This is a genomic window from Bariatricus sp. HCP28S3_D3 (assembly GCF_052065755.1).
Classification (GTDB): Bacteria; Bacillota; Clostridia; order Lachnospirales; family Lachnospiraceae; genus Allocoprococcus.
Genome location: NZ_JBQHTK010000001.1, coordinates 1 through 115,343 on the forward strand (window position 1 = coordinate 1; position 115,343 = coordinate 115,343).

The 115,343-nt window shown below is 45.0% G+C and carries 99 protein-coding genes and 3 pseudogenes (1 of these 102 running past the window's edge); 22 read left to right on the forward strand and 80 right to left on the reverse strand.

All coding sequences use genetic code 11. The features are described from left to right. Nucleotides 1–119: 119 nt before the first annotated feature. From fmt to ACTNB3_RS00020, 4 genes are read right to left on the reverse strand one after another with little or no spacing between them, the layout of a single operon-like run. Nucleotides 120–1,052: a methionyl-tRNA formyltransferase gene (gene fmt, locus ACTNB3_RS00005; protein WP_427808258.1), complete on the reverse strand. Its 933-nt coding sequence runs from the start codon at nt 1,050–1,052 to the stop codon at nt 120–122. Between the two features lie 38 nt (nt 1,053–1,090). Further along, nucleotides 1,091–1,561: a peptide deformylase gene (def, locus tag ACTNB3_RS00010; protein WP_427808256.1), complete on the reverse strand. Its 471-nt coding sequence runs from the start codon at nt 1,559–1,561 to the stop codon at nt 1,091–1,093. A 20-nt stretch (nt 1,562–1,581) separates the two neighbouring features. After that, the gene (priA, locus tag ACTNB3_RS00015; protein WP_441023955.1) at nt 1,582–3,810 is read right to left on the reverse strand and encodes a replication restart helicase PriA; all 2,229 of its coding nucleotides are present in this window, start codon (nt 3,808–3,810) and stop codon (nt 1,582–1,584) included. A 1-nt stretch (nt 3,811) separates the two neighbouring features. After that, nucleotides 3,812–5,320: a UDP-N-acetylmuramoyl-L-alanyl-D-glutamate--2,6-diaminopimelate ligase gene (locus tag ACTNB3_RS00020; RefSeq protein WP_441023957.1), complete on the reverse strand. Its 1,509-nt coding sequence runs from the start codon at nt 5,318–5,320 to the stop codon at nt 3,812–3,814. Between the two features lie 103 nt (nt 5,321–5,423). Between ACTNB3_RS00020 and ACTNB3_RS00025 the strand changes: the two genes are divergently transcribed. After that, complete coding sequence (locus ACTNB3_RS00025) at nt 5,424–6,311, forward strand: arginase (protein WP_441023959.1); 888 nt, start codon at nt 5,424–5,426, stop codon at nt 6,309–6,311. 102 nt (nt 6,312–6,413) lie between these two features. On the opposite strand, the gene ACTNB3_RS00030 is transcribed toward ACTNB3_RS00025, so the two are convergent. The 10 genes from ACTNB3_RS00030 to ACTNB3_RS00075 form a co-directional block, all read right to left on the reverse strand. After that, nucleotides 6,414–7,928: a Mur ligase family protein gene (locus ACTNB3_RS00030; protein ID WP_427808248.1), complete on the reverse strand. Its 1,515-nt coding sequence runs from the start codon at nt 7,926–7,928 to the stop codon at nt 6,414–6,416. 30 nt (nt 7,929–7,958) lie between these two features. Further along, nucleotides 7,959–8,660 carry an aspartate/glutamate racemase family protein gene (locus ACTNB3_RS00035; RefSeq protein ID WP_441023961.1) on the reverse strand — a complete coding sequence of 234 codons (702 nt, stop codon included), beginning with the start codon at nt 8,658–8,660 and terminating at the stop codon, nt 7,959–7,961. 51 nt (nt 8,661–8,711) lie between these two features. After that, nucleotides 8,712–9,923 (reverse strand): carboxylate--amine ligase, encoded by a 1,212-nt coding sequence (locus tag ACTNB3_RS00040; protein WP_441023964.1) that lies wholly within the window; start codon nt 9,921–9,923, stop codon nt 8,712–8,714. A gap of 105 nt (nt 9,924–10,028) precedes the next feature. Then, entirely contained in the window at nt 10,029–11,258 is a 1,230-nt protein-coding gene (locus ACTNB3_RS00045; protein ID WP_441023966.1) for a DNA polymerase Y family protein, read from the reverse strand. A 30-nt stretch (nt 11,259–11,288) separates the two neighbouring features. Continuing rightward, the gene (gene malQ, locus ACTNB3_RS00050) at nt 11,289–12,863 is read right to left on the reverse strand and encodes a 4-alpha-glucanotransferase (protein ID WP_441023969.1); all 1,575 of its coding nucleotides are present in this window, start codon (nt 12,861–12,863) and stop codon (nt 11,289–11,291) included. Between the two features lie 146 nt (nt 12,864–13,009). Continuing rightward, entirely contained in the window at nt 13,010–13,978 is a 969-nt protein-coding gene (locus ACTNB3_RS00055; protein WP_441023971.1) for a Gfo/Idh/MocA family protein, read from the reverse strand. 153 nt (nt 13,979–14,131) lie between these two features. Beyond that, entirely contained in the window at nt 14,132–16,735 is a 2,604-nt protein-coding gene (clpB, locus tag ACTNB3_RS00060) for an ATP-dependent chaperone ClpB (protein WP_441018484.1), read from the reverse strand. A 117-nt stretch (nt 16,736–16,852) separates the two neighbouring features. Next, nucleotides 16,853–18,211: an MATE family efflux transporter gene (locus ACTNB3_RS00065; protein ID WP_441023973.1), complete on the reverse strand. Its 1,359-nt coding sequence runs from the start codon at nt 18,209–18,211 to the stop codon at nt 16,853–16,855. Then, nucleotides 18,192–18,809, reverse strand: a complete 618-nt coding sequence (locus ACTNB3_RS00070) for a LacI family DNA-binding transcriptional regulator (RefSeq protein ID WP_441023975.1) — start codon at nt 18,807–18,809, stop codon at nt 18,192–18,194. Before ACTNB3_RS00070 ends, ACTNB3_RS00065 begins: the two co-directional genes overlap by 20 nt. Continuing rightward, on the reverse strand, nt 18,784–18,981 hold the full coding sequence (locus tag ACTNB3_RS00075) for a LacI family DNA-binding transcriptional regulator (protein WP_441023977.1): 198 nt from the start codon (nt 18,979–18,981) through the stop codon (nt 18,784–18,786). The genes ACTNB3_RS00070 and ACTNB3_RS00075 overlap by 26 nt, the downstream gene beginning before the upstream one ends. A gap of 243 nt (nt 18,982–19,224) precedes the next feature. Here ACTNB3_RS00075 and ACTNB3_RS00080 point away from each other — a divergent pair, with 243 nt between their 5' ends. Beyond that, nucleotides 19,225–20,577, forward strand: a complete 1,353-nt coding sequence (locus ACTNB3_RS00080; RefSeq protein ID WP_441023979.1) for an MATE family efflux transporter — start codon at nt 19,225–19,227, stop codon at nt 20,575–20,577. A 90-nt stretch (nt 20,578–20,667) separates the two neighbouring features. Beyond that, entirely contained in the window at nt 20,668–21,990 is a 1,323-nt protein-coding gene (locus tag ACTNB3_RS00085; RefSeq protein WP_441023982.1) for a CapA family protein, read from the forward strand. Nucleotides 21,991–22,025: 35 nt separating this feature from the next. Here the strand turns inward: ACTNB3_RS00085 and ACTNB3_RS00090 are convergent, their stop codons facing one another. Continuing rightward, entirely contained in the window at nt 22,026–22,973 is a 948-nt protein-coding gene (locus ACTNB3_RS00090) for a radical SAM protein (protein ID WP_441023984.1), read from the reverse strand. A 166-nt stretch (nt 22,974–23,139) separates the two neighbouring features. Here ACTNB3_RS00090 and ACTNB3_RS00095 point away from each other — a divergent pair. Together ACTNB3_RS00095 and citX are read left to right on the forward strand one after the other, a co-directional pair. Further along, nucleotides 23,140–23,658 (forward strand): annotated as a pseudogene (locus tag ACTNB3_RS00095) ([citrate (pro-3S)-lyase] ligase); the annotation flags it as partial. Between the two features lie 40 nt (nt 23,659–23,698). Next, nucleotides 23,699–24,202, forward strand: a complete 504-nt coding sequence (gene citX / locus ACTNB3_RS00100) for a citrate lyase holo-[acyl-carrier protein] synthase (RefSeq protein ID WP_441023986.1) — start codon at nt 23,699–23,701, stop codon at nt 24,200–24,202. 55 nt (nt 24,203–24,257) lie between these two features. On the opposite strand, the gene ACTNB3_RS00105 is transcribed toward citX, so the two are convergent. After that, on the reverse strand, nt 24,258–25,640 hold the full coding sequence (locus tag ACTNB3_RS00105; RefSeq protein WP_427820308.1) for a citrate/2-methylcitrate synthase: 1,383 nt from the start codon (nt 25,638–25,640) through the stop codon (nt 24,258–24,260). 273 nt (nt 25,641–25,913) lie between these two features. Between ACTNB3_RS00105 and ACTNB3_RS00110 the strand changes: the two genes are divergently transcribed. Further along, on the forward strand, nt 25,914–26,291 hold the full coding sequence (locus tag ACTNB3_RS00110; RefSeq protein WP_441023989.1) for a hypothetical protein: 378 nt from the start codon (nt 25,914–25,916) through the stop codon (nt 26,289–26,291). Between the two features lie 219 nt (nt 26,292–26,510). On the opposite strand, the gene ACTNB3_RS00115 is transcribed toward ACTNB3_RS00110, so the two are convergent. The 5 genes from ACTNB3_RS00115 to ACTNB3_RS00135 are packed head-to-tail and all read right to left on the reverse strand — an operon-like array spanning nt 26,511 to nt 30,433. Beyond that, nucleotides 26,511–27,203, reverse strand: coding sequence for a response regulator (locus tag ACTNB3_RS00115; RefSeq protein WP_427806812.1), 693 nt, complete (start codon nt 27,201–27,203; stop codon nt 26,511–26,513). Further along, entirely contained in the window at nt 27,193–28,266 is a 1,074-nt protein-coding gene (locus ACTNB3_RS00120; RefSeq protein ID WP_441023992.1) for a sensor histidine kinase, read from the reverse strand. Before ACTNB3_RS00120 ends, ACTNB3_RS00115 begins: the two co-directional genes overlap by 11 nt. Before the next feature lie 5 nt (nt 28,267–28,271). Then, nucleotides 28,272–28,928, reverse strand: a complete 657-nt coding sequence (locus ACTNB3_RS00125; RefSeq protein ID WP_427806810.1) for a potassium channel family protein — start codon at nt 28,926–28,928, stop codon at nt 28,272–28,274. Nucleotides 28,929–28,949: 21 nt separating this feature from the next. After that, the gene (locus ACTNB3_RS00130) at nt 28,950–30,293 is read right to left on the reverse strand and encodes a TrkH family potassium uptake protein (RefSeq protein WP_427806808.1); all 1,344 of its coding nucleotides are present in this window, start codon (nt 30,291–30,293) and stop codon (nt 28,950–28,952) included. Beyond that, nucleotides 30,290–30,433 (reverse strand): hypothetical protein, encoded by a 144-nt coding sequence (locus tag ACTNB3_RS00135; RefSeq protein WP_441023994.1) that lies wholly within the window; start codon nt 30,431–30,433, stop codon nt 30,290–30,292. Before ACTNB3_RS00135 ends, ACTNB3_RS00130 begins: the two co-directional genes overlap by 4 nt. Before the next feature lie 248 nt (nt 30,434–30,681). On the opposite strand from ACTNB3_RS00135, the gene pepT reads away from it, so the two are divergent. Beyond that, nucleotides 30,682–31,899 carry a peptidase T gene (gene pepT / locus ACTNB3_RS00140; protein WP_441023996.1) on the forward strand — a complete coding sequence of 406 codons (1,218 nt, stop codon included), beginning with the start codon at nt 30,682–30,684 and terminating at the stop codon, nt 31,897–31,899. Between the two features lie 50 nt (nt 31,900–31,949). Here the strand turns inward: pepT and ACTNB3_RS00145 are convergent, their stop codons facing one another. Next, nucleotides 31,950–32,897: a D-2-hydroxyacid dehydrogenase gene (locus ACTNB3_RS00145; RefSeq protein WP_427806805.1), complete on the reverse strand. Its 948-nt coding sequence runs from the start codon at nt 32,895–32,897 to the stop codon at nt 31,950–31,952. 245 nt (nt 32,898–33,142) lie between these two features. On the opposite strand from ACTNB3_RS00145, the gene ACTNB3_RS00150 reads away from it, so the two are divergent. Then, on the forward strand, nt 33,143–34,000 hold the full coding sequence (locus ACTNB3_RS00150) for a YitT family protein (RefSeq protein ID WP_427806804.1): 858 nt from the start codon (nt 33,143–33,145) through the stop codon (nt 33,998–34,000). A 656-nt stretch (nt 34,001–34,656) separates the two neighbouring features. Here the strand turns inward: ACTNB3_RS00150 and ACTNB3_RS00155 are convergent. The 7 genes from ACTNB3_RS00155 to rluF all read right to left on the reverse strand — a co-directional run bounded on the left by ACTNB3_RS00155 (nt 34,657) and on the right by rluF (nt 43,090). Next, nucleotides 34,657–36,207, reverse strand: a complete 1,551-nt coding sequence (locus ACTNB3_RS00155; protein WP_427806803.1) for an L-glutamate gamma-semialdehyde dehydrogenase — start codon at nt 36,205–36,207, stop codon at nt 34,657–34,659. A gap of 116 nt (nt 36,208–36,323) precedes the next feature. Beyond that, entirely contained in the window at nt 36,324–36,800 is a 477-nt protein-coding gene (locus ACTNB3_RS00160; RefSeq protein WP_441017877.1) for a signal peptidase II, read from the reverse strand. Between the two features lie 3 nt (nt 36,801–36,803). Then, complete coding sequence (locus ACTNB3_RS00165; protein ID WP_427820303.1) at nt 36,804–37,091, reverse strand: hypothetical protein; 288 nt, start codon at nt 37,089–37,091, stop codon at nt 36,804–36,806. 32 nt (nt 37,092–37,123) lie between these two features. Next, on the reverse strand, nt 37,124–38,815 hold the full coding sequence (locus ACTNB3_RS00170) for a S8 family peptidase (protein WP_441023998.1): 1,692 nt from the start codon (nt 38,813–38,815) through the stop codon (nt 37,124–37,126). 88 nt (nt 38,816–38,903) lie between these two features. After that, nucleotides 38,904–40,328, reverse strand: coding sequence for an ATP-dependent Clp protease ATP-binding subunit ClpX (gene clpX / locus ACTNB3_RS00175; protein ID WP_441024000.1), 1,425 nt, complete (start codon nt 40,326–40,328; stop codon nt 38,904–38,906). A gap of 31 nt (nt 40,329–40,359) precedes the next feature. Further along, nucleotides 40,360–42,312, reverse strand: a complete 1,953-nt coding sequence (gene ligA, locus ACTNB3_RS00180; RefSeq protein ID WP_441024002.1) for an NAD-dependent DNA ligase LigA — start codon at nt 42,310–42,312, stop codon at nt 40,360–40,362. Beyond that, nucleotides 42,305–43,090 carry a 23S rRNA pseudouridine(2604) synthase RluF gene (gene rluF, locus ACTNB3_RS00185; protein ID WP_441024004.1) on the reverse strand — a complete coding sequence of 262 codons (786 nt, stop codon included), beginning with the start codon at nt 43,088–43,090 and terminating at the stop codon, nt 42,305–42,307. Before rluF ends, ligA begins: the two co-directional genes overlap by 8 nt. A 191-nt stretch (nt 43,091–43,281) precedes the next feature. On the opposite strand from rluF, the gene ACTNB3_RS00190 reads away from it, so the two are divergent. Then, the gene (locus ACTNB3_RS00190; protein ID WP_427806795.1) at nt 43,282–43,785 is read left to right on the forward strand and encodes a DUF5721 family protein; all 504 of its coding nucleotides are present in this window, start codon (nt 43,282–43,284) and stop codon (nt 43,783–43,785) included. Nucleotides 43,786–43,854: 69 nt separating this feature from the next. On the opposite strand, the gene htpG is transcribed toward ACTNB3_RS00190, so the two are convergent. The 14 genes from htpG to ACTNB3_RS00260 form a co-directional block, all read right to left on the reverse strand. Next, entirely contained in the window at nt 43,855–45,918 is a 2,064-nt protein-coding gene (gene htpG, locus ACTNB3_RS00195; protein WP_427806793.1) for a molecular chaperone HtpG, read from the reverse strand. 150 nt (nt 45,919–46,068) lie between these two features. Beyond that, complete coding sequence (locus tag ACTNB3_RS00200; protein ID WP_441024006.1) at nt 46,069–49,701, reverse strand: FtsX-like permease family protein; 3,633 nt, start codon at nt 49,699–49,701, stop codon at nt 46,069–46,071. Nucleotides 49,702–49,707: 6 nt separating this feature from the next. Then, the gene (locus ACTNB3_RS00205) at nt 49,708–50,412 is read right to left on the reverse strand and encodes an ABC transporter ATP-binding protein (protein WP_427806790.1); all 705 of its coding nucleotides are present in this window, start codon (nt 50,410–50,412) and stop codon (nt 49,708–49,710) included. 651 nt (nt 50,413–51,063) lie between these two features. Next, nucleotides 51,064–51,726: a Spy0128 family protein gene (locus tag ACTNB3_RS00210; protein WP_427820298.1), complete on the reverse strand. Its 663-nt coding sequence runs from the start codon at nt 51,724–51,726 to the stop codon at nt 51,064–51,066. Continuing rightward, nucleotides 51,710–52,537: a class B sortase gene (srtB, locus tag ACTNB3_RS00215; protein WP_427820297.1), complete on the reverse strand. Its 828-nt coding sequence runs from the start codon at nt 52,535–52,537 to the stop codon at nt 51,710–51,712. Before srtB ends, ACTNB3_RS00210 begins: the two co-directional genes overlap by 17 nt. Nucleotides 52,538–52,559: 22 nt before the next feature. Then, on the reverse strand, nt 52,560–53,633 hold the full coding sequence (locus ACTNB3_RS00220; protein WP_427820296.1) for a DUF7601 domain-containing protein: 1,074 nt from the start codon (nt 53,631–53,633) through the stop codon (nt 52,560–52,562). 208 nt (nt 53,634–53,841) lie between these two features. Next, the gene (gene lepB / locus ACTNB3_RS00225) at nt 53,842–54,354 is read right to left on the reverse strand and encodes a signal peptidase I (RefSeq protein ID WP_427820295.1); all 513 of its coding nucleotides are present in this window, start codon (nt 54,352–54,354) and stop codon (nt 53,842–53,844) included. Beyond that, on the reverse strand, nt 54,354–56,564 hold the full coding sequence (locus tag ACTNB3_RS00230; RefSeq protein WP_441024010.1) for a DUF7604 domain-containing protein: 2,211 nt from the start codon (nt 56,562–56,564) through the stop codon (nt 54,354–54,356). The genes lepB and ACTNB3_RS00230 overlap by 1 nt, the downstream gene beginning before the upstream one ends. A 223-nt stretch (nt 56,565–56,787) precedes the next feature. Beyond that, a complete protein-coding gene (gatB, locus tag ACTNB3_RS00235) occupies nt 56,788–58,221 on the reverse strand; it encodes an Asp-tRNA(Asn)/Glu-tRNA(Gln) amidotransferase subunit GatB (RefSeq protein ID WP_427820293.1) in 1,434 nt (477 codons plus the stop codon). After that, nucleotides 58,222–59,712, reverse strand: coding sequence for an Asp-tRNA(Asn)/Glu-tRNA(Gln) amidotransferase subunit GatA (gene gatA / locus ACTNB3_RS00240; RefSeq protein WP_441024013.1), 1,491 nt, complete (start codon nt 59,710–59,712; stop codon nt 58,222–58,224). A gap of 13 nt (nt 59,713–59,725) precedes the next feature. After that, the gene (gene gatC / locus ACTNB3_RS00245; RefSeq protein ID WP_427806778.1) at nt 59,726–60,019 is read right to left on the reverse strand and encodes an Asp-tRNA(Asn)/Glu-tRNA(Gln) amidotransferase subunit GatC; all 294 of its coding nucleotides are present in this window, start codon (nt 60,017–60,019) and stop codon (nt 59,726–59,728) included. 78 nt (nt 60,020–60,097) lie between these two features. After that, nucleotides 60,098–61,429 carry an aspartate--tRNA(Asn) ligase gene (aspS, locus tag ACTNB3_RS00250; protein WP_427820291.1) on the reverse strand — a complete coding sequence of 444 codons (1,332 nt, stop codon included), beginning with the start codon at nt 61,427–61,429 and terminating at the stop codon, nt 60,098–60,100. 451 nt (nt 61,430–61,880) lie between these two features. Continuing rightward, on the reverse strand, nt 61,881–63,149 hold the full coding sequence (locus ACTNB3_RS00255; RefSeq protein ID WP_441024016.1) for a chloride channel protein: 1,269 nt from the start codon (nt 63,147–63,149) through the stop codon (nt 61,881–61,883). A gap of 105 nt (nt 63,150–63,254) precedes the next feature. Continuing rightward, on the reverse strand, nt 63,255–64,529 hold the full coding sequence (locus ACTNB3_RS00260) for a glycosyl hydrolase family 18 protein (protein ID WP_441024018.1): 1,275 nt from the start codon (nt 64,527–64,529) through the stop codon (nt 63,255–63,257). A 252-nt stretch (nt 64,530–64,781) separates the two neighbouring features. Here ACTNB3_RS00260 and ACTNB3_RS00265 point away from each other — a divergent pair, with 252 nt between their 5' ends. From ACTNB3_RS00265 to hydF, 4 genes are read left to right on the forward strand one after another with little or no spacing between them, the layout of a single operon-like run. Further along, nucleotides 64,782–65,039, forward strand: coding sequence for a TM1266 family iron-only hydrogenase system putative regulator (locus ACTNB3_RS00265; RefSeq protein ID WP_427806774.1), 258 nt, complete (start codon nt 64,782–64,784; stop codon nt 65,037–65,039). Between the two features lie 14 nt (nt 65,040–65,053). Further along, entirely contained in the window at nt 65,054–66,154 is a 1,101-nt protein-coding gene (hydE, locus tag ACTNB3_RS00270) for a [FeFe] hydrogenase H-cluster radical SAM maturase HydE (protein ID WP_441024020.1), read from the forward strand. Further along, complete coding sequence (gene hydG / locus ACTNB3_RS00275; RefSeq protein ID WP_427806772.1) at nt 66,147–67,568, forward strand: [FeFe] hydrogenase H-cluster radical SAM maturase HydG; 1,422 nt, start codon at nt 66,147–66,149, stop codon at nt 67,566–67,568. The genes hydE and hydG overlap by 8 nt, the downstream gene beginning before the upstream one ends. Nucleotides 67,569–67,594: 26 nt before the next feature. After that, nucleotides 67,595–68,836, forward strand: coding sequence for a [FeFe] hydrogenase H-cluster maturation GTPase HydF (hydF, locus tag ACTNB3_RS00280; RefSeq protein WP_277647605.1), 1,242 nt, complete (start codon nt 67,595–67,597; stop codon nt 68,834–68,836). A gap of 106 nt (nt 68,837–68,942) precedes the next feature. Here the strand turns inward: hydF and eno are convergent, their stop codons facing one another. Further along, on the reverse strand, nt 68,943–70,250 hold the full coding sequence (gene eno / locus ACTNB3_RS00285; protein WP_441024022.1) for a phosphopyruvate hydratase: 1,308 nt from the start codon (nt 70,248–70,250) through the stop codon (nt 68,943–68,945). 235 nt (nt 70,251–70,485) lie between these two features. Here eno and ACTNB3_RS00290 point away from each other — a divergent pair, with 235 nt between their 5' ends. Beyond that, nucleotides 70,486–71,328 (forward strand): YitT family protein, encoded by an 843-nt coding sequence (locus ACTNB3_RS00290; RefSeq protein ID WP_427806769.1) that lies wholly within the window; start codon nt 70,486–70,488, stop codon nt 71,326–71,328. An 80-nt stretch (nt 71,329–71,408) separates the two neighbouring features. Further along, the gene (locus ACTNB3_RS00295; protein WP_427806768.1) at nt 71,409–72,122 is read left to right on the forward strand and encodes a GTP pyrophosphokinase; all 714 of its coding nucleotides are present in this window, start codon (nt 71,409–71,411) and stop codon (nt 72,120–72,122) included. Nucleotides 72,123–72,182: 60 nt separating this feature from the next. Here ACTNB3_RS00295 and ACTNB3_RS00300 read toward each other — a convergent pair whose 3' ends face one another. Then, nucleotides 72,183–72,722 (reverse strand): HD domain-containing protein, encoded by a 540-nt coding sequence (locus ACTNB3_RS00300; protein ID WP_441017847.1) that lies wholly within the window; start codon nt 72,720–72,722, stop codon nt 72,183–72,185. Nucleotides 72,723–72,852: 130 nt separating this feature from the next. Here ACTNB3_RS00300 and ymfI point away from each other — a divergent pair, with 130 nt between their 5' ends. Beyond that, nucleotides 72,853–73,587: an elongation factor P 5-aminopentanone reductase gene (gene ymfI / locus ACTNB3_RS00305; RefSeq protein WP_441024026.1), complete on the forward strand. Its 735-nt coding sequence runs from the start codon at nt 72,853–72,855 to the stop codon at nt 73,585–73,587. A 68-nt stretch (nt 73,588–73,655) separates the two neighbouring features. Here ymfI and xth read toward each other — a convergent pair whose 3' ends face one another. The 7 genes from xth to ACTNB3_RS00340 all read right to left on the reverse strand — a co-directional run bounded on the left by xth (nt 73,656) and on the right by ACTNB3_RS00340 (nt 78,922). Continuing rightward, nucleotides 73,656–74,408: an exodeoxyribonuclease III gene (xth, locus tag ACTNB3_RS00310; protein ID WP_427806764.1), complete on the reverse strand. Its 753-nt coding sequence runs from the start codon at nt 74,406–74,408 to the stop codon at nt 73,656–73,658. Next, complete coding sequence (locus ACTNB3_RS00315) at nt 74,408–75,220, reverse strand: type III pantothenate kinase (protein ID WP_427806763.1); 813 nt, start codon at nt 75,218–75,220, stop codon at nt 74,408–74,410. The genes xth and ACTNB3_RS00315 overlap by 1 nt, the downstream gene beginning before the upstream one ends. 18 nt (nt 75,221–75,238) lie before the next feature. After that, on the reverse strand, nt 75,239–75,883 hold the full coding sequence (locus ACTNB3_RS00320; RefSeq protein WP_427820285.1) for an ECF transporter S component: 645 nt from the start codon (nt 75,881–75,883) through the stop codon (nt 75,239–75,241). Nucleotides 75,884–76,087: 204 nt separating this feature from the next. After that, nucleotides 76,088–77,287: a bifunctional phosphopantothenoylcysteine decarboxylase/phosphopantothenate--cysteine ligase CoaBC gene (gene coaBC / locus ACTNB3_RS00325; protein WP_441024029.1), complete on the reverse strand. Its 1,200-nt coding sequence runs from the start codon at nt 77,285–77,287 to the stop codon at nt 76,088–76,090. 48 nt (nt 77,288–77,335) lie between these two features. Beyond that, complete coding sequence (nrdR, locus tag ACTNB3_RS00330) at nt 77,336–77,785, reverse strand: transcriptional regulator NrdR (RefSeq protein WP_427806761.1); 450 nt, start codon at nt 77,783–77,785, stop codon at nt 77,336–77,338. Between the two features lie 132 nt (nt 77,786–77,917). Further along, on the reverse strand, nt 77,918–78,634 hold the full coding sequence (locus ACTNB3_RS00335; RefSeq protein ID WP_441024031.1) for an NUDIX domain-containing protein: 717 nt from the start codon (nt 78,632–78,634) through the stop codon (nt 77,918–77,920). 30 nt (nt 78,635–78,664) lie between these two features. Beyond that, nucleotides 78,665–78,922 (reverse strand): PRC-barrel domain-containing protein, encoded by a 258-nt coding sequence (locus ACTNB3_RS00340; protein ID WP_427806819.1) that lies wholly within the window; start codon nt 78,920–78,922, stop codon nt 78,665–78,667. Nucleotides 78,923–79,140: 218 nt separating this feature from the next. Here ACTNB3_RS00340 and ACTNB3_RS00345 point away from each other — a divergent pair, with 218 nt between their 5' ends. Both ACTNB3_RS00345 and arcC read left to right on the forward strand, forming a co-directional pair. Next, nucleotides 79,141–79,692, forward strand: a complete 552-nt coding sequence (locus ACTNB3_RS00345) for a prolyl-tRNA synthetase associated domain-containing protein (protein ID WP_427818986.1) — start codon at nt 79,141–79,143, stop codon at nt 79,690–79,692. Nucleotides 79,693–79,762: 70 nt separating this feature from the next. After that, nucleotides 79,763–80,692 carry a carbamate kinase gene (gene arcC / locus ACTNB3_RS00350; protein ID WP_441017838.1) on the forward strand — a complete coding sequence of 310 codons (930 nt, stop codon included), beginning with the start codon at nt 79,763–79,765 and terminating at the stop codon, nt 80,690–80,692. Between the two features lie 97 nt (nt 80,693–80,789). On the opposite strand, the gene ACTNB3_RS00355 is transcribed toward arcC, so the two are convergent. The 15 genes from ACTNB3_RS00355 to ACTNB3_RS00425 all read right to left on the reverse strand — a co-directional run bounded on the left by ACTNB3_RS00355 (nt 80,790) and on the right by ACTNB3_RS00425 (nt 95,711). Further along, complete coding sequence (locus tag ACTNB3_RS00355) at nt 80,790–81,923, reverse strand: toxic anion resistance protein (RefSeq protein WP_427818984.1); 1,134 nt, start codon at nt 81,921–81,923, stop codon at nt 80,790–80,792. Nucleotides 81,924–81,968: 45 nt separating this feature from the next. Continuing rightward, nucleotides 81,969–83,417: a 5-bromo-4-chloroindolyl phosphate hydrolysis family protein gene (locus ACTNB3_RS00360; RefSeq protein WP_441024033.1), complete on the reverse strand. Its 1,449-nt coding sequence runs from the start codon at nt 83,415–83,417 to the stop codon at nt 81,969–81,971. Nucleotides 83,418–83,434: 17 nt separating this feature from the next. Further along, the gene (locus ACTNB3_RS00365) at nt 83,435–83,986 is read right to left on the reverse strand and encodes a nicotinate-nucleotide adenylyltransferase (protein ID WP_441024035.1); all 552 of its coding nucleotides are present in this window, start codon (nt 83,984–83,986) and stop codon (nt 83,435–83,437) included. A 187-nt stretch (nt 83,987–84,173) separates the two neighbouring features. Further along, nucleotides 84,174–85,592, reverse strand: coding sequence for a magnesium transporter (gene mgtE / locus ACTNB3_RS00370; protein WP_427818981.1), 1,419 nt, complete (start codon nt 85,590–85,592; stop codon nt 84,174–84,176). Between the two features lie 602 nt (nt 85,593–86,194). Continuing rightward, nucleotides 86,195–86,566 carry an MATE family efflux transporter gene (locus ACTNB3_RS00375; protein WP_427818980.1) on the reverse strand — a complete coding sequence of 124 codons (372 nt, stop codon included), beginning with the start codon at nt 86,564–86,566 and terminating at the stop codon, nt 86,195–86,197. An 85-nt stretch (nt 86,567–86,651) separates the two neighbouring features. After that, a complete protein-coding gene (locus ACTNB3_RS00380) occupies nt 86,652–87,077 on the reverse strand; it encodes a MarR family winged helix-turn-helix transcriptional regulator (protein WP_441024037.1) in 426 nt (141 codons plus the stop codon). A gap of 261 nt (nt 87,078–87,338) precedes the next feature. Continuing rightward, nucleotides 87,339–88,403, reverse strand: coding sequence for an MATE family efflux transporter (locus ACTNB3_RS00385; protein WP_441024039.1), 1,065 nt, complete (start codon nt 88,401–88,403; stop codon nt 87,339–87,341). Between the two features lie 59 nt (nt 88,404–88,462). Further along, entirely contained in the window at nt 88,463–89,068 is a 606-nt protein-coding gene (locus tag ACTNB3_RS00390) for a sugar O-acetyltransferase (protein ID WP_441024042.1), read from the reverse strand. An 83-nt stretch (nt 89,069–89,151) separates the two neighbouring features. Next, nucleotides 89,152–90,597 (reverse strand): family 43 glycosylhydrolase, encoded by a 1,446-nt coding sequence (locus tag ACTNB3_RS00395; RefSeq protein ID WP_441024045.1) that lies wholly within the window; start codon nt 90,595–90,597, stop codon nt 89,152–89,154. A gap of 345 nt (nt 90,598–90,942) precedes the next feature. Beyond that, nucleotides 90,943–91,176, reverse strand: a complete 234-nt coding sequence (locus ACTNB3_RS00400) for a DUF3791 domain-containing protein (RefSeq protein WP_427806751.1) — start codon at nt 91,174–91,176, stop codon at nt 90,943–90,945. Beyond that, nucleotides 91,173–91,643 carry a DUF3990 domain-containing protein gene (locus tag ACTNB3_RS00405; protein WP_427806750.1) on the reverse strand — a complete coding sequence of 157 codons (471 nt, stop codon included), beginning with the start codon at nt 91,641–91,643 and terminating at the stop codon, nt 91,173–91,175. Before ACTNB3_RS00405 ends, ACTNB3_RS00400 begins: the two co-directional genes overlap by 4 nt. Next, complete coding sequence (locus ACTNB3_RS00410; RefSeq protein WP_427806818.1) at nt 91,640–91,876, reverse strand: DUF3791 domain-containing protein; 237 nt, start codon at nt 91,874–91,876, stop codon at nt 91,640–91,642. Before ACTNB3_RS00410 ends, ACTNB3_RS00405 begins: the two co-directional genes overlap by 4 nt. 155 nt (nt 91,877–92,031) lie before the next feature. After that, complete coding sequence (locus ACTNB3_RS00415) at nt 92,032–92,454, reverse strand: hypothetical protein (protein ID WP_427806749.1); 423 nt, start codon at nt 92,452–92,454, stop codon at nt 92,032–92,034. Between the two features lie 215 nt (nt 92,455–92,669). Continuing rightward, a complete protein-coding gene (locus ACTNB3_RS00420) occupies nt 92,670–94,436 on the reverse strand; it encodes a S8 family peptidase (protein ID WP_441024048.1) in 1,767 nt (588 codons plus the stop codon). 102 nt (nt 94,437–94,538) lie between these two features. Continuing rightward, complete coding sequence (locus tag ACTNB3_RS00425; protein WP_427818964.1) at nt 94,539–95,711, reverse strand: MFS transporter; 1,173 nt, start codon at nt 95,709–95,711, stop codon at nt 94,539–94,541. 171 nt (nt 95,712–95,882) lie between these two features. Between ACTNB3_RS00425 and ACTNB3_RS00430 the strand changes: the two genes are divergently transcribed. Further along, the gene (locus tag ACTNB3_RS00430) at nt 95,883–96,785 is read left to right on the forward strand and encodes an AraC family transcriptional regulator (RefSeq protein WP_427808140.1); all 903 of its coding nucleotides are present in this window, start codon (nt 95,883–95,885) and stop codon (nt 96,783–96,785) included. On the opposite strand, the gene ACTNB3_RS00435 is transcribed toward ACTNB3_RS00430, so the two are convergent. From ACTNB3_RS00435 to ACTNB3_RS00470, 8 genes and pseudogenes are all read right to left on the reverse strand, one after another. Then, nucleotides 96,737–98,131, reverse strand: a complete 1,395-nt coding sequence (locus ACTNB3_RS00435; protein ID WP_441024050.1) for a TIGR02679 domain-containing protein — start codon at nt 98,129–98,131, stop codon at nt 96,737–96,739. The genes ACTNB3_RS00430 and ACTNB3_RS00435 overlap by 49 nt on opposite strands. Continuing rightward, a complete protein-coding gene (locus ACTNB3_RS00440; RefSeq protein ID WP_441024052.1) occupies nt 98,088–102,185 on the reverse strand; it encodes a TIGR02680 family protein in 4,098 nt (1,365 codons plus the stop codon). The genes ACTNB3_RS00435 and ACTNB3_RS00440 overlap by 44 nt, the downstream gene beginning before the upstream one ends. Next, on the reverse strand, nt 102,175–103,320 hold the full coding sequence (locus tag ACTNB3_RS00445; protein WP_441018976.1) for a TIGR02678 family protein: 1,146 nt from the start codon (nt 103,318–103,320) through the stop codon (nt 102,175–102,177). Before ACTNB3_RS00445 ends, ACTNB3_RS00440 begins: the two co-directional genes overlap by 11 nt. Continuing rightward, complete coding sequence (locus ACTNB3_RS00450) at nt 103,317–104,807, reverse strand: TIGR02677 family protein (RefSeq protein ID WP_427818960.1); 1,491 nt, start codon at nt 104,805–104,807, stop codon at nt 103,317–103,319. Before ACTNB3_RS00450 ends, ACTNB3_RS00445 begins: the two co-directional genes overlap by 4 nt. Nucleotides 104,808–104,926: 119 nt before the next feature. Then, a complete protein-coding gene (locus tag ACTNB3_RS00455; protein WP_441024054.1) occupies nt 104,927–105,841 on the reverse strand; it encodes a magnesium transporter CorA family protein in 915 nt (304 codons plus the stop codon). A 96-nt stretch (nt 105,842–105,937) separates the two neighbouring features. Continuing rightward, a complete protein-coding gene (locus ACTNB3_RS00460) occupies nt 105,938–106,312 on the reverse strand; it encodes a substrate-binding domain-containing protein (RefSeq protein ID WP_427808154.1) in 375 nt (124 codons plus the stop codon). 7 nt (nt 106,313–106,319) lie between these two features. After that, nucleotides 106,320–106,619, reverse strand: a pseudogene (locus tag ACTNB3_RS00465) (polyphosphate kinase 1); the annotation flags it as partial. A 184-nt stretch (nt 106,620–106,803) separates the two neighbouring features. Continuing rightward, the gene (locus tag ACTNB3_RS00470) at nt 106,804–107,820 is read right to left on the reverse strand and encodes a glycosyltransferase family 2 protein (RefSeq protein ID WP_427818957.1); all 1,017 of its coding nucleotides are present in this window, start codon (nt 107,818–107,820) and stop codon (nt 106,804–106,806) included. A gap of 145 nt (nt 107,821–107,965) precedes the next feature. Between ACTNB3_RS00470 and ACTNB3_RS00475 the strand changes: the two genes are divergently transcribed. Continuing rightward, nucleotides 107,966–109,186 (forward strand): 6-phosphofructokinase, encoded by a 1,221-nt coding sequence (locus ACTNB3_RS00475; protein WP_441018970.1) that lies wholly within the window; start codon nt 107,966–107,968, stop codon nt 109,184–109,186. Nucleotides 109,187–109,279: 93 nt separating this feature from the next. On the opposite strand, the gene ACTNB3_RS00480 is transcribed toward ACTNB3_RS00475, so the two are convergent. Then, on the reverse strand, nt 109,280–109,537 hold the full coding sequence (locus ACTNB3_RS00480; protein WP_441018968.1) for a hypothetical protein: 258 nt from the start codon (nt 109,535–109,537) through the stop codon (nt 109,280–109,282). A gap of 124 nt (nt 109,538–109,661) precedes the next feature. On the opposite strand from ACTNB3_RS00480, the gene ACTNB3_RS00485 reads away from it, so the two are divergent. Further along, nucleotides 109,662–110,201, forward strand: a complete 540-nt coding sequence (locus ACTNB3_RS00485; protein WP_441018966.1) for a methylated-DNA--[protein]-cysteine S-methyltransferase — start codon at nt 109,662–109,664, stop codon at nt 110,199–110,201. On the opposite strand, the gene ACTNB3_RS00490 is transcribed toward ACTNB3_RS00485, so the two are convergent. From ACTNB3_RS00490 to ACTNB3_RS00500, 3 genes and pseudogenes are all read right to left on the reverse strand, one after another. Next, nucleotides 110,152–111,177, reverse strand: a complete 1,026-nt coding sequence (locus tag ACTNB3_RS00490) for a sugar kinase (RefSeq protein WP_441024056.1) — start codon at nt 111,175–111,177, stop codon at nt 110,152–110,154. The two genes, ACTNB3_RS00485 and ACTNB3_RS00490, sit on opposite strands and share 50 nt — an antisense overlap. 103 nt (nt 111,178–111,280) lie before the next feature. Next, entirely contained in the window at nt 111,281–112,306 is a 1,026-nt protein-coding gene (locus ACTNB3_RS00495) for a PfkB family carbohydrate kinase (RefSeq protein WP_441024058.1), read from the reverse strand. Nucleotides 112,307–112,339: 33 nt separating this feature from the next. Continuing rightward, a pseudogene (locus ACTNB3_RS00500) lies at nt 112,340–112,951 on the reverse strand (bifunctional 4-hydroxy-2-oxoglutarate aldolase/2-dehydro-3-deoxy-phosphogluconate aldolase); the annotation flags it as partial. Between the two features lie 355 nt (nt 112,952–113,306). On the opposite strand from ACTNB3_RS00500, the gene ACTNB3_RS00505 reads away from it, so the two are divergent. Then, nucleotides 113,307–114,068 carry an IclR family transcriptional regulator gene (locus ACTNB3_RS00505; RefSeq protein ID WP_441016482.1) on the forward strand — a complete coding sequence of 254 codons (762 nt, stop codon included), beginning with the start codon at nt 113,307–113,309 and terminating at the stop codon, nt 114,066–114,068. Nucleotides 114,069–114,132: 64 nt separating this feature from the next. Here ACTNB3_RS00505 and uxaC read toward each other — a convergent pair whose 3' ends face one another. After that, nucleotides 114,133–115,343, reverse strand: the 3' portion of a protein-coding gene (gene uxaC / locus ACTNB3_RS00510) for a glucuronate isomerase (protein WP_441024061.1). 190 nt of this gene lie beyond the right edge of the window; 1,211 of the gene's 1,401 nt are visible here — the last part of the coding sequence; its start codon lies beyond the right edge, outside the window — the gene reads right to left on this strand; it ends in the stop codon at nt 114,133–114,135.

The window sequence follows — 115,343 nt, forward strand, 5'->3', positions numbered from 1 at the left end:
TAGCTTCTTGATTTAATTTTCTAACTCTATAACACTTTAAAAAGTTGCCTGCCTTAGACAGCTTATTCAAGTGCGCCAATTTATGGTCTTCCTCTACTTTCTTTCACACTAATTCCTCCTTATCCCAAATGCTCCCCCACTTTTACCTGATACCCTCTTAAAAAGGCATCTGCTTCCATCCGCTTTTTCCCCGGAATCTGAAGCGCACGCACGCGCAGCTGACCGTCTCCGGTCTGCACGGCAAAATCATCTTTCGTCACATCCGTAATCGTGCCCGGAGCTTTTTCTGTATTTTCTCCCGGTACCGCGTCTGCTTCCCAGATCTTCATCGTTTTCCCATTCCAGTCTGTATAGGCGCTCGGCCACGGATTCAGTCCCCGGATCAGCCGTTCAATCTCAACCGCGGACTGTTCCCAGTTGATATCACCCAGCTTTTTATCCAGCATTCTTGCGTATTCCGTCGGACTCTCCCCCTGTTTCTGTGGCGTCAAGTCCCCTTGGACCAATTTGTCCAGTGTATGAACACAGAGCTTTGCCCCTGCCTCGGCAAGCTTGTCGTGCAGGCTGCCCCCGGTTTCTTTCTCATCCAGAATAATCTCGGTCTTTTCCAGCATGTCTCCGGTATCAAGACCTTCATCCATCTGCATGGTCGTCACACCGGATATTTTTTCTCCCCGGATGACAGCCCACTGGATCGGCGCTGCTCCCCGATAGCTCGGGAGCAAGGATGCATGAACATTGATACACCCATATGGGGTCATTTCCAGAATTTCTTTCGGCAAAATCTGTCCAAATGCGATTACAACACAGACATCCGCCTGATATTTCTTTAGCTCTTCCACACACTCGGGATCACGCACTTTTTTCGGCTGGAATACCGGAATCCCGTGTCTCAGCGCACATTCCTTCACAGGTGTGAACTGCATTTCCTTTCCTCGTCCCTTCGGCTTGTCCGGCTGTGTGACCGCAAGAACCACTTCATGACCGGCCTCGACCAGCGCCTCCAGTGTCCCGACCGAAAAATCAGGAGTTCCCATAAATATAATTCTCATTTCAATCCTCCTTCTTTTCATCGAATGATACAAGTTTCCTATTCTTCTTCATAATTCGTATCGTGCAGCTCTCCCTCAACCTTTTCCACATAAAGGTGCCCATCCAGATGATCCAGTTCATGGCAGATTGCTCTCGCCAGAAGTTCCTCACCTTCAATGATATACTCTTCCATGTTTTCATTAAGTGCCCGTGCCTTCACATAATTCGGTCTGGTTACCACACCGGCTTTTCCCGGAACACTTAAGCATCCTTCTTCTCCGGTCTGCTCTCCGGAAGTCTCCAGAATCTCCGGATTAATCATCACGATCGGTCCTTCTCCTACATCGATCACGACGATTCGTTTCAGAATTCCCACCTGCGGTGCCGCAAGTCCCACTCCGGCTGCCTGGTACATTGTGTCCAACATATCCTCGATCAGGATCCTTGTCCGAAGTGTCATCTTCGGGACTTCCTTACAAACCTTTGTTAATACGTCATCTCCCATTTCTCTGATTGTTCTGATTGCCATTTTACATCCTCCACTTCTCATTAAAATACGTTCATCGGGTCAAAATCGAACTGAATCCTCATCTTTGCAAATCCACTGTTGACCTCAATATATTGTTCCATTTTATTTTTAATTCCAACCAGCACATTGCCAGATTCATCCTTAATATACAGCACTCTGCGGTACACATCTTTCACTTTTCCCACATAAGGACTGGCGGGGCCGATAATCTTAGAACGGGTTCCTCTGGACACATGGAGCGCATACTCCTTCAGATAATGTGCACCTTTTTCCAGAAGTGCTTCATCTTCACCGGAAAGCAATACCGCCAGCAGATGTTCTGCCGGTGGATACCCCATGAGTTCCCGGTAATTCATCTCTTCCTCATAGAATGCTCTGTAATCCTGCCTGGCCGCAGTCTGGATGCTGTAATGATCCGGACTATAAGTCTGGATCACGACTTCCCCTTTTTTGCGTCCTCTTCCGGCTCTTCCCGCCGCCTGCGTGAGCAGTTCAAAGGTTCGCTCCGCCGAACGGTAATCGTCCGAATACAGAGACATATCTGCCGCCAGAATACCCACAAGAGTAACGTTGGGAAAATCATGTCCTTTCACGATCATCTGCGTGCCGATCAAGATATCTGCCTCTTCTCCGGCAAATGCCGACAGAATCTTCTCATGTCCTTCCTTGCTGCGGGTGGTATCCAGATCCATTCTGAGCACCCTTGCTTCCGGAAATTCCCGTTTCACCAGTTCCTCGATCTGCTGCGTACCTGCGCGGAAACCACCGATATGGGGCGACCCGCAGGAAGGACATACCTTTACCTGTGCCCGCTCGTACCCGCAATAATGGCAGACCATCCTGCCGTTTTTATGAATTGCAAGTGAAACATCACAATGAGGACATTTTACTACATATCCGCAAGACCTGCAAGAAAGGAATCCTGCATATCCTCTCCGATTCAGGAAAAGCATTATCTGCTCTCCTTTTTTCAGCCGGTCCTCCATCAGGCTGTGCAGCCGGTCGCTGAGAATGGACCGGTTTCCTGCCGACATTTCCTCACGCATATCCACCACATCCACCGTCGGAAGCAGACTTCCTTCTGTCCGGCCGGGAAGCTCCAGCATACGATACTTTCCTTTCCGACATCGGTAAAATGCTTCCAGTGACGGAGTGGCCGAACCAAGCACGACACTTGCTCCTTCCAGCCTTGCTCGCTCTTCCGCAGTCTCTCTGGCATGATACCGGGGAACCTGTTCACTTTTGTAAGCCGACTCATGCTCCTCATCGATCACGATCAGGCCAAGATCGGTAAATGGTGTGAAAAGGGCTGATCTCGGTCCGATCATCACATCCAGTTCCCCATTCTTCGCACGCATCATCTGGTCATACCGCTCCCCCGGCGAAAGTCGGGAATTCATGATCGAAACCCTGCTTCCGAACCGGCGGCAGAACCGCATGACGGTCTGATACGTCAGTGCGATCTCCGGAATCAGCACGATTGCCTGCCTGCCGCCAGCTACCACTTCCCGGATCATTTCCATATATACTTCTGTCTTCCCGCTTCCCGTGATCCCGTACAGCAGATAGGTGTGATAATCCTTTTTCCGGTAATCTTCCCGGAATGTCTCAATGGCTGCCTTCTGCGCCTCTGTGTACACAACGGTCTTTTCTTCCCTCTCCGTCTTCTTGACCGGATTTCGGTAGATCTGCTCTGAATAGACTTCCAGTACATTCTGTTTCTCCAGCGCGCGCACTACTTCCTGTGTGATATTCAGTTTTTTCATGACTAGCGACGCATCAATTTCTTCATCATCCAGAAGTGCCTCCATCAGCCGTGCTCTCGCCTTCTGATTCTTGTGCCGGTATTCCTCCAGCCTCGCACGTCCCTCCTCCACAGAAATCAGCCTTCTTATGATCCTCTGTTGTTTGGCTTTTTCTGTTTTCTTGATTGGCAGAACCGTCCGAAGTGCCTGAATCATGGTCCCTCCGTACTGTTCCTTCATCCAGGCCGCAAGTTCTACAAGATGCGATTCAATTGCTACACTTTTCTCTGCAGGTCTTAGTATTTCTTTCATCTTATCCGGTTCATAGTCACATGTTTCTGAAAAACCAACCACATATCCATGCCTTTCATGATTTCCTCTTCCAAAAGGAACCACGACTTCCATACCGACATGCAGAACTTGTTCCAGCCATTCCGGTACCCGATATTGGAAGATCCGATCCAGTTTTTCATTTGTAATATCTATGATAATATCTGCATACATCCTATTTTTCTTCACTTTCTGTCTGATGTCTTTTTTTGATTGCTTCGAGCACAAGTTCCCTGTCATCCATATGATACCGCATCGAACTGATTTCCTGATAGGACTCATGTCCCTTTCCGGCAATGACAAGGATATCTCCCGGTTCCGCCATGGAAATTGCCAGCGAAACCGCTTTTTTCCGGTCTTCTTCTACCAGATACATTCCCTTTGTCATTTCCATCCCTTCTAGAATCTCCCGAATGATCTGCATCGGTTCTTCCTCCCGGGGATTATCTGACGTGATGATCGTCATATCCGCCAGCCGTCCTGCCACTTTTCCCATCTCCAGTCTGCGTGAGGCAGCCCTTTCTCCTCCACACCCGAATACCAGCAGGATTCTTCCGGGCTGATACACTTTCAGCGTCGTAAGCACACACTGGAGACTCATCGCATTGTGCGCATAATCTATATAGCAAGCGATGTTTTTTTCAACGAGGATTCTCTCCATTCTTCCTTTTACATGCGCTTTTCTAAGCGTCTCTGCTGCCTGGCTGATATCAAGATCCAGGCACCGGATTGCCTGAAGCGCTGCCAGCGCATTATAGACATTAAACATTCCCGGCATCTCCATAGTAAATTCTGTCCCATCCGCCGTAAATCTGCTCACAGGGCCCTCTTCTTCCATTCCAAACGAAATTCCGGATGCAGCAAGTATATGATCTCCGCCGTCCCGCATTGTGGTGAAACCATATTTTCTGCAGGTTGCTCTTTTAAACATAAATCCGCAATTCCGGTCGTCCAGATTGCCGATTCCAATCCTGCAATGACGAAACAGACAAGATTTATAATACCGATATTCCGCAATACTTGCGTGCTCATGCGCTCCCACATGATCTTCTCCAAAATTGGTAAAAATACCAATTTCAAATTCAATTCCTTCGATCCGTTTCCACTTGATTCCCTGCGAAGATACTTCCATGACTGCATATTCGCATCCCATTTCTACCATTTTAGCAAAATACTGGTGAATGGTAAAGGATTCATACGTTGTATTCTTCTCCGGGATCTGCATTTCTCCGATCACGGTCCCGATCGTGCCCATCAGCGCCGCCCGATGTCCGAGTGCCTCCAGCATCTGAAAAATCAGGCTGGCAACTGTCGTTTTCCCCTTGGTTCCGGTCACACCAATTACCTTCAGCTTTCTGGCCGGATATTGAAAATACGCAGCGCTGATATAAGCCAATGCTTCCCTCGTGTCCTTCACAAGGAGAACCGCCATCCCCTCAGGAATATGCAGAATTTCTTTATCCAGCACCAGCTTCTCTACAAGAACTGCCACGGCGCCGCTTATGCGTGCCTCACTGATATGCCGGTGGCCGTCATCCCTGCTCCCCGCCAGACATACAAACAGTTCTCCCTCTTTCGTCTCTCTGGAATCATAAGAGATTCCGGTAATCTCAATCTCTGCAAGCGGGCATGGGGCCCTAAGCACCGCATATTCCAATTGTCCTGTCAGATTTACAAGCTTCATACAAAACCTCTTTTCTAACAAACCTTCGCCCCTTGTGTTTCTGCTTCCAATTTGCTATACTTCTATCAGCAGGACATACTGTCCTTTTGTTATGGAGGTTTTTATGTTGCACATGTATGGGTGTCCGATTCACCTAGGGGTTGGTGACACCGGACTGATTCGAAGTCTTGCGTACTTAAACGCACATTATCCTAATTTACAGTTTCCTCTCATCCCGGAAATCAAGAAAGAGGAAGAGGGGCTGCTTCAGCTCAAAAATCTGAACAGCGTCGCTGCCACTTGCGAGAGCATTGCTTCCTATGGATATGAGGTACTTTCCAAAGGGGATACCCCACTTTTTATCGCAGGAGATCACAGCGCGGCCATGGGCTCCGTCTCCGCTTCCAGTGTATATACCCGCCGTACCTCAGGCGGCGATACCGGCCTTCTCTGGATTGACGCCCATCCGGACATCAATACGGATGAGACAACTGTAACCGGCAATATTCACGGCATGCCGGTTGCCGCACTGCTTGGTATGGGCAAGAAACGTCTGACCCATTTTCTGGACGAACAACCGAAACTAAAACCTGAAAATATCATCATGATCGGGCTTCGCGACATCGATCCGCCGGAGAAAGTTTTTCTGGATCAGCTTCACATACGCTATTATACATGGGGCGCGGTTCGTGCCAAGGGTCTTTCCCAGTGTCTGACCGAAATAATCGGCCGATTTTCGCACCTGTCCGCTGTTCATATCAGTTTTGACATTGATTCCATGGATCCGGAACTGATTCCGGGCGTATCCGTACCGGTTCCCGGTGGATTCAATCAGGCGGAAGTTATGGAAATGTTCCGCACACTTCTGCCTGCACTTCCCGTGATCGCCTGTGATATTGTAGAATTCAATGTGGCGCACGACAAGATGGACCGAACCGCCGATTTCGTCTCCGAACTGGTTTCTCTGATTCACGAACTGTATGAGAGTTCTGCAGATTTCCGTTCTTTCTAAAATGATACCGGCAGTGCTCTATACTTATATTATATGACAGGATCGAAGGATTGCTACGCATTTTAAAACAGGAAGTGCTTAGAAAGGCACTTCCTGTTTTTACTAATGCGTTTTATCATACTCTGCAAGCAGTTCTTTTACATACTGTACATCTGATTTACAATCCAGATATTCACATCCGTATTTTTGACGCGTCTCATTTCCCTTCCCGGTGATCAGAAGGATTGTCTTTCCTTCCGCTTCATCCATCGCGGCCTTGATTGCCTCTCCCCTGTTCTCGATCATAACATACGGACAGTTCTGCGCTTCTACATACTGCGCAATGTCTTTGGAAATGTCTTCCACCGGTTCGTATCCCGGATCCTCCGCCGTCAAATATACTTTCTTCGAATACTGCCCAGCAACCGTTCCAAGGTCCCTTCTTCGAATGTAGGCTTTCTTGCCCGGACAGCCAAAAATAGAAACGATCGCATAGTCCGGATACTCATCCTTCGTAGAGGAGAACAACTTTTCAAAACTGAGTTTGTTGTGTGCATAATCCACGACTGCAATCAGCTTCTTATCCTTGCTCGCATACAGTTCCATTCGTCCGCTGGATCTAGCACGGTAAAGTCCACTGTGCATATACTCCTTCGGAATACCGAGCAGTATGGATGCCGCGATTACGGCAAGCGCATTTTCCACATTGAAAAGTCCCGGCATAGTCAGACGGAATTCTTCATCAAACTCTGCTGTTTTTACCATAAATACGGTCTCATGACCGTCTTTCTGAATGTCATACCCGTAAACATCCGCCTCCGGATTCCTAGTGCTAAATGTCAGCACCCGCTCACTTGCCTTTGACGCTTCCAGTATCCGGTCAGCGAAATCCGCATCCAGATTGACCACTGCGTTCTTTGCCTTTGCAAATATTTTAAGCTTAGAAGCAAAATAGTCTTCAAAATCAGGATGTTCGATCGGACTGATATGATCTTCGGAAATATTAAGAAATATCCCCACATCCAGCATCATATTATCAACACGGTTATATTTCAGCGCCTGAGAGGATACCTCCATCTCCACATAAGAAATTCCGCTCTCAACAGCATGACGGAAATGCTCCTGCAATTCCACCGCCTCCGGCGTCGTAATATGTGATTCTTTCTTGATCACGCCATCATAAATATCAATCGAAGAAATGACCGCACTTTCTTTTCCACCGGTTGCTTCCATGTAATCATCCACAATTGCTTTCATGTAATATGCAGAAGTGGATTTTCCCTTTGTTCCGCCTATTCCCACGATATTGAGTGATTTCCACGGCGCATTGTTGAACTTCTCCGCAAGATACGGCATTGCTTTTCTGATATCGTCAACCAGGAAATACGGCACATCTACTTCCGTATCATATTTCACCTCGCTCACATAAGCCACCGCCCCCTTCCGGATCGCGGCGTCGAGATATTCCGCTTTAAATGCGGCGCCTTTGCAGATGAATAATGTTCCTTCCACAACTTCTCTCGAGTCATAGGTCAGGTATTCAATCTGTGCATCTTCTTTTCCACAGGAATAAAATTCCTTCATCATCCGCGCATTCTGAAGAAGCTGCGCGTAAGCTTCCAATGTATATTTCTTCATCTGTAGCCTCTCCTTCCAGTTCTCCTTCGCCTATCTGATCTGAGCTCCCGAGCGGAGGATGGACTCCGTCACCAGAACATCCATAGCATCGAGACAGTTGACAGGTACCTGATAGTATTCTTTAAAAACAGAGATCTCTGTACATGCCAGAATAACAGCATCACATCCCTGTTCCATCAGATCGTTATATGCACAGTCAAATTTCGACCTGTCTCCGGTCTTACCGCCTTTAATATCATCGTAGATCAGTGACATAACCTCCCGCTGCGCATCGCTCCGCGGCGAAACAGCCGCAATGCCGCGACGTTCGCATGCGCGATAATAGGTGCCTGCCTGCAAGGTGCCGTCTGTTCCCATAATACCGATCTTCTTCACATCCGGATGCTGTTCCGTCACATAGCGTACGCTTTCTTCCACCATGTTGATGATCGGAACCTTCGTCGCCGCCTGGATCTCTTTCAGGAAATAGTGGGAAGTATTGCAGGGAATTGCAATGTTCGCAACCCCAAGCTTCTCCAGATCACGGGCATCTTTCGTAATCGCCTTCAGAAATTCCTCTTTGTGTCCGGTAAGAATTGCCTTCGTTCTGTCCGGCATCGTAGCATGACTTAAGATCACCATGTCAATATGCTCCTGGTCACTTGCCGCCTTGGTTCTTGCTATGACCCTCGCATAGAAAAAGCTTGTCGCTTCCGGCCCCATTCCGCCGATCACTCCTAATTTCTTCACCATACGCATCTCCCCTGTCCGTTTTATTAATTCTGTCCGCTTCTATTCGGATTATTAACTGTAATACTTTTTAAACTTCACAAAGTGACTCAGATGTGTCTTCGCCATCGCAAGGAAACGTCTTGGCTTCAAATCTCCTCTCATGAAAACCGGATTTACCATTTTCTTCTCTTTAATCAGCTTTCTGAGTTTTGCTTTGTTCGCCTCTTCTTTCACATATTTAAATGCGACTGCTTTCGGAACAACCATCCAGAGATGTTCATCTTTGGCCAGTTTAAGCTTTAATTCTTTGCCGTAAACATATTCTTCAACAATATATTTTGCCACATTGAATCCGGATCCCGTCACATAATAATTACTTCTTCCCTGCCGTGTATTAATCTCAAAGAACTTAAATTTGCCGTCTCTTTTGTCGTACTTGATATCAAAATTAGAGAATCCAACATAATGCAGGTCTTCCAGAAGATTCTTCACTTTCATCATCAGTTCTTCATTCGGCTCCGTAATGATCACCGCATGATTTCCCAGGCCGTGCGGAGTATGCTCCTCCAGAAGAACGTGTCCCAGACACATCATCTTCACTTTTCCGTTCCGATCCGAATAGGAAGTCAATACATACATGTATTCATCATTTCCCGGAATCATATCCTGGATAATCAGCTTATCTGTATAGCCGGCACCATAGATCTGACCAATCACGCGCTCCAACTCTTCCCTGTCTTTGATCGTATAGACTTTATTCTGTGTTTCAAACTCATGCTCCCAATACTGGATACTATCCGATGGTTTCAGAATCACCGGAAACTGGAAATTCATCTCAAAATCCATTCCCATGGATGCATCGTAAATCAAAGTGCCCGGATAATCCACCCCGTGCTTTTCACAGAGCTTATAGAATGTCTCTTTCTGCTGCAGGCTGTTCATCAGTTCAAAATCAATGTACGGAGCAATGATATTGTCAGCAAGATCGCTCTTATGCTTACTGATCAAAGCCACATAACTGTCCCCACATCCGATCAGGACAATCTTTTTATCCGCATGTTTTTTTGCAAAATGATTAACCGTCTTAAGGAAATAATCATCGGTATCGATCTTCGGGTTCGGATGATATTCGATGATCTTACTGTTATAGCTTGGTCCCGTTGGGAATTTTCCGAATATATATGTCTTTACCCGGTATTGTTCATAAAAAGCACGCGCAACACTGTATGTGTTGATATCGCCCCCCAAAAGTACCGGGATAAATTCTTTGTCTTGAAATTTCATGATTTGAAAAACTGCTCCTTCCTGATTGATACATATCACTTGATTATAACGCAGGCGAAGTACCAGTGTCAAGGAATGACCTTCTATTTGTCACATCCATCACCGTCACTTCGCCTCTTTTTTCGCCAGATCACTTGCCTTTACAACGGCATCCTTCCCGTAGCGTTTGCAAATGCTCTCCATTGCAGTATTCAATTTCTTATGCTTTTCAGACAGCTTCGCTCTTTTCGTCTGTTCTGCAACAAACTCTGCATCGAACATACTAATCTGTTCCGGCTGTCCGCTATCCGTAAGCTTAGACGATCGGATACCGAGAAGCCGGATCGGTTCTCCACTCCAGAGTTCGTCAAACAGCCGGCAGGCCTCCTCGTATATCACCTGATCTTCATCAGATGGGCGCGCAAGCTGTTTTTGATGGGATACACTCTGGAACGTCGCGTATTTAATCTCCGTGCTCACCATGCTTGCTTTCTTGCCGGCTTTGCGCAGTCTTCTTCCCACACTCTGTACGAGTTCGTAAAGCACCTTCACTGCCGCTTCGCGGGTAACTGCATCCTGCGGTAACGTCGTAGAATTTCCGATTCCTTTTGCCGCGGTCTCCTCAGACTGTACGGAAGAGTCATCCATTCCGTTTGCAAATTCCCAGAGCATACGTCCATGACTCTTCAAATGCAATTCCAGAATTGAAGGATCCGTCTGTGCCAGATCTCCAATCGTGGAAATTTCCAGTTTTTGCAGCGTTTCCACACTTGCTCTGCCTGCCATAAAGAGATCCTGCACCGGAAGCGGCCACATCTTCACACGGATCTCTTCCGGAAATAAAGTATGGACCCGGTTTGGTTTTTCAAAATCCGATGCCATCTTTGCCAACAGTTTGTTGCTGGAAATTCCGATATTCACCGTAAATCCAAACATCTCATATATTTTGTCCTTAATTTCAAAAGCGGCCGCCACCGGAGAAGCATATTTTCCTGCAATTCCGGTGAAGTCCATATAGCATTCATCCACACTGACCTGTTCGATCTCCTTCGTGTATCCTCGCAGGAATTCCATCAGTTTTTCGCTATAATTATGGTATAGTTTATGATCCGGCGGCTCCATATGAAGATTCGGACATTTCCGCATGGCATTTGCTACCGGTTCCCCGGTGCGGATTCCGAACTTCTTCGCCGGAATGGATTTTGCCAGAACAACACCATGGCGGGACTTCTGATCCCCGCCAATAATCGCCGGTATCGTACGAAGATCAAGCGCCGCCCCATTTTTCAGTTGTTCCACAGCCGTCCAGCTTAAATATGCAGAATTCACATCAATATGAAAAATAATCGGACGCATGATTTTGCCTTCCTGTTAAACTTCTTATAGTTATACTTCTACTTTCTTTTCTTCTTCCATTTCTGTTTCCGCCGTATTTTCCGCTTCTGATTCTGTTTCTTCAACAACTTCTTTTCGCGGTCTTTCGGTACGGAAACTCCTGATTGTCAATTTTTTGATTTCTTTTAACAATTCATCTGTGACTTGTCCTTCTTTTAGACGCCACTTCCAGTTACATCCGAGCGTAGAAGGCTTGTTGATCCTTGCCTCATTTCCAAGTCCCAGATAATCCTGCAGCGGGATCACGCAAAGATTTGCACTGCTCATCATCGCGAGCTTAATGATCTCCCAGTTGATTTCTTCCTCACCGACTTCCTTATCGATATATTCAAAAAGGAATTCTTTCTGTTCTTCCGTGAGTGTCCCAAACCATGAAAGAAGGGTATCATTGTCATGCGTTCCCGTGTATACCACGCAGTTTCTGTCATAAGAATGCGGAAGATATCCCGTATCCTCGTCCGGTTCAAATGCAAATTCCAATACCTTCATATTCGGATAACCACTGTCTGCTACCAGTTTTTCTACGGATGGGGTCATAAGCCCAAGATCCTCCGCGATCACTTCCCGCTTCCCAAGTTTCCGCTCTAAAGTCCGGAACAGATCCATCCCCGGTCCTTTCTCCCAATGGCCGCCCATTGCCGTCTCATCGCCAAACGGAATGGAATAATACTCGTCGAAACCTCTGAAATGATCGATTCTCACTACATCATACAACTTGTAGCAGTGCTCCATTCTTCGTGTCCACCATTCATAATCTGTATTCTTATGATAATCCCAGCGATAAAGCGGATTTCCCCACAACTGACCCGTAGCGGAAAATGCATCCGGCGGACAGCCTGCCACAGCAACCGGCAGATTGTCACTGTTAAACTGGAAGAGTTGCGGATTCGCCCATGCATCCGCACTGTCAAACGCAACATAGATCGGAATATCACCAATGATCTTAATCCCCTTATTATTTGCATATTCTTTCAGTTTTGTCCACTGCTGCAGGAATTTAAACTGCAGATATTTATAAAATTCAATTTCGAAATAACAATTTTCCCGATAATAATCAAGCGCAAATCCCCAACGGAGACGGATATCTTCAGCCCATTCATTCCACGCAGCTCCGTCAAAGCGTTCCTTTACTGCCATAAAGAGCGCATAGTCATCCAGCCAGAAAGCATTTTCCTGTATAAACTTCTGAAATTCCGGCACTTCATAAATTTTGCTACGCTCATACGCCTTATAAAGAAGCTTAAATCTTTCTTGATAAATTTTCCCATAATCTACATTTTTCGGATCATCTCCAAAATCACAGGCGTCACATTCTTCTTGGGTCAGCACCCCTTCCTCGATCAACGCCTCAAGATCGATAAAATACGGATTCCCCGCAAAGGTTGAGAAGGACTGGTATGGTGAATCCCCGTAACTGGTCGGTCCCAGTGGGAGTATCTGCCAGTAAGACTGTCCCGCCTCTGCAAGTTTATCTACAAATTCATACGCCTCTTTCGAAAATGCCCCGATTCCATATTTGGACGGAAGGCTTGTAATGGGAAGTAATATTCCCCCTGCTCTTTTCATCTTTTGTTTCCTCCTGATTCCCGTCTGTATTGTTTCATTTACAGACTTTTCTCCTTTTAAAATCATACCATACATTCCATGTCATGGCTTTACAAAAAACTATACTTGTTTTCTCACTTTTTAGAGGTCTTTCTTCATTTTCCGTACTATTCACACGGATAAGTCATTCCCCACTGTTCTCGGATCGAATCCATCATCTTCATAACACGAAGCGTTTCACTGTGCGGCATCTCCGGACACTCTGTTTTCCCCTCTTCGATTGCCTTCATGCAGGAGATAACTTCATATTCATAGCCGTTGATCTGCTGCGGCCGTTCATATCTGGCAATCATCTTCCGCGCCAGATCAAACACCCTGATTTCTTCACAGTTGTTAATATTCTGCACTTCGATGTATCCCTTATCCCCGTTTATGACACCCTGGCGGTCCGTCTGCGCCAGCATGTCGCTGTGGAGAACTGCCATTTTTCCGTCCGCAAACGTCAGCGTAATGCTGTTCATCCAATCAATTCCGGCCGGAGACAGCACTGCTGTCGAAGTAATATTCTGCACGTCTTCATGAAATGCCATAAGAGCAAAATTGATCGGATACACACCCAGATCCAGAAGAGCACCTCCCGCAAGTTCCGGTCTCTGCATACGTTCCACATGCGGAAGTACGTAACCCAGATTCGCGGTCAACGAGGTCACCTTACCGATCACACCACTGTCTACAATCTCATCAATCATCTTTCTGCTCGGCATATATCTGGTCCAGATCGCCTCTGCCAGAAGAAGTCCCTTGTCCTTAGCCATCCGAATCAATTCCTCTGCCTGCTTAGCATTTACGGTAAATGCTTTTTCCACAAGAACATGTTTTCCGTGCTCAAGACACATCTTCGTGTGCTGATAATGATGAGAATGTGGAGATGCCACATACACCAGTTCCACTTCCGGATCTTCCAGCATCTCCTCATAAGAGCCGTATGCCTTCTCAAAATCCCATTTATCAGCAAATTTTTTTGCACGTTCAATTTCACGGCATGCAACTGCATATTTCTCTACCGCATCAATTCCGCTCACCGCTTCTGCCATGCTGTTAGCAATATTTCCCGCTGCCAAAATTGCGAATTTCATTTCCCTTTGTCCCCTTTCTTTGCACCACTAAACTCAGATAAAATTATTGTATCATAGACAAAAAGAAGACGCAAACTCCAAAAAGTCATTCTCATGATTCTTTTCGGGGTCTGCGTCCTATAGAAATCCTTTATGAAATTATTCTGTATTCATTTACTTTACTTCGCGAACTCTCTGCTTCACTCTTGCCTCAAGTTTTCCATCCACCTCATCGATCAGAATGGTGTCTCCGCTTCCCACATTGCCACCAAGGATCAGCCGTGCCGCCAGCGTCTCCACATTCTTCTGCAGATACCGTTTCAACGGTCTTGCACCGTACATCGGATCATAACCACCCTCGACCACATGCTGTTTTGCAGCCTCTGTCAGTTCTACATCCAGCTCCTTATCTTCCAGACGTTTATTCACATCCGCAACCAGAAGATCAATGATAGAGTAAATGTTGTCCTTCGTCAGTGGTCGAAACATGATCGTCTCATCCAGACGGTTCAGGAATTCCGGCCTGAAGTGTGCTTTCAGATCATTCATGACCATCTGCTCTGCTTCCGGCTTGATGCTGCCGTCCTCATCAATACCGTCCAACAGATATGTGGATCCGATATTGGAAGTCATGATCAGGATCGTGTTCTTAAAGTCCACAGTCCTGCCCTGTGAATCGGTGATTCGTCCGTCATCCAGAACCTGAAGAAGCACATTGAACACATCCGGATGTGCCTTTTCCACCTCATCAAACAGAACGACCGAATACGGTTTTCTCCGCACGGCCTCAGTCAGCTGTCCGCCTTCGTCATATCCGACATATCCCGGAGGCGCTCCGATCAAGCGGGATACAGAATATTTCTCCATATACTCACTCATATCGATACGCACCATGTTGTTCTCGTCATCAAACAGGCTCTCTGCAAGTGCTTTGGCAAGCTCCGTCTTACCTACACCGGTAGGGCCAAGGAACAGGAACGAACCGATCGGCTTCGTCGGATCTTTGATTCCTGCCTTGGAGCGGATAATCGCTTCTGTAACCTTCTGCACACCTTCATCCTGACCGATCACACGCTTATGCAGTTCCTTGTCAAGATTAAGCGTCTTACTTCTCTCACTTTCATTCAACTTCGCCACCGGAATTCCGGTCCAACGAGAAATGATCTTCGCGATCTCTTCTTCGGTCACGCTCTCATGAACCAGAGACATATCTTCGTCTTTTACCTTCTCTTCTTCCGCTTCCAGCTGCTTCTGAAGCTGTGGCAGGCGTCCATACTGAAGCTCAGCCGCCTTGTTCAGATCATACTGTTGCTGAGCCGTCTGGATTTCCCGGTTGACCTGTTCAATCTGTTCACGAAGTTTCTGCACGGATTCAATGGAACGCTTCTCATTGTCCCACTGGGCTTTTCGCTTTGCAAACTCTTCCCTGTGTTCTGCCAGATCCTGCTGCAGATGCTGCAGTCTCTCCTGACTTAACCGGTCATCCTCTTTCTTAAGAGCAGCTTCCTCGATCTCCAGCTGCATGATCTTTCGATTCAGCTCATCCAGCTCTGTCGGCATAGAATCCAGTTCTGTCTTAATCAGCGCACATGCTTCATCCACAAGGTCGATGGCTTTATCCGGCAGGAAACGATCGGAAATATACCGGTTCGACAAGGTTGCGGCTGCCACAAGTGCTCCGTCTGTAATCTTGACTCCATGAAATACTTCATAGCGTTCTTTCAGTCCACGCAAAATCGAAATCGCATCTTCCACCGTAGGTTCATCCACAGTAACCGGCTGGAAACGACGTTCCAACGCTGCATCTTTCTCAATATACTGACGATACTCATCCAGTGTGGTTGCACCGATACAGTGGAGTTCACCTCTCGCCAGCATCGGCTTCAGCATATTGCCGGCATCCATAGCACCTTCACTCTTGCCGGCCCCAACGATCGTGTGAAGCTCATCAATGAAAAGAATAATGTTTCCATCGCTATTTTTTACTTCCTCAAGAACCGCTTTCAAACGTTCCTCAAATTCACCACGATACTTCGCACCGGCAACAAGCGCTCCCATATCCAGAGCGAAAATCTTCTTATCCTTCAGTCCTTCCGGCACATCACCACGAACGATTCGCTGTGCAAGGCCTTCCACGGCCGCCGTTTTACCGACACCGGGTTCACCAATCAGAACCGGATTATTCTTCGTCTTGCGTGAAAGAATCCGGATCACATTCCGGATCTCTGCGTCACGCCCGATAACCGGATCCAGCTTCTGCTCTCTCGCACGTTCTACCAGATCCTGTCCATATTTATTCAGTGTATCATACGTTGCTTCCGGATTATCGCTGGTCACTCGCTGATTTCCTCTTACCGTAGAAAGTGCCTGAAGGAATCCCTCTCTCGTCACTCCCAGTTCTCTGAAAAGTGCCTTCATATCCCGGCTGGCATACTTCATAAGAGCAAGGAACAAATGCTCAACGGAAACATATTCGTCTCCCATCTGCTTCGCTTCATCCTCACCGTGAACCAACACATTATTCAGATTCTGCCCGATATACATCTGACCGCCCTGAACCTTCGGACGCTTCCTCAGGGCTTCCTCCACACGGTTGATGATCGTTTCTTTCGAAATCCCCATCTTTTCAAATAATTTCAAAATCAAACTGTCATCGATCGTAAGAAGAGCATATAATAAATGTTCCTGCTCAACCTCCTGATTGCCGTAGTCCATCGCTACTTTCTCGCAGCCCTGAACTGCCGCCATGGAGCTTTGTGTAAATTTGTTAATATTCATAACACACGCCTCCTTTATAAAAACTGATACAAATAGTGTACTCAGAACAACCCTTTTCTTTGTTCTAGTTGCAATATAACACTAATTATTAGCACTGTCAAGGGTTGAGTGCTAATTTTATAAAGAATTTAAACTCCTCATCCATTTCTTCTTTCTAAAAACCACTAGCGACATTCCAAACCTCACGCACTCCTCAAGCGACAAAATGAAATACACATACGGTATCTCCAACTTCCACACAAACGCGCTAAGAAGCCCCAGCGGCACTCCGAAAATCCAGGTTCCGATAAAATCAATCCACATCACATAGTTCGTCTTTCCGCCGCTTCGGATGATACCTCCGCCCAGTAACATATTCTGGACCTTCACCGGCGCAATCAGAGCATAGACGATCAGAAGCTGAACCGCCGTTTTATGAACTTCTGCCTCGACATGATAAATCTGCACATAAAATCTGCTCACTATACAGATAGCTGCCGAAAACGCCAATGATCCACACAGTCCATAAATCATCAGCCTCTTCGCTTCCCAATATGCCCGGTCATATTCTCCCGCGCCAAGCGCCTTTCCAATCAGGATAGCGGCCGCCTGGGACAATCCGCTCAGCGCTCCCATCATCAGTGTCTGGATCGGGATCGTCAGAGTCATGGCAGCACAAGCGGCTGTCCCGATATTACCGTAAATCGCAGCATATACATTTTCCCCAAGACTCCACAAAAATTCGCAGATGATGATCGGGCACAAAATCTTAAGGAACATTTCTGCATATTCTCTTGTCATTCTTCCTTCCGTTTTCAGACGAATCTCATTCTTCCTGCAAAAATGAATTCCAAATCCGATTGTAATCAGGCAAGCCGTCCACTGTGAAATCACGGTTGCTGCCGCAGCTCCTCTTACCCCGAGCTGCGGCAGCCCGATTTTCCCGAAAATAAGCAGATAATTCAAAGCTGTATTCAGAACTGCTGAGGCCATACTCGCATACAGCGGAAACATAGCCGCTTCCATACAGCGCAGCAGCGTTGAGAGGATCGATACGATTGCCATCGGGACAAAGGCCAGCGCCAGAATCCGGAGATATTCTGCTGCTATCCCTCTCGTCACTTCATCCTTCGTGTACAGCCACATAATCTGTCCCGGAAAACACATGCTCACAAAAACCGCAAGCATGGCAAGTCCCAGCGCAAGCTTCAGATTCAGTCGAAAGCTCCGCCCCACCTCGCCCGCATCCTTTTGCCCGATATACTGGGAAATCATGATTCCTGCCACGGCAGCAACCGCCCCCAGAAGCACCGTATACAGCGAAGAAAACTTTCCGCCAAGCCCTACGCCCGCTATACTTGCACTTCCCAGTCTGCCGATCATCATCTGATCCACCACACTGAAGGATGCCTGTAAAAGCGACTGCAGTGTGACCGGAACGGCAATTTTTAATACCGTTTTGTAAAATGGTTCTCTGCTATTTAGAGTCTTCACCATATTTTCCTCCACTCTTCTTTTTCAGCTCCATCATTTTCACGCTTCCCCGTTCCACAAGATACACCGGAAGCCGCACCGTCTGCTCATCCCAAATTCCCTGCTTCAATTTACTGAGGCGCCTCACCGCCTGCTTTGCCCTCTCTTTTGTGTCCTGCCGCACACTTGTAAGTTCCGGGCTCACCCTCTCACAGAGCGGGCTGTCGTCAAAACCTGCCACAGAAATATCATCGGGCACACAGATCCCCTGTTCCTGAAGGCTGTGCATCAGTTCCGCCGCGTAGAAATCCGACACAGCAAAGACAGCCGTGTATTCCAGGATCTCTCCCAACCTTTCCCGATACATCCTCTTTCTTGCTTCCTTCTCAAAAGGGATCTGCAGAAATCCCACTTTCTGCTCTCCCAATGCCGCTTTGCAGCCTTCGATCCGTTCTTTATCCATGTAGATATAGTTGTCGGCAATACACAAAACCTTCTCGTGTCCCATCCGCTTCAGATATTCTCCCATCTGCCATCCGCCGTCATAATCATCGATGATCAGATTACAGATGCGCTCCGTCTCCCCAAAACATCCGTCATATACAACAAACGGAATGTGCATGGATTCCCGCCATGTTGGGAATGTATTTTTTCTCTTCCAGCAGTGCCTGCACCCGTTTCACCGTCTCATCCGAGATTTTTTTGGTCTTCCCGTGAATCACATTGGATACCGTCGTCGTACTGACCCCCAGTTCCTCTGCTATGTCTGCGATCCGCACTCTCCCTTGTTCCATCACTCTTACCTCTCATTCCATCCGGTTCTCTCCTCAAAACCCTTTTTCGTTTTCATATGATAAAGTATAATAAAAGCCTTGGATTTTCGGAAGAGGTTAAACGCATAATCTATCCCAAAAATCCAAGACTCGATTTGTAAAATATATACAAACCATACAGTTTTCTTTCTTTTTTCTGCCATCCATGTTAGAATAAGAAAGTATGCTTTACGGCATTAATTTCATGTTTGGGGTATGATGATTATGAGTAAAACAAAAACGCTGGACCTGACTTGCGGTCCTATTTTTAAAACACTGTCCGAACTGGCTCTGCCAATTATGGCTTCTTCCTTTCTCGGAACTGCCTACAGCATCACCGATATGGCCTGGATCGGTATGCTCGGATCCAAAGCTGTGGCTGGAATCGGGGTCGGCAGCATGTTTGTCTGGCTGTCTCAGGGGGTTGTTGCACTTGCCAGAATGGGTGGACAGGTTAATGTGGCGCAATGCTGCGGCAGAAATGATACGGAAGAGGCAACTCACTATGCCTCCTGTGCACTCCAGCTTACGATCGTGTTCTCTTTCATTTATTCTGCCTTTTGCCTGATCTTCATGAAACCGTTGCTTTCATTTTTCAATCTGTCCGACGCAGAATCTTATTCTGCCGCCGTAATCTACATGAAAGTAACCTGTGGGCTCATTCTGTTTTCTTTTCTGAGTCTTACACTGACCGGACTCTTTACGGCCCAGGGAGATTCCCGGACTCCCTTCCTTGCCAATCTGATCGGGCTGGTCGGCAATATGATCCTGGATCCGCTGCTGATCTTAGGTATCGGTCCCTTCCCACGGTTGGAGGCCATGGGTGCCGCCATCGCGACCGTAACAGCACAATTCCTTGTTATGTCGGTGATGATGATCCATATTTTTCTTCCGAAAAGCGGAAAAAATATTTTAAAGCATGTAAAGCTATTCTCCCTCAGTCCACGCAAATACTATCGTTCCATCTGCAGAATCGGGATCCCGACGGCACTTCAGAGCAGTCTGTACTGTATGATCTCCATGGTACTGACCCGCATGATCTCCGGATTTGGAGCCGCCGCAGTCGCGACACAGCGTGTTGGAGGGCAGATCGAATCTCTCTCCTGGAATACCGCAGATGGTTTCGGGGCAGCATTAAATGCATTTGTGGGGCAGAATTATGGTGCAAAAAAATCAGACCGAATCCGCAAAGGCTATTCTATTTCCCTGCGTATTCTGGTAATATGGGGCGCACTGATCAGTGCTGCATTTATTTTCCTTCCGACTCCGATCTCCCGCCTGTTCTTCCATGAAGCAGAAGCCATCCAGATTTCCGCCGAATATCTGGTCATTCTTGGTTTCAGTGAAATCTTTATGTGTGTAGAACTCATGACGGTCGGTGCACTCTCCGGTCTCGGGAAAACAACACTTTGCAGTGTAATCAGCATCACCCTTACCGGAGCCCGAATTCCCCTCGCCATGTTCCTTACCAGTATCGGAATGGGATTATCCGGAATCTGGTGGGCCCTGACGATTTCATCCATCGCCAAAGGAATTCTCTTCTACCTGACGTTCAAATATACGGAGCGGAAACTATAATATGCTTTTGCTTGCGAAATATTCCCTGGTATTCTATACTGAAAATATAGTCACATTTTGTCGAATATCATCGATGAGGGGGAATACGATATGGCAAGGGGAGCACGAAAACGTAAATCGAAAAAACGAAATAAAATTATTTATATTCTTTTACTGATACTTCTTTTACTGCTGATTCTGGATGGTTTTGCTGTCAAAAGCTGGATATCTGAAACTAGACAGACGAAGGAAACACCACCGGTTTCTGCCTCGGCAAAAGATTCCGAAACAGCGATTCAGGCTGCAGACACTTCGGATGCAGTCACAGAAGCTGCCCTTTCCACGAAAGAAGTATCTTTGATGGCAGTCGGCGATAATCTGATCCATACTGCAGTTTGGCAGTCCGGCCTGCAGTCTGACGGCAGTCATGACTATACGCTTCTCTACAGTAACCTCGCACCCTATCTGGAGACATGTGACCTGAAAGTCATCAATCAGGAAACCATCTTCGGTGGTGATGAAAAAGGGCTCCGGGATTACCCGGTCTTCAACTCTCCCGAGGCGATTGGCGACACTCTGGAGGAAGTCGGATTCAATGTTGTCCTGCATGCTTCCAACCACGGCTTTGACATGGGTCTGGACGGATTACTGAACTGTGTTTCATTCTGGAAGACCAGCCATCCCGCCATGACGGTCCTGGGCATTTATGAAACCCGGGAAGAACAGTCCCAGATTCCGGTGCTCGAGATAAACGGAATTAAATTTGCACTGCTGAATTATACATACAGCCACAACGCAGAAACCTTCAGCACAAAGGCTGAAGGCCATCTGAATATGCTATGTAATTATGATGCCAATTCGCGTTACATCGATTTTAACACGATTCATCCACAGGTTCTTGACGATATCCGCCGCGCAGAATCGATGGCTGATTTTACCATCGTATTTCCGCACTGGGGCATCGAATACACAATGGAAGCAACTGCTCAGGAGATTACCTTTGCGAGTCAGATGGCTGAAGCCGGTGCCGACCTGATCATCGGAACACATCCTCACGTCATTCAACCTGTAGAATGGGTCACCGCCGATAACGGGAACCGCGCGCTTTGCTATTATTCTCTGGGCAATTATACCTCTGCCCAGGACGGTGTTGCCCAAATGCTTGGCGGCATGGCCAATCTTACCATCGTACAGGACGAATCCGGCACCTATATCCGCGAGGACAGTATCAAGGCAATTCCGTTAGTGACACATTTTATTTATCCCGGATGGACCGGGTCCAGTGTCGTAGAAAGCACCTATCTTCTGGACCATTATACAGAAGAACAGGCCGCAAAACACGGACTTCGCAATGCCTGGGGTATCATTCTGACAAAAGACGAATTACTGTCTCTGGCACAAAATACATTTGGAGAATATCTCAGCATGGAATAACCCATGCCGAGATATTTGTTTTTCGATCGATTTATTTAAACCGTCATCCTCTTCGCATCTTCCATTTCCCAAAGGGATCTGTGATTCTCACATTTTTCCAGATCCGGACACTCACCTCTTAAATACGCATAAACCGGCTCCCGATGCTCATATTCCGCAATCACCTGATCCAGTTTTGCCAGCATTCTCTCTTTGTCTTTCGGAAGTGTTCCTTTTACTCTGACTTCAATAAAATCGTGAAATCCGTCGTACAGGATCTCGTTCCCTTTCAGATGTTCCAGCAGGCAGCGTTCTTCACGCAGGTTTTCCACCTCATCGGCAGGCACGAACGTGCCGTCTTCAATATGTCGGTACAACGGCACTTCCTTATGAAGAAACATCGAAAAATTCACCACATGTCTTGGATGCGTGCGGTTCAGGAAGTCCGCAAGTGCTTCTGCATTTTCCGTTCCTCTTCCCTTACCGGCAACTCCCGTCATGATATGCGCATCAAACAGCATCCCAGCCTTCTGGATTCTTTCGATCGCAGCTATCGCCTGTTCCTGATCATGATCCTTCTCCATAAACTTCAGAACATCATCCAGGCCGCTTTCAATTCCCAGATAAAGATGACGTACCCCGTTCTTATATAACAGTTCCAGTTCTTCTTCCGATTTTCTCAGGATGCTGGTGACGGTTGCATCCATATTAATGCAATAACATTCTGGGAAATATACGTGGATCTTGTCCAGAATCTCCATCAAATGTTCCGTTTTCAATCCGAACGCATTTCCGTCTCCCAGAAAAATCTTTTTCGGATTTCCACCCAGTTCAGCGACTCTTTTAAGTTCTTCCTCAATCTGCTCCATCGGCAGTTCCCTGTACTTCAGATGCCGGAATAAATTGCAGAACTTGCACCGGTTATAAGAACACCCTACCATAACCGGAAGCATAAATGACGCTCTCTCCATAGGAGCACGGCATATCTGACCTTCATAATTCATATTCATTCACCTCACATACTGACGCTTTCATTCGTTCTTACACAGACCTTTTGCTTTTCTGCTTTCAGTATAAATTCATTTTCCTCTCAGGTCAATTGCATACCTGATTTTCTTCGCAAATCCCGTCATTCCATATCGGTATATTCAAAAATTGAAGGAGAAAACCATGTCTGATTATTATATTGCAACGATACCGAAAGATGATATCCGGGTCAACCGGCAGATCGATCAGCTTCTCACTGCAGAGGGCATACGGCGCGACGCCCATCTGGACTACACCTGCGCCATGTTTGATGAATACCTAAATGTCATTGCAACCGGAAGCTGATTCGGCAATACCCTGCGCTGCATGGCAGTGAGCAGTGTCCATCAGGGAGAAGGTCTCATGAACCAGATTGTGTCCCACCTCATGGAAGTACAGTTTGAACGTGCAAATACACATCTGTTTCTCTATACCAAATGCAGCTCTGCCTAATTTTTCGGCGATCTTGGTTTTTATGAGATTGCGCGCATTGATGAACAGATCGTTTTCATGGAAAACCGCAAAACCGGATTCTCCCGCTATCTTCAGAAACTTTCTTCTGAGAAAAAAGATGGAACTCGCGTTGCGGCACTGGTTATGAACGCCAATCCTTTTACATCCGGTCATCAGTATCTTGTCGAAAAAGCCGCCTCGGAAAACGATGTTCATCCACTATTAAAAGAAAGGAAGGTAGGATAAAACCATGCAAGGATACGAAGTAACTTTACCTGAAATGCTTGCCTGCCGTGAACACCGGGCACTTCTTCAGCAGGAACTGATTGCCAGATATCATTGCCCTGTTATTTCTTTTTGTATGAATATTCCCGGTCCCAACAAAACAACTCCACAGATACGTTCTGCTTTTGAACATGGATTAAAAATTCTTGAAGAGCAGCTTACTTTACAGAAAATTCCGGTTTTAGAAGCCATTCCGATTCACGAAGTCACCGGAGATGAATGGATCGCCGCAGTCAAATTTCCTGCCAGCTCCATCAAGACACTTACTACACAGATTGAAGAAACGGATTGCTTCGGCCGCCTTTTTGACATCGATGTAATTGACATCACCGGCGAAAAGCTCTCCAGACCCATCTATCGCAAATGTCTGATCTGCGGCAGACAGGCGCAGGAATGTGCCAGTTCCAGACGCCATTCTGTCAAAGAAATGCAGGATAAAATTGAAGAAATTCTTGAAAAAGGGATGTAGCTTAAAGCCACATCCCTTTTTTAATATTTCCTATATGATAAATCTATAAATCATTCTAACCCCGATCTTCCATCGCCACAAAATCTTCATGATGCCCCACATATTTATAGGCAGGACGAATGATCTTATTGGCATTGATCAGCTCTTCCAGACGATGCGCACTCCATCCAGGCATACGCGCAATCGCGAAAATCGGCGTAAAAAGCTCTTCCGGTATACCAAGCATAGAATATACAAACCCACTGTAGAAATCCACATTTGCACATACATTCTTGAACAGTTTGCGATGTTCCATAATCAGCTTTCCTGCAAGCCGTTCTACCATTTCATAAAGTTCGAACTCTTCTGTACGTCCCTTTTCTTCTGCCAGTTCCTTCGCAAATTTCTTCAAAATCACTTCTCTTGGATCAGACAGCGTATACACTGCATGTCCCATACCATAAATCAGGCCTGTACGGTCAAAGGCCTGTTTGTTCAGAATTTTCTGAAGATAATCAGATACTTCCTCTTCGTTCTTCCAGTCCTTCACATTGGCCTTGATATCTTCAAACATCTTCTGCACTTTCAGATTCGCGCCACCGTGACGCGGCCCTTTCAAAGATCCAATGGACGCTGCCACAGAGGAATATGTATCGGTTCCTGACGAAGAAACAACGTGCGTCGTAAATGTTGAGTTATTACCACCACCATGCTCTGCATGCAGAATCAGCGCAATATCCAGGACTTTTGCCTCGAGCTCTGTATAGTCACCATCCGGTCTGAGCATCAGAAGCATATTTTCTGCAAGTGACAGTCCTTTCCTCGGATTTTTAATAAAAAGTGAATCATCCTTCCTGAAATGACGATAAGCGTGATACGAATATACCGCAATCAGTGGAAGTTTTGCAATCAAACTCAACGACTGACGCAGCACATTATCCGGTGAAATATTTTCCGGATCTGAATCATAGGTATAAAGCGTCAAAATGCATCTTTGCATAGAGTTCATAATATTCGCATTGGATGCCTTCATGACTACATCGCGAACAAATCTACCGCTTAGATTTTCAAGTTCGAACATTACTTTTAGAAACATATCCAGTTCTTCTTTAGTAGGAAGCTTACCAAACAAAAGCAGATAAATCGTTTCTTCAAATCCAAACCGTCTTCCTTCCAGCCCCTTCACAAGATCATTAACATTGATCCCTTGATAATAAAGCGTCCCTTCCGCCGGAATTCTCCTTCCGTTTATCAGATTAAAGCCGCTTACATCAGACACTTCGGTCAACCCTGTCAGTACACCCTTACCGGCAGAGTCACGCAATCCTCTTTTTACATCATATTCTATATACAGGTTCGGGTCGATATGATGCATCTTCATCAATTCTTCTGTAAGGACTTCCATATCTTTTTTCAGTATACTTGGTTCTTCCATATCCATCATTTCATTCTCTGCCATATACGTACCTCCTGTTTAAACAAAATTTCTTATTATTCTACACGAAACTTCATAAGAATACAATCACTTTTTGCAATTTCCATGCTATTTTTATGCATAATTTTAATTTTTTATCAGAAAACGCAGCTAGAATCATTGTCTTTCTGCAATCGCAACGGATTTTTCCGGCATATTATCTTGTTTTCACCCACGAACTTTCTGTGAATTTTTTTAATATCTCTTGTGTCTTTTCCAGAAACATATTAGAATAAAAACACTGGAGGAGGTGTTAATATGAATGAAGAAACCAAAAAGATCCAGAATGATAATGCAGAAATATTTGACAACGATTTTGAAGTAACCTGTGACGGTGATTTTCCTGATCTACCTTCGGACCTTGGAAATGATGCCTATAAAGATGTACTATCAAAGTTATCCGAACTGGATGATGAAGAGAGTATCGATTACCTGGAAGTAAATAAAACAAGAACCCTCCCATTTTCGAAAACGGTTCAGGATTACATGAAATCAGACAGCAAGACTTCCGATCCAGATCAGACATCGAAAAACAGCTCTGCCGGAAAACATTTTCTCAGCAACGAGTGGTTGTATGCCACTGTTTTTGTCGTTGTCCTTATCATTTTAGCTGCTCTTGCTTACATGATCCGCTGATGCAAAAGACAGAAAGTGCCATCTCTTTACCGGAGATTTCACTTTCATTTTAGATTATTTATTAGAAACGTCTATCAGAATTGAATAAGATTTATCTCCTTTGATTGGAATTCGTGATGCATCTTTTTATATTACAACTATAGCACAAAATGCTCCGTATTGGAGCATTTTGACATATTTCGATACTATACTACAAAAAAAGAGTTTTTTCGATACACGCTATCCCTTAAACCGATATCCAACTCCGACTTCTGTCAGAATAAACTGCGGATTTGTCGGCTCTTTCTCAATCTTTCTTCTCAGAGCCGCCATAAACACCCTGAGATTTCCTGACTCAACTCCTTGACTGCTTCCCCATATCTCACTCAGAATATACCGGTGTGTCAGAACCTTTCCCCGGTTTTCGATCAGAAGATTCAGGATCTTATATTCCAATGGCGTCAAATGCACTTCATCACCGTCAATCATGACCAGATGCTTTTCCCTATCCACCGTCAGGTAATCACATACAAAAACAGGATCAGTTTCTTCCTGCTGCTGAACAGAACTTTTTCGAAGGCCAACCCGAATTCTCGCCATCAGCTCTCCCATATAAAATGGCTTTGTCACATAATCATCTGCCCCCATATCCAGTGCCTCAATCTTCTGCTGTTCTTCCTGACGGGCACTGACCACAATAATTGGAATCTGTGAGATCTCCCGGACTGCTTTCAGTACATCCATGCCGTCTCCATCCGGAAGTCCCAGATCAAGAATAACCATATCCGGACGATTTGCATAAAAAAGACTGATTGCCTCCTCAACCGTCTTGGCGATATAAAAGCCATAATTTTCTTTCTTTAGACTCATTGAAATAAAATTAATGATGTATTTATCATCCTCAACGAGTAAAATATGTCGTTTATCTTCCATCCGTATTCACCTGCTCTGCATTCAGCCAGAACACAAAACGTGCTCCGCCTTCCTTTCGGTTTTCTGCGTAAATTTCCCCTCCGTGTGCTTCAATAACAGCACGACAAATAGCAAGCCCGAGACCGATGCCGCGTTTACCATCTTCTCTGCCTGCTCCCTGTGTAATAAATTCGTCGAAAATATTTGGTAGTATTTCTTCCGAAATTCCCTCTCCTTCATCCTCGACAGCAAAAAACATTTTTTCTTTTTCATAGGAAACCGTGATCCAAATCCGGTCTCCCTCAACTGTATGCTTCATGGCGTTGTCAAGAAGATTAATGATCACCTGTACCATCATCCTTCCATCCATAGAGGCCACGACCAGTTCATCTGGCAGTTTTACTTCAAACTGCCTCTTATCACGCAGGCCGATGACATGCGTTGCCGCCTCATAAATGATGTCATCCACTACTTCCGGCTGTTTTGTGATAAAGGACTGACCGCTCTCAATCTTAGTCATACTCAGGATATTCTCCATCGTCTTCATAAGCCAGACTGCCTGCTCCTGTATCTCTCCCGCCAGTTCCTTTCTCATACCGGCATCCATTTCTTCCGCCTCAACCAAAAGTCCGGCATCCCCCAGAATGCCGGTAAGTGGTGTTCTGAAATCGTGTGAAATACTTCGAAGCATACTGCTCTTCAGCCGTTCTCGCTCCATCTGCGCTTTTGTGTCTTCTGTGATCTTCATCTGTTTTCTGAAGCGCACCGTTAGAGTCGATGATATAAATGCCGCCACCAGAAAGAAGACCATCAACACAACATCATTCTGATTCATAATCGCAAATGTATGTACAGGAATCGTAAAGAAATAATTGAACATCAATACACTAAGAACTGCAGCCAGTGCACCATAAAAATACCCGGTCGTACAGACTGTGACCAGAAGCACACCCACAATGTAGATCATGAGTACATTTTCTTTTCCGATTCCCGCTTCTGCAAGCACGATAGAAAATCCTGTAGCAAGCAGCAGGATTCCGATAGATCGCCCTGCATACTTTATTACTTCTTTTTTTCTATTCATGCTTACTATTTTCCCATACTGGCAAGTAACCTGTCAATATCTTTTGTAAGTCCGACCACCATTAAATGGTCATCTGCTTTCATAATGTAATCTGTTCTCGGCAATACAACCAGTTCACTTCCCGCACGAATACCGAAAATATTAACATGATATTTAGCCCGAATATTCGCTTCACCTATGGTATGTCCGATCCACTCTTTTTTAGGCTGAATCTCAAATATTGAATAATCCTTACTGAGTTCAAAATAATCAAACACATGATTTGCACTGTATTTTACTGCCAGACGTTCTGCAATATCGCGGTCCGGATAAAACACCTCGTCCGCTCCGTTTCGTAGCAGGAATTTAGCATGAATATCCCGGTTTGCTTTACTGACCACATGTTTCGCCCCCAGCTCTTTCACCAGGCTGGTAATCTCCAGACTACTCTGAAAATTAGAACCGATACATACAAAGCAAATATCAAAATTCCCGACTCCCAGACTTCTTAAAACCTCTTCATTTGTACAATCTCCCACTTTTACCGATGTCGCTATGGAAAGAAGATCCTCTGTCTTTGCCTCATCCCGATCAATAATCATTACTTCATTACCAAGTTTTACCATATCCGCACACAGATGATGGCCAAATCTTCCCAATCCGATAATCAAAACCGATTTCATATTCCCTTCTCCTTTTCCCCATTATCCAATCGTAATCTGTTCCACCGGAAGTTTCACCGGTGCATCATGTTTATGTCCTCTCAGTGACAGTGCAAATGTCAGACTGCCGATTCTTCCGCAGAACATCAGAAAAATAAGTACCAGTCTGGAACTCTGGCACACCCCTCTGGTAATACCGGTCGACATTCCTACGGTTCCAATTGCCGAAAGCACTTCAAACAGTGCCTCTGAAAAAGCAAATACCGGCTGTCTCGCCATAATATACGTCACTGCTATGATTGAAAGAAACAAATTAGTACAAAGAACGACACTGGCTTTGCGGATCGCCCCATCATCCAATCGTCTGTTAAAAACATTACATCCTGATTCCTGACGGAGATTTGCCCGAACAAACACCAACAGTACCACAAGGGTCGATGTCTTGATTCCGCCTGCTGTGGATCCCGGACTTCCTCCGATAAACATCAGCACCATCGTCACAAACCTGCTTCCTTCGGTCAACGCCCCCGTATCTGTTGTATTAAATCCGGCAGTACGCGCTGTGATCGAATTAAAAAAAGAACACCAGATCTGTTCTCCCAAGGGAATCCCGCTCAATACATTATGACGCTCCATTATGAAAAACAATACTGCGCCTGTCAAAATCAAAGCGACTGTTGTAGAAATTACAATTTTTGTATGTAAACGAAATCGTTTCCACTCAAACTTATGGACTGACAAATCATCCCATACAAAGAATCCGATTCCTCCGACTACGATCAGTGTCATAACCGTTAGGTTGACAAGCCAGTCGCCTGAGTATCTGGTCAGAGAATTATATGCTCCCGTGCACCCCATCAGATCAAATCCGGCATTACAAAACGCCGAAACCGAATGAAAGATTCCATACCAGATTCCACGCCAGACCCCAAATTCCGGCACAAAACGAATCATAAGGATGAGTGCTCCGGCTATTTCAAAAAATGCAGTTCCTTTGATTATTTTCTTGGCAAGCTTAACGATTCCTCCAATCTGCAGGCTGTTGATACTTTCCTGCAAGATTCCCCTTGTTCTCAACCCGATCTTTCTCCGGAGCAGAATCGCCATATAAACACCCAATGTCATAAATCCCATACCACCAATCTGGATCAGGATAAGGATGATCACTTGTCCGAAAAGCGACCAGTGCTGCCAGGTATCAACCACCACAAGCCCTGTCACACATGCAGCAGAGGTCGATGTAAACAGTGAGTCCGCAAATGATGTCCATACTGCATCCCGCGAAGAAACCGGGAGCATCAACAAAATGCTCCCAGCCAGAATAATCAACATATATCCAAACACAATCATCTGTGTCTGCGTCAACTTTTTATAAAAAAACTTCATTGTATTTCTTCCCCTTGCGTATTCTCTTTCTCTTTCAGCGTATCAAGAAATGAATCCAGCTTTTTCATCAGACGCATTCCAAAAAAGAAAAGAAATCCTGCCAGCAGAAGAACCACAGCAACAGCAATTACCGGAAACATACTCTCACCGCCCCAACTTCACTCACTTATAACCAGTATTTCCCGAATAACAGGTTACATACATGATACACTGCCATGTGTTAAGATTGTGAAAAGATTCTTCGGAATGCGTTAATTTTATGTTGGTAATCATTCTATATTGCATTAAGACAATCTGTATTTTCATCCACAGCAACAGCCTTGACTAGCCTTTTTATTAATCGTATAATAAAATTCAAGAACCAGTAAAACAGAAGGGACGAAATACTATGAGAGCTTATGAAAGATTTTTAACCTACGCTGCGATCCGCACACCCAGTGATGAAAACAGCACAACTTCTCCTTCCAGCAAATGTCAGTTTGAGCTGGCAGATCTGTTGAAAGATGAAATGCTTGCAATCGGCATTGCGGATGCCCACGTAACTGAATACTGCTATGTTTACGGCACGATTCCCGCGACACCGGGTCTGGAGAGCAAACCTAAGATCGGCTTTATTGCACATATGGATACTGTTTCCGATTACTGTGATCACGATATCAAACCGATTGTACATGAAAACTATTACGGAGGTGATCTGGCGCTCGGGACCAGCGGACGTACGCTGTCTGTTAAAGATTTTCCTCATTTACCTTCGCTGAAAGGTCGCACCCTGATCACAACAGACGGCACAACCGTACTTGGCGCGGATGACAAAGCGGGCATTGCAGAGATTATGACCATGGCTGAGCGCCTGATCAAAGAAAATATTCCTCACGGAACCATCTGTATCGCATTTACCCCCGATGAGGAAGTCGGTGCCGGAACTGCACATTTTGATGTAGAAAAATTCGGAGCCGATTTTGCCTACACACTGGACGGAGATTCCGAAGGCGAGATTCAATATGAAAATTTCAATGCATGCAAAGCCGATTTTGAAATCACCGGTTTTGGCGTCCATCCCGGATCCAGCAAGGACACCATGATCAATGCATGCCTTGTTGCCATGGAGATCAACCAGATGCTTCCAGGATGCGAAACCCCGCGCGGAACAGAAGATTACGAGGGCTTCTTCCATCTTACAAACATGTCCGGTGATGTTACGAGCGCAGAACTTCATTACATTATTCGCGATCACGATAAGGACTACTTTGAGATGCGCAAAAATACCCTTCGTCTGATCGAGAAGGATCTGAACGCCAAATGGGGCGAGGGAACCGTCAAACTGACCATTACCGAACAGTATAAAAATATGTCCGAAATCATTGCAGGCTGCATGCACTTAATTGAAAATGCAAAACAAGCATGTGTAAATGCGAATGTTGCCCCGCAGATTCTCCCGATCCGGGGCGGCACAGACGGCTGCCAGCTCAGCTTCAAAGGCCTGCCGTGCCCGAACCTTGGAACCGGCGGTCATGCATATCACGGACCATATGAGCACATTACCGTAGAAGGTATGGATCAAGCGACCGACATTGTATTAGAACTTGTTAAGATTTATGCAAAATAGGAACAGCGAAAACGCGCCATCATCGGCGCGTTTTTCTTAATATATATTCCTTAACGTATTTCCATTTCGTTCTGCCATTCCCTGATCTGTCCGAGAATAATATTCATCAGTTTCGTCCGCGCTTCCACACTGGCCCATGCCACATGCGGCGTGATCAGAAGCTTCCGGCTGTCCTTGATCTTGAGAAGCGGATTATTTTCACTCATCGGTTCTTTGCAGAGCACATCCAGTCCTGCCGCAGCAATCTCCTCATTTTCCAGAGCATCGCACAAATCCTGTTCCCTCACGATCGGCCCACGCCCCAGATTCAGAAAAATGCTGCTCTTTTTCATCTTCCGGAATGCCTCTGCATCCATAAGCCCCTCCGTATATTCATTTAAAGGCGCATGTACTGAAACAATATCCGATTCCCCAAGAAGCGTTTCAAAATCAACCTGATGATAGCCTTCCTGAGGAGCGGCACCGGAAGGTGAACAATAGATAACCCTCGCCCCGAAGGCCTCCGCGATCCCGGCCACTCTTCTTCCGATATTTCCCAGACCGATGATTCCCCACGTCTTTCCCGAAATCTCATGGAAATGCTCCGCAAAATGTGTAAAGATCGTGTCATTCACATAGCGTTCTTCCTTCACGTAATCGTCGTAATACCGCATCTTTTCCAGCAGATAAAGAAGCATCGCAAATGTATGCTGCGCCACCGTCTCCGTAGAATATCCGGCCACATTTCTCCAGGCTATTCCTCGCTTTTCCAGGTACTCCTTATCCAGATTATTGGTTCCTGTCGCTGTCACGCAGACCAGTTTCAATTTCTCAGCTTCACCGATGGTCTGCTCATTGATCTGCACTTTGTTCAGAATGATCACATCCGCATCCCGAACCCGGTCAGGCACCTCTTCCGATTTAGTAAAACCATATTTTACAACTTCACCCAATGCATCATAACTGGATAAATCAATGTCATCTCCTATTGTTTTTACGTCCAGAAATACGATTTTCATATTCAAGTTTCCTCCTGCAATCTTTCTTTATCCTGTTACTATACTTATTATAGTAACACATTTTCCTGTCGGAAGTGTTGACATTTTCACATTTTTGATTGTATAATTGAGTCAATAAGAGCATTTGCGGATTATATTTTCCCTCTGGGGTCATGATATAATTTGCAGATGTTTTTTTTGGTTATAATCTAAATATACCTCGGAATATTCCCTTCATTCCAGGTGTTTGCATAGGAGGAATTGTCATGAATAAAAAGAAAAACATGAATCTCGCCATTGATATTCTGGTGGATATCGTCGGAGGTATTTTGATCGCAATCGGGGTTTATAATTTCGCCGCTGCCGCCAAATTTCCCATGGTAGGTTTCAACGGGATCGCACTGATCTTCTATCATCTTTTCGGCTGGCCGATCGGTACAACTGCTTTGCTGCTCAACATCCCTGTTGCCTTATTTACCTTCCGTATCCTGGGACGAAGTTTTTTCCTTCGTTCGGTTCGTACTATTTTTATTACTTCATTTATTATCGATGCTATTGCGCCCCTGTTTCCGATCTACACCGGTGACCGGCTTCTGGCAGCCATCTGCTGTGGTGTCCTTTCCGGACTGGGCTACGCCATGATCTACATGCGGGACTCTTCCACCGGTGGCTCTGACTTCATTACGATGTCCATCCGGGTACTGAATCCTCACCTGACGATCGGCAACATTACATTCGCCATGGACGCATTCATCGTACTTCTGGGAACCGTTCTCGTATCCAGAGACATGGACAGCCTGATCTACGGTGTAATCGTGAGTTACCTGATGTCTATCGTTGTAGATAAGACCATGTATGGTATCGACCGTGGAAAAGTTACTCTGATCGTAACCGAACACGGCCCGGAAGTGTGCGCGAAAATCGATGAAATCCTTGGCCGCGGCTCCACGATCCTCAAGGGAATCGGAAGCTATTCCAAACATCAAAAAGATGTGGTCATGTGCGCATGCAATAATAAACAAATGTACGGGATTCGTAAGCTCGTAAAAGAAATTGATAAAAAGGCATTTCTGGTGATCATGGAATCAAATGAAGTGGTGGGGGAAGGATTTAAGGAAGAGTAGGTAAAATTGGAATGGGGTGGAAGATCTGGGGTCCGCGGCAAAGAGAGGGGGCAATCGCTGCGACGTTCCGGCGCCTGCGACTCCATGTGCCAATCTGTAAGGAAAACCGGCAGTCGGGGGACGCCCCTCCTGCCGGTTTTTCTAACATCTTGGCTCATGTATTCTCCGGTCGCTTCCACTTAACCTCCGCGATTGCCCCCTCTCTTTGCCGCTCCCTCAAACGTTCCACACATTCGCAATTTTATGCGGCTGCGCGCCGCAAGGGCGCTTAGCGCATGTTCTGGACGGGAATGAGTTCCTATAGTCTGAATGAATCATTCAACCTAGTACACCGAAAAATAATCTTGAACCCTCCCCCCACCTAAGATAAGAGTAGCGTTATGAGGGAGTAACGTACAAACGCTCAACCTACTTCCGTCTTGAGTGAGCGCCGTCGAAACGAGGTTCGGGGGTGGGATGCGGAGGTTAAGCGGAGGGGTCCGTCAGAATTCATGCCAAAAAAATAGAGTCTGAGGCAGGAGACCCATTGGTCGACTGTCTCAGACTCTTAGATTTTTGTGCATGAAGTCGAAGGCCCCGAAGCCTCGGAGCATCCCCCCCGAACCTCATTTCGACGGTGCGGACTTTCCCACTTCGTTTCGACGGCGCTCACTCCCCTACGACATTAAATCCTCTGTAATAGACTTCAGATTCAGGAAGTTTGTCAAATAATCGCTTGTTCCTGTCTTAGCATCGGTTCCGGACATGTTAAATCCTCCGAATGGATGCTGAAGTACGACTGCTGCCGTAGATTTTCTGTTGAAGTACAGGTTTCCTACCTGGAACTGTACTTTTGCTTTCATGATATTTTCGCGGGTTTCGCTGTATACGGAACCTGTCAGACCATATTCAGTCTGGTTTGCGATGTCGAGTGCTTCGTCGAAAGAATCCACTTTGATCACTGCAAGTACAGGTCCGAAGATTTCTTCGTTTGCAATCCTTGCATCTCTCTTAATGTCACGTACAACAGTCGGATCGATGTAGTATCCTTCTGCGTCACTGTATGTACCACCGAATACGATGTTTCCTTCTCCGCGTGCCACTTCAATGTAGCCTTTGATTCTGTCGAAGGAAGCCTGGTTGATAACCGGTCCCATCGGAGCATTGCTTCTTCCGGAAGCCTGAGCTTCTTTGAGTGCTTTTGCTTCTTCTACTACTGCATCAACGAGTTCATCGTATACATCGCTCATGACGATTGCTCTTGAGCATGCAGAACATTTCTGTCCCTGGAAAGAGAATGCTGCGTTTGCGATTCCCTTTGCGGCTTTCTTGATATTTGCTGTTGAATCAACGATGATTGCGTTCTTTCCGCCCATCTCGGCAACGACACGTTTGATCCATTTCTGTCCTTCGGAAATCTTTGCCGCATGTTCGTTGATACGGCATCCTACTGCTTTAGATCCGGTGAAATTGATAAATCTGGTCAGCGGATGTTCTACAATGTAATCTCCGATCTCAGATCCTGATCCGGGGATATAGTTCACAACGCCTGCCGGAATTCCTGCTTTTTCGCAAAGCTCGATAAACTTGTAAGCAACGATCGGTGTGTCGGAAGACGGCTTACATACGATCGTATTACCTGTCACAACTGCCGCCGCAACCATACCCCCGAGAAGTGATAACGGGAAGTTCCACGGCGGAACAGCCACACCGACACCGATCGGGATGTAGATACATTTTGTATATTCATCGGTCGGTACAAGTTCCAGACCTTTATCCAGTTCTGCCATATGCATTACATAAGAATTAATGAAATCAAGCTGTTCACAGAGCTCTCCGTCAGCTTCGCCCCAGTTCTTTCCACTTTCTTCCACATTCCATGCGTCAATGATGAAACGGTTCTCATCCAATAATACAGCAAGTCTTCTCAGGCAGCGGATTCTCTCTTCTACCGGAGTCACACTCCATGTCTTAAACGCTTCGTTCGCTGCAAGAATCGCTTTTTCTGCAAGCTCCTGGCTGCAGGAACATGCGTATCCAAGCACTTCTTTCGTTGCAGGAGATAAAGAAGTAATCTTCTTCTCTGTCTCAATTCTTTCTCCACCGATGATCAGCGGATATACACTGCCCTTTTCAGCATCAATCTGCTGAAATGCCTCTTCCATTTTCTTTTTATTTTCTTCAAGTGAGAAATCTAATTCTGCGGCATTCTTAAATCCTTTCAGCATTCTTTCATACCTCCTGATTGTATACTATTATACAAATCATTGTAGCAATAAATATTTCTCGCGTCAATCAAATATATTATGAAATTATTCTGAAATATGTTCAAAAATGAATTTTTTCAGAATGATGATTGCTTTTCAGAGGTCAAAAATCCTATAAGCATTACGAGCGCGCCGCCGACAATTGCGAGATCTGCAAGATTGAACGTGATATCCGTCAGTTTTTTATGTGGTGTCCTGATTGCCAGATAATCGACCACATACCGTCTTTTCACGCGGTCGTATGTGTTGCTTACTGCCCCTCCGAGCATCAGCGCAACACCCGCTTTTTCCATCCGGCATCCCGGTTTCTTGAGCAGAAATGCCTGCCAGAGCATCATGATTCCCAGAGCAAAAACAGATGCGAGCTGAACGAACAGCGGATAACGCTCCAGACGATTCATGATCATTCCTTTGTTATGAACCTTCCGGAGTATCCCTCTTTTCTGCAGAATATTCCGTTCTTCATTTGACTTTACATGTTTTTCTATATACTGTTTCACCCCCAGGTCCACCCCTGCAACAGTCACGATAATAAGAAAACACAAGACTGCCATGCTCTACTCTCCTTTGATACGTGAAATAGTTCGATTCAATTCCTGAATCTTTTCTTCCCGTTTTTCGATTTCTTCACAAAAAGAAAGATATTCTTCTCCAACTTCTTCTGCATTTTTAAAATGCTCATACACCTTTTTCCCGATATCCGCAAAATCCCGGCTGTTCTCACGTTTCAGCGAATAGATATCTCCTTTCAGCTTCTGGATCTCCAGAGTATCCTCCGCTTTCTTTCCAAATTCATCAACCGTGTCGGAAATACGCTTTCCTAAAGTACTAAAAAAATCATCCATCTTTTGTTCTCCTTTCCCGATTTTCAATTCATCTAAAATCTCCGTATCTGTTCAAAGGTATGATACAGATTCAATGTTCCGTATCCCCATTCTCTGTTCGGATACGTTCTTCCTTCCTCGCGGTCTGCTCCAAGGATCAAAAGGTTCCTGATCTGCATGGAATCCGGTATTTCTCCGATTCTCACAAGCCATTCCATCAGAAGTGCCTCCACACCGGCGGTGATGCCGACCGCCACGCTGGAACCGGACCGCAGTGAGATCTGTCCTCTCAGATTCACTCCCGGCACACGGATTCCCGGTGCCGCAAAATCAGGTTTTACCCGTTCAAGTCTAGTATATCCTCTTCCCGAACTGACCGCAACACCATTCTCATTTCCATTATAGTATGCCACAGTCGCCACAGAAACCGCATCTCCCGGTGATGTGATCGTATAATCCGGATTGGAGCGAAGAAAGAACACTTCGCCTTCCAGAAATTCCTCCACCGGAAGCCAGATGTGAAAACGTCCGTCACCTGCCTGAACTGCCTCGATTCGAATCCTCCAAATTCCGGTCAGAGGCTGTTCAAATTGCAGGAAAATCAATTCAGAATTCGTATTTTCTGCCAAAATACGGTAGCTTACATTCAGTCTCGTCTTCTCAAACACAAAATTGTAACTTCCAATCCCGCTTCTGACCGGTATCCGCCCACTCTGATCCCCGGTTGGAGAAAGAATCGTGACCGCCAGAATATTGGGAATCTCCGTCCATATCTCCATGACGAATCCGCGTACTCCCTCTCCCACACTGACTTCTACATCTTCTGCCCGTTCATCGCTCAGAGTCCCCAGAAAATGATGCCGTTTATCCGCCTCATTTCCACCTCCCGTCACGATAGCCGTCAAAGAAGCGCTTGAAAGCACTTCCAGATAAGATGCAAGTGGTGTGGCACCACTGTGTCCTCCCAGATTGGTTCCGAGCGGAATGCAAAGGATCAGTGGCTGCCGCCTGCCTGCGGCAAGCATTCTGAGATAATAGACCGCCGCCATAATATCGTTCTCCTGATAGCACGGCGCATCGGAATGAATAAAATAAAATTCCCGCAAATACTGCTTGGCCTCTTTTAATTTCACCACTGCAATATCCGCTTCCGGAGCCATCCCCATAAATACATTTTCTGCATCGGCACTGCCGCACGCCACACTGGCCACAAAGGTGCCGTGTCCATTTGTATCCATTGTCGGAACGATTTCCAGCGGATGTTCTGACCGAAGTGCTTCATCGATCATATCCCTCGTATATTCACTGCCGTATGGGAGATATTCCGGCAATTTTCCGCTTTGTATCGTCTGATCCCAGATTGCAATGATTCTCGTCGAACCGTCCAGATTACGGAACACCATATCCTCATAGCGGATTCCGGTATCAATAAATCCGATCAGAACCCCTTCACCATACAGTTCCAGCCCCGGAAGGCTCTGCACCCGTGACACGCCCACCTGTTCCAGCACTTCCATATCCAGAAGCGTATAGCACTTGGGGATAGAATAATAAGGGAAACGGTAAAGGGATCTTCCGTTTTCTCCTTCATTTTCCAGAAATGCAATCTGGAACGTATATTCAAGCGGAATCCGGCAGAGGTCCTCCTCAGAGAATTCTTCCCGGAATCCCTTACTCCCGCTGAGAATGAAATCTCTGTAATCCTCCGACAGCACCCGCCTTCTGCAGATTTCCCGATCCGGCATATAACAATACCTCATATACTTTTTTCAAAATATATGAGGTATGATTCTCAGATATGCCGCAGAATATTCTGCCGATTATTGCGTTACTCTACGCCTGTGACTCCAGAAGAGGCACCTCCTGACCACGCAGCCGGATGATCGGCCCGCCCGTTCCTTCTATGTATGCCTGTGTGATCGTCACCTGGCCGATGCTGTCATCCTTCGGAATCTCATACATGATGTCCAGCATAAATTCTTCAATGATCGCCCTCAGCGCCCTGGCTCCTGTATCCTTCTTCATTGCCTTTCTTGCAATAGCATGAAGCGAATCTTCATCAAAATCCAGCTTCACCTCATCCAGCGCGAGCAGCTTCTGATATTGTTTCAGAATGGCATTTTTCGGTTCTTTCAGAATTTTCACCAGCATTTCTTCATTAAGTCCCTGAAGCGTGAACACAATCGGAAGACGTCCCAGAAATTCCGGGATCATGCCGAAATTCCGCAGATCATCCGTCGTCACCTTTTCCAGAATAGTCTTATCCTGGTCATATTTGTCTTTCAAGTCCGCCCCGAATCCGATTGAAGAATTCTTCGTCAAGCGTTCTTTAATAATCTTCTCAAGATCCGGGAATGCCCCTCCGCAGATGAATAAAATATTCTTTGTATTCACCGTAGTCAGCGGTACCATGGCATTTTTACTGTTTGCCCCGACCGGGACTTCGACCTCACTGCCTTCCAGGAGTTTCAGCATTCCCTGCTGTACAGATTCTCCGCTGACATCCCTCTGGCTGGTATTCTTCTTTTTCGCGATTTTATCAATCTCATCAATGAAAATAATTCCCTGTTCCGCCTTATCCACATCATTGTCCGCTGCCGCGAGAAGCTTGGATACCACGCTCTCAATATCATCTCCGATATATCCCGCTTCAGTCAGCGAAGTCGCATCGGTGATCGCAAGCGGCACATCCAGCAGCTTTGCCAGTGTTTTGACCAGATAGGTTTTCCCGGAACCGGTCGGTCCGATCATCAGCATGTTGGATTTTTCAATCTCAATCTCGTCCATGGTATCCGTCGCAACCCGTTTGTAGTGATTGTAAACTGCAACCGAGATTGCTTTCTTTGCATGCTCTTGTCCGACCACATATTCATCCAGTTTTGCTTTGATCTTATGGGGAGCCGGAATATCCCGGATGTTCAGGATCGGTTCCCGCTTCTCCTCCGGCTTTTTCTTTTTCACTTTCTGCTGCTTCGGCATCTGATTTTCCAAATCGCCGAATCCCATCATCGGTCCTCCCGGCATATTCATAAACTGCGTATAATCGAAGCCACTGTTGTTCATCGCATCAAAGCTCTTCTGCATACAGTCTGCACAGACACAGATATTCGTCGGCAGATCGATCATTTTCCCGGCAACACTCTCAGGACGGCGGCAGATAAAACAATACCTTTCGTATCCGTCGTTCTTCTTTTTATTATCATTCGAACCAGAAGCCTGTTCCAGGTTGTTCTTATTCAAATCATCATGTTCTGACATTTTCTTGTCCTCCTTTGCTTCTGACGTCGTCTTACAGTCCTGCAAGCTTCATGAATTCTTCTTCCGAAATGATCGGAACTTTCAGCTCCCTCGCTTTTTTATTCTTGGAAGATGTCGAATTCACATCATTGTTGATCAGATAATTTGTCTTTCCTGTTACCGAACCGGTAACCTTCCCGCCCCTCTGTTCAATCAGTTCCTTCACTTCATTTCTATTTGCAAAGTGATTCACACTTCCGGTGATTACAAAATTCATTCCGGCAAACTGCTGTTCTTCATTTCTTGGTTCTTCCTGGATCTTCAACTCCTGCATAAGTTCCAGAAACGCCTGTTTCTTCTCTTCCGATGAAAAATACTCCGTAAACGCCTTCGCGATCACAGGCCCCACACCCGCAATCTCAGAAAGTTCCTCTTCTGTCGCATTCATCAGTTTTGTGACATCGTAGTCCGATTCCCGGCAGATCAGTTTCGCATTCGCAAGTCCTACTCCCGCGATCCCCAATGAGTAGATCACCTTAGGAAGCGTTGTTTCCCTTGCTTTTTCGATACTCTGTATCAGATTCGCGTAGGATTTTTCTCCCAATCCCTCCATCGACTGAATCTCTTCCTGATACCGGTCCAGATGGAAAATATCCGTATATTTATGAATGAACCCTCTGGCGATGAATTTCTCCAGTGTCGCCTCGGAAAGTCCTTCTACATTCAGTGCGTCCCTGCTTGTAAGAAGTGCAAACGCTTTGATCCGTTTTGCCTGACATTCCGGATTCGTGCAATAAAGTGACTTGGCATCATTCATCTGCCGTACCCTCGTCTCTCCTCCACAGACCGGACAAGTCCGTGGGATTTCGATCCTGCCGCTCCTCGTCAGGTTCCGTGCAATCTGCGGAATGATCATATTGGCCTTGTACACTTCGATCGTATCTCCGATTCCCAGCTCCAGTTCCTCCATAATGCTCAAATTATGGACACTGGCCCGGCTTACCGTGGTTCCTTCCAGTTCCACCGGTTCAAAGATCGCAACCGGGTTGATCAGCCCTGTTCTCGACGGGCTCCACTCGATTTCAAGCAGATGGGTCTCTTTGATCTCATCCGCCCATTTGAATGCAAAGGAATCCCTCGGGAACTTCGCTGTTCTTCCCAGAGACTGTCCATATGCAATGTCATCATATACCAGAACCAGACCATCCGATGGAAAATCATTTTCTTTGATTTTCTCTGCAAAATAAGCCACTCTTTCTTCCAGTTCGTCCGCAGTCACCGGATAGTGTTCTACCACTTCAAATCCCTGATCCGCCAGCCAGTCAAGCTGGTATGCTCTGGAATTATGGAAATCCACTCCCTCGGCTTTCACCAGCGTAAATGCGTAAAACTTCACATTTCTCTTAGCTGTAATCTCATTATTAAGCTGTCTCACTGAACCACTGCAGAGATTCCTCGGATTCTTATATTTCGCATCCACATCTTCAATTGTCTCATTGATCCTTTCAAAATCCCGGTAGCCGATTACAGCCTCCCCTCTCAGGATCAATTCCCCCTTATAGGAAATATGAAGCGGGATATTTTTAAAGACACGGGCATTGTTGGTAATAACCTCTCCGATCTCTCCATTTCCCCGGGTAACTGCTTTATAAAGTGTTCCGCCGCGATAGGTCAGAACAATCGTCAACCCGTCCATCTTCCAGGAGATCACCGCTTTCTGGTTTCCCACAAATTCCTTCAGTCTGGAGACCTCTTTTGTCTTGTCCAGTGAAAGCATCGGTGACTCGTGGCGTTCTTTCGGGAGCTCACTGAGCACCTCATATCCCACATGGATCGTCGGACTGGAAGCAAGCACGATGCCCAGTTCTTCTTCCAGGCCTTTCAGCTCATCATACAGTGCATCATATTCAAAATTGCTCATGATTTCGCGGGATTCCTGATAATACGCTTTCCCTGCCCGATTCAGCAGTTCTACCAATTCCTGCATTCTTTTCTTTTTATCCATCTATTCTATCCTCCTGGTGCACCGTCACATTGGATGAGTTTCTGATCTGTTCATAGAGTTCATTCAGCTCCTGATCCGTCACCTTACGATACTGACCGGGTTTTAAGTCTCCCAGCTCAATATTCATGACACGGGTTCGGATCAGTTCTTTCACTTCGTATCCCAGCGCTTCGCACATCCTCCGGATCTGCCGGTTCAGGCCCTGGGTCAGGATAATCCGGAATTTATACTTTCCAATCTTGTCCACCACGCAAGGTCTTGTCACCGTATCCAGGATCGGGACTCCAGAGGCCATCTTTCTCAAAAACTCCTCCGTCACCGGCTTATTCACCGTAACCTTATATTCCTTTTCATGATGATTTCCCGCACGCATCATCTTATTGATGATATCGCCGTTATTGGTCATCAGGAGCAGACCCTCCGAATCCTTATCCAATCTTCCGACGTAGGTGATTCGGATGGGATAGTTCAAAAAACGGACGATACTGTCTCTCTCTCTTCGCTCCTCCGTGCATACGATACCTCGCGGCTTATTGACGGCCAGAACGACCATTTCTTCCTGACGGGAGATGACCTTCTTCCCGATTCTCACTTCCTGTCCCTTCATCACCTTCGTACCCGGAACCGCTCTTTTCCCGTCTACGGTCACACGCCCCTGTTCTATCAGCTTGTCCGCTTCTCTTCTGGAACATACGCCGGATTCACTCAAGTATTTATTCAGGCGCACAGCACCTGCATTTTCCCTGTTCTTAAATTGCTGTTCAATCTTATTTGTCACTTTTAACCCCATTTTCTGACCCAGGAGGTCATACAAATACTTACGGATCGGTGTACCTTTCGTGCTCCCGAAACCTTAGCATTCTCATTGTACTGTCTTTATTAAGAAAAGTCAATTGATGCATTTCCCATTCCGGTATGCTATACTTAGCTATACATAATGATATCATTACACATTTCAGGAGGTATTTCATGCTGATCTTTTCACTTGACACTAAAAAATGCATGAATGGACTGCTTCTGCATTCCGGTTTCGATTCGTTTCTCTTCATTGAGGGTGAGATCGTCACATTCTGTACATTTCAGTTTGACGGACATCTGAAAAAAGATTTTTTCCATCAGGACATAACCGACGAACCTGTTCAGATCGAACGGAATTTTGCGCTCTGGAAAGAAGTAAGGGAATTTTGTTTTTCCTTGATCAAAGGGAAGCGAACTCCGCTTGGCTTCAAGCTTGTATTATCGCTTTCTTCACCGAATATCGCCCATCTTCTTGAGCGGGAAGAGCTTCCTTTTTCCCCGGCTGATGTACAGGGACTGTATCTCAATTTCAAATTCAACGGCACATCCCTTACCTGTACGACAGGCACCTCTATGAAGCTGTTCACGATGGACAAATCGCTGGAGCAGGCCTGGGACAAAATGGTCCAGCGTATCTTTACAAAACAGGATATCCCCTTTGAAATCTTGTCTTAACACATAAGAAAGGGGTCCCTAAATGACATCGCACATCAGGAGACCCCCGTTTTTATGATCTGCAGTATTCTATTTTGTAAGCATTAACATTATCTCATTGCTTCGTTTTACAAATTCCGTCATTTCCTCCGGATTCAGTGGTTTATGCGCAATCATCGCCAGATCGTAAAGCTGTTTGCAGAACAGTTCTGTATTTTCACCGTCTTTATGATCCACCACATACTGAACCAGCGGATGATTTGCATTCAGGATCAATGTAGAATCATCTCCGAACATGGACGGATCCATTCCTGCCATGCCATACATCTTCATCATTTCCTGCATACGGCGTGACTGCTCAGAAAGGGTGATCATGGAAGCGACATTTTCATCTTTCATCTTTTCCACTTTCACATTCAGTTTATCTTTTCCAAGCGCTTTCCGGAAGATTTCCATCAGGCTGTCCGTTTTTTCCTTAAATGCATCCTTTTCGTCTTCTGCCACTTCTTCTTTGAAATGATCGGTCAGTTCTGCATCGATTCTCTGGAACCGCACATGCTCATTTCTCTGCTCCAGCTGTGTGATGAACGGAGAATCAATGTTGTGGGACAGAATCACTGCATCCAGTCCTTCTTTCTTGAACATGTTGATATACTGGCTCTGCTGCTGTTCATCCGTTACATAGTAGATGGTTGTCTTCATATCCTCTGTAACGGTGTTTGCATCCTCGTTCTCATCTTCTTTATTCTCATTCGGCTCTACAATCGTGCCGCCGTTCTTCTCAATACATTCTTTGAGTGTCAGATAGTTGTGATCCAGATTCTTGAAGAGGATGTAATCTTTCATCTTATCACAGAATTTCTCATCCTTCAGGCAGCCGAATTTGATGAACGGACTGATATCATCCCAGTATTTTTCATAAGTTTCCTTATCAGTCTTGCACATTCCGGACAATTTGTCTGCCACTTTCTTGGAAATGTATTCTGCGATCTTCTGTACAAATCCATCATTCTGCAGTGCACTTCTTGATACGTTCAGCGGAAGATCCGGGCAATCGATCACGCCCTTTAATACCATCAGGAATTCCGGAATCACTTCCTTGATATTGTCTGCGATAAATACCTGGTTGTTATACAGTTTGATGGTTCCTTCGATGGAATCATATTCTGTATTGATCTTCGGGAAGTACAGAATACCTTTCAGATTAAACGGATAGTCCATGTTCAGATGGATCCAGAACAGAGGCTCCTTGTAATCCATAAATACTTTGCGGTAGAATTCGATATAATCATCTTTCGTGCATTCATTCGGATGTTTGGTCCAGAGCGGCTGTGTATCATTTATCGGAACCGGACGCTTCACAATCTTAACTTTATCCTTTGCCGGTGAAACTTCTACCATTTCTTTTTCGCCGTTCTCATTTTCTTTTTCTTCCATCTTTGCATCTTCATGGATATGTTCAACGACCTCATCAGTATCCAGAAGTTCTTCTTCCGGAATCGTCTCATATTCTGTCTCTGCATTTTCTTTTGAAAGATAGATCTCTACCGGCATGAAGGAGCAATATTTCTCCAGCACTTCACGCATACGGTATTCATTGGCAAACTGAAGGCTGTCTTCATTAAGCAATAAGGTAATCTCCGTTCCAACTCCCTCTTTATTGCCGTCTTCCATCTCATACTCTGTTCCGCCATCACTTACCCAGTGTACCGGTACTGCGCCTTCTTTATAAGAAAGTGTATCGATTTGTACTTCGTCCGCAACCATGAATGCGGAATAGAATCCAAGGCCAAAGTGACCGATCATGTCATCCTCTGTCGTCTTGTCCTTATACTTTTCAAGGAACTGCGTTGCGCCGGAGAAAGCGATCTGTGTGATATACTCTTCCACCTCATCCGCGGTCATACCAAGTCCGTTATCGATGAATTTCAATGTTTTCTCTTCCGGATTTACGATAACCTGGATCTTTGCTTTATAATCTTCCGGCATTTCATATTCGCCCATCATATCCAGTTTTTTCAGTTTAGTAATCGCATCACATCCGTTGGAAACAAGTTCACGTGCGAAAATATCATGATCGGAATACACCCATTTCTTAATGATCGGGAAAATATTTTCGCTGCTAATTGAAAGACTGCCTTTTTTTGCTGCCATTTGTACCACTCCTTATGTTAAATATTTTTTTCTTTTTCACATCTATCAGATATCTTAATACCCTAAAATCCAAATGTCAATAGAAAATTAGCACTCGTTTTGAATGAGTGCTAATAATTTTGTGAAAAATATAAACTTTTTCTAAACTTTCTATTCTACGCTCTTCAAAGATTCCACCATATCAATCTTTTTCAGTTTGTAGAACATGATCCAGTTCACGAACATAGAGAATGCCACGGTAAACAGGAAGCTGTACAGATAGCTGATTGGGTGAATTTCTCTTCCGAACATCGCTTCATTGACTTCAACGGTTACGATCACAAATCTGTGCATGAGATTTCCAAGTCCCATTCCCACCAATGCTCCCAAGAAGGTCAACATCACATTCTCTCTGTATACATAAGATGCGACTTCGATATCATAAAATCCCAAAACTTTCAGTGTAGCCAGTTCACGCCTTCGCTCTGTGATATTGATATTATTCAGATTATACAGCACCACAAACGCAAGCATTCCCGCAGAAACGATCAACACGATGATGACCAGATTCAGACTTCGAAGCATATCATCCAGCCTGCTTTCGATGCTCTTGCTGTAACTCACATTTAACACATCATCAAATTCAAGCAGCGTCCTGCCCGTTTCCTCGATCGAGTCTTCCTGTCCGTCCTTCATACGAAGAAGGATGCTATTATATTTCGGCGGTGCCCCATAAAGCTCTTCATAGGTATCATTGCTCAAATAGAGATAATGTCCCATATAGTTCTCACATATAGCGCCGATCACAACTTCACGTTCTCCTTTGTCGTCATCTTTGATCGTGATGGTATCTCCCACATTCACCGCAAGGATCTGAGACATCTTTTCGGTAAGAATCACTTTATCTTCGGCAAGTGTATATGTTTCATCACTGGTTCTGCTGTGGAAGCTGAGAAAGCTTTTCAGTTCTTCTTCACTTTCCGGTACCACAAGATACACGCTTGATTCATCGCTTTCCGATTTCACTTTCAGTTTCTGCATCCTCACCTGTGTAAAATCATCCAGCGCCGAATCTGCTTCCAATTCGTCAAGGATCTGATTCTTTTCTTCTTTATCGATCGTATCATTCATATATGCAGTCGCATCATAAAACTGTATCTTTTCATATTGAAGGTCTACGATCTCGTAAATGCAATCCTTAAGGCCAAAGCCGACCAGAAGAAGTGCCATACATCCTCCGATACCGAAAATGGTCATAAAGAACCGTTTCTTATAGCGGATCAGATTTCTGATCGATGATTTCCATGTAAAACTAAGTTTTCTCCAGAACCATCCGATTCTTTCCAGAAGGATCCGTTTGCCCTGTTTCGGTGCCGGCGGTCTCATGAGCGCAGCCGGATGAGATGCGAGTTCCTTATAGCAGGAACCGATCGTCGCCGCAAGCGTACAGATCACAGCAATTCCTGTCGCCTGAACCGCGTAGATCAAATGATACGGGAGCAGAATATCCGGCAAATGTTTATACAGGATCTTATATGCATAAATGATAACCAGTGGGAACACCTTCTCACCGATCAGGACGCCCACGATACTTCCGCCAAGTGTCGCGGAAAGTGCATAGAAAATATACTTTTTAGCTATGGCCAATTTCCCGTATCCGAGTGCTTTCATCGTGCCGATCTGGATACGCTGTTCCTCCACCATCCTGGTCATCGTTGTCAAGCTAATCAACGCAGCGACCAGGAAGAACAAGAATGGGAAAACCTCTCCGATCGAGCGCATACGATCCGCATTTTCTCCATAGCCGTCATATTCAGCCATTGCTTCACTCCGGTTCTGAATGTACCATTTCGGCTCTTCCACCTTCGCAATCTCAGCTTTTGCATCCGCAATCTGCTGCTTCGCCTCAATCATTTTTTCTTCGCCTTCACGGATCTGCTTTTCACCGTCTTCAATCTGCTGCACGGCATCCGCTGCCGCTTTGGCGTACTCGGATTTTCCTTCGGACAGTTCTTTCTCAGCCGAAACAATTTCTTTTTTTCCCTGATTAAGGCTTTCCTCTTTTTCACGGATCAGTGTCCATGCGGCATCCAGCTGTCTCTGCCCGTCTTCGATCTGCTGCTTTGCATCTAACAGTTCTTTTCTTCCATCCTCGAGCTGCTTTTTCCCCGATTCCAGAGCCTGCCCAGCTTCAATAAGCTGCTGCTCCTGCTTCAGAAGTTCTTCTTCTTTTTCCAGGAGTTCCTTCTCGGTCGCATCCAGCTCACTTCGTTTCTGGATCAGTTCCTCTCTCTGCTGCTGCAGCTCCTCTATTTTTGCAGGAATCTGCTCCTCATTTTCTACTCCGGCCACCTGCAGCTGAACAAGAATTTCATTCTTCTGTTCTTCCAGTGCCTCTTTCTTCTCCAGCATTCCCTCGTAAATCTCTACGAGTTTGTTCTGCAGTTCTGAACGTTCCTCCTCAGGAACCGCAGAAATCTTTTCATAAAGGCTTTGCCCAATCTGTACCAGCTTATCCAATGTTTCAAGTGCCGAGTCGATCTGCTCCAGACCATCTGCTGCCTGCTGAAGCTGTTCGATACCGGTATCAATCTGCAGGATTCCTTCTTCGATCTGCTCACGTCCGGCTTCAATCTGCTCTTTTCCATTGGCGATCTCTTCCTTCCCGGAAGTGATCAGCGGCATATACTGATCATAGTTTTTCTGATACTCCGCTTCCGCTTCGTCTAATTCCTTCTCCTTTTCGGAAAATTCTGCATATCCGCTCTCATATTCCTTCTTTGCCTCATCTAAGGTACTCTGCTGACGATTCAGTTCGGATTTCGCATCTTCGATTTGTTTCTTACCGTCTTCGATCTGCTTTCGTGACTGCGTAAGAAGCGCCTCGCCGTCCTCCAGCTCCTTTTTTGCATCAGCCAGCTTCTTCGCGGCTGTACTGCGAGCATCCTCCAGTTCCTGCTTTGCCGCATCCAGTTCTTCCGATTTGTCATCCAACTCTTTCTCGGCATCTGCAATCTCTGAATTTGCTTCTTCCAGGACTTCCTCACGCCGTGCCTTACAGCGCTCTTCTTCAATTTCTTCGATTGCAGCTTTTGCGGCATCCGTGAGATCTTCATATTCCTTCGTAAACGCCACTGCATCCTCCGCATCGCTCACCCGCACATAAGCTTCTGTATATACATCCAGATTGAACGACGACTTGTCAACTACTACAAACCCGCTGACCTCACCGTTTCCGATTAGACTGTTTCCCCTGCCGAATGATATGTAAAGCGGACTGTTCCCAATCCCTACAATCGTAAATGTATCACACGTCAGGGATTCCGAAAGTTCCGAATCATCTCCGGAGCGAAATGTAATTCGATCGCCTACCTGATAATCTCCATACGCGACAAAATCCTCATCCAGAAGACATTCCCCTTCCTTTTCAGGCATTCTTCCTTCCACAACCTGAACAGTGTTGAAATTCTCCTGTGCCGCCATAACATGTACGACCTTCTCATTCTCTCCTGTCGGGCACAGGACATCCTTACTGTAGCTTCCTTCCGCCTCCGCAATTCCTTTTACTTCTGAAATCGCCTGAATATCCTCGTCCGTCAATCCCATCGTACCTATAACCTTGATGTCCATCAGTTCTTCTCTATCAAAATAGGCATCTCCGGAAATCAGCATACTGGGCTGCGATGAACGTATACCGGAATAAAATGCAACTCCAAGTGCAACAATGAAAAATATTGAAATAAAACGCCCCCTCGATTTCCTGATTTCCATGAAAAAATCTTTGCGTAATATATTCTTTTTCATTCTACTCTACCATTCTATCGTTTCTACCGATACCGGGTTTGGATTCTCGGTCATCGAATCTACCTTTCCGTTTTTCATTTTAATAACCCGATCTGCCATCGGTGTGATCGCCGAATTGTGCGTGATCAGGATCACCGTCATTCCCCGTTCGCGGCAGGTGTCCTGCAGAAGCTTCAGAATTGCTTTTCCTGTATTATAATCCAAAGCCCCTGTCGGCTCATCACAAAGCAGAAGTTTCGGATTCTTCGCAAGTGCTCTCGCGATCGAAACTCTCTGTTGTTCTCCTCCGGATAACTGAGCCGGGAAATTGTTTAAGCGGTCTCCCAATCCCACATCCTGAAGCACCGTTGCCGCATCAAGAGGATTCTTACAGATCTGTAAAGCCAGCTCTACATTCTCAAGTGCAGTCAGGTTTGGAATCAGATTATAAAACTGAAAAACAAAACCGATATCAGCCCGTCGGTACGCTGTGAGCTGACGCGCATTATAAGATGCCACATCCGCGCCGTCAATCCACACTTCACCGCTTGTCGCCGTATCCATTCCGCCAAGGATATTAAGAACCGTCGTCTTACCGGCCCCGCTTGGTCCTACAACAACTGCAAATTCTCCTTTATTGATCGTAAAATCAATCCCGTCCGCAGCAGCAATTTCAATTTCCCCCATCTTATAAATCTTCCGCACTTCCTTCAGTTCAACAAATGCACTCATAAAAATCTCCTCTTGCTTCATCCGCTTATAATGTAGCTTTAAATATCTTTAATGATACCACATGTATATCAAAAATCAAAGAGACGTTTTATAAAGATAGAATTGTTCACCAATACCTTCTTCAGCATTTTTTCCTTCATTTTTTTCTCGCCTTCTTTTTCTTTTGTGGATTTTGCCTTTTTGGCGTGATTTTGCACAATTTTATTCTCTCTTTTTTAGTGCATTTGTCTTTTTTGCGAATTTACTTCTCTAATACCTCATGGTATTATAATAGCAACTTGAAGATAACTTACTAGTTTAGAAAGTTCCTTGAGCGGGGCGGCATCCTAAGTCAGTCACAATTGCCCCACCCATAAAAGGGACGCAGATAATTTAATATGACGTTTTCAGTATTTTGATACTTTTTATTTTCATTTCTCCTTTAATGAAATTATTAAGAAAAAACAGTTTGCAGTATTTCCCCCGATTATGTACTGCAGGCTGTTTTTTCGTTATTACAACTAATTTTTGACTTTCTTAACCATTTATGAATGACGGACAACATCTAAGGTGTAAAGCCTTTATTGAATAATCAAAAGCTTTACACCTTTTCTCTACTTCCGTCCCACAAGTTGTGTAAATCCGTTCCGTTTCCGGAAGTTCCTTAACAATTTATAATTCACTTTTTTCCCTCCGAATTCCTGCCGGTACATTCACTCTTCTCTTTCTGGCAAAGCCCACAGCAGCGAACGCGCTTATCCATGACATTCCTGCAATAAGCATCCACCAAAACCGCTGTTTTTCATCTCCCGTTTTTACATTTGAAGGTTTTCCGGGTGTTTTTCCCTGATAACTGTTTCTGAAAATAACCCCGTCTGTTTTTTCTCCTTTCTCATTCTCGACAATGATCTGACAGACCATCTTCTCGTCAGTGGTGTTCTTCACATACACACTGACATGATAGATCTGTTCATCATATGAATAGTTCTGTTCTTTCGTTGCAATAATCTGACGGATTTCATATTCATATACTCCGCCATGCTGATATCGGATCGGTCCGAGCTGAACCTGCTGATTGTCTTTCAGCCTGAACTCCAGCCTTCCGTTTTCACTTCCTTCCGGCATTGGGTCTAACGGCTCCACTGCTTGCATTTGATAAGAAAAGCTGCGATTCAAATCTGCGGGAACTATCTGTTCCGTCGTAAATACCTGTTCCACCGGAACCGTCACCTCAGCGGACTGCTCGGCAGCCCTTACTGTTATGTTCTGAAATACCAGAACACAGCACAATGTCACCCAAAATTTTATTCTCCGCTTTCTATTTCTTTTTTCCATCTTCTTTCTCTCCTTTGCCAGCATTCATTTCGTTGTCAATCTTTGCCACCAGGATGAATCTTCCGTTTGTCCCTTCCGGCGTGCATGTCGAAAGTAAAAGGATCTGATCATTTTCCGAAAGCTCCATATCGTTTGAATGCATAGCATGCAACTTAATATATGTAAGAAATTCCTGCTTTTTTTCTTCTTGTCCAATCGTAGGATTGTATATCACATTATTATATGCATCGTCCTTTAAGATTGCAGCAAATTCAAGCTCTTTCTCCCTTCCGTTTACGTACAGACTTCCATATCGATGCTCTTTAAAAAAAGTTTCCTCCGTAAAATTCTCCAGTTCTCCGAACATCGCCTTTTTTTCCATATGATGTCCGTAAATGATATTGCAGAAATCCGAAAAATCCGATGTGTTTCGATAATCCAGAAACAAGCTGCCGGCAAGTGAGAATTCTCCTTTGGCATTCACATTGACATATTTCTGGTTGTCATCTGTCTGCGCCACCGGATAGTCAATGTTTGTTCCATAAATCGTGAGCCACGCAATGACCTCCGGGTTCAGTTTCTGCAGTTCTGCAAAAGACTCTGAATTGTCCCCTTCCGGTTTGTATGTTTCATATTGTTTCTTATCGGCCTCTGAATAAATCTGATTCGAATCCCAGATAGCATAACATCCATATGCTGCCAGCATGAGGAAGAGGACGAACACGGTCAGATTCACCATGCCGTCCATCCACCGGACAATTCGTTTCCCGATATCATATAGAAGACTTTTTTCTTTCACCGCGTTCGTCCCACTTCTGTTACACTTCCCCATGTTCTGAAACGATCACTCCTGTTTAACGGCAGCTCCTGCGACTCTTCATAACTGCCAGCACTCCCAACACAGCTGCAAATGCTGCGATCATAACTGCAAACGGAAGTGAATTTACCACAATTCCTGTAATTGCAACATCTTTATATGTGTTGGTAAATGATGCAGTATTGGTATTCTCACCTACCAGATTGGATGTCTGATTACCAGCAACGGATGTCAGGGAATCCGTTTCCTTGGCCGTTTTGCCATCAACCGTTTTTACTCCGTTTTCTACTACGGTCACACTCGGTGTATAGCCGTCTTCCGCTCCAACCTCTGTTACCACATATCTGGTTCCGGCCGGCAGATTTTCAAACACCAGGCTCTCACCGTCATGAAGCTCAAACTCTTTTTCCTCATCAACAACACAAACCACTTCTTCATTACCGATTTTTCCGGTGTACGAAGTCTCTTCTCCAGCTGTGGCAGATTTAATGAATTTTATTTTAAATGTAAAGTCTTTTGTCTTATCCGCATATGCGCCGACCGTTTCCTTGCTGATCGTAAGCTTCTGATTATTTTTGATAAATGTATTGATGAACTCAATACAATCTATTTTCTTACCGTTCTTTTCTGCAGTGATTTTGTCAACAGTAAGTCCGTCATCATCATTGATTACGTATACATGTAATTCATAGGAAGCATCTGAGTAGATCATATCTTCATTTTCTGCTTCTTTATAAGTATCTGCTTTTTCTGTCACAGTATACACATACTCTCCTGCATGCGGAAATGTTCCAAATACAATATTACTATCCTTTGCGATACTGTATTTTCCGCCTGCCACATCACCCGTCTCATCATCTGATGAATATGTAATATCCTCTATTGTTGCATCCGGTGCATCTTCGGTCACTTTTGTAATTTCAAATTGAAATCTTGCATTCGGCACACTGACACCTTCTGCAAATTCCAACACTTTTGTGATTTCTGCCTCCACTTCCGGCACCGTATCCTGTGATTTTCCTTCATCAGCCATTACGGTTCCTCCGCAGGCCATCGTTACTGTCATCACACCTGTAAGAAGCAATGCTCTTAATCGTTTCATTTTGATCATGTCTTTTTCCTCCTCTTTTTTATTTGTAACTGTTCAGAGGCAAGCAGATTTGTCAAAAAAGGGCGTTGAATGCTTGCATTCGTGTACACTTTTTTGCACAAATCTATTTGGCGGATACACCACACTGAGGAAACACGAAGTGTTTTCGAGGTTGGCTCTGAACAGTTACTTTAATTTTTATATAACCACAGCCATGAAGGGGCTGCGTTTATATCCCTCTCTGCCGAATGACCGTCATGACTTTTCCATAGGTCCGCTCAATGGATACCGGTCCATAGATTCGGCTGTCCGTCGCATTTTCCCGGTGATCGGCAAGTACAAACACCTCACCTTCCTGCACTGTTAACGGGAATGCGAACCCTTCTGCATATGGAAGGGTCTCTGTGTAAATGTCACTTTCCACCTGCAGATATCCGTTGATTGCCATTCCATCTTCCGTAAAATCCACTGTATCTCCTTCAACTGCGATTACTCGGCGTATTTCTTTTTTATCATCGTTCTCCAGAACAATGACATCTCCCGCCTGATAGTCTTTCTGAATCCGCCATGTTATGACAAGGTCTCCGTCCTTAACTGCCGGCTTCATGGAGTTATCACCCGAACGAAAGATTCCGAAAAAGCAGGTAACCATCACCACCACTACCAGGGCCAACAGCCCTATTTTCACAAACAGATACCGTACATCCTCCCAAAGCGAAGGTTTCCTGCTCTCCGACTCCATCAGCTTCTTCTCCTTCTGCGAAGGGTCAACGCACAGATTCCTTCAACAAACGCAAGTCCTGCTATTCCGGAGACCAAAATCGAACCACCCTGAGTTTCCACGATACCGGTCACCGGGACCGCATCTTTTTGATTGACCACTTCTACAAGTGCGTCTTTATCCAGAGTGCCCGATGCCTCTTCTGTCCAGTCGCCATTATAAGAAACACTATATCCTGCTGCTCCCTCATCTGATTCTTCTACCGTAAATGTTCCTCCCAGAGGAAGCTGCTTCAAGGTGATCTGCTGACCGTGTTTTAATTCGATTGCCGCTGTTCCGTTTGTAAAAGTGAGCAAGCCATCCTGTACTGCCGTATTGGCATCCTTGACATCCGTTTTCTGTCCTCCGATATAAGAGAACGTTCCATTTACCTCTTTTCCGTTTTTATCTTTGATCTGTATGACCATGGTAAACGCTTTCGTCTTATCTCCCATTTTCCCGGTTACTTCTTTATTTATAACAAGATCCGGAAGTCTGGTATTTGTGACAATGAACCCATTCTTTTCATCTCCTTCGACCCTGCTCTCAAATCCGGTCACATCGGTTTCTTTGACCGTGTATGTATGGCCCTTTGCCACATTACAGAAGGATCCTTTCCATTCTTCCTGCCCGGTTAATGTTACCGTCCGATACGCATCTGTTCCGTCATCCTGATAGAGATTCACGGTCACTTCCTGAGGCAGTACATCTTCTTCGGAAACATTTTCCCATTTCTTTTCAACCGGAATGGTAAGCGCACTTACCTGAATGACCGGCTTTTCCACATACGAGGCACAGGAAACAGCTGCATCATCACTCTTTCCAAATGTATAAATCAGAGTCGGCCCGTTTTCTCCTTCCGCATTCGAATAGAATCCATCTTTTCCGGAGCTTGTATCATTTCCCGGTGCGTCACTTCTCGCGCTTCCGACCGCATTATATCCCATGTCTGCATAGGTATCATATGCAAGCTGTGTCGGCTTCACATCGAAACTGACCGAATAGGTATAATCCTGGTCGAGTACATATCCTTCCCGGAAAACGGCTGTTACTTTTTTCGTTTCCGACTGGTAAGAAACATGGATCAGATCACTCACAGAAATATATTCTCCTCCGAACTCCACTTCCGTTACTTCACTGCCATTTTTATCTGTCACTTTGATTACCGGCTGAAATGGATCCTCCGCTTCTACATACACACTCAGCGTATCTTCAATCGTAACATTACGGCAGGTATATTCCGTAATATCTGAAATGATTGATTGAAACGCGCTCACCAGGCCATCGGCATTTGCCGCAGAATAATACGCTTTCTTTTCTGCTCCCGGTTTATCTTTCAGTGTATTCAGGAAACTGGACGAACTGTCTGTTGAGATACCGATCGAGTAAAATCCGGACAGTCCGGACAATTGGGCTGCCTGTTGATAAGCCGCTTCCGCATTCTCCCCATTTGAGTCAGCATTCCCTTCTCCTACCGTTAAGCCGCTTTCATTGTAACGGAATGTGGGCAGGCCATCGGATAGGAAAATCACGATTTTCTGCGCATCCTCTCTTGCATATTCCAATACTTCCTCTCCGGTGAGAAGTCCTGCCTGACAGTTCGTTCCTCCATCTGCTTCGATCGCGTTGACATTTACATTTACCACATTTTGATCCGTTGTCCAATCATTCGGTATAATGGATACTGCATCATTATATGCAGCATCTTTTTCATATTTGCTGCCCTTCTTTCCACTATAGGCAACAACCGCCATCCGTGCATCGATCTCATCATTCCCAAGAATTGCCTGAGACAGACCCTTCGTACCTGTCACAACCTCCTGCAATTTTTCCATCCTTGTAGGTGCGCTGTTTCCACTTCCGTATTTTTCATCCATACTTCCGGATCGATCCACAATCAGAAGTACATCCAGTTTCGGTGTCACTTTCTCAGAATCATACATTCCCTTTACATTAAGTGTCAGAGTGTAGCTGTCATCACCGTTATATCGGATAAACTTATGATGTTCCGGGGATGAATCCTGCGTTTCTCCAGATAATTGTTGTCCTGATGTCACCTCTTTTTCTTTCGCAGCTTCCTGTCCGTCAGCATGTACCGATGCCGACGGGATCCCACTTCCCATAAGAAACGCCAACAGCACGGCTGCTGCTCTCGCCAGTACGGAATGTGTACGGGTTCTTCCATTACCCATTTTCTGATCCTCCTTTTGCCACTTACATTGAAACCTTTTGTTTCTCCACCGCAGAAGATTTTCCTGCAGTGATTATCCATATCTGAAATATATTCTTTCAATACAAAAAATATGACAACAAATTTTTATTTATCGGCATACGAAAAGAAATAAAAAACAGGAAAGTAACTCCAAAAAGTAACTTTCCTGCTCTTTCTTGTTCTAAAATATGAATTTATGTCCCTTATTTCAGCATATCCCGAAGCATCTGATTCACCATTCCCGGATTCGCTTTTCCCTTCATGGCTTTCATGATCTGACCGACAAGTGCCCCCAGTGCCTTTTCTTTTCCACCCTTGTAATCCTCTACTGCTTTTGGGTTCGCTGCAATTACCTGCGCTGCAATTTCCCGAAGTGCACCTTCATCGTTCACCGTTTTTAATCCGTTCTCTTCTACATATTTTTCCGGATCGACATCTTCGGCAAATACTTTTTCAAATACTTCTTTTGCCACAGAACTATTAATCGTTCCGGCATCTGCAAGGTTGATGAGTTTCGCCAGATTCTCCGGTGAAAAACGGATATCTGCCGGTTCCTGTCCGTTTTCATTCAGAAGACGCATGGTCTCAACCATAAGCCAGTTGGATACTTTCTTCGGTTTTCCGCAGATCGCGGTTGTTGCCTCGAAGATATCCGCCATTTTTTTACTTCCGGTAATGATCTCGGCATCATACTGCGGAATATCATATTCTCTCTTATAACGCTCCAGTTTTTCTGTACGCAGTTCCGGCTGACGAGCTTTCACATTTTCGATCCACTCATCACTGATCACGATCGGCACCAGATCCGGTTCCGGGAAATAGCGGTAATCCTGCGCATCTTCTTTGGATCGCATTGCATAAGAATATTCTTTATTGTCATCCCATCTTCTGGTTTCCTGAATCACTTTCTTGCCTTCTTCCAGAAGTTCGATCTGTCTTGCACGCTCGCCTTCAATCGCACGACTGATTGCTTTGAAGGAATTCAGGTTCTTCATCTCGGTTCGGGTTCCGAATTCTTTTGATCCGACTTCACGAACCGATAAGTTTACATCAGCTCTCATGGAACCTTCCTGAAGCTTGCAGTCCGATGCCCCCAGATACTGGCAGATCATTCTCAGCTTCTCCAGATAGGCAATGACTTCTTCTGCTGAACGCATATCCGGCTCTGATACGATTTCGATCAGCGGCACACCGCTTCGATTATAATCCACAAGAGAACAATCCTCCCATTCATCATGGATCAGTTTTCCGGCATCTTCTTCCATATGCATTTCATGAATGCGGACTTTTTTCTTCGTATCGCCCACTTCAATTTCTACATATCCATCTCTTGCGATCGGGAGATAGAGCTGCGAAATCTGATAATTCTGCGGATTATCCGGATAGAAATAATTCTTCCGGTCAAATTTGCAGACCTGCGTGATCTTACAGTTTGCCGCAAGGCCGACCGCCATCGCATATTCAACGACCTGTCTGTTCAGTACCGGAAGTGCCCCCGGCATACCGGTGCAGACCGGACATGTATGGGTATTCGGCGCTCCTCCGAACTCCGTACTGCAGGAACAGAAGATTTTTGTTTTTGTCGCTAATTCTACATGGACCTCAAGTCCGATCACTGTCTCATATTGTTTTGACATTTACGCTTCCTCCTTTCCTGCGGTCTGTGTTTTATCATAATCAGAAATCCATTTCTTTTGAGTCAGACATTCATACGTATACGCCGCACGGAATAGTTTTTTCTCCTGGAAACAGTCCCCGATCAGCTGCATCCCTACCGGAAGTCCTTTGGAATCACGTCCCACCGGAATACTGATCCCCGGAAGTCCTGCAAGGTTGACCGAAATTGTGTAAATATCTCCCAGATACATCTTAAGTGGATCGCTAAGAGACGATCCCAGTTTCGGAGCCGTAGTCGGAGCTGCCGGTGCAAGGATCATATCATATTTGGTAAATGCCTGATCAAAGGCCTTTTTAATCAGTGCTTTTGTTTTTAGTGCTTTCAAATAGTAGGCGTCATAATATCCGGAGCTTAATACGAAAGACCCCAGCATGATACGGCGCTTTACCTCCGGTCCAAACCCTTCAGACCGGGTTTTTTTATACATTCCATGAAGCTCCTCATAGTCTGCCGTTCTGTATCCGTATTTTACACCGTCAAATCGCGCAAGATTGGAGCTTGCTTCCGCAGAAGCGATGACATAATAAGCCGGAATTGCATATTTTACAAGCCCCAGATCAAATCGTTCCACACTGGCACCGGCTTCCTCCAGCACTTTCGCAGCTTCCAGAATCGGTTCTGCCACTTCCGGATCCAGTCCTTCACCGAAATAATCCTGTGGGATACCGATTCTCATCCCTTTTACATCATTTACCAGTGCACTGGTGAAATCCGTATCTGTTCTTTCCATAGAAGTACTGTCTTTCACATCATGCGATGCGATCGTCTCCAGAATGGCTGCACAGTCACTTACGTCTCTTGCGATCGGTCCGATCTGATCCAGAGAGGAACCGTAAGCAATGAGTCCATAACGAGAAACCGTTCCGTATGTCGGCTTAATTCCCACAACTCCGCAATAAGAACTTGGCTGACGGATCGAGCCGCCGGTATCAGATCCCAGTGCATAGGGAACCTCCATCGCCGCTACTGCCGCACAGGAACCACCGGAAGATCCTCCCGGGACATGTTCCAGATTCCATGGATTCTTCGTCTCACCATAATAGGAAGTTTCCGTTGTACTTCCCATGGCAAATTCATCCATGTTGGTCTTTCCGATGATGACTGCCCCCGCCTTCTCCAGATTCAGAACCGCCTCTGCCGTATAGGTAGGATTGAAATTCTCCAGGATTCTGGAACTGCATGTGGTAAGCATTCCTTTCGTACACATATTGTCCTTGATTGCCACCGGGACTCCTGCAAGCGGTCCGGTGTAAGTCCCGTCCTCGATTCCTCTCTGAACCTCTTCCGCTCGATTAAATGCTTTTTCTCTATCTATTGTCACAAAACTATTTACTTTATCTTCAACTTTATCAATCTGTTTCAGACACGCTTCTACCGCTTCTTTCACAGTGATCTCTTTCGCTTTTATTTTTCTTCCAAGCTCAAGTGCTGTCATACTCAAGATATCCATTTACGTTCTCCTCCTATGCAAATGTTTTCGGTACTTTGTAGCTCTGCTCTTTCTGCTGCGGTGCATTTGACAGCATGGCCTCATGGTCGTCTCCGTTTTCCACCGTATCTTCACGGAACACATTATGGATCGGGAATACATGGGACATCGGCTCGATCCCCTCGGTATCCAGTTCATTTAAAGTATCTATATAATCCAGCATTGTTTCCATGTCGGATTTAGCCTGCTCTTTTTCTTCTTCGGAAAGCTCCAGCTTCGCCAGAATTCCAACATATTCGATTGTCTCGTCGGAAATTTTGTTTGCCATTTTCTGATTCTCCTTCACTTATTAAATTCTGATTTTATATCATTTTAGAAGCGTATCTTGTAGCCACACGTTCTTCCGTTAAGGCGTAAGTCTGCTCAAATCTCTCGGGAAGAGTGTGGTTTCCCTGACATTATCCTCTCCCAGAAGCTGCATAGTCAAACGTTCCATTCCAATACCAAGTCCTCCATGCGGTGGCATGCCGTGTTTAAAAGTATCCAGATATGTCTCCAGCCCCTCCTCGGTCATTCCACGTTTTTCCAGTTTTGCAAGAAGCATATCATAATCATGGATTCTCTGTCCTCCTGTCGTAATCTCAAGACCACGGAACAGGAGATCGAAGCTGAGCGTAAATCTCTCATCTTCCGGATCGTCCATCGCATAAAACGGGCGCTTCTTGGACGGATAATAGGTAACAAAAACAAAATCACTTCCCCATTCTTCTTTTGCATACTGTCCGATCAAATGCTCTTCCTCCGGCTCCAGATCGAACGGATTGCGGATACGGCGGTTATATTTTTCAGAGACAAGCTGCTTGACCTCATCGAAACGTACAGCCGGAATCTGATCTACATTCGGAAGTTCCACTCCCAGAATCTTCAGTTCCTTTGCATATTCTTTTTCCAGAAGCTTCATCGTATACTGAAGGAAACCTGTTTCCATTGCCATGATATCCTCAAAGCTGTCAATATACCCCATCTCAAAGTCCAAACTGGTGTATTCATTCAAATGCCGCTTCGTATTGTGCTTCTCCGCTCGGAATACCGGTCCGGTTTCAAATACCCGGTCAAATACACCGACCATCATCTGTTTATAGAGCTGTGGGCTCTGCTCCAGAACTGCCGGTCTGTGGAAATAATCCAACCGGAACAAGTTCGAACCTCCCTCTGCTCCTTTTGCTCCGATCTTCGGAGTATGAATTTCGGTAAACCCTTGTTTATACAAAAATTCGCGGAAACCTCTTACGATTCCTTCCTGTATTTTAAATTTTGCCCGCTCTCTTACATTTCTCAGTGAAATAGAACGATAATTCAGCTTTGCCTCCAGAGATGTATTCAGTTTCCATTTGGAAACCTGAAGTGGTAACGGCTCTTTGGGTGTACTCAGAATACGAATCTCTTCCATCTTAAGTTCTACACCATTCGGTGCCTTCTCGGATGCCTGAAGCGTTCCGGTCACTTCCACTGTAGCTGCTTCACGGATTTCTTTTAAATCAAAATCAGAACTTCCCTCCTCATAGACACATTGAAGAAGCCCGTCTCTTTTTCTCAATACAACGAATGCAACGGTTCCCATATCACGTACCGTATGAACTGCGCCATTTACACGAACCTTTTTCCCCAGCATATCTTCTTCCAGAAGCTGTCCGAACTCCAGTGTTTCTTTTTCTTTTACACCTGTCATAAATTCCATGGTTTAAATCCTCCTCAATCACTTTTCTTGCCGTCCTGGCGATATTCCGGATCCTTTTTCCTGATTTTGCATATAAAAAGTCCCGGAATACAATGTATTCCGGGACGGATATCCATATCCGCGGTACCACCCGCATTAACTTCCCTCCTTGGAAGCCCAACTTCATGTGCGTAACGTGCACTTACGTACTGACTTACTGAAATTCTTTTTATATGAAGCCTTTTCTCCATTCACTGATCATTCCGCATTCAGCCAGTCTGCTCCGGAGTGTTCCCTTCGCCTCATTCCTCAAACAGCGCTCTCAGTCGGTGACGCCGTATTCCTGTCAAGTTCCAGAAGCAAGAGTCTCTTTCATCGCATTGCAAAATAAATTTTTTCAAATAATATCACAATCATTTCCATTTTTCAAGGGTATTTTTCAAAAAAACCGAGTTTTCTCTATTTTCCACTCTTATTTTGTATGTCTGTCCACATATTTATTTTCTGTCTTGGAATACACAATCCGCTGTTCCTTGTACAGACTATAATATCCTGACACCAGATAGCTCACAGCCACTACGCTGCAGTAAAATGGCATTCCAGTAAATCCAAACATTTCAAAAGCAATCAGCATAGAACTGATCGGGCTATTTGTAACAGCGCAGAATACGCCGACCATTCCACACGCCGCACAGATATCCGGAGGAAGTGCAAGAAATGCCGACATGGCCGATCCCAGAGTCGCACCGATGAATAACGACGGAACGATCTCACCGCCCTTAAATCCCACACATAGAGTCAGACAGGTAAAGACCATTTTCAGAAGGAATTTCTCCGGTGATACGGCCCCCTTAAAGCTTGCCTGGATCACGCCTCCACCAAGTCCAAGATAGTCCTCTGTTCCCAAAAGGAACCGAAGTACAATGACCGCTGCCGCACCTGCCACGATTCTCAGATAAGGATTCGCAAACCATTCTTTAAATTTGTGTTCGCAGGTATGGAGCATGACACAAAACAGAACTCCGGCCAAGGCAAACGCAATCGCAAGAATGAGAAATTTGAGGGTCTGAAAACTATAAAAATCAGGTACATCTTCGACGGGATATGGATGTGCCAGCGTCCTTACTTTGAAGAGGAGTGCAACATACTGAGCCGTAAATGATGCAAACATACAGGGAACCAGTGCTGAGTAATACATAATCCCCACACTCACAACTTCCATCGGGAAGATTGCGGCTGCCATCGGCGTACCGAATAATGCCGCAAAAGCCGCACTCATGCCCGAAAGGATGATGATCTTTTCATCACTTTCATTCAAGTGAAGACGCCTTCCGATCCAGCCGCCCACACTGGCGCCGAACTGAAGAGCCGCTCCTTCTCGTCCGGAAGACCCTCCGAAAAAATGTGTGATTACCGTTGAAATCAAAATCAACGGCGCAACGCGGATCGGTACATCTTCATCCTGCGAACGGATAACGGAAAGTACCAGATTTGTTCCGGTGTTTTTCTCTTCTCCGGCCTTTTTATACAGCCACACGATCAAAAGTCCTCCAAGTGGCAGGCCGAAGATCACCCAGAAATGCGCCATCCGAAATGCGGTCGCCCATGAAACCGCGTAGGAAAAGATACTGGCGATCGTTCCCACCACCCCTCCGGTCACGAGCGACATCAGTATCCATTTTACAAGAACTGTCAGCTGGTTTTTCCAGATTTCCAGCATTTCATTCATTTTTTCTCCCATGTTTATCTCTCCCTCTTCCTTTGTAACAGTCCATTCACTATAATTATTAAGTATACTCTTTTTATTGGGCTACTGCAAACCTGTTTTATCCTGTTTTACCCTTTTCTATTCTTTCTCCCCCTGATTCACCAGCAGCCAATTGGCCCTGAAGCTTCGCATCAGATTCCAGTATCCGAACCCTCTTATCCCCTTTTCTCTGACAAGCTCCATTTTAGCACGAATACTGCGCACATCTTCGAACCATACCTCATGCTGTTTTCCTCCGGACCAGTATGTGAAATACGGACTTTGGACCTTTTCGTCATATTGAATCTCAGCCCCATTTTCCGAAGCAATACGTACCGCTTCCACATTTCCAATCAGTTCCGCCCGTGTTTCACCACGCTTATAAGGGAGTTCCCAGTCGTACCCATAGTTCGGAATCCCCATCATGATCTTCTCACGCGGAATCTCTGTGACTGCATACTCCACAACTTCCCACACTTTGTTTAAAGGTGCAACCGCCATTGGCGGACCATACATGTATCCCCATTCATACGTCATGAGAAAAACCGTATCCGCTGCCGCCCCAAGACGTCTGTAATCCATACCTTCATAGAGCAGTCCTTTCTGGTCAGCAGATGTTTTAGGGGCAAGCGCAACAGAAACGGAATATCCGTTTTCCGCCATTACATTTTGCAGATGTTCCACGAACTTAACATATCCTTCTTTATCTTCCGGCAGAATATATTCAAAGTCAACATCCACTCCTGCATATCCTTTTTCCTGCACGACAACCAGAATGTTTGCAATCAATGTGTTCTGCATTTCTGCATTTTCAGTCACAATCTTGATCAGCTGATTGTTGAAAACTCCCGCTTCCGAAAAGGGAGTCAGCACCAGAAACGGCTGAACCCCGAATTTTTTTGTCTCTCTTAGGATCCAGTCTTCTTTCACTTGCGGCGGCACCAGCTCTCCATCTTCTGTAAATCCATATGAAAATATCATAATTTCATCTATATATAATAATGTTTCTCTCAGGATATATCCTGCCACATACGGGTACACATATCCGCTGACCTTTTTTTCCGGACTGTTCTGGTCCTCATATGAGATAATCAACTGCTGACCTGTGATCAGATAGGTTCGATCCAACAGGTACGGATTATTTCTATACAGCTGCTTTTCACTGATCTGATACATGGAGGCAATCGTTCCGGTCGTCTCTCCCGCCCTTACGGTATGTATGATCTCCGGATAAAGAATCAGAAGTGCCTGCCCCGGCACCAGATATTCCTGACCGGCTGTCTGGTTATCATACGCAAGTCTCGCCGGAGACACCCCATATCTTTGTGCGATTCTGTAAATCGTATCCTGTGGCTTTACTACATAAATTTCCATACTCTTTTTCCTGAATGCTCTCTGTTTCCTTTGATTTTATGCAGGAAACATGATATACTATACCCAGTTACACGTTCTGATTGCAAAGGGTTGAACCTGAGCAAAAAGGCGCATTTATCCGAATTATTTCATACATTTTCATTTCTTTATTCTGACAACATTTTTGAGGAAATTCTTTCTGTCTTTATCGCCAAACGTGTACAATTTATAGCATCGTCACACATTTGTCTCGAGAAAGGAGGTTTTACTCATATGTCTGAAGCAGACTCACGAATCGCTCTGATCGGAATTATTGTTTCCAGCCACGAATCCGTAGAACAACTGAACGCACTTTTAAGTGAATACGGTTCCTACATTGTCGGAAGAATGGGCATTCCCTATCGGGAAAAAAATATTTCCATTATCAGCATCGCCATGGATGCACCGAATGATATCATCAGCGCACTTTCCGGAAAGATCGGAATGCTGCCCGGCATCAGTACAAAGACAATTTATGCAAAAACAAAATAACCGGAGAACCATTCATGAGAGAACTCATTACAAAATTAGAAGAAACCGGGAATCTGAGCCAAACCGAATGGATCGCTTTGATCAATGGCCGTACCCCAAAGCTTGCAGAGTTTCTATTTGAGCGGGCACGGGCTGTACGCCATCAGTATTATGGTCATGATGTATATATCCGGGGACTGATTGAATTTACCAATTACTGCAGAAATGACTGTTATTACTGCGGAATTCGCTGCAGCAATGCTTCTGTTGCCCGGTATCGTCTTACCAAAGACGAAATACTGGATTGCTGTCAGACCGGTTACCGTCTTGGTTTTCGTACCTTTGTCCTGCAGGGAGGCGAAGATGCATGGTTCACGGACAAGCGGATGGCCGTACTCATCCGGGCAATCAAAACTCGTTTTCCGGACTGTGCGCTCACACTCTCCATTGGTGAAAAATCCCGAGAGAGCTACAAGCTGTTCCATGACATGGGTGCAGACCGCTATCTGCTCCGTCATGAAACCTACAATGCCAATCATTACCGGATGCTCCATCCCGCCTCATTGTCCGCCATTCGCAGACAAAACTGTCTTTTCGCACTACAGGAAACAGGTTATCAGGTAGGGAGTGGTTTCATGGTCGGCTCACCGGGGCAGACTGCCGAATACCTGGCCGAGGATATGTTGTTTCTAAAGCAACTGAATCCTCATATGGTTGGGATCGGACCGTTTATTCCCCATCATGCCACACCATTCGCCATGGAGAAAGCCGGCACTCTTGAGCTCACTTTATTTATGCTCGGACTGCTCCGGCTGATGCTGCCAAAGACACTTCTGCCGTCTACAACAGCACTCGCAACCATCCATCCGGAGGGCAGAAAAATGGGGATTCTCGCGGGTGCCAATGTTGTGATGCCGAATCTGTCACCGCAGGAGAACCGAAAGAATTACAGTCTATATGATAACAAGCGCTGCATGGGGGATGAAGCAGCAGAAGGCCTTGCCATTTTGACACAGGAAATGGAAGAAATCAGCTATCATATCGTGACCACAAGAGGCGATTCCCTGGTCACGATCCAGGATCATAATCAGGAATTAAATTTAAAAGATTTCACAGGAGGAAACGAAAATGTATAATCCAGCATCAAAAAAAGCAGATGAATTTATCAGCCATGAGGAAATTATGGAGACACTCCAGTACGCTGATGAAAATAAAAACAATCTTGAATTAATCGACCGGATCATAGAGAAGGCGAAGCTTCGCAAGGGGCTTTCCCACCGGGAAGCATCCGTTCTTCTCGCCTGCGAGAATGATGAGAAGAACCAGGAAATCTACCATCTCGCCGAGCAAATAAAGAAAGATTTTTATGGCAATCGAATTGTTATGTTTGCTCCGCTCTATCTTTCCAACTACTGTATTAACGGATGTACCTATTGCCCTTATCACATGAAAAACAAACATATTCCACGTAAAAAACTGACACAGGACGAAATCCGTAAGGAAGTTATCGCGCTTCAGGATATGGGACACAAACGGCTGGCGCTGGAGGCCGGTGAAGATCCGAAGAACAATCCAATCGAATATATTCTGGAAAGTATCAAGACGATTTACAGTATTAAGCACAAAAACGGAGCGATCCGCCGCGTCAATGTAAATATTGCCGCCACGACAGTTGAAAACTACCGCAAACTTAAGGAAGCAGGAATCGGAACCTACATCCTGTTCCAGGAAACCTATCATAAAGAAAGCTATCTGGAGCTTCATCCGACAGGGCCGAAACATGATTACGATTATCACACAGAAGCTATGGATCGCGCCATGGAAGGAGGCATTGATGATGTAGGGCTCGGCGTGCTGTTCGGTCTCGATAAATATCGTTACGAATTTGCGGGTCTTCTGATGCATGCAGAACATCTGGAAGCGGTCTTCGGAGTCGGCCCGCATACCATCAGTGTTCCTCGTCTGAGAAACGCAGATGACATTGATGCTTCTGCATTCACTAACGGAATCGATGATGATACCTTCGCCAAGATCGTAGCCTGCATCCGCATCGCAGTTCCATACACCGGCATGATCGTATCCACCCGCGAGAGCCAGAAATGTCGTGAGCGCGTACTGCATCTTGGCATTTCCCAGATCAGCGGCGGTTCCAAGACCAGCGTCGGCGGCTATGCCGAACCGGAGCCGGACGAAGAGTCTTCCGCGCAGTTTGATGTCAGCGATACACGTACACTCGACCAGGTCGTGAAGTGGCTGATGGACATGGATTATATTCCGAGCTTCTGCACCGCCTGCTATCGAGAAGGCCGTACCGGCGACCGCTTCATGTCACTCTGCAAAAGCCAGCAGATTCAGAACTGCTGCCATCCGAATGCTCTGATGACCTTAAAAGAATATCTGGTAGACTACGCTTCACCTGAAACCAAAGCAGTCGGTGATGCAATCCTTCAAAAAGAGCTGGCAAATATTCCAAACGACAAAGTTCGCGCCAAAGTGATCGAACATCTGGAAGCAATTGAAAACGGAACAGGAAATGACTTTAGATTCTAATTGAAATCGAAAATAAGGAGGCTATTATGGGATTAAATACAACTCCTTCAGCTGAGCGGATCCATATCGGGATCTTCGGAAAACGAAATGCAGGGAAATCCAGCCTGATCAACGCAATAACCGGTCAGAGTCTGGCGATTGTCTCTGATATCGCCGGGACTACCACTGATCCGGTTCTGAAAGCCATGGAACTACTGCCTTTGGGCCCGGTTGTTATGATCGATACTCCCGGTCTTGATGACGAAGGTGAACTGGGCCAGCTTCGTATTCAGAAATCTTATCAGATTCTGAACAAAACAGATATTGCTGTTCTGGTTACAGATGCGTCCTCTCCAATGACTGCCGAAGATATTGCAATTCTGGGGCGGATACGGGAAAAAGGAATTCCATACGTGGTTGCAAGAAACAAAATAGACACGATAGAAACTTTAAGTTCATCAGAATTCATCAAAGCGATTGCTGACACTCCGATTCCTGACGGGTGGCTGACCGAACAGAACTGTATCTCTGTCAGTGCAGCTACCGGCAAGAACATTTATGAGCTGAAGGAAATGATTGCAAAACAGGTGCCTGCCGAGAATATGACATTGAAAATTGTCGGCGATCTGTTAAAACCAAATGATGTTGTTGTTCTGGTGGTTCCGATTGATTCTGCAGCCCCCAAAGGAAGGTTGATTCTTCCTCAGCAGCAGACAATCCGTGACATTCTGGAAGCCGGTGCCGTCTCCGTTGTCACCAGGGAAACGGAGTTGAAAGAAACACTTGCTTCTCTAGGGAAGAAACCTCGCATGGTCATTACGGACAGTCAGGCATTTAAACAGGTATCGGCGGACACCCCGGAAAATATACATCTTACTTCATTTTCCATCCTGTTTGCAAGATACAAGGGCAATCTGGAATCCAATGTCCAAGGTGCCCGCATGCTGGAGCGTCTGAAAGATGGTGATAAAATACTGGTTTCTGAGGGCTGTACGCACCATCGGCAGTGCGAAGATATCGGTACGGTGAAACTACCGCGCTGGATCCGGAATTATACCGGCAAGGAACTGGAATTCGTTTTCACAAGCGGAACCGAATTTCCGGCCGATCTGTCCCCTTATGCTTTGATCGTCCATTGCGGTGGCTGTACACTCAGCGAGAGGGAAATGAAGTATCGTCTGAAATGTGCAGAGGATCAGCAAATTCCAATGACAAACTACGGCATCGCCATCGCCTATATGAATGGAATCCTGGACAGGAGCCTCGAGCCATTCCCGGATATCGTGTAAAAAAGGCATACCCTAACCTTGGATTCACCTGTCTAACGTATAAAAGTTTCGGATGACATGTTGTTATATACATTCTTCCGAAACTTTTTTATTCACAATATTCCTTCTACGAGAATCTCACAAAGGGATTTTCATATTTTGCGATTTCTCCCAGCCTTTCTTCGATTCTGAGAAGCTGATTATATTTTGCCACACGCTCAGATCGGCACGGTGCGCCAGTCTTAATCTGCCCTGTGTTAAAGGCAACAGCAAGATCCGCAATGAAGGGATCTTCAGTTTCCCCGGATCTGTGTGAAATAATTGCCTGATATCCCGACCTTTTTGCCATCTCAATCGCATCAACTGCCTCTGTCAAAGTACCAATCTGATTCACTTTAATAAGAATCGCATTGGCAATCTCTTTGAGGATTCCCGCATTCAGTCTTTTTACGTTTGTAACAAAAAGATCATCTCCTACAAGCTGCATCTCCAGCCCCAGCCTTGTAGTCAAAAGTTCCCAGCCTTCCCAATCTTCCTCGTCCAGTGCATCTTCGATTGAAAGGATCGGGAACCGATCAGCCAGTTCTTCAAAATACTCAATCATTTCCTCAGAAGAACGTTCCACACGATGTCCGTGCATTTTTCCTTCTCCTTCAAAAACATAACGTTTTCTCTTTTTGTCATATAACTCACTGGCCGCTGCGTCCAAAGCAATCACAATCTCTTCTTTTGGTTTATATCCGGCTTTGTCAATCGCCTCTATAATAAATTGCAGTGCATCACCGGCATCCGGAAGATTGGGCGCAAATCCACCTTCATCCCCGACCGTTGTCTGATATCCCTGCTTATTTAGCAAGGATCTAAGCGCCTGATATATTTCCGAACACATCTGAAGTCCTTGTTCAAAACTATATGCTCCCACCGGCATGATCATAAATTCCTGGATGTCGATCGTATTATCTGCGTGGCGTCCCCCGTTCAGAATATTCATCATAGGCACCGGCATCTGTTTAGCACCCACTCCTCCAAGATAACGAAACAGCGGAATCCTTAAGGCCTTTGAAGCAGCCCTTGCCACCGCAAGTGATACCCCCAGCATTGCATTTGCGCCCAGATTAATCTTGTTATCTGTCCCATCCAGTTTCAAAAGGACCTGATCGATTCTCGCCTGTTCAAACACATTCATTCCTTCTACTTCACGGGCGATTCTGTCATTGACATGCTCCACAGCTTTCTTAACTCCAAGTCCCTGATATCTTCTCTGTCCGTCCCGCAGCTCGATTGCCTCATATTTTCCCGTTGATGCACCGGAAGGTACCGATGCCCTGCCGTGAAACTGTTCCCCTGCAAGTACTTCCACCTCAACAGTCGGATTCCCACGCGAATCCAGAATTTCTCTGGCATATACATCCGTAATAGGTAAATACTGATCCATGATTTTTTTCCTCCTTTTGAAAGATAGTATATCCGCTGTGGATTCATCTCATGCCCGCATTTTATTCCCAGAAAATACCTGATTTTTCTTTGGTTTTATGTATAATTGTATACTTCATAAACTTGATTCAAAACAGTTGACTTTCAAAATTTGCCGCGTTACAATTCGTTTGGAACGAGCCGTAATGCTGATTTTACGCGGTCTTTCAAATATTATAATCTTGGGGAATGAGCAAATGGATAAGAGTTTTAAAAATTTTGCCATGATGACAGGCGCTACACTAATCATGGCAGTGGGGACCTATTTCTTTAAATTTACCAACAATTTCACTTTTGGCGGAATCACCGGTCTCGCTGTACTGGTCGCGAAAACCGGACTAATTTCAGCTGCCGATTTTTCTTTTATAACTAATATGCTGCTTCTGGTTCTGGGTGCAGTAATCCTCGGAAAACAATTTGTTGCGAAAACTGCCTATTGCAGTATTCTTCTTTCTGTTACGTTGTCACTGTTAGAAAGGGTCTATCCTATGTCACACCCCTTTACGGATGAACCGATGCTCGAAGTTATGTTCGCGATCGCACTGCCGGCATTCGGCTCAGCTATTCTCTTTAATATCGGTGCTTCAAGCGGAGGCACAGATATCATTGCAATGATCGTTAAGAAGTATTCCAGCATCAATATCGGCAAAGCTCTGATCGTTTCCGATATTGCCATAACAGTACTCGGTTTCTTTGTCTTTGGTATGAAAACCGGACTTTACTCCCTTTTCGGTCTTTCGATCCGGTCATTCCTGGTGGACAACTTTATCGAAAGTCTGAATCTTTCAAAATATTTTAACGTTGTCTGCGCTAAGCCGGATCCGATCTGCGATTTTATTGTCAATCAACTTCACCGCGGCGCAACGATCTGTGATGCGCGGGGTGCATTTTCTGGTTCAGAAAAATACATTATTCTTACTGCACTGAATCGCCAGCAGGCAATTAAACTGAGGAATTTTATCAAGAAGGAAGATCCATCTGCATTTATCCTGATTTCCAATACCAGTGAAATCATAGGAAAAGGCTTTCATGCCATTTAAAAATATGTTAGAATATAGATGGGAAAGGTCAAAAGACCTGACGGGGGTTCCCACTAGAAATTTATAAAGAGGGTTGTTTTATGGAAAAAGCGACAGAAACAATTCCAGTGTCTTCCCATCCGACAACACTGGAGAAGCAATGGCTGAATGCAGTAAGTCCGGAAGATTTTATCCGCAACAATAAGAATTTCAATTCTTTGATGATGAAATATCGTTGTGCGATCCGGGAAATTCAGACAAAACTTGAAGTCCTGAATGATGAATTTTCCGTTGCAAATCAGAGAAATCCGATTTCTTCTATTAAATCCCGCATCAAAACTCCGGCAAGTATCTATGAAAAGCTGCGTCGGAAAAACCTTCCGTTTACGGAAGAAAGCATCGTGAAAAATCTGGACGATGTTGCCGGTATTCGAGTGATTTGTCCATTCATCGGCGATATTTATACGATGGCCAATCTGATTTCATCACAGGATGATATCACAGTTCTTAAGATCAAGGACTACATACAAAAGCCAAAGGATAACGGTTACCGAAGCTACCACATGATCGTGGAGATCCCGGTGTTCTTCTCAGAAGGAAAGGCTGCAATGCGTGCTGAGATTCAGATCCGTACCATTGGAATGGATTTCTGGGCAAGTCTCGATCACCAGCTTCACTACAAAAAGGATATCAGTTCTTTGGTAGATATCGCCTCCATTGAGGACGAACTGCGCAGATGTGCAGAGACTGTCAATCTGACAGACCGGCATATGGAAGAGATCAAGGATTTAATTGGCGATGTCAAAGACATTTAAGCACACATTTTCCATGGAAAAAGGCACTCCTCTACGGAATGCCTTTTTCTCAGATTACTATTATGATCCAAAATTCTTATCGATCAACCTACAATACTCCATATAAACCGGTTCCCCCTCAAACTGTTCTTTCAGCGCATCTCGAATCCCCTTATAATACCATCCGATCATCTGCTTGTCTTTCATACGAAACCTGTTCCATAGTTCCTCACCACAGAGCGGATAATCCCTGTCAATATCACGCATATTGGAGAGCTTGTCCGCAAGTCCGATCATCTGAACTTCTCTCGGAGCTGTTCGGATACGCTCAATCGTTGCTCCCTTTCTTTCTTCCCAGGAACGGGATTTGTCCTCACTCTCCTGTGCTACAAAAAATGCAACTCGGGCCGAAAACATCTCCGCAATCTTCTCCACCGTTACATCCTTGCAGTCTTCAACCGTATCATGCAAAATTGCTGCACTGATAACCTCTTCATCGTGCGTCATAGACGAAACGATATCCCCCACTTCGATCGGATGCACGATATACGGGCGTTTCGTCCCCTTTCGAAACTGCCCGTCATGTACTTTCGTTGCGAATTCAATGGCTCTGTCTACCATATTCTCCTCCTCGCATATCACAATATTACGATCTTTTCTTTATCATATCATCTTGCACTTTAAATAACAAGAAATAACGTGTATAATTATAATAACCTTTTTTATAAATGTTACAAAGGAGCGCTAATTTATGACCAAAAAAACTGTTCTTGTAACCGGTGCTTCACGTGGAATCGGCAGAGCATGTGCACTCCGATTTGCCGCCGGTGGATATCATGTTTTCTTAAATTGCCGAAAATCATGGAAAGCTCTTCATCAGGTACGTGCCCAAATCGAAGAGATGCCTTATGGTTCCTGTGAAATTGTAACCGGAGATGTCGGAAATCCCGACGATGTCAAAGGAATCTTCGATGCCGTCTCCCTGTCCTGCGACGGTCTTGATGTTCTGATCAACAATGCCGGAATTGCTTACATGGGATTGCTTTCTGATATGACAAACAAAGAATGGAATCACATGATTCAGACAGACCTTTCTTCTGTATTCTATTGCTGCCGTGGCGCACTTCCGCATATGATCTCAGTGAAGCGTGGACGTATCATCAATATTTCCTCCATGTGGGGAACCGTTGGTGCATCATGCGAAGCCGCCTATTCTGCCGCGAAATCAGGTGTAAACGGTCTGACCCGAGCACTTGCAAAGGAACTCGCACCGAGCAACATTCAGGTCAATGCCATTGCCTGCGGTGCAATTGACACTTCCATGAATGATCTTTTAAGCGAAGAAGAAAAGCTTGCATTTGCTGAGGAAATTCCCGCCGGACGTTTTGGCTCTCCGGAAGAAGTGGCTCAGCTCGCATGGGATATTGCCCACGCACCGGAATACATGACCGGCCAGATCATCGGTCTGGACGGCGGATATATCTAAAAGATCTGCATATGTAAAACGGGTTGAAACACCAATCGTGTTCACAACCCGTTTTATCTTATCATCATTTATTCCATATCCAGTTCAATCGGACAATGATCTGATCCAAAAACATCAGTCAATATCTTTGCATCCCTAAGCCGCTCTTTCAGGCAATCCGATACACAGAAATAATCAATACGCCATCCTGCATTCTTCTCTCTTGCTTTAAACCGGTAGGACCACCAGGAATAAATTCCCTCCACCTCCGGATAAAAATAACGGAATGTATCTACAAAACCATTCTCAAGAAGTGCTGAAAATTTTGCTCTTTCCTCATCCGTAAAGCCGGCATTTTTCCGGTTTGTCTTCGGATTTTTCAAATCAATCTCCTGATGCGCCACGTTCAAGTCTCCGCAAAACACAACCGGCTTCTTCTCTTCCAGTTTCTTCAGATATGTTAGAAAAGCGTCCTCCCACTCCATTCGATAGGGGAGTCTCGCCAGCTCATTCTGAGAATTCGGCGTGTACACAGTTATAAAATAAAAATCCTCAAATTCCAGTGTAATGACACGTCCTTCCTGATCGTGTTTCTCAATTCCGATTCCGTAAGAGACGCTGATCGGCTCTTTTTTCGTAAAAACAGCTGTCCCCGAATACCCTTTGCGCATAGCATAATTCCAATACTGATGATATCCCGGCAGTTCCAACTCCAGCTGTCCTTCCTGCATCTTCGTTTCCTGAAGGCAGAAGATATCCGCATCTGCCTCCTTAAAAAAATCCATGAACCCCTTCTGTACGCATGCACGGATTCCATTCACATTCCAAGAGATAAATTTCATTACTGTCTCCTCTTCCCTTTTTCCTCAGTTTTCCACGCAAATTCTCCCTGAGAATTTTTATTATAAATAACGAGTAATCCTTTCAGAAGGAGCTCATCATCCAGTATAATCTTTTTTCTGCAATGCGGAACGATCTTCTTTGCAAGTCCTCCCGTTGCAATGACCGTTGCAGGCTGCCCGAGTTCCTCTTCCAGTCGTTCAATGATACCGTCCATACATGCGGCATTGGAATAGATCACACCACTTTTCATACACTCCACTGTATTTTTTCCAATGATCCGTTTCGGAGCTTCCAGACTGATTCCACTGAGCTGTGACGCATTTGCAGTCAACGCATTTAATGATGTATAAATTCCGGGGTAGATCATACCCCCGATATAATTCTTATTCGAATCCACAACACAGACCGTGTTCGCCGTTCCAAGATCGAAAATAATCAGCGGCGGCTCATACCCGTCTATTCCGGCAACGGCATCCGCGACGAGGTCACTTCCAAGCTGAGCCGGATTGTCCATCATAATATTGAGTCCTGTTTTTACTCCAGGACCAACGACCAATGTTTTTTTCTTGAGAATCTTTTCTGTTGCTTCTTTAATTACATTTGTTATCTGGGGCACAACGGAACTGACAATAGCGCCTTCCAGCTTCCCTGCATCAATTCCATGAAGATCCAGAACCATCTTGATATCAATCGCATATTCCAGCTCCATCTTCGTCTTGATTGTAGAAAGTCTCTCAATAAAATATGTCTTATTGTTGTCAATACATCCCAGAACAATATTTGTATTTCCAATATCTATTGCAAGAATCATTTTTGTGTATCCCCTTTACTATCTTCCACTCTGTGTCTGAGAAGATGCCGTCAAGCGCATCAATACCTTTCCGATGACAGCGACAAGGACAGCAGCAGCAAGTGCCTCCGGAATTCCCGATGCAGTCACCGTTCCCATGATCAGACCGAATACCGCAGTCACCGCTACTTCTTTTGCCTCGGCATACTGCTGCGCCAGCAGAAAATAGATACTCCCCATTACCATGACCGTATTCACCATGGATCCTGCAAATCCTGTAACCGCAAGTGCCACATAGGTGTTCAGTTTTATCTTTCGGAACAAGATCCAAAGCCATCCTGCCACAACACCGATCAGAATACGGCATCCGACAGAAATCCAGATTGCCTTGAGCGCCCCTGTCAAATTTGAGGCAAGAAACGGCGAAAATGCGAACGACAGCAATGTAGGTGCCATTGTGTTGCTGACGAGCGAACAGATTCCGAAAACACCTCCCAGAATCGCTCCTGCAAGCGGTCCGAAAAGAACTGCACCGATGATCACCGGTATATGTACGGTTGTTGCCTTTATAATCGGAAGCTGAATCATACCAAGCGGCGTATTTGCCAACACAATAATGATTGCAGCCATCAGTGCAACACTTACCATCCAACGAGTACCCTTTTTTTCTTTGTTGTTTTTCATTGTTTTCCTCCTGTTATTATTCTCATTTTGAGATACAATACATGATTTGTAACTGTTCAGAGCCAAGCAGATTTGTCAAAAAAGGGCTATGAATGCTTGCATTCGTGAGCACTTTTTTGTACAAATCTATTTGGCGGATACGCCACACTGAGGAAACACGAAGTGTTTTCGAGGTTGGCTCTGAACAGTTACCATGATTTTTATTTATGAATTCATCTGATCCAGAATCATATCCAGAATCCGCGCCGCCGTCTCTTCCTTACTCAGAAGAGGCAGTGCAGTCTCGTTTTCTCTGGTAATCAGAGTCATCCTGTTCGTGTCACCTTGAAAACCGGCTCCGGCATCCCTGAGATTGTTTGCCGCTATCATATCCAGATTTTTCTTTTCCAGTTTTGCTCTGGAATTCTCAACCATGTTCTCTGTTTCCATAGAAAATCCACACAGAAACTGTCCCGGTTTTTTATGTTCTCCAAGGTATTTCAGAATATCATCCGTTTTCTCCAGTTCCAGAACCATCTGCTCACCGGATTTCTTCATTTTTTGATCATTCACATACTTCGGGCGATAATCCGCAACCGCGGCCGCTTTGCAGACAATATCCGCATTTTCAGCCTCTCTGCGGACCGCCTCAAACATCTCTTTTGCCGTCGTGACCAGAACCACATTCACAAACATCGGCTTTGGAATGGAAGTCGGTCCGCTCACCAGCGTGACATCGGCTCCCCTTGCGGCACAGACTTTCGCCATCGCATATCCCATTTTTCCGGAAGAATGATTGGTGATATACCGCACCGGGTCAATGGCCTCTTGCGTCGGCCCTGCAGTGACCAGAACCCTCTTCCCGATCATATCCTTTTCCCATGCCAGCTCATGATAAATATATTCATAAAGCTCTTCCGGTTCCGGCATTTTTCCGATTCCGCTCGTTCCGCATGCAAGATGCCCCTCGGCAGGCTCGATCACTTCATATCCGTATTTTTTCAGGATCGCGAGATTATCCTGCACTACCGGATTCAGATACATCTCCGAATTCATCGCAGGCGCAATGAATTTCGGGCATCGTCGGCAAGCCATCACAGTCGTGGTCAACATATCATCTGCAATTCCGTGAGCCAGTTTCCCGATCACATTCGCAGTCGCCGGGGCAATCATTACCAAATCTGCCACACTGGCGAGTGCGACATGCTCCACGCTGTACTCGAAGTTCCGGTCAAATGTATCGATCAGACACTTATGCTTCGTCAAAGTCTCAAATACAATCGGATTGATGAAATTCGTTGCATTCCTCGTCATGAGTACCTGCACATCATACCCGTTCTTAACCAGCATACTTGCCAGCGACGCTGTCTTATACGCGGCGATTCCGCCCGTCACTCCAAGTACAACTGTCTTCTTTTGCTCCATCAAAGTGTACACTCCTTCGTCTGTTTACTTGTCCGCTTCCAGAACACATTATTCCAGAATTTTCTTCAGTTCCGCCATAAATGTATTTACATCTTTAAACTCTCTGTAAACAGATGCAAATCTGACGTAAGCAACCGCATCCAGTTCTTTCAGATGTCCCATCACGATCTCGCCGATCACACTGCTCGGAATTTCCTTCTCTTCCCGGCTGAAAATATCGGTCTCGATCGTGTCGATCGTCTTCTGGATCTCAGAAGTCGGCACCGGTCTCTTATAGCATGCCCTTAAAACACCGCCTTCAATCTTCGCACGGTCATACTGTTCCCTGGTATTGTCTTTCTTAATGATGATCAGCGGAATCGTCTCCACTTTCTCATACGTTGTAAACCTCTTGCTGCAGGCATCGCAGGAACGTCTTCTCCTGATCGATGTCCCGTCATCAGCCGGTCTTGAATCAATAACTCTGGTATCAATGTTACCACAATATGGACACTTCATCTTCTATCCTCCTGTCTCTTTCTCTCCCCACACACCCCGGAAAACGCTATGGTCCCGTGTGGCGACCTTTTCCTCAATATTAATAGTATAAATGTAGACTATTTTCTTGTCAAACAAAATTCCCCGAAATACTTACAGTCTGCTTTTCAGAATCTGCCATGCCTGTACAATGATTGCCGCATGGTCGCAGGCTATCTGATTTGTATCCATGACTTGGAAGTCTCTTTCCTGCACAATGTCCCCTTTTAAATCCTCTTCTACCACAGCCGTAAGTTCCAGTTCATATGCCTTATTCTCCAATCTGAGGAAATGGCTTCTTTTCCTGCCTCCGTCTTCTACATTTTCCCAGGCGCCGCTTTCACAGTAAATCTCGCACCACAGAGCCGCATCCGCATCATCTCCTGCATGCACCGTCACTTTGGTTTCCTCCACAACAGACATATATGCAGAGGTGATCACACGCGCTCGCGGATCCCGGTTCGCATTTCCATACACCGCGATCTGTTCCATGGGCAGGTCGTCCACACCGGTCTCTTCCATCAATTCCCGCTTCGCCGTATCTCTCAGATTCTCCCTCAGATTAATAAACCCTCCCGGGAGAGCCCACCATCCGATGCACGGATGATTCCCTCTCCTGATCATCAGAACCTTCCATACAGAATCCAGGTTCGGCCCTTTCGATTCCACTCCCTTATCCGACCAGGAAAATACAACCGCATCCGTTGTCACACAGGGGTTCTTATATTTATATGGATCATATTCTTCCAGAAATTCTTCCAGATCCTGCCCCTTATCATTCTTCTTTCCGTTTCCCGTGAATGGGGCAATGTTCTCCAAAAATGCTGCCATTTTCAATTCCTCTCCTTCTTTTTTTATTTCTTATTTACACGTTTTTAAAAATTTCTCTTCGCAGATTTCTACCAGAATGATATCGGGCCCGATTCTGCAGATACATTCAAACGGAATAATATATTCCGCATCATATCCAAACAGCCCGCACACCTTCCCCGGTCCCGGCACTATGATAGCCTCCACTGTCCCGGAGCACTTATCCAGTATAATATCCGTCACACACCCCAGCCGTCTCCCATTACAGGTGTTGATTACTTCCTTCTCTCTCAGTTCGCAAAAACGGATCCGGTTTTCTTTGTCACATTTTTCTTTCACGGCACACACTCCGAACTCTTCTTATTGCCAGTATATGATGTTTCCCGGCTTCCGGACCTGATTCTTCCATGCTTTTTCTTGAAAACTGCAGATTTCATGCTATGATATAAGTATTAATTATCAGTACACTAGTATTTTACTACACATATACAATTATTTCATCATTTTTACATCAGGAGGACTTTACTATGGAAACCATTCATGTCAGTAAGATACATTTCACCTCCAAACCGGATTGTTCCAAACGCCTGGCGAAAGAAGAAAGGGTCTATGATTTTCTTGACAAACTGCAGATTCCCTATGAAGGTGTCGATCATGATATTGCCAACACCATTGAAGACTGCCGGGAAATCGAGAAGGAACTGCAGATCGGGGTATGCAAGAATTTATTTCTATGCAACCGCCAGAAAACAACTTTCTTTCTTTTGATGATGCCGGGTGACAAGCATTTTGAGACAAAAGTACTCTCACATCAGCTCGGTGTATCCCGCCTTTCCTTCGCGGAATCACGATACATGGAAGAATTTCTGGACATTACTCCGGGCAGCGTCAGCGTTCTCGGACTGATGAACGATGTCGAAGAGCAGGTCGATCTTCTGATTGATGAAGATTTACTGAAAGAAGAATATCTCGGATGCCATCCCTGCATCAACACTTCCAGTCTGAAGCTCCGAACCTCCGATATTCTTCAGAAATTCGTGAAAGCTACGGGACATTCTTATCATATAGTCGCATTATAAGGATTGCAATTTAATAAAAAAGATACTATAATTTTCACATACTCTAATTCAGAAAAACGAGGTATATTATATGAAGAAAAAAGTTGTCGTTGCACTGGGTCATCGTGCTCTCGGAAATACACTTCCGGAACAGAAGGCTGCAGTAAAAAAAGCTGCCGCATCGATTGCTGCTCTTGTTGAAACAGGATACGATGTTGCAATCACACACAGCAATGCACCACAGGTAGGTATGATTCATACCGCCATGAATGAATTCGGCAAATCCCACGAAGATTTTACCCCTTCTCCGATGTCAGTCTGCTCCGCTATGTCTCAGGGATATATCGGATATGACCTGCAGAACGGCATCCGCGAAGAACTGATGAACCGGGGCATTTACCGCACCGTCAGTACAGTTCTGACTCAGGTCATTGTTGATCCTTATGATGAAGCTTTCTACACTCCAACCAAGGTACTCGGACGTATCATGGATGCAGAAGATGCTGCAATCGAGCGAAAGAAAGGAAATTATGTTGTTGAGGTTCCGGGACAAGGCTTTCGGCGTGTCGTTGCTTCTCCAAATCCGGTAGAAGTAGTTGAAGCAGATGCCGTAAATGCGCTCCTGGATGCAGGCCAGATCGTAGTTGCCGGCGGCGGCGGTGGCATTCCGGTACTGAAACAGGGACACCATTTAAAAGGTGCCAGTGCTGTCATTGAAAAAGACCTGACTGCCGGACTTCTTGCAGAACAGATCGACGCAGATGAGCTGATCATTCTGACAAGCGTAGAGAAAGTATGCATCAATCGTGGTACCGATAAGGAAACGGAACTTGGCGTGATTTCTCTGGATGACGCAAAGAAATACATGGACGAGGGACATTTCGGTGTCTACAATATGCTTCCGAAATTCCAGGCCTCTGTTTCTTTCATCGAAAAAAGAGAGGGACGACGTGCGATCATCACTTCTATGGAAGCATTAAACGACGCATTAAAAGAACGTACCGGTACTGTGATCAAATAAAACACTCACGTATGCATGACATTATAACAGGAGCGCGAAAACGGATTATTCATTTCCGTTTTCGCGCTCCTGCTCTTTTCATCGTTATCTTTTCAACCTATCCCTGCAGCTGAAGCAGCTTCCCTTTCAGCTCATTTTCAAGCCTCTGCATCTCCTGCTCCGCTTCATGACGTTTCTGGCGTCCCTCCTGCTGAATCTTCATCACTTCATCCAGCGTTGAAATCAGAGATTCATTTGTCGCTTTCAGGGTTTCCATATCAACAATTCCACGTTCGGATTCTTTTGCCGTATCAATCGTCGCCATCTTCAATTTCTCAGCGTTCTTTCTGAGAAGCTCATTTGTCATATCCGTCACTTCCCGCTGCGCCGCTGCCGCCTGGGCGGAATGTTCTACACCAAGCGCAAGCACCATCTGACTCTTCCAAAGCGGAATCGTATTCACGATCGTTGACTGAATCTTCTCTACCATTAACGTGTCATTGCCCTGCACAAGGCGGATCTGCGGAGCAGTCTGAAGGGAAATCGTCCGTGTGAGTTCCAGATCATGGATCTTCTTCTCAAACCGTCCGCACATAGCCTCAAGATCTCTTGCCTCCTGCGCATCTTCCGCAAGTCCTGACATCTGTGCTTTCTGAACAAGCTCCTGCAGTTTCGTCGTGCGAACCTCCTGCAGCTTTTTCTTTCCCGCAAGGATGTACATGGTAAGCTCTTTAAAATACGTAAGATTCAGTTCATACATTTTATCCAGAATCGCAATGTCCTTTAGAAGTAAGACCTGATGATTCTCCAAAACTTTACAGATCTCATTGATATTCGTCTCTGCTTTCGCGTATTTCGCTTTCATGGACTGTATCTTATTGGACGTTTTCTTAAAAATTCCGAGAAATCCCTTTTCTTCCTCCTCGTCAAAGTTTCGAAGTTCCTTTACTACACCGGAAAGAAGGTCCCCCACCTCTCCCAGATCTTTCGTCTTCACATTCTCCATTGCAGTCTCAGAAAAATCCGCCATCTTTTTCTGGGTTCCGGCGCCATACTGAAGAATCATCGTAGAATTCGTCAGATCAATCTGGCTTGCGAATTGATCGACTGTACGTCTCTCGTCGTCCGTTAAAATTGATTCATCCATAATTTCTTGTTTTTCAGGTGCCGGTACCGGTGTCTGCATTTCTTCTTTAAACGGCTCCAGCGTTAATTCCGGTGCCGGTGCAAATGTTTTGAATTCATCATTCATGTTCCTAAACCTCCATTTTCCTCTGCATTCTGCCTTGTCTATTTGCTATTTCCCGGATTTCCGTTTCCATTCTTCTTCTGTCAGCCCTTCCTGCGCAAGCATGGTATGCAAAACAGAAATGTCCGAAGACACATCCCATGCCGTATCCTGAAACAGGCTGTCCAACAGCTTCTCAAATGCAAGATTCAACGTATCAAGGGTCGCTTCGATCTCCGCTTTTGCTGTCTGTATGTTCTCTCCTCCTACCGGCTGACGGTCCATCTCTTCATATGCCTCCAGCAGCTTAACAGTCGTTGGAAGATAATATTCCATCAGCTTCCGGATATCTCCTACCGTCTCAGGATTTTGTTCTACACGATCGAAAATCCGATCCACGACCATCTCCATTCTGGAGATTTTAGCTGATATCTCCTCACCCGGAATCGCGTCATTGCACGCATGAATCTTCCGGATATATGCATCACCCTGCTCAATGATCTCACGTACCTCCGGAGTCAGACCTTCTCTGGCCTTTTCCGTTTCACGCTTTACCTGATCCTGCTTTTCCTTTTGCATCCGGGCTTCTTTCTCTTTCTGCTGTTCGCGATAAATCTCATCCCGCTCCTTCTCCCGCATCTGTTCTTCCAACTGCAAATACTGGTCATATGCCTGATCAGTCACCATCAGGCAAGTCTTCTGACCATCCAGATGTCCCTGACGGAACCATCCGCTTTCGATCATCTTCCGGAGATCCTTTGCCACATACTTTGCCGTTTTCCCCGTCTTTTCCGCAAGTTCTTTAATATCACAGTATTCTCTGTCCTGAAGGAAACTCATATATTTCTTAAACCTTCCAATTCGTTTCAAAATCGAGGTTCCGGCACCTGCCATCCCGCCAAATACCCCTGTAAAGACAAGTGAAACGATAAGCACCGCAAGCGCCTCACCCGGTTTGATCAGAAACAGTCCGGCAATTCCCAGAAGGAGTAAAATCCCGGAAATAACCGCAACCGGATATCCAAATGCACATAGAAGAATTCCGCCTGCCTGTGTGCCGGTCATCGATGCATAAAGAGCCGGCTGGTTTTTGGAACGACTTTCATATTTCATTGCATTGCTGTTCTGAGTCTCAAATGGCTGGCTCTGACGGCCATAATTATATTCAGTTCCCGCATTTCCGGCCCCATATTGATAATCTGTCCCGGCATTTCCGGTCTCATAGCGATAATCGGCTCCCTGATCATGATTCTGCCAGTCATTGCCATAAGAGCCGCTTCCCTGCCAGTTTGGTCCAAAATCCCCGTTCATTCCATCCGGATTCTGCCATCCATGCCCGAAAACTCCCCTGTTTCGTGCATTTCCCATATTCCGCATACTCCGTGCTGCCTCATTCAGCGCCTGATTAATCGTATTCGTGATCGTCTGATTCAGTCTGCGATAATCTCTGGAATCCACTGCGTCCTGCACCATTCTGCGGATATCCTCGCCAAAGCGTTCCCACTCCTGATTGTTCATCTTCTTCTCCTGCCATTCTATTTCGTATATTTTATACGGTTGTCAATTCCATTTGAAATGATGTATTCATATACACTTTTCGGCACCAGATCGTTCCATTTCTCATCCGCCAGAATTCTCTGTCTCACCTGGGTACCGGTTATTCCTTTCTCACTCTCATTCCTGCGCCAAAGCACTTCTGCCGCATATCCCATACTTCTTAATACTTCTTCCTCCCTCTTCGTCTTTTCATCACAGATACTCAGAAAACACACCGCATCTTTCGGTAAATACTGCCTAAGATACTCCGGACGTTCGATTGGAAAAGGAATTATGTCAAATGCTTCTCTCGGCACTTTGAAATCGATAAGGCAATCCCGTATCATTTCAAATCTTTCAAAATATGTCAAAGGGTTGGACGACTTCTTTCTTTCTTCATCCATCTCAGAGTCTTCCTGAATATAAGACTCGTCAGGAAACGATATTCCCACATAAAGCTTTCTGCATCGCATTTTAGCCGCCAATATATATTCCAGATGTTTCAGATGTAGAATCTGAAATCTACCATAAACTACCCCAACATCGATCATTTTTCTGCTCTCCCTCCATGCAGCTCTTTCTTTTGTATCTGCATCTTCCCGATTACTCGTACATATAATTCATTATACTTCATTCTCAAATAATTGAAAATACCTTTAAACAGAAAAATAACCGTCAGTGGGACGGTTATTCCTCTTACCAAAATACTTTCTTTTATTCGACATTACTCGCCTGGGTCTACATTTGCAGCACATTGATGATCAACACCCAGGCCAGTCCATAGTAAGTAACTACAGCAACCAGGTCGTTGATCGTAGTAATCAGCGGCCCGGAAGCGACCGCCGGGTCCACACCTAACTGTTTGAACAGCATTGGCACGGTAGTACCTACAATACTGGAAAGAAGCATTGCGACCAGAAGCGCGATTCCGGTACAAGCCGAAATCGAAAAAGCCATAATCAGCACCTGCCCTTTCAGAAGATACAGGTATAGTCCGATAAACAGAAAAGACAATACTCCAAGAATCAAACCGTTGCACAGCCCGACTCTCGCCTCCTTGGAAATCAGGTATAATTTCTGTTTTTTGCTGACCTGCTCGTCCATCAGAACACGAATGGTAACAGCAAGTGACTGTGTACCTACATTTCCCGCCATATCGAGTACGAGAGACTGGAAACATACGATCAGCGCCAGATGTGCGACTACTTTTTCAAAAATTCCCACCACAGAGGAAACGACCAGTCCTAGTCCCAGAAGTACCAACAGCCATGGAAGCCGTTTCCCGATACTTTTGCGAAGCGGCTCTTCCAGATCCTCTTCCGCAGAAAGACCTGCCAGCTTTGCATAGTCATCTCCCAATACATCATGGATCATCTGACCTACATCCTGCGCTGTCAATATGCCTTTGAGCTTATTATTTTCATCCAGAACGGGAATCGAATCTTCGGAATAATCCTGAAGGCGCTCAATGCAGTCTTCAATCTGCTCTTCCGCATACACGTACGGATAGGATGTCATGATAATACTATCCAATTCCGTATTCTCTCTGGCAACGATCAGGTCCTTCAGATCGATTGCCCCGACCAGCACCTTGTCTTCATCCAGCACATAAATCGTGGAAATATTGTCATTATCCGCCGCCTGATCCACCAATTCCTTCATCGCCTGACGCACATTCAGTCCCGCACCGATTGCAATATAATTCGTCGTCATCTTACTTCCGATTTCATCCTCATCGAAAGCACTGGAAAACGCAATCTCCTTTTTCGCACCGTCTTCCATCAGATCGATCAATACACTTCTTTGCTTCTTATCGAGCTGGCGGAGATACTCCACGGCGGTCGTCACTTCGAACCGGTTCAGCACCTCAACCCTTTTCCGGATTCCGAGCTCACTCAGCCACTCGTCTCTCCTGTCCGAATACTCCAGAATATCAGAAAGCATATCCGTATCGAGTATACTGTAAAGCCGCATACGCTCATCCTTTTTAAGAAGCTCCAGCGCATCGGCAATATCATTCTCATGATAATCTCCAATCTTCTCCCGCATCAGCCTTGGTGTCAGATTGCTGCGTGCAATTGCCGCTATTTCATTGCTGTAGTCCGGGTGCTGTACAACAGCCGCATTTTCATTTGGGAAATTCTTCTTTGCACTCATTGTCTGTTCCTCCTTTACGCATCAAAATCAAGTACACCTCTGTTATCCGCCGGTGGCTTTATCTTGGAATGAGATTGGATCTCCACCAAGACTAACTTGTCGCAACTCGCACCTATAAAAGTGAGAGTCTTATCTTCTTTCAAGATAAAATTCAAGCCATTCAGGCATGCATGGTAAAGATGGACATAGAAAAACGCTTCAGGATAAATGGGCAAAAAAATACCATTGTCACCTGCAAAACACTTTTTCTACACCCGCCTTACATTGATGTAGTGTGTTCTTTGAAACGGACAACGGCAGCCATTCTCTGAAACGGAGCAAAATTCATATGCTCATAAAGAAACGGCAAAGTGGTCTCCCTCTTCGCCTTATAGATTCAAAAACCAGGTCAGAATACAGACGGCATAAAACCGCAACAATTCTGACAGGTTATGACTGCCCTGTCCCTACTTCGTGCACTACTACCGTCCATATTCTCACCTCACTTGTTCATTTATTCTCAGATATGATATTTTATAAGGAATATTTTAACAGATGGAAATATTCCCCCATTAACGGAAGTATTATACCACACCTTAAAGAGTTTAGCCAGTATTAATTTTTTAGCTATAAGGCAGTTTATTGTCTCTTCTTTCTCTCTGATTCATATGTTTCTCCCTTGTCGATCCGTTCGATAACCTGATGCTGCATGGCCTTGCCCGCCCCTCTCCCAAAGCCCGGGAAATCACCGAGACACCACCCACACCGAAAATCGTTCCTACCGCCGTAAAGAGGAGGAATACCGGCATAGCCAGAGACACGGCGGCAATCAGAATATCGTCATGGGTCTGACCGATAAAGAAGGTATCCGCCAGATTATAGATTAGCACCATAATCATCGCAGCCATTGCAGGCAACACATTTTTTAGCACTGCCTGAGGAACAGGCGCATTGCTGAACACTTCCAGATTTTTGTTTTCCTTTTTCTTTTCCATTGAAACCACCTTTCTTAAACAATCGTATGCTTTCAATCTCTAGCTATTGAATTACCCAAAATAAATACTCACTTTTTGTGAGCACTTATTTTAAACTATACTTAATTTTCTTAAGGAGTGAATAAAGGATATCACGCTCTGTCTCGGTCAGCCCCGATAGAAGCATCTCTTCCGAGTGGATCATGTCCCGCTTCGTTTCCAGAACCCTGTCTATTCCCGCCTGCGTGATGCGCACCAGCTTAATCCGTTTATCCACTGTATCAGCATATCCTTCCACCAACCCTTTCTGCTCCAGCCGGGAAATGATACCGGCAGTCGTGGACTGCGCAATACATAGAACCTTCTCCAACTGCTTCATGGAAAGCTGTTTTTCCGGGGCATCGTTCAGTGCCAGCAGGGCTCCTGCCTGTGCCATTGTCATATCCCATGAACGCATCTTATTGTCTGCCCTTTTCTGCATCTCGTCGCCAATCTGCTTCATCAGTATCCCGCAGGACACATGGTCTGCCATATCTATGCCCCCTTTCTGCCGATAAATATAGCACACTACTATCCCTATATCAATAGCATGCGTTTGATTTTATGCACATTTTGTAACAGTTCAGCCATAAAGCTCGAGCTGACTGCTTCGCAGTCTTTCCCGCTGCATATGCAGCTAAGGCTCTCGCTCATGGCAGAGCGCCATATACAGATATTTAAAAGCAGTCTGCTGCAAGTAAACTTGCGCATTCTGCTTTTAAATATCTGTGCATAGCTGAACTGTTACCACATTTTATGTTTTGAAAAATGCAATCCTTTTGTAATACACAGTTACCAGCAGCACACAGGCCCCCGACCATGCCAGAATCTCTGCATAAAAAATTCCTTCCCGCCCTATAAACCGCGGCAGAAATATGGCAGCAGATACCCTCATGCCAAACTCCACCATTCCGGATACCATGGGTATGACAGTATCTCCCATCCCCTGCAGGGCGCTGCGATAAGTATGCAGAGCATATAATATAATCAGGAAAGTGCTCATAATCATCAAGTAATGATGGGCAATCTGCAATACCTGTTGCGCCTGTACTTCTTCTGATGAAATGAACAAAGAAAGAATATCTTTTCCCCATAAGAACATAATGAGAGAGATCATCACTGAGGTGGCAAACGCCATAGCAATCCCTTTCCTCATGCCTGCTTTAATACGCTTATCTTTTCCCGCCCCTTTATTCTGAGCAACAAAAGTAGAAATTGCATATCCGTATGAAATAGCCGCCGTCTCTAAAATACCATACAATTTATTTGTTGCCGTAAAACCCGCTACAAACAATACGCCAAACCCATTGATGACTGACTGAAGCACCATCCCTCCAATGCTGATGATTGCATCCTGGAACATGACAGGCATCCCCAGCCTTAATAGCCTTTTTGCCAGACTGATATCTATCGCAAAATCCTGACGCTTCAACTTCAAAAAAGGAACTCTGCGCAGGACAACAAAACAATAGATACATGAAATCCCCTGTGCCATCAGCGTTGCCACAGCAGCACCGGCAATACCCAAACGGAATCCCATCACAAACAGCAGATCCAAACCTATATTCGTGCAGGAAGCAATCACCATGGCTGTCAAAGGAGACCGTCCATCCCCTAATGTCCTTAAAAGAGAGGCTTCAAGATTATAAAACATGATGACCGTAAGCCCGCCTATCATAACCCGCAGATATGTCAGAGAACCTACAACAATATTTTCCGGTGTTTTCAAAAGCGCCAGCATCGGCGACGCCACAAGTTCCCCCGCCGCAGTCAGCACAACTGCCACACCGATGGTAAGGATGACTGCATTTCCACCCATTTCCAGCCCGATAATATGACAAGCCGGTTCTATTTTTACAACCGCTTCCCAAATACCTGTTAGATTTCCACATCAAAAACTCTCTTCTTAAAATAGTATTTCCGGTCTTCTTCCGTGATCTCGCGGATCACCCTGCAGGGATTACCCGCAGCAACCACCCCGTCCGGAATGTCTCTGGTCACAACACTACCGCCGCCAATCACAACATTATTCCCAATCGACACTCCCGCGATAATCACGACGCTCCCGCCTATCCACACATTATCTCCGACAGTAATTGAAATACCGTATTCATAGCCGGAGTTTCTGGATTCTTGATGTAACGGATGTCCGGCAGTATAAAAAGACACATTTGGTCCCAGCATGACATTTTTCCCTATTGTCACCTTTGCAACATCCAAAACTGTACAGTTATAGTTTGCAAAGAAATCATCTCCGACCTCTATGTTATAACCATAATCGCAATGAAATGGAGGCTCTACAAAAACAGCTTCGCCGCTTTTTCCAAACAATTCCTTTAGCAGCCCCGGAATCCTATTATACTGATCCGGATGGACTTGATTCAGTTCATAAATCCTTCTTTTACATTCCAGGCGTTCCCTGCTCAATACTTCATCAGATGCAATGTAGGGAAGTTCTGCAAGCATTCTTTCTTTTTGATCCATTTTCAAAACTCCTCAAATTCATATTTTTCATTATCGTTAGCCTGCTATTATATTCCTGAAAATTTATTATGTCAATTATCTCCCTAGATAAATGCTTCTCTCCTTTCCGTCATAATCACTGCATCTTTTACTTCCAGATTTCCCTCAGAGACAAAGAACCCGAGACTGCGTCCCTGATAATTATACATTCTGAAACCAAAAGCCACATCGTTGTTTACATAGAGTACAGCGATCGTATCCTGTATATAGAGTGCAAGTTCGTATTCTTTGTCCGTCTCCAGAGTAAGCGGACGCTCCATCTCTACCGCATACGGGAACATCTGTCCTCCCTGTTCATACATTCTAAGTCCGGAACGGAACTGAATTCTGTTGAACTCCGGCTCAAACATCAGATAATATCCGAAGTCAAATTTTTCGTCCACCTGCAAAGCAAGGCCAAACCGGGACGGTTCTCCTGTATATTTCAAAGTTGCACGGATACAGCACTGTTCCGGGATTTTCTGCGCAAGCGCAGCCGAATAACCGTATTCCGAGCAGCAGCTGAGGCTGTTATGATCTTTCGTCCATGTTCCGGTCAGCCCTTCTGCATGTATTCCTTCCGACCTGACAAACGCATTGGCTACACTGTCCACCGGGCATACCCCCAGCGTCCCGTCCTCATGCTGCAGGATCTTGTGTACTACAATGGAACCGCCCCAGTTCCAGGTCTGATAGTCCTTTCCAAAATCGTTCCCCGGATCAAAGCCCCATCCGTTTTCTCCCCGGGTCGGATTCCATCCATAAATAAAACGATCCTTTCCATCCGTCCCTGTCTTAGCCGCATAAAAAGCTCTTCCGTCAAAGGTATCCACTCTGGGTTTGAGCCATGGTCCTTTTGGAGACCGGCTCATACGATAATAGGTACTGAATCCGTCCGTATAACTGGAATAAACCAGATAATACCAGTCTCCCATCTTAAAGAAGTCCGGACACTCATAAGCTCCCTGATGGGTTCGCGGTGCGTAAAGCGGTCTTCTGTATTCCCAGTGAGCCAGGTCATCTGAGACACAGAGCGCTACACAGCCATTTCTCTCAGTTGCACCATTTTCCCGTGCAGCAAGCAGCATCCACCATTTCTGCTCTTCCTCATTCCAGAATACAAATGGATCTCTCCAGTCCGACATCCTGTAGATTTCTCCGTCAGCTGTAAATTTCTCTTCCGGTATATCTGTCCAGTGTACCAGATCGGTGCTGGTCGCATGTCTTGCCCACTGGGCCTGCGGTTCCTGATCAAACGTGCAGTAAAACATGTGATACAGTCCGTTCACTTTCAGAATGGAACCTGTCCCTCCGTGAATGTTGGTGGGCGTTTCTATAAAATTCCGGTTGTCCTCCGAAACAATATGATGCCATCCGTACACGACCATATCCTTCGGCGCATCCGGATTCCAGTTCTTTAAATAATAACCTTCAAACCGTTTTGTTTCTTCATTGTAATATGGGATGACATCTCCTGTTTTTGCATACTCCGGTGAGTAAAACAGATCCATTGCTCTTCCTCCCGTCTTTTTTTAAATCATTCATTTGCAAAAGGGCCGCCAATACGGCAGCCCTCGCACATTACTTCATCAAGTACCGTGACACCCAATTAATAATTGGTCAGTTCATAGAACATATCGAAACCTTTCTGCTTCAGTTCCAGCAGTTCGGAAAGTCCCATAGCATCCATTTTATCAAGGTATGCACTCCATGCGTCATCTGTGATTCCGTCTTTTACGATCTCAGCCTTTACTTGATATCAATATTTTATCACAGAAATAATTTCATTGGAAGTAGAAAACGGGCAGTTGCGGAAGAACCCAAAGGGGCCGGAATAATCAATTTACCACTGTATGTCAAAATTCCCCTTTTTCCAACTGCTTTTTCTCAGCATATTCCTGTTCCAGTTCCTCTGCCAGATATGCATCGCTCATGCAGTGCATATCCGATACACCGTCACGAATCAGCTGATAGACCTCGGAATGGTAAAAAAAATCCAATGCCGCATCCAGTGAAAGTCCCTGCTGTTTAGCAAAACACTCAATGACACGGCTGTATTTTTTCTGAAGTAAAATCGGATTAGCTGTCATAATATTTCACTCCCTTCAAAATGCAGCAAAGACAATGCCTTCTCTGTGCGAAAACAAATTTGCAGGTTCGGCTTTTCATATCGCAGACGGTTGATGGCTTCCATCTTATCAATCAATCCGTCAAAAAACAGTTCCACCGTATTGAATACCTTATCATTGGCAACACCGCCCACAACAAGGTCATAATTTGTCGAATCTTTTCCGCTACGGCAGTTCAGAATAAAATCCAGCCATTCCTCGGAATACGAATCGAATTTCAATATTTTCAGTTCAACTTTCCGACTTTCATCATACTCATATCGAGAAATAACACCATCTTTTCCACGACGTTTGAACTTTCCGCACCACTTTTCAGCCTGCTCATGCAGTGGCGTGACATAGAAGCCACGTCCGAAGTCAACATTAGGACGGGAATGAACCAAATCCGGCTTTGCAATCTCTAAAAAAGAACCATGATAGAGAATCATACTTTCACACCCCTTTCTTTCATCACATCAAGAAGGTCGTCTACGATATATTCCCGGCTCTGAGTATGCAGCACTTCATATTCCGGCACGATATATCCGTTCAGAATGTCGCTCTTTTCAGTAAATGCCTGATAGACATACTCTGCATCTACACCCAGTTTTGCCGCCACATTTTCAATGCAAAATACGACAAACTCCAACTCACTGGAATTCTTTATTTTTCCATCCTGCATCACAAATCCTACCTCCCTTTACTTAATATTTGTTGCAATTTCAGAAAGAGCAACGTTAATTGACTTTTCCTTTTCTTCCTTACCTAAAACTGTATTTGATAATATTGAATCAAGAATATTATGTTTCACTTCATTACCACCTCTATATCCCCTTCTTATTTGCATTGCGTTTTTATCTCTTCTATAGAATCTTTCAATTCACGCATTTTTGTCACAATTTCAAAATTTTCACCATTTAATTTCCAAATATCAACTGAGCTAATTGTTGTTGCCAACTCTTTCTCCACTTTAATCAATGTATTATAAATTTGTATTTTTAATGTATCCTTTACTTCATCATCATTGCTTTTCTTTTTATTTGCGGTCACCTTCATATCCTTTGCATATAAACCGCGCCCAACTCTTACAATCTCTTTCGTATCAACTAACTGAGACACAGCTCCAGATATTTGACCACGTGTAACATCTTTCCCACTATTTGCTACTATATACTCTTTAAAATCTGGTGCAGTGTACATTCCACCCTGCCTAACACATTCTTTTATTAACATTTTAATCTCAGCTGTTGATATTCTCATTCCACTCTGTCTCCTTTGTTCTATTTTATCAATTTATTTATTAATTTTATTTTTGTTCATTTTTTATTTAATTGCTAACATCTTTGATTTTCGTATTAAAATTATAATACATGTCAATATCCTTTTCAATATTTTTAATTTATTGTACCATTTCATTTTTTATTAAAACTTTGTCCCGTCAACAGCATTTTGTAATTTTTCGTTTCTTTTTTACTTCATCTCTTAGGCAGGCTTTCGCTCACGCATAAAGCCCCATACCCCACCTGTGAATTCGGATATTCTTCAAATCCCGGGAGCGCTCTGGCTCCTCTTCTTAAGTAAGCTTTCACCTTCTCCCCATACAAAAACGGATCATTCCCCCATACAATTCCCCACTCCATAAGGAGAGCTGCCGCCCCGGTCACAAAAGGTGTCGCAAAAGATGTCCCGCTCGCCGTCACCGTTCCTCCTCCGGCGCGGGTAGTCGTGACATTCACTCCCGGAGCAACAAGATCCGGTTTCACTCTTCCTCCGCCGAGCAGATATCCCCGACCGGAGAAATTTGCATAGGTAAGTGTCCGTGCATCATAGGCTCCAACCGAAATCACACGTTCTGCAGTCGATGGAATCGTGAGGGAGACATTTTCCTGTGGAAACAGAAATCCGGTTCCTTTATTCAGCACATTTTCACTGGGAAGCCACATTTCATAATTTCCTTCCACAATTTTACCTGGAGTAAGTACAATCTCCCATATTCCGGAAGTAATATACGTTCCGATAGGAAGAAAATCCAAATAGATTTCCTGTGCCGTACTGTATGGATTCGGCTCTCCGTAATAAAGAAGAATTTCTGTCGCACCAACACGAAAACGTTGCGGGCCCAGCACCTCCCGGATTGGACCGACAATTGTTCCTGCCTGCGTTCTGAGAGATATTTCCACCTCATCAACATAAGACTTCCAGATCTGAACATTCAGGGTAGGCTGATTCTCCTGAACGGCAAGCTGAATGCGCTTTTCTTCCCCTTCCTGCAATATTCCGGAGATATGCCCGGCGCTTGCAGCCTCATTTCCCATTCCGATACAGATCACACTTTTCCAGAAATTCGAAATATCATCAATAAAACGCTCCAGAAGAGAGGTGCCGTCATGTGACCCATACGTATTCCCAATACTGATATTCACTGCCACCGGTTTCCCTGTTTCAAGTGCTTTCTCCACCACATAATTCAACCCCATCATCAATTCTGTCGTCCTCGGGAAGCCTTCTTCCCTCGGTCTTCCAAGCTTCACAACTATCAATTCACTTTCACTGGCCACACCGCGATACCGATTTCCACTCCCAAGTCCATTTCCCGCCGCAATTCCAGCCACCGCCGTACCGTGTCCGGACGTATCCGTTACGGGAACCAGTCTGCGCATTTCCAACGGATCATTCTTAAGAAGCGCGTCATCAATCTGCTGTCTGCTATACTCAGCCCCCAGCGCATACCCTGCCGGTGGCGTGCCGGGAGTTGTCTGATCCCAGATACTGACAATCCTCGTCGTGCCGTCCGGATTCCGAAAATCCATGTTTGCATAATCAATCCCTGAATCCAGAATCGCAACCAGCACTCCTTTTCCGAAGAGTCCTTCCGCCCCGTCAGGCCTGCCCGGAATAAAAAAGCGGGCATCTTGTACCGAATTGATACAAGATACCCGTCTTCCGTTTTCCACCTGAAAATATAATCTTTTTGGCTTTTCAATATACTCCACCTGCGGCAGATCCGCAAGTCTGTGTATGTCTGATTCCCGTACAACGACGATCGCATATTCATTTTTCAGTTCGGTCACCTGCACGGCGAACTCCCGTACCGCATCCAGGGAGCCGGAATACTTTACAATCAACTCCCATTCTTTTTCAATCGGATAATACCCCACATCCAGATTCAGAGATTTTTCCCGCTCTTCTTCCGTCGCGTCCAATGCGAGATTCAACATATTTTCCAGATTCTGTTCCGTCATTTCAAGAAATCCTATCATTTTGCTTTTTACAATATATGATGACTTTCTAGAATCTTGACTGCTCACATTTTTCGAACACAGACTCGATTCAGACTTTTATTCCTAGTTCTTTTGCCTTGCAAGAATAAAAAGCATGATTAATAAGGTAATGGGGAACAAAAGTCCGACTCCCATACCCACACGAATATTGTCTCCTGCACTTTGAGTCACACGTCCGACAATGCCCGGACCTATGCTTCCGCCCAGATCCCCTGCCATAGCCAGCAACGCAAACATCGCTGTTCCGCCTGCCGGAAATCTCTCTGATGAAATACTGATCGTGCCGGGCCACATGATCCCGACAGAAAAGCCGCAGATAATACATCCGATCAAACCGGCTATCGGATTCGACGATGCAGAAGCAAGCAGGTAACATATCACACATAGTATTCCAGATCCTGTCATAAATTTCATCAGATCCATTTTGTCACCATATTTTCCAAAGATCACACGACTGATCCCCATTGTAACAGCAAACATACAGGGACCTGCCAGATCTCCAACTGTCTTTGACAGCCCCAGAGCCGCCTCTGCATAAGCCGATGCCCATTGTGCCATTGCCAGTTCTGATGCGCCGGAGCATATCATTAAGCATATTGCGATCCAGAAAAGAGGTTTTCGAAACAGTTCTTTTATTCCCATTCCTTTCCCGTCATCTACCAGATGTTCGATTGGACAAGTAGCAAAATTATAGATATTTATGGCCGGAACAAGTGCCCATAAGACAGCCAACCATTTCCATCTGTCCATGCCAAACACCGCAAAAAACAGTGTAGAGATTACAATTGTCCCTACCGCTCCCCAACAATAAAAAGAGTGAAGCAGGCTCATCGTTGCCTCTTTGTTGTCAAATGGACATGCCTCCACAATCGGACTGCAAAGCACTTCAATCAAACCGCTGCCGACTGCATACACAATAACACTCAGGATCATTCCGACAAACGGTTCCGGCAAAAGATCCGGCAAAAACGCCAGACCAATGAGTCCCGCTGCCGAACAAACCTCAGAAGCAACAATACAGATTCGATACCCTATTTTGTCCACAAACTTTGCGCAAAACAGGTCTACCAGCAACTGTGTAAAGAAAAAGCAGGTAGAAATCAATGCAATTTTTCCAAGTGTAATCTGATAATCATAATGAAATTTTAAAAATAACAGCGGGGCAAAATTAGCTGCAATTGCCTGTGTAATAAATCCCATATAACAGGCTCTTTTTGTTTTCCGATAATCAGGCATAATCATCACTCCTTTTTTTGTATTCTGCAATATATTTTATTCTCACGCGGTATGATCTGTTTCCGCTGTATTCGCATTGAATTATATAACATAATTATTTGATTTTCATTGATTTATTTCTGATATTTATTGTATAATATCGCAAAATGCATTTCAAAAAAGGAGCGTACAATGAATATAAATACGAATTATACTAAAATCCTTACAGATGAAAATCTGATGGAGACCGTTCAGCACGGCAACAGCAGCTATCCTTTCCAGTTTTATTATGAGGATTTGTCAGTTTTTGATTTCAACTGTATTGAATGGCACTGGCATACAGAATTAGAGTTTATTTATATTGAATCCGGGACTGTTACTTTCTGGATTGGAGAAGACCAGTTTAAATTAAGCGAAGGAGATGGAATCTTCATTAATACAAAAGTACTCCATCGCCTTTATTCTCCATCAAAAGCTCTCATTCCCAATTTCGTATTTATGCCTTCTTTTATTGCCGCATGCGACAGCTTTATTTATCAGAAATATATTCTGCCCGTTATTTCTTCTTCCTTGTCATTTCTGATATTTCATAAAGAAGTATGCTGGCAGGCCAGGGCTTTAACCGTCATGCAACAAATTATTTCTGCCCAGGATTCGGCTGCATCCAAAGAACTCATCACCGTCTCCCTCCTTCAGAATCTCTGGCAGGAAATATTTGAAAATGCAGACATCCCCTCCCCGGAAGAACATAAGGATCATTCCTCTTCTTCTCAGGCCCGGTTACAGCTCATGATGCAGTTTATCCACCTGAATTATTCACAAAACATCTCATTAGATGACATAGCAAGAGAAGCGATGGTCAGCAAGAGCACTGCTTTAAATCTGTTTCGAAAGTATTTACATATTACACCTGTAAACTATCTGATTAACTATCGTTTAAAGCAGGCCAGTCAGTTACTTTCAAAAACCGAAAAGAAAATCCACCTCATTTCTTCTGAGACTGGATTTCATAACGTGGAATACTTTTGCAAAATATTCAAAAAACGCTACAATTTTACTCCAACCGAGTACCGGGAGCAGAAGCATTTTCTGTAAGCTTCACAAGGATCAACTCCATCCAGATACACTTCCCAAATTGATTCCTGATATCCCGCTACACCTTCCTTACGAATCGCCTCCGCAAGTTCCACGAGTTCCGTATCTTCAATCCTATCCAGCATCTTCAGCCTTCTTACGGAAATATTCTCCCTGGATCGGCTTTTCTCATAGTCTTTAGCCGACATATGCCAGTACTCCATCTCTCCCTTATAATAGCGTCGGATTTTCTGGGCAATCAGCAATCCTTCCGGATCAAAGTCTCCCGCGTAGTACACCTTAATCCCCGCCTTTTCAAGCAGGTCCAGCATCATCACTGCGCTGAGTCTGGGCTGCCCGTTCATGCACATACATGCTTTTCGCCCTCTCCATGTTCCGCAGAGCATGGCATATACGGACGGATTTTCCACGATGTAGATTTCCCGATCCGGACATTCAACCTGATTCCATCCGGCAAGCACCGTAAGTGGCACCTGCACAGGGTCTCCCTCTTTCCGGAATCCTTCCATTCCCGCATGCACTTCTCCATTCCGGTTCCATGCCCGGACTCCCGATAGCATCACATAATTAGAGACATCGTCTCTAAGTATCCCAACCGCCAGATAAATTCTCTGCTTTTGTAATGCCGGAAACAGTTCTGTTTTATCGATGTCCAGCCCTCTGTGAGCCGTATCCCACTCTGCAAGCAGACGCAAAAACAGCCCGTCCTTCATGCCGTCATCAAATGCATGCGGATTTCCGGTCATCATCGTGGCAAATACGGCCAGATATTCCGTTCTCTCCTGATGATAGGGAAATGCATTGAGGATCCGGATTCCCAAATGCAGCAGTGCCCTTACTTCTTCTATGTTTTTACCGGATTCTCGGTAACGCTTTGCCAGATAAAGTGATGTCTCACTTTTCTTCTGAATCAGTTCATCCACCCACTGCTGCGCCAAAGTTCCGATACACGATCTTTTCGCATGCTCCAGTTCCAGAAACCACTTCTGTTCCTCTTCCTTTTGCAGCTCTTTCTTCCCCGCCATTTCTTCCCCAAAATATTGTTCCAGAATCTCCTTTGGCTGGCAGCCGTCAAATCTGCTGTTCTTCAGTGCCTTTTCAAACCTGGCCGCAGAAATAGACACACTTTTTTGTCCATGGAAATTTTTCTGAAAAAATCCTTCCAGATCCTCTATGTCCTCTTCGGATAAATTACGCACAGTTACCGTACCGGAGAAGGATCCATAGGACATATATTTTTCCCGGAATCCACGCAGAAGCCGGTCAAATACCGGCCTCTCCCGGAAATAGTCTGCACATTCTCTAGTCAGCGAACTGGAGAGCCCGTTGTTCCATCTTTTCTTCATCGTCCACCATCTCCTTCGCCTTACCGTTCCACAGATAAGGCATTACGGTCACAAATTTTGCATTTTCCGGTCTGAGGAGCTGGTAAATTGCCAGCGCATCAAGCGTATCACAATCCCCCCAGAGCACCTGTGAATTAATGATAAAATCAAACTGGAATTCCGTCATCAGCCGGAACATATCCCGAATATTCTTATTGTCCACACCGGCAAATGCTTCGTCCAGAGAAATCAGCCGCGGAGCATCCGACCGTCCTCCCTGGTATTTTGCCACGACCGCCGAGAACAGCGGTACATACATGGACATTGCTTTCTCACCTCCGCTGAAGGTTCCGAAGACACTGTTCGTCAGTTCCTTCTGCCGCTCTCCGCTCTTCTGTGAAAAGAGCTGGAATTCGAACCATTTCCGGTAATCCAGTGTTTCCTTCATCACCTGATAGAAAGAGACCATGCCTTCACTGTCCTTTGCGTGCCGTCTCGCCTCTTCCACCTTGGAACGGAAGTGGAGTGACAGCTTGGCCGCCTCATCCTCCCGCATCAGACGATAGTCTTTTTTCAGAAGTTCCACCAGTTCTTTCGTATCGAGCTGATCCTCTGTCTCCGCCGTTTTGCTTCGCCAGCGCAGGCTCAGTTTCAGACCGCTTGAGGTGTTCATGGCTCCCATCAGTGCGTTCATCTTATCGACCCACGCATTGGAACTGTTGATTTTTCCACGGATTTTCCGGCTCACTGTATTTGCCAGAATATCCTCGAACAGCTCCCTGTCTCCGTCTTTGATCAGTTCCACAAGCTCTGCAATCTCTTCTTCCAGATGGTCAAGTAACTTAGAAAACGGAATCTTTACTCCCTGATATCTTGCCAGAATGTCCATACGTTTCGCCGCCGGGTCTCCCTTCTCGGCAAATTCATCCAGTTCACCGAACAGTTCCGTCTGCATGAGCTGGTAATCATTCAGGAATCCCTTGTTTGCAAAATATACTTCGTTCAGATCCCGAATAATCTTCTCTTTCTGAAGTTCACGGCAGTCTGTGGCAAGATATCCTCGCACCTTACTCACCTCCTGAGCCAGTTCTTCCGGAATCGCCACATAGGCAAGAGCCAGTTCTGCTTCATAACATTTCCGCAGATACTCTCCCCTTCTTCTTCTCTCTTTTATATTATCGGCTCCTGCCTCCATCTGTTCTTTCAGATTCTTTGCCTGTTCACTTTTCTGGGTTTTCTCCTCCACACAGTCCTGCAGTTTCTTCGGATACTCATTCAGCCATTTCACACAGGCATCCAGCCGTTCTTTGATCTCTTCATAATCCGTCAGCTTCAGCTGCTCCTGCACAGAAGCATATTCTGCACGATCTGCATGCAGCGCTTTTTCTGTATTTCCGGCATCATACCGAATCTGATCCATATCTGCATCCAGATCTTCCATACGTTCACCAAGTTCACGCAAGTGAGACACCATCTGTACAAACAGTTCATGACCGGATTTCAACTGATAGAAATGCTGTCCGTATCCGCGGGCCGCCTCATCCGCTCTCAGGAACACCTCGTAGCTGCAGGTCAGATACAGCTTTTCCGCAATCTGTAAAGCTTCCTTCTTTTTCTCTCTTAAGATCTCCGTCATTTCACGAAGCTTTTCTTCCATGAGAAGTCCTTCTTCCTTCATTCGGTCTGCATACCTTGCGGCATCCGCCATCATCCGGTACGCCTCCTTAAGATCCACATCCCCCGGAAATGCTTCGTATTCTTTAGTAAGGAGATCAATGCGTTCCTGCAGCTCTTCTGCTTCTTTTTGAAGTTCCGCAAGCTCCTTTTCCAACAGTTCCATCGCCGCAATACATGCTGCGATCTTCGCCTGACGATTCTGCTCTCTCGCTCTGGTTCCGAGAAATCCGGCTTCATATTCTCCAGTCACGGTTCCTGTCAGAACACCGATCTGGTAAGTTCCCTGTGATGAAATAGATGTGATTCCCTCCCCGTCATAGGCAATATTTCCAAGGATGCTGGTAATCCGTTGATTAAAGAAGATATCATTTACCGAATCATTCAGTTCCAACACATCCAGAATACTTTTTTCTACCCGCTGCTTCTGGACAAACAAGTATTTATCGCAGCAGCCACGTTCCATGGACAATACCTTTTCTTTGTACTGTTCTTCGATTACAAGCGCATCCAGAATACCCATATAGTACAAAGCTTCTTCCAGTCGGTCACAGGATGCTTTGTCAAGCGCTGTTCCGAATTCAATGACCTTGTAAAATTCCTGATATGGGATCTGCATTTCCTGCAGGCGTTTTCTGTTTTTTAAGACCGCCTCACTCCGCTCCGGCTCCGGCTCTTTATGGTTTTCCCACTCATGGAGCTGTGTTTTTCGTTCCTCGTACTCTGCCTGAAGCTCCTTCGCTCTCGTCCGGTTCTTCCAAAGAATCGCATCCAGTTCTGATTTCTTCGCAATCTTTACATCTGCCACCATCTGGCGGACACTGCTGAAATCAGCCTTCTCATCATAGGTCTCTGCGAACTGCGCCAGTTGTTTCAGCATCTCGCCGGACAGAACAAGCTCCTGATTGCGCCCGTTCCAGCTATAAAGTGCTTCCTTCCATTCGTTCTGCACCTGCACAAACACGGCTTCCAGCTCACTCACCTTCCGACACGCCGCATCCGTCTCCCTCTGATGCTTCTCCCGTTTCTGAAGTAACTCTTCCACCTGCCTCTGCTGTGCATCTACTTCGCGAAGAACATTGAGTCCTTCTGAAATATGCTTCTGTGTCTGCAAAAACTGCTTTTCATGTGTGTCAAATGCATATGCCGTTCGGAAGTTTTCTTTCAGTTCCATGTTCATGAATGCATGCTCCTGAAACGCCATCTCGTCGGCCTCTTCCTGCATTTCCTCCAGAAGTGTGTTCAGTTCCTGCTCCTTCTGCCATACCCTGTCCTGCTCCGCCTTCTGTCTGTTCTCGAATTCGACATACTGCTCTTCTTTGTCTGCAAGCTGCTTCTCTTTCTCTCTTTTCGTCTTTTCTTTTTCCGCAATCCGGTCTGCAAGTTCTGTTTCTTTCTGTTTCAGCCCTACCGCATCACTTTTACTAAGAGAATCCTTTTCCTTCTCCATGGCAGCCTTCCCGGCATCCAGCTCCATTCTGATCTTTTCCAGTTCCTGCACACGAATTTCGCACTCACGAGCCTGCCGTTTTCTGTCATTCTCTTCCTTTTCCAGTGATGCCAGCTTCTTCTGATTTTCTTCATAATTATCTGCTTTTTCATACAAAGCAAGCCGGTTATATTTATCCAGTACCCGGTTGATCTTCTCTGCCGCCTGCTTGCCCTCCTGTCTGGCTTTCAGATTCAGGTTCATGGTATCCATATTTTCAATCGCCTCAGACATAGGACGAAGATCCTCATCCGACAGTGGCTGCAGCGAATCACTCAGAATATCATTGATGACAGAAGGCTTAAAATCCTTGGACAACTTCGGTGTACGAAGCTGGATCAAAAGATCGATCATTTCTTTATACTCTTCCACCGTCTCAAAGCCGAACACCTGACGGTTTACAAATTCCATGTATTCCATCTGGCGGTCAAACACCTGACCGCCGCCCTGAATGCGGTTTTCCAGCTCTTTACGGGAGAGTGTCACCTTCTCATCTGTCTCTTTATATAGGAAAAAATCCTTCCCGATTCTTCTCCCGTCAGTCAGGCCAAAATACCATTTATCCAGCGGTTTTCCTCGCCTTGCACGGATTCCCATCCCAATGGTAAGATAGGTATCACTTTCCTTCCGTCTGAATTCCAGATACAGATATCCCGTGCGTTCGTCCCTTCCATCGTCCTCCTCCAGGAGATAACTGCTCATCTTTCTGTCCCGGGAACCAAAGGGATCCAGTCGCTCCGGGCTCATATTTCCATCCAGAAGGAGGGGAACCACACTCTGCATAGTGACAGATTTTCCCGAACCGTTCGATCCACGCAGCAGCATTCTTCCTTTTACGAAAGGGAACTCCTGCTCATCATAATACCAGAAATTAATAAGACCGATTTTATTTGCCTGCCATCTACTGTTCATTCGTATTTCCTCCCGCATAATCGTCCGGATAACATCCCGTCATCTTTCCCGCCGACGGATATATGATCACCTGATGCTCCTTCTCCTCACATTTGATAAAGGTCCACCGCTCCAGATTCTCCGTGATCTCACGCACAAACTCCCCTTCCGGCATCTCCCGGTAATTCTTTGTGAATCCCAAGCCCGACTCTGCCTTTACTTCTCTTAGCATCTGCTCAAACTCGATCTTTTCAACACGAATGGTATCATCATTCCCGGTTTTCCATACTCCGCTCTCTACTTTTTCGCGAATTTTTGCACAGCACAGAAGCAGAATATCCGACAGCGCATTATTTCCCGGAAATGTCGTTCCAATATGGCAGTCTTCCCCCGCCAAGAGAAATGCACTTCCCTTGTGAATGTGTACCTGACAGTCAAAATTCTGTTCCAGATCCTCCGCAAGTCTGCGTCCGTAGTATTTTAAATACTCAAAATCTTCCTCTGCTCCGGCGTTCCGATACATCCCCACCGAAAACAGCAGCCGTTTGTAAACGCGGTGTCTTCTTGCGATTCCACGGTCTTCATTCATTTCAAACCAGTCACTCTCGCGGAAGTCCTCGGGTCTTGTATATTCCATGATATCCCTTGAAAAATTTCTCATAAAATATCTGGATGCTCCTGTATTTTCATACAACACTTCCCCGGACTCTTCGTCCATGAACACATCGTCGCTTCCATCCGTCACCTTCACAATCCCCTGTGCCACTGCATACCGAAGCACCTTCACCATTCTCCTCCGGCTGGTATATAAGGTCCAGTCCACCGGCTGTCCCGGCATATTGGCGGAAACATACTCTGTAAGCTGCGAGAGGATGAACTGCTCCTCCGCATCCTTATCCTCCAGAAACATCAGCAAAATACAAAGAAATGCATATTCCTCTCTTGATGTAAATTCTTCGATTCCCATAAAACTTTCCGGTATCGCCGGAATCTTCTCCATTTTTACAAGAAGTGAATTTTCTATGACTTGACATCCCATCTTATCTGTTGCAAAACGCCGGATTTCACCAATCGAATCTCTGACTTTATAATACAGTTCTTTATCCTCCGTTTTCAGAATCCAGCGCTTTTCCAGTAATGCCTCTAACTCTTTCATTCTCCCGTTTCCTCTTGAAATACGATCGCAAGCTTCGGCATCGTAAAGTTTCCGTCCTCACAATGCACCACACAGCTCTCTTTTGCCTCTCTTGTATCCAGTACATACAGTCTTCCGTCATCCGTCCGTGCCGTATAATCTGCATCCTCCAGCGCATCCGACAGCCATTTCAGCAGGATTTCCCGCACTCTCGGCTCAATAACCGGAAGGGATGCGAAATCGATCCGCCCATCCCGCTCCAGCATTTCAATCTTCCTCCTGTCCTCCCGAAGCTGCTCCAGCATCTGCTTTCTGGTCTCTTCCTTTTCCCTTCGGCTGTCTCTGATAGAACTTCTCCTCGTTTTCTCACGGTATGTTCTCACTCTGGGTTTCAGCAACAGCTCCAATGCCGGCTCCTCATATACACCTTTGTTCATACTGTCCGTCTCTCTCGGGCTGTCCCCTTTTAAATGAAATGGTTTCTCCAGTCCGAAAACCATTGCCGACATTTTGTGTGCTTCCTGTACATCTTCACACTTCAGGAACAGTTCCGCCACCTTTCGGTATTCTTCCCTGCGGTTCGCTCCCAGTGCATTTTTCTCGCTCAGCTGCGCCGCATACCGTGTAATCCTGCGGATAATCTCATTCGTTGCATCAAACAATTTCCCGGCTTCATTTTCCTGCCCATTCTCCGCCACAAACCAGTTACGGATGCTCTGATAGCGCCCTTTCGTCTTCTCTTCAATGAGCTCCGGAGATACTTCCACATCTATCCTCGGAATCGACAATTCATACTGGTTCACCTTGTCCAGCACTTGATGAAGCAGTTCCGGATCCAACATCCGCAGATTCTCTTCGATTACGCCCACATTTCTCTGCAATCCCTTGATGAAATTTCTCAGATACTCCACCAGTTTATCCTTAAATACCAGGAATTCCTTCGTCCGCATCATTTCTTCTGCTTTCACACTGTTCAAATCGCGAATGTAGTCCTGGTAATTCTGGTTCAGCCGGATAAAATCATTGTTCAAATCCTGCCACCATGTATAAACTGTATTCAAATCCGCCCCGCCCATTTCCGGGAATCTCGCAACACTGCGCCGGATCCGCTCCAGAAGAGTCGGTTCCAGAGACGCTCCTTCGATGAATAGATTCTCCAGCCTGAGCACCAGACGTTCAATTTCCACACTATACTCCGACATCTGATAACGGAATTTCTTATTCTTGAACTCTTCAATGGAAGAAACCTTTCTGGTATCCTGAATCGTAGTCAGATTCTTCCATTCCACCAGCGCAGCCAGATCCTGCTGGCATTGCTCCATTCGGTATTCAGCAAAATATGGATCCTGTATCATCTGAGCATAAACATCCTCCTGATACATCCAGTATTTCAGTTTTTCATAATTCTCATAAAAAATGCGCATAATGCTCCGGTATCGGTCAACATTATCCGCATTTAAGTACTTCGCCTCCGTAAGTGGCCTTGTTAATTTTTCAGTTACATGCATGATTTCCTGTCCTCCGCATTACTAATCGCAGTATAGCTTATGCGGCAGGAGAATGCAAGGTTTTTAGGTTTCCATTTTTCGAATACTTGTGATAAGATAGCAATATTCTATTTCTATTCCTAAAAAATCTTCTTGATTTTAAAAACGATAATACAGGCGACCACCACGATAACGCTCAAAAGAATCACCCCGGGATAGCCACTCTCCAGTTCCGGCATGTTTTGAAAGTTCATTCCATACCACCCGGTAATCAATGTCAGCGGGAAAAAAACTGTAGATACGATCGTCAAAAACTGCATATTACTGTTCTGTTTTGCATCCACTTTAGCCTGATAAGCATCATTCACCTGCCCGGCATACTCCAGAAGATGGGATGTTTTATTCATCAGCCGCTCTGCCCGGTCAGAAATCGTCCCAAAATACTTTAAGTGCTTTTTGGCAAAATAATGATTTTCGTTCTCTTCCAAGGCCTTCCCTACGTCCATGATTTCATCATAGTATCCCCGCAGGATCAGGAGTTCGCGGCGAATTGTTGCAATGCTGGATTGAAAATTTTCAGTATGATCACGATGAACCGCTTCTTCTAATTCCATCAGTTTTTTCTCGAACTGTACCAGATATTCCAGATCGCGGTTCATAAACTCTGCGATGAAATTAAACAAAAATATTTCTTTCGTCTTATATCTGGTACTCTTTCTTCGCTTGATTCTAGAGACAAGCCTTTTTGAAAATCCATCATCATCAACCAGAACTACCTTATCACTTGTAATAAAAAACAGAATTCGATAACGGCTTCCCTGTACATCGAGAAGCTTCGGGATACAAAAGGAACCTGTCAGGCAGCCCTGCTGTGCTTCGATCTTACAAAATCCGATATTACCGAGCTCAATGTCCCCTTCATATACAATCCCATTTTCTTCAAGGACTCTTGCCGCACGATGTGAATCTGTAATGATCGGTTCAAACCCTATACTCTTTTCAGTTTTCACAGTCTCATTATTTTGTTCTGTTTGTAAAATCTGATCATCCAACATTTTTCCACCTGAAGATTCCTGTTTATAATACTTTACTTCCGTTTGTCGTAAGTCTGAATCTGGCTCCCAGTAACTCTGCCGCCTTCCCCATATTTTCTATTGGTTCAGATCATTCCAATTTCTCAACTCTCCTGTATAAATGAGCTTTAACGCTTCTAATGTAATATCATCCAGAGGATTATTTTCTTCTACAATAACAACAATATTATCTCTTGCTATAGTTTCATAGTCCAACAATTCTTTCTCATAGTCTTTCAGATTTCTGGAAGACATACCGAAATCACATTCTCCTGACATTGCTTTCGTTAGTCCCTTTGAAGAGTCTGTTGCAGTCACAGTAATCTTAGCATTTGTATTGATTTGTTCATAAGCCTCTGCCAGCTGTTCCATAAGCGGCGCAACTGAAGTCGATCCCTCTATTGTAATCTCACCGGTGGCCTTATTAGACAGAAAAGAACTGCTCTTTGCCACCTGTGCATAGTTCTCTGGTAGCCTTCAAAATTGCTTTCACTTGCTCTTCACTGGTCATATTGGTCTTATTTTCACGAACCACTTCCGCTGATTCCATCTGGTCCATCAGTGTACCGACTCTTACTCTGTAGAATTCATCCAAATTTGACTGATAAATAGACATGAATGTCAGTCTTTCTGCCAAAGGTACTCTCGGGTTTCCTGCTTCATTTAATACTCTCTCATTGAATTTCAGCCATGATAATTCCCTGTTCATCATGTATGGGATGCTCGTTGTCTTTCCTTTTGTTTTTTCTGCTTTTTTCATCTGAATAGTTCCTTTCCAAATCATGCAATCTTCATAATCTGGGAAATTATAGTATTTTATTGTCAAAAGCGAGCAATATCTATGTAAATTTTAAGTAAGATTTCCTCATGATAATAAAAAGGATACCTTGTATCAATCTGATACAAGATACCCCATTTGTCTTCTTCAAATTCAGTTCCAGTATTTAATTAAATCCAACAATCCTTCTCGCCACAATATATGCCAGAGAAGAAATCTTTCTTCCTGATCTTCCCGGAAGATTCATCGTCTGTCCAAGAATACCATACCGAATCTTCCAGTAAGTTTTATAATCTCTCTTCTTTAAATACTGCCAAAGCTCATGCTTTTTCTCCAGATTTTCCTTTGATTTTGAGCGAATCAGAAGAATAGAGGACACTGTCATCATGATTGCCAGATAATTCGTCATGTACTGACGAAGCTTTTTATTCGTTACCATCCGCATTTCATACATGTCGATCATTCTCTTTGTAACAAAGATCTGCTGATCCACCCGGCTGATCATCACTTTTTCATTTACAGACTGGTCTTCTCTTCCGATATAATAGCGGTAAAAGTCCACGTCCAGATAATAAATCTTGCGCACATGCGGGAGCGGATAATATACATAAATGTTATCCACATAAAATGTATGTTTCGGCAGTTCAAGCTGACAGAGCTTCAGGAAATCCGTTCTATAGATCACAGAATGCATCAATATGTACTGTCCCAGATGAAAACGCTTAATATCATCCCACCCAAAAATCTGATTCTCAGGAAGTACATTCTTGTATTCAATGACTTTCTTATGTGTCATTCCTTCCTTTTCATATACATAATTGGAAATCAGCATATCTACCTGCTGCTCATCCGCTTCAAAATCCTTAAGTACTTTCAGAATTTTCTTAAGTGCCTCTTCATCTACCCAGTCATCGCTGTCCACGACTTTAAAATATTTTCCGCTGGCATTCGCAAGACCGAAATTCACTGCGTCACCGTGCCCGCCGTTTTCTTTATCGACTGCCTTGATGATTCCCGGATACTGCTCTTCATATCTATGCGCAATCTCCGAAGTTGCATCCTTCGATCCATCATTTACAATAATAATCTCTACATCTTCCCCACCCTTCAGGATTGATTCCACTGCGCGCTCCATATACGCTGCGGAATTGTAACACGGAATTGCAAAAGAAATGTACTTCATCTTGTTTTCTCCTCTTGATTTCTTTTTAACCTCTTCCGACTTAGTATAGCTCATTTTATCATCTTTTCCAAGAAATATTGTAAAATTAATAATTATCAGATATAGTTAAATAAGATACGAAAACGTATTAAAGGAGGAATATGTTATGAGCAACAATTTATTGGTCGGACAGTCAGGCGGACCTACCGCCGTTATCAACGGAAGTCTTTACGGCGTGGTTTCTGAAGGACTTGCCAATCCTGCAATCGGCAAAGTCATCGGTATGGTGAACGGAATCGAAGGTTTTCTGGCGGGACGTACGATGGAGATGGCACCTCTCGCAGAAAATGGAGAACTGGAAAGAATCCGAACGACACCCGGGTCCTTCCTCGGTTCCTGCCGCTACAAACTCCCGGAAGATCTGTCAGATCCGGTGTATCCTGAATTATTTAAGAAATTTGAAGAATTTGAAATAGGCTATTTCTTCTATATCGGAGGCAATGATTCCATGGACACCGTCAGCAAACTTTCCCGCTATGCGGCTTCTGTAGGAAATAAGATCCGCATCATCGGTGTGCCGAAAACGATCGACAACGACCTTGTCGAGACAGATCACACTCCGGGCTTCGGAAGCGCGGCGAAATACGTAGCTTCCACCGTACGTGAAATCGCCATCGATGCCTCTGTATACGATAATAAACAGTCTGTTACAATTGTTGAAATCATGGGGCGCCACGCAGGCTGGCTCACCGCTGCAAGCGTACTTGCCCGCAAATTCGAAGGGGATAATCCGGTACTCATCTATCTTCCGGAAGTTGCATTTGACACCGATGCATTTATCGAAAAAGTAAAAGAAAAACTTCAGACCACCTCCAACCTGGTTGTCTGCATTTCCGAAGGAATCAACGATGGAAACGGCACCTTCGTCTGCGAACTTGCAAGCGATGTAGGCGTAGATAATTTCGGACATAAGATGCTGACCGGTTCCGGAAAATATCTTGAGAATCTGGTAAAAGAAAAACTTGGCGTAAAAGTTCGTTCCGTTGAATTGAACGTTTGTCAGAGATGCTCTTCATCCTGCCTGTCTGCTACCGATTTAAATGAAGCTGTTGAATCCGGCAGATTTGCAGTGAAAGCGGCAATCGACGGCGAGACCGGAAAGATGATTACCTTTATCCGCAAGAGCTCTGAGCCGTATGAACTGGAATTCGGCACCGCAGATGTCAACATCATCTGCAACATGGAAAAACCGGTTCCGCAGAAATGGATCACCGAAAACGGCTCCGATATCGGAGGCGAATTCATTGCTTACGCAAGACCACTCGTTCAGGGTAATGTAGAAGTTCCGATGAAAGATGGACTTCCATATTTTGCTTACCGACGTTAATTAAGAAACTCAATCATTTACAGTATAGTAAAGGATGCAGCGTTCCAATGGTTCACTGCATCCTGATCTATTTCTCTGATTTTCCGTTTCAATCTACAGCTTATCCAATACCTCCTGCAGATCAAGCGTCAGGGTTCCATCCTCCAGCTTGAAACAGGGCACTCCAATCGCACCTTTTTTCTTAACCTCCTCAAACAAAGGCTCTGTATCCCGCAATTTCAGAAAACGTTTCAGATTCGCCGTGCTCTCGGAAAATTCCAGATACATATAATCCGCATTTCTTTCATCCAGCGCCTTTACTGCTTCCAGGCAATCTTTACACGCATTCGTTCCAAACATAATAATCTTCATTCTGCTTCACCTCATAATATTTTTCTGATATACTTAATCATAGCACAGGTTTTTGATTTCATCAATTCAGGAAAAATCTGTTATTCTAAGAAGCAATACCGATTCTGAGAAAGGAGCATTCCACATGGAAAAAGAGACCACATTTTATTATACATTTTATACCCGACTTGGAGATATGACCGTCGGCTGTACAGCATCTTCTATTGTCATGCTGAGTCTAAACTCCAAAATATTTTCTAAAAGTAATACAAATCTTCCTGATTTGGCATATGAAACAGAAAAACAGATTCTGGAATATCTGGATGGAAAACGAACGAATTTTACCCTTCCGCTCGCCCCCAAAGGAACTGATTTTCAACGCAAAGTCTGGGATGCACTCCTTACCATTCCTTACGGTGAAACCAGATCATACGAAGAGATTGCCATCGCCGTTGGCAATCCCAAAGGATGCCGAGCAGTCGGAATGGCAAACAACCGAAATCCGATCATGATTCTCATTCCCTGCCACCGCGTAATCGGGAAAAACGGGAAACTGGTTGGTTATGGCGGAGGATTGGATGTGAAAAAAGCCTTGCTTGAGCTGGAGGGACAAAAGCAGCGTCCCTGCAGACAACCTACCGGTTCATCTCACTATGATACCCCATCGTATTATGATCCCGTATAATATTTTCAATCTCATCCCTGTTAAGTGACGGCATATCCCCCGGAATTGTATTCTTCGCAGCACTGTATGCATTGCCGTATTTTAATGCGTTTTCGCAACATCCGCCTTCCATCAGAAGGCCGTACAGTGCACCGGAGCAATATGCGTCTCCGCTTCCGATCCGGTCAACGACTTCGATATTTTCGTATGGTTTTTCTTCATAGAATTTATCGGCTTTCGCGTCATAGATTACGGAGGAAAAGCTATGTACCTTCGGACTGTGTACTGTTCTCTGGGTAGATGCCATGACTGAAATCGGGTATTCTTTTGCGAAACTCTTCATGATTTCATATAGATTGCCTTCTTTTCCGAAAGTTAGTCTGGCTGTATCTTCTGAGCAGAAGAAAATATCTACATACGGAAGAATTCCTTCAATGCATTTTCTTGCTTCTTCTCCGGACCAGAGATTCAGTCGGAAATTCACATCAAATGAGATCAGTGCACCTGCTTCTTTGAAGCGGCGGATCATCTCTACTCCTGTTTTGCGGCATGCATCGCTGAGTGCCAGTGTAATACCTGAGGTGTGGAAGCATCTGGTCGAGCGGAAGATTTTTTCGTCAAATTCATTGATATCCAGTCTTGTCATAGAGGAATGCTGTCTGTCATATACAACGCCCGGCTTTCTTGGATATGCGCCATTTTCATAATAATACACTCCAAGTCTTGCATCGCGGCTGTCATCGTAAACCAGGTAATCATCACTGACTCCGCAGAAACGAATCTTATTCTTTGCAAATAGTCCGATACTACTTTCCGGAATTCTGGAAATGATTCCGGAACGGAGTCCGAGAAGTGACACACCGGAAGCCACATTCAGTTCCGCACCTCCTACCTGTTTCTCAAACATATCGCCACGCACAATTCTCTCATTATTCGGCGGTGACAGTCTCAGTAATATTTCCCCTAAAGATAATAAATCAAATTCTTTTTTCTCCATAACGCGCTCTCCTTCACTTTTCCATACTCTTCCTTTTTGAAAAAGGGCGTATCCTCTTTCAAAGATACGCCCCTTTTCAAATCATGACAAAAATGGGTTTATATTATCTCTGGACACGTCCGGAAGCATCTCCTCCGGCTAATTTGGCAACTTCGTCCATTGAGACCATATTGTAATCACCCTCGATGGAGTGTTTCAGACAAGATGCTGCAACTGCAAATTCGATCGTTGCCTGTGCATCGTATCCGCTCAGGCATGCTGCGATCAGACCGCCTCCGAAGCTGTCTCCGCCGCCTACACGGTCAACGATATGCATCTTGTACTTTTTGCTGAAATAGTAATCTGTTCCGTCGTATAACATAGCGGACCAGTTGTTGTCGTTTGCAGAGACAGACTCACGAAGTGTGATTGCTACCTTCTCGAATCCGAAGCGGTCAGCAAGCTGTTTTGCAACATCCTTGTAACCTTCATGGTTTACAGTACCTGCTGTTACGTCTGTATTTGCTGCTTTAATTCCAAATACATCTGCCGCATCTTCTTCATTTGCGATACATACATCAACATATTTGCAAAGCTCGCCCATAACTTCGCCTGCTTTTGCTTTGTTCCACAGTTTATTTCTGTAGTTCAGGTCGCAGGAAACTTTCACGCCCATTTCTTTCGCTGCTTTGCATGCTTCCAGGCAGATTGCTGCCACACCGTCGTTCAGTGCCGGTGTAATGCCTGTGAAATGGAACCATTCTGCACCTTCGAAAATCTTCTTCCAGTCAAAATCTTCCGGAGAAGCTGTATAAATAGAAGAACCTGCGCGGTCATAAATAACTTTGGAAGGTCTCTGAGAAGCACCTTTTTCAAGATAGTAGATTCCTACACGATCTCCGCCGCGTGCGATGTAAGATGTATCTACACCGTATCTTCTAAGTGAGTTTACCGCTGCCTGTCCAATCTCGTGAGTCGGCAGTTTTGAAACAAATGCTGCGTCAAATCCATAGTTTGCAAGGGAAACAGCTACGTTTGCTTCTCCGCCTCCGAATGTTGCGCCAAGCTTGTCAGCCTGTACAAAACGATAATATCCTTCCGGTGCCAGTCTTAACATTAATTCTCCAAATGTGATAACTTTCTTACTCATCTCTTATTTCCCTCTGCTTTCTTTTACGATTTCTACTGCTTCTGCTGCCAGTTCTTTAATCTTGTCAAATTCTCCTGCCGCTACCAAATCTCCCTTTACCATCCAGCTTCCGCCACAGGCAAGAATTCTGTCGTATGCAAGGTAATCTCTTACGTTGTTCTGGTTGATTCCGCCGGTCGGCATGAATTTCACTCCTACATACGGAGCTGCCATAGCTTTGATCATCTTAAGACCGCCTGCCGGTTCTGCCGGGAAGAATTTTACAACATCAAGTCCATTTTCCAGAGCCTGTTCGATATCACTTGGATTCGCACATCCCGGAGTGATCAGAATTCCTTTTTCTACACAATATTTAACGATTCTCGGATTCATTCCAGGGCTTACGATAAATTTCGCTCCTGCTGCAACTGCACGGTCAACCTGCTCTGTTGTAAGCACAGTGCCTGCGCCTACCAGCATTTCCGGAAACTGCTCACTCATAATACGGATGGACTCTTCTGCTGCTGCGGTACGGAATGTAACCTCTGCGCATGGAAGTCCGCCTTCACATAATGCTTTCGCAAGTGGTGCTGCATCTTTGGCATCGTCAAGTACTACGACCGGTACGATACCGATTTCCTGAATTTTTTCTAATACTTCATTCATCTTGATTCTCCTTTTCTTACTTCGATTCTTGTTGCCTTCCAGATTGACCTATTCCCATTTATATTCTTTCGGCCTATGTTTCATATTATGAAATTCAATTTCATAATATGAACTTTTCGTGTCTATGATTATACTCTCTTTCTTCCTATTGTCAAGCGTTAACAGCACTTTTTATTCAATTTTTTTTCGTTTCAGTCCATTCCAGGATTTTCAGATTTTTCCCAAAAAACATTTCAAAAAAAATACGATATTTTCCTGTTTACTCTCCCTGACAATCGTGCTACAATTCCACTTAGTACAATTTGATGCGCAGAATATGCAGCACCCCAAGTACAAGAAACGGAGTGAATCTTTCATGGAAGAAAAGAATCCTATCCAGGTATCAGAACGTATCTTCAATACTATAGAATACCTAGCGCAATACGGCCCCATGGGACTTCTGGAACTGAGCAAAGGGTTAAATCTGAACAAAACAACGGTTCATCGCATCTTGAACTCACTGATTTGCATGAATTATGTAAAACAGGATCCTGAAACTTTAAAATACAGCCTTAGTTTTAAGTTCTGCGGAATTGCTAACCAGGTCCTTTCTCAGAACAATATTATCGATCTGGCACATCCTTATATCAAGTCACTTGCAGAGCAGACCGGTGAGACAGTACATCTTGTGGAAATCGACGGCATGAACGCTGTTTATATTGATAAAGTGGAAGCTTCCCAGAATGTTGTACGCCTTGTTTCTATGATTGGGAAAACAATCCCTCTTTTCTCTTCCGGAGTTGGCAAAGCATTGCTGGCCGATATGTCAGACGAGAAAATAAAGAGTATCTGGGAACAAAGTGATATTCACAAACTGACAGAATATACCATTACCGATTTCAATAAATTTATGCATTTGATTCAGGAAATCCGTAAATGCGGGTATTCTCTGGATAATGAAGAAAATGAATTGGGTGTAAGATGTATCGCAGTCTCCCTCAGAAGTTTTCATGGTAAACCCAAATATGCGATCAGCATATCTGCACCAAAAGACCGGATGACGGACGAAGATTTAAAAAGATTCAAACCAATGATCTTAGATACAAAAAAACGAATTCTACAGGAAATGGGGCAATAGATTGGGGGACAGATTCCTTGACTCACATGCGTGTGAGTCAAGGAATCTGTCCCCCTGTCATTAGCTAAAACCCAAAATATCTTACTGCATTATTATAAGAAATATCCTGTACCATGCGTCCCAGTACTTTTTCGTCTGCCGGGTATTCTCCGTTCTCTACCCAGCCTCCGATCAAATTGCACATAATTCTCCTGAAGTATTCATGTCTGGTATAAGACAGAAAACTTCTGGAATCCGTAAGCATGCCAATAAAGTTCCCTAAAAGTCCAAGATTTGCCAGTGATGTCATCTGCTCGATCATTCCCTGCTTATTATCATTGAACCACCAGGCGCTTCCCTGCTGGATTTTTCCGCGGGCCTCTTCGCTTTGGAAGCATCCAATGATTGTTCCGATTGTTGCGTTGTCTGTCGGATTTAAGGAATACAGGATTGTCTTCGGTAATTCATCTGTAATGGCAAGTGCATTCAGATAATCTGCCATTTCAGAAGACGGAGCATAGTTATTGATGCAGTCGATTCCTGCATCCGGTCCCAGTTTTCCGAAGATCATTCCGTTATTGTCACGTTTCACTCCATAATGAAGCTGCATAGCCCAGTTTTTCTTATGGTACTCTCTTCCGAGTGCCACCATATATGCGGTCTTAAACTGAAGTTCATCTGCACGGCTGACTGCTTCCCCGCGAAGTCTTTTCGCAAAAATTGCTTCGATTTCTTCTTCCGATGCAGGAGCATACATCACATATTCCAGACCGTGATCCGATACGGAGCATCCGTGCTCTGCGAAATAATCCATACGGATTCTTAGTGCTTCGATCAAAGATGCAAAACTATCAATCTTCACGCCGCTTACTACTTCAAGTTTTTTCAGATATTCCAGATAATCCGTTTTTTCCAGATTCATCGCTTTATCCGGTCTCCATGCAGGCAGTACCCGTACTTCGAAACTCTCATCTGCCGCAATTTTCTCATGCCATTCCAGTGAATCTACCGGATCGTCGGTCGTACATACCAGTGTTACATTCGACTGACGGATCAGATTTCTCGCGCTCATGCCGTCTTCCTGAAGCTTTGCGTTGCAGAGATTCCATACTTCTTCAGCCGTCTCACCATTCAGGGCACCATAATATCCAAAATATCTCTGAAGTTCCAGATGACTCCAGTGATAGAGCGGATTACCGATTGCTCTCTCCAGTGTTTCCGCCCATTTCTGGAATTTCTCGCGGTCAGAAGCATCACCGGTAATATATTTTTCTTCCACACCGTTGGAGCGCATCT

Bases quoted from the DNA above. Each gene is read 5' to 3' on its own strand.
- clpX (WP_441024000.1), bottom strand. From the start codon at position 40,328: ATGTCAGAACATGATGATTTGAATAAGAACAACCTGGAACAGGCTTCT.
- ACTNB3_RS00065 (WP_441023973.1), bottom strand. From the start codon at position 18,211: ATGGTGAAGACTCTAAATAGCAGAGAACCATTTTACAAAACGGTATTA.
- ACTNB3_RS00055 (WP_441023971.1), bottom strand. From the start codon at position 13,978: ATGAAATTCGCAATTTTGGCAGCGGGAAATATTGCTAACAGCATGGCA.
- ACTNB3_RS00090 (WP_441023984.1), bottom strand. From the start codon at position 22,973: ATGAATTATGAAGGTCAGATATGCCGTGCTCCTATGGAGAGAGCGTCA.
- ACTNB3_RS00470 (WP_427818957.1), bottom strand. From the start codon at position 107,820: ATGAAGTACATTTCTTTTGCAATTCCGTGTTACAATTCCGCAGCGTAT.
- ACTNB3_RS00025 (WP_441023959.1), top strand. From the start codon at position 5,424: ATGTTGCACATGTATGGGTGTCCGATTCACCTAGGGGTTGGTGACACC.
- ACTNB3_RS00220 (WP_427820296.1), bottom strand. From the start codon at position 53,633: ATGATCAAAATGAAACGATTAAGAGCATTGCTTCTTACAGGTGTGATG.
- ACTNB3_RS00155 (WP_427806803.1), bottom strand. From the start codon at position 36,207: ATGCTGAAAGGATTTAAGAATGCCGCAGAATTAGATTTCTCACTTGAA.
- def (WP_427808256.1), bottom strand. From the start codon at position 1,561: ATGGCAATCAGAACAATCAGAGAAATGGGAGATGACGTATTAACAAAG.
- ACTNB3_RS00040 (WP_441023964.1), bottom strand. From the start codon at position 9,923: ATGAAATTTCAAGACAAAGAATTTATCCCGGTACTTTTGGGGGGCGAT.
- ACTNB3_RS00205 (WP_427806790.1), bottom strand. From the start codon at position 50,412: ATGAGTGCATTTGTTGAACTGAAGGAAGTGCGGAAGATTTATAAGATG.
- ACTNB3_RS00115 (WP_427806812.1), bottom strand. From the start codon at position 27,203: ATGGAAGATAAACGACATATTTTACTCGTTGAGGATGATAAATACATC.
- ACTNB3_RS00450 (WP_427818960.1), bottom strand. From the start codon at position 104,807: ATGCATGTAACTGAAAAATTAACAAGGCCACTTACGGAGGCGAAGTAC.
- clpB (WP_441018484.1), bottom strand. From the start codon at position 16,735: ATGAATATTAACAAATTTACACAAAGCTCCATGGCGGCAGTTCAGGGC.
- ACTNB3_RS00160 (WP_441017877.1), bottom strand. From the start codon at position 36,800: ATGGCAGTCTTGTGTTTTCTTATTATCGTGACTGTTGCAGGGGTGGAC.
- ACTNB3_RS00430 (WP_427808140.1), top strand. From the start codon at position 95,883: ATGAATATAAATACGAATTATACTAAAATCCTTACAGATGAAAATCTG.
- ACTNB3_RS00400 (WP_427806751.1), bottom strand. From the start codon at position 91,176: ATGACAGCTAATCCGATTTTACTTCAGAAAAAATACAGCCGTGTCATT.
- ACTNB3_RS00145 (WP_427806805.1), bottom strand. From the start codon at position 32,897: ATGAAAATCGTATTTCTGGACGTAAAAACAATAGGAGATGACATTGAT.
- hydE (WP_441024020.1), top strand. From the start codon at position 65,054: ATGAGAGAACTCATTACAAAATTAGAAGAAACCGGGAATCTGAGCCAA.
- ACTNB3_RS00475 (WP_441018970.1), top strand. From the start codon at position 107,966: ATGAGCAACAATTTATTGGTCGGACAGTCAGGCGGACCTACCGCCGTT.
- ACTNB3_RS00255 (WP_441024016.1), bottom strand. From the start codon at position 63,149: ATGGGAGAAAAAATGAATGAAATGCTGGAAATCTGGAAAAACCAGCTG.
- ACTNB3_RS00170 (WP_441023998.1), bottom strand. From the start codon at position 38,815: ATGCCGGATCGGGAAATCTGCAGAAGGCGGGTGCTGTCGGAGGATTAC.
- citX (WP_441023986.1), top strand. From the start codon at position 23,699: ATGCAAGGATACGAAGTAACTTTACCTGAAATGCTTGCCTGCCGTGAA.
- ACTNB3_RS00230 (WP_441024010.1), bottom strand. From the start codon at position 56,564: ATGGGTAATGGAAGAACCCGTACACATTCCGTACTGGCGAGAGCAGCA.
- ACTNB3_RS00365 (WP_441024035.1), bottom strand. From the start codon at position 83,986: ATGATCGATGTTGGGGTAGTTTATGGTAGATTTCAGATTCTACATCTG.
- ACTNB3_RS00495 (WP_441024058.1), bottom strand. From the start codon at position 112,306: ATGAGTAAGAAAGTTATCACATTTGGAGAATTAATGTTAAGACTGGCA.
- ACTNB3_RS00390 (WP_441024042.1), bottom strand. From the start codon at position 89,068: ATGGATCAAAAAGAAAGAATGCTTGCAGAACTTCCCTACATTGCATCT.
- ACTNB3_RS00420 (WP_441024048.1), bottom strand. From the start codon at position 94,436: ATGACGGAACAGAATCTGGAAAATATGTTGAATCTCGCATTGGACGCG.
- hydG (WP_427806772.1), top strand. From the start codon at position 66,147: ATGTATAATCCAGCATCAAAAAAAGCAGATGAATTTATCAGCCATGAG.
- htpG (WP_427806793.1), bottom strand. From the start codon at position 45,918: ATGGCAGCAAAAAAAGGCAGTCTTTCAATTAGCAGCGAAAATATTTTC.
- ACTNB3_RS00435 (WP_441024050.1), bottom strand. From the start codon at position 98,131: ATGAAGAAAAGATGGAACAACGGGCTCTCCAGTTCGCTGACTAGAGAA.
- gatA (WP_441024013.1), bottom strand. From the start codon at position 59,712: ATGGATATCTTGAGTATGACAGCACTTGAGCTTGGAAGAAAAATAAAA.
- ACTNB3_RS00300 (WP_441017847.1), bottom strand. From the start codon at position 72,722: ATGGTAGACAGAGCCATTGAATTCGCAACGAAAGTACATGACGGGCAG.
- ymfI (WP_441024026.1), top strand. From the start codon at position 72,853: ATGACCAAAAAAACTGTTCTTGTAACCGGTGCTTCACGTGGAATCGGC.
- ACTNB3_RS00080 (WP_441023979.1), top strand. From the start codon at position 19,225: ATGAGTAAAACAAAAACGCTGGACCTGACTTGCGGTCCTATTTTTAAA.
- ACTNB3_RS00415 (WP_427806749.1), bottom strand. From the start codon at position 92,454: ATGAGAATATCAACAGCTGAGATTAAAATGTTAATAAAAGAATGTGTT.
- ACTNB3_RS00295 (WP_427806768.1), top strand. From the start codon at position 71,409: ATGGAAAAAGCGACAGAAACAATTCCAGTGTCTTCCCATCCGACAACA.
- pepT (WP_441023996.1), top strand. From the start codon at position 30,682: ATGAGAGCTTATGAAAGATTTTTAACCTACGCTGCGATCCGCACACCC.
- ACTNB3_RS00335 (WP_441024031.1), bottom strand. From the start codon at position 78,634: ATGGCAGCATTTTTGGAGAACATTGCCCCATTCACGGGAAACGGAAAG.
- ACTNB3_RS00315 (WP_427806763.1), bottom strand. From the start codon at position 75,220: ATGATTCTTGCAATAGATATTGGAAATACAAATATTGTTCTGGGATGT.
- ACTNB3_RS00020 (WP_441023957.1), bottom strand. From the start codon at position 5,320: ATGAAGCTTGTAAATCTGACAGGACAATTGGAATATGCGGTGCTTAGG.
- ACTNB3_RS00490 (WP_441024056.1), bottom strand. From the start codon at position 111,177: ATGGAGAAAAAAGAATTTGATTTATTATCTTTAGGGGAAATATTACTG.
- ACTNB3_RS00085 (WP_441023982.1), top strand. From the start codon at position 20,668: ATGGCAAGGGGAGCACGAAAACGTAAATCGAAAAAACGAAATAAAATT.
- ACTNB3_RS00120 (WP_441023992.1), bottom strand. From the start codon at position 28,266: ATGAATAGAAAAAAAGAAGTAATAAAGTATGCAGGGCGATCTATCGGA.
- malQ (WP_441023969.1), bottom strand. From the start codon at position 12,863: ATGAAAAGAGCAGGGGGAATATTACTTCCCATTACAAGCCTTCCGTCC.
- ACTNB3_RS00070 (WP_441023975.1), bottom strand. From the start codon at position 18,809: ATGCACATTCCGTTTGTTGTATATGACGGATGTTTTGGGGAGACGGAG.
- ACTNB3_RS00485 (WP_441018966.1), top strand. From the start codon at position 109,662: ATGGAAAAAGAGACCACATTTTATTATACATTTTATACCCGACTTGGA.
- ACTNB3_RS00360 (WP_441024033.1), bottom strand. From the start codon at position 83,417: ATGAACAATCAGGAGTGGGAACGCTTTGGCGAGGATATCCGCAGAATG.
- aspS (WP_427820291.1), bottom strand. From the start codon at position 61,429: ATGGAATTTATGACAGGTGTAAAAGAAAAAGAAACACTGGAGTTCGGA.
- ACTNB3_RS00110 (WP_441023989.1), top strand. From the start codon at position 25,914: ATGAATGAAGAAACCAAAAAGATCCAGAATGATAATGCAGAAATATTT.
- ACTNB3_RS00440 (WP_441024052.1), bottom strand. From the start codon at position 102,185: ATGAACAGTAGATGGCAGGCAAATAAAATCGGTCTTATTAATTTCTGG.
- ACTNB3_RS00375 (WP_427818980.1), bottom strand. From the start codon at position 86,566: ATGGAAAAGAAAAAGGAAAACAAAAATCTGGAAGTGTTCAGCAATGCG.
- ACTNB3_RS00045 (WP_441023966.1), bottom strand. From the start codon at position 11,258: ATGCGTCCGATTATTTTTCATATTGATGTGAATTCTGCATATTTAAGC.
- ACTNB3_RS00030 (WP_427808248.1), bottom strand. From the start codon at position 7,928: ATGAAGAAATATACATTGGAAGCTTACGCGCAGCTTCTTCAGAATGCG.
- priA (WP_441023955.1), bottom strand. From the start codon at position 3,810: ATGTATGCAGATATTATCATAGATATTACAAATGAAAAACTGGATCGG.
- ACTNB3_RS00125 (WP_427806810.1), bottom strand. From the start codon at position 28,928: ATGAAATCGGTTTTGATTATCGGATTGGGAAGATTTGGCCATCATCTG.
- ACTNB3_RS00210 (WP_427820298.1), bottom strand. From the start codon at position 51,726: ATGGAAAAAAGAAATAGAAAGCGGAGAATAAAATTTTGGGTGACATTG.
- eno (WP_441024022.1), bottom strand. From the start codon at position 70,250: ATGGATCAGTATTTACCTATTACGGATGTATATGCCAGAGAAATTCTG.
- gatC (WP_427806778.1), bottom strand. From the start codon at position 60,019: ATGGCAAACAAAATTTCCGACGAGACAATCGAATATGTTGGAATTCTG.
- ACTNB3_RS00355 (WP_427818984.1), bottom strand. From the start codon at position 81,923: ATGAATGATGAATTCAAAACATTTGCACCGGCACCGGAATTAACGCTG.
- coaBC (WP_441024029.1), bottom strand. From the start codon at position 77,287: ATGGAGCAAAAGAAGACAGTTGTACTTGGAGTGACGGGCGGAATCGCC.
- ACTNB3_RS00105 (WP_427820308.1), bottom strand. From the start codon at position 25,640: ATGGCAGAGAATGAAATGATGGATATGGAAGAACCAAGTATACTGAAA.
- ACTNB3_RS00075 (WP_441023977.1), bottom strand. From the start codon at position 18,981: ATGGAACAAGGGAGAGTGCGGATCGCAGACATAGCAGAGGAACTGGGG.
- ACTNB3_RS00425 (WP_427818964.1), bottom strand. From the start codon at position 95,711: ATGCCTGATTATCGGAAAACAAAAAGAGCCTGTTATATGGGATTTATT.
- lepB (WP_427820295.1), bottom strand. From the start codon at position 54,354: ATGGAGTCGGAGAGCAGGAAACCTTCGCTTTGGGAGGATGTACGGTAT.
- srtB (WP_427820297.1), bottom strand. From the start codon at position 52,537: ATGGGGAAGTGTAACAGAAGTGGGACGAACGCGGTGAAAGAAAAAAGT.
- ACTNB3_RS00190 (WP_427806795.1), top strand. From the start codon at position 43,282: ATGCTGATCTTTTCACTTGACACTAAAAAATGCATGAATGGACTGCTT.
- ACTNB3_RS00260 (WP_441024018.1), bottom strand. From the start codon at position 64,529: ATGGAAATTTATGTAGTAAAGCCACAGGATACGATTTACAGAATCGCA.
- ligA (WP_441024002.1), bottom strand. From the start codon at position 42,312: ATGGATAAAAAGAAAAGAATGCAGGAATTGGTAGAACTGCTGAATCGG.
- ACTNB3_RS00165 (WP_427820303.1), bottom strand. From the start codon at position 37,091: ATGGATGATTTTTTTAGTACTTTAGGAAAGCGTATTTCCGACACGGTT.
- ACTNB3_RS00130 (WP_427806808.1), bottom strand. From the start codon at position 30,293: ATGAAGTTTTTTTATAAAAAGTTGACGCAGACACAGATGATTGTGTTT.
- ACTNB3_RS00200 (WP_441024006.1), bottom strand. From the start codon at position 49,701: ATGAAAAAGAATATATTACGCAAAGATTTTTTCATGGAAATCAGGAAA.
- ACTNB3_RS00385 (WP_441024039.1), bottom strand. From the start codon at position 88,403: ATGGGTGGAAATGCAGTCATCCTTACCATCGGTGTGGCAGTTGTGCTG.
- gatB (WP_427820293.1), bottom strand. From the start codon at position 58,221: ATGTCAAAACAATATGAGACAGTGATCGGACTTGAGGTCCATGTAGAA.
- hydF (WP_277647605.1), top strand. From the start codon at position 67,595: ATGGGATTAAATACAACTCCTTCAGCTGAGCGGATCCATATCGGGATC.
- ACTNB3_RS00320 (WP_427820285.1), bottom strand. From the start codon at position 75,883: ATGAAAAACAACAAAGAAAAAAAGGGTACTCGTTGGATGGTAAGTGTT.
- ACTNB3_RS00135 (WP_441023994.1), bottom strand. From the start codon at position 30,433: ATGTTTCCGGTAATTGCTGTTGCTGTGGTTCTTCTGCTGGCAGGATTT.
- ACTNB3_RS00410 (WP_427806818.1), bottom strand. From the start codon at position 91,876: ATGCAGGATGGAAAAATAAAGAATTCCAGTGAGTTGGAGTTTGTCGTA.
- ACTNB3_RS00380 (WP_441024037.1), bottom strand. From the start codon at position 87,077: ATGGCAGACCATGTGTCCTGCGGGATACTGATGAAGCAGATTGGCGAC.
- ACTNB3_RS00405 (WP_427806750.1), bottom strand. From the start codon at position 91,643: ATGATTCTCTATCATGGTTCTTTTTTAGAGATTGCAAAGCCGGATTTG.
- ACTNB3_RS00480 (WP_441018968.1), bottom strand. From the start codon at position 109,537: ATGAAGATTATTATGTTTGGAACGAATGCGTGTAAAGATTGCCTGGAA.
- ACTNB3_RS00150 (WP_427806804.1), top strand. From the start codon at position 33,143: ATGAATAAAAAGAAAAACATGAATCTCGCCATTGATATTCTGGTGGAT.
- fmt (WP_427808258.1), bottom strand. From the start codon at position 1,052: ATGAGAATTATATTTATGGGAACTCCTGATTTTTCGGTCGGGACACTG.
- ACTNB3_RS00265 (WP_427806774.1), top strand. From the start codon at position 64,782: ATGTCTGAAGCAGACTCACGAATCGCTCTGATCGGAATTATTGTTTCC.
- ACTNB3_RS00395 (WP_441024045.1), bottom strand. From the start codon at position 90,597: ATGGATCTGTTTTACTCACCGGAGTATGCAAAAACAGGAGATGTCATC.
- ACTNB3_RS00035 (WP_441023961.1), bottom strand. From the start codon at position 8,660: ATGGTGAAGAAATTAGGAGTGATCGGCGGAATGGGGCCGGAAGCGACA.
- ACTNB3_RS00505 (WP_441016482.1), top strand. From the start codon at position 113,307: ATGGAAGAAAAGAATCCTATCCAGGTATCAGAACGTATCTTCAATACT.
- xth (WP_427806764.1), bottom strand. From the start codon at position 74,408: ATGAAATTTATCTCTTGGAATGTGAATGGAATCCGTGCATGCGTACAG.
- ACTNB3_RS00455 (WP_441024054.1), bottom strand. From the start codon at position 105,841: ATGTTGGATGATCAGATTTTACAAACAGAACAAAATAATGAGACTGTG.
- ACTNB3_RS00445 (WP_441018976.1), bottom strand. From the start codon at position 103,320: ATGAAAGAGTTAGAGGCATTACTGGAAAAGCGCTGGATTCTGAAAACG.
- ACTNB3_RS00345 (WP_427818986.1), top strand. From the start codon at position 79,141: ATGGAAACCATTCATGTCAGTAAGATACATTTCACCTCCAAACCGGAT.
- arcC (WP_441017838.1), top strand. From the start codon at position 79,763: ATGAAGAAAAAAGTTGTCGTTGCACTGGGTCATCGTGCTCTCGGAAAT.
- mgtE (WP_427818981.1), bottom strand. From the start codon at position 85,592: ATGAGTGCAAAGAAGAATTTCCCAAATGAAAATGCGGCTGTTGTACAG.
- nrdR (WP_427806761.1), bottom strand. From the start codon at position 77,785: ATGAAGTGTCCATATTGTGGTAACATTGATACCAGAGTTATTGATTCA.
- ACTNB3_RS00290 (WP_427806769.1), top strand. From the start codon at position 70,486: ATGGATAAGAGTTTTAAAAATTTTGCCATGATGACAGGCGCTACACTA.